Source organism: Zunongwangia pacifica (assembly GCF_023499215.1).
Lineage (GTDB): Bacteria > Bacteroidota > Bacteroidia > Flavobacteriales > Flavobacteriaceae > Zunongwangia > Zunongwangia pacifica.
In genome coordinates this window covers 115,343-213,437 of the sequence record NZ_JAKHSK010000005.1, presented here as the reverse complement: position 1 = coordinate 213,437, position 98,095 = coordinate 115,343, and the positions used below count along the sequence as shown (strand labels likewise).

The 98,095-nt window shown below is 36.1% G+C and carries 78 protein-coding genes, 1 tRNA gene and 1 riboswitch (1 of these 80 only partly in view); of the genes, 45 read left to right on the top strand and 34 right to left on the bottom strand.

Going from position 1 to position 98,095, the window contains the following annotated elements; genetic code table 11:
* The 4 genes from L1967_RS05460 to L1967_RS05445 form a co-directional block, all read right to left on the bottom strand.
* The coding region (locus L1967_RS05460) for a transposase (protein ID WP_249600718.1) at positions 1–235 on the bottom strand (235 nt) is incomplete at its 3' end.
* Between the two features lie 419 nt (positions 236–654).
* A complete protein-coding gene (locus L1967_RS05455; RefSeq protein WP_249600717.1) occupies positions 655–1,239 on the bottom strand; it encodes a C40 family peptidase in 585 nt (194 codons plus the stop codon).
* Entirely contained in the window at positions 1,220–1,555 is a 336-nt protein-coding gene (locus L1967_RS05450) for a nuclear transport factor 2 family protein (RefSeq protein WP_249600716.1), read from the bottom strand. The genes L1967_RS05455 and L1967_RS05450 overlap by 20 nt, the downstream gene beginning before the upstream one ends.
* A gap of 719 nt (positions 1,556–2,274) precedes the next feature.
* Positions 2,275–3,231, bottom strand: coding sequence for an NAD-dependent epimerase/dehydratase family protein (locus L1967_RS05445; RefSeq protein ID WP_249600715.1), 957 nt, complete (start codon positions 3,229–3,231; stop codon positions 2,275–2,277).
* A gap of 128 nt (positions 3,232–3,359) precedes the next feature.
* Here L1967_RS05445 and L1967_RS05440 point away from each other — a divergent pair, with 128 nt between their 5' ends.
* The gene (locus L1967_RS05440) at positions 3,360–4,946 is read left to right on the top strand and encodes an ArnT family glycosyltransferase (protein ID WP_249600714.1); all 1,587 of its coding nucleotides are present in this window, start codon (positions 3,360–3,362) and stop codon (positions 4,944–4,946) included.
* Positions 4,947–5,142: 196 nt separating this feature from the next.
* Here the strand turns inward: L1967_RS05440 and L1967_RS05435 are convergent, their stop codons facing one another.
* From L1967_RS05435 to L1967_RS05420, 4 genes are all read right to left on the bottom strand, one after another.
* Entirely contained in the window at positions 5,143–5,862 is a 720-nt protein-coding gene (locus L1967_RS05435; protein ID WP_249600713.1) for a VIT1/CCC1 transporter family protein, read from the bottom strand.
* Positions 5,863–6,039: 177 nt separating this feature from the next.
* The gene (locus tag L1967_RS05430; protein WP_249600712.1) at positions 6,040–6,801 is read right to left on the bottom strand and encodes a hypothetical protein; all 762 of its coding nucleotides are present in this window, start codon (positions 6,799–6,801) and stop codon (positions 6,040–6,042) included.
* A 55-nt stretch (positions 6,802–6,856) separates the two neighbouring features.
* The gene (locus tag L1967_RS05425) at positions 6,857–7,762 is read right to left on the bottom strand and encodes a bifunctional metallophosphatase/5'-nucleotidase (protein ID WP_249600711.1); all 906 of its coding nucleotides are present in this window, start codon (positions 7,760–7,762) and stop codon (positions 6,857–6,859) included.
* Positions 7,763–7,884: 122 nt separating this feature from the next.
* A complete protein-coding gene (locus L1967_RS05420) occupies positions 7,885–8,649 on the bottom strand; it encodes a 5'-nucleotidase C-terminal domain-containing protein (protein ID WP_249600710.1) in 765 nt (254 codons plus the stop codon).
* A gap of 208 nt (positions 8,650–8,857) precedes the next feature.
* Here L1967_RS05420 and L1967_RS05415 point away from each other — a divergent pair, with 208 nt between their 5' ends.
* The 13 genes from L1967_RS05415 to L1967_RS05355 all read left to right on the top strand — a co-directional run bounded on the left by L1967_RS05415 (position 8,858) and on the right by L1967_RS05355 (position 21,455).
* On the top strand, positions 8,858–9,367 hold the full coding sequence (locus L1967_RS05415; RefSeq protein ID WP_420856399.1) for a DUF6913 domain-containing protein: 510 nt from the start codon (positions 8,858–8,860) through the stop codon (positions 9,365–9,367).
* Complete coding sequence (dapA, locus tag L1967_RS05410) at positions 9,368–10,258, top strand: 4-hydroxy-tetrahydrodipicolinate synthase (RefSeq protein ID WP_249600708.1); 891 nt, start codon at positions 9,368–9,370, stop codon at positions 10,256–10,258. It begins immediately after the preceding gene.
* Positions 10,259–10,461: 203 nt separating this feature from the next.
* The gene (locus L1967_RS05405; protein WP_338063516.1) at positions 10,462–11,295 is read left to right on the top strand and encodes an outer membrane protein assembly factor BamD; all 834 of its coding nucleotides are present in this window, start codon (positions 10,462–10,464) and stop codon (positions 11,293–11,295) included.
* 10 nt (positions 11,296–11,305) lie between these two features.
* On the top strand, positions 11,306–11,638 hold the full coding sequence (locus tag L1967_RS05400; protein ID WP_249600706.1) for a DNA-directed RNA polymerase subunit omega: 333 nt from the start codon (positions 11,306–11,308) through the stop codon (positions 11,636–11,638).
* Between the two features lie 25 nt (positions 11,639–11,663).
* Positions 11,664–12,866, top strand: coding sequence for a bifunctional phosphopantothenoylcysteine decarboxylase/phosphopantothenate--cysteine ligase CoaBC (gene coaBC, locus L1967_RS05395; protein ID WP_249600705.1), 1,203 nt, complete (start codon positions 11,664–11,666; stop codon positions 12,864–12,866).
* Entirely contained in the window at positions 12,859–13,743 is an 885-nt protein-coding gene (porD, locus tag L1967_RS05390; protein WP_249600704.1) for a type IX secretion system protein PorD, read from the top strand. Before coaBC ends, porD begins: the two co-directional genes overlap by 8 nt.
* Positions 13,744–13,816: 73 nt before the next feature.
* Complete coding sequence (gene recN, locus L1967_RS05385) at positions 13,817–15,472, top strand: DNA repair protein RecN (protein WP_249600703.1); 1,656 nt, start codon at positions 13,817–13,819, stop codon at positions 15,470–15,472.
* 76 nt (positions 15,473–15,548) lie between these two features.
* Positions 15,549–16,376, top strand: coding sequence for an enoyl-ACP reductase FabI (locus L1967_RS05380; RefSeq protein WP_249600702.1), 828 nt, complete (start codon positions 15,549–15,551; stop codon positions 16,374–16,376).
* Between the two features lie 147 nt (positions 16,377–16,523).
* On the top strand, positions 16,524–17,531 hold the full coding sequence (locus L1967_RS05375) for a glycosyltransferase family 2 protein (protein WP_249600701.1): 1,008 nt from the start codon (positions 16,524–16,526) through the stop codon (positions 17,529–17,531).
* Positions 17,524–18,480: a CdaR family protein gene (locus L1967_RS05370; RefSeq protein ID WP_249600700.1), complete on the top strand. Its 957-nt coding sequence runs from the start codon at positions 17,524–17,526 to the stop codon at positions 18,478–18,480. Before L1967_RS05375 ends, L1967_RS05370 begins: the two co-directional genes overlap by 8 nt.
* 7 nt (positions 18,481–18,487) lie before the next feature.
* Positions 18,488–19,081: a dephospho-CoA kinase gene (gene coaE, locus L1967_RS05365; protein ID WP_249600699.1), complete on the top strand. Its 594-nt coding sequence runs from the start codon at positions 18,488–18,490 to the stop codon at positions 19,079–19,081.
* A gap of 64 nt (positions 19,082–19,145) precedes the next feature.
* On the top strand, positions 19,146–20,729 hold the full coding sequence (locus L1967_RS05360; protein ID WP_249600698.1) for a sensor histidine kinase: 1,584 nt from the start codon (positions 19,146–19,148) through the stop codon (positions 20,727–20,729).
* Between the two features lie 3 nt (positions 20,730–20,732).
* Positions 20,733–21,455: a response regulator transcription factor gene (locus L1967_RS05355; protein ID WP_013072650.1), complete on the top strand. Its 723-nt coding sequence runs from the start codon at positions 20,733–20,735 to the stop codon at positions 21,453–21,455.
* A gap of 229 nt (positions 21,456–21,684) precedes the next feature.
* On the opposite strand, the gene miaA is transcribed toward L1967_RS05355, so the two are convergent.
* The 8 genes from miaA to L1967_RS05315 all read right to left on the bottom strand — a co-directional run bounded on the left by miaA (position 21,685) and on the right by L1967_RS05315 (position 31,062).
* Positions 21,685–22,602 (bottom strand): tRNA (adenosine(37)-N6)-dimethylallyltransferase MiaA, encoded by a 918-nt coding sequence (miaA, locus tag L1967_RS05350; RefSeq protein WP_249600697.1) that lies wholly within the window; start codon positions 22,600–22,602, stop codon positions 21,685–21,687.
* Entirely contained in the window at positions 22,595–23,425 is an 831-nt protein-coding gene (locus L1967_RS05345) for an ion transporter (protein ID WP_249600696.1), read from the bottom strand. The genes miaA and L1967_RS05345 overlap by 8 nt, the downstream gene beginning before the upstream one ends.
* A 6-nt stretch (positions 23,426–23,431) precedes the next feature.
* Complete coding sequence (locus tag L1967_RS05340; RefSeq protein ID WP_249600695.1) at positions 23,432–25,447, bottom strand: DUF3857 domain-containing protein; 2,016 nt, start codon at positions 25,445–25,447, stop codon at positions 23,432–23,434.
* Complete coding sequence (locus L1967_RS05335; RefSeq protein ID WP_249600694.1) at positions 25,440–26,813, bottom strand: exonuclease domain-containing protein; 1,374 nt, start codon at positions 26,811–26,813, stop codon at positions 25,440–25,442. The genes L1967_RS05340 and L1967_RS05335 overlap by 8 nt, the downstream gene beginning before the upstream one ends.
* A gap of 14 nt (positions 26,814–26,827) precedes the next feature.
* Positions 26,828–27,487, bottom strand: a complete 660-nt coding sequence (locus tag L1967_RS05330; RefSeq protein WP_249600693.1) for a YggS family pyridoxal phosphate-dependent enzyme — start codon at positions 27,485–27,487, stop codon at positions 26,828–26,830.
* An 81-nt stretch (positions 27,488–27,568) separates the two neighbouring features.
* On the bottom strand, positions 27,569–28,804 hold the full coding sequence (locus tag L1967_RS05325) for a DUF1015 domain-containing protein (protein ID WP_249600692.1): 1,236 nt from the start codon (positions 28,802–28,804) through the stop codon (positions 27,569–27,571).
* A gap of 391 nt (positions 28,805–29,195) precedes the next feature.
* Positions 29,196–30,080: a 3-hydroxyacyl-CoA dehydrogenase family protein gene (locus tag L1967_RS05320; RefSeq protein WP_249600691.1), complete on the bottom strand. Its 885-nt coding sequence runs from the start codon at positions 30,078–30,080 to the stop codon at positions 29,196–29,198.
* 22 nt (positions 30,081–30,102) lie between these two features.
* Positions 30,103–31,062: a Gfo/Idh/MocA family protein gene (locus L1967_RS05315; protein WP_249600690.1), complete on the bottom strand. Its 960-nt coding sequence runs from the start codon at positions 31,060–31,062 to the stop codon at positions 30,103–30,105.
* A 242-nt stretch (positions 31,063–31,304) separates the two neighbouring features.
* On the opposite strand from L1967_RS05315, the gene L1967_RS05310 reads away from it, so the two are divergent.
* Complete coding sequence (locus tag L1967_RS05310; protein WP_249600689.1) at positions 31,305–31,949, top strand: protein-L-isoaspartate(D-aspartate) O-methyltransferase; 645 nt, start codon at positions 31,305–31,307, stop codon at positions 31,947–31,949.
* 503 nt (positions 31,950–32,452) lie between these two features.
* Here L1967_RS05310 and L1967_RS05305 read toward each other — a convergent pair.
* A complete protein-coding gene (locus L1967_RS05305) occupies positions 32,453–33,457 on the bottom strand; it encodes a M28 family metallopeptidase (protein ID WP_249600688.1) in 1,005 nt (334 codons plus the stop codon).
* Positions 33,458–33,555: 98 nt separating this feature from the next.
* The gene (locus L1967_RS05300; RefSeq protein ID WP_249600687.1) at positions 33,556–34,263 is read right to left on the bottom strand and encodes an SGNH/GDSL hydrolase family protein; all 708 of its coding nucleotides are present in this window, start codon (positions 34,261–34,263) and stop codon (positions 33,556–33,558) included.
* A gap of 172 nt (positions 34,264–34,435) precedes the next feature.
* Here L1967_RS05300 and L1967_RS05295 point away from each other — a divergent pair.
* The 7 genes from L1967_RS05295 (at position 34,436) to L1967_RS05265 (ending at position 46,622) form a co-directional block, all read left to right on the top strand.
* Positions 34,436–34,520: transfer RNA gene (locus L1967_RS05295), tRNA-Ser, on the top strand.
* 179 nt (positions 34,521–34,699) lie between these two features.
* Entirely contained in the window at positions 34,700–37,426 is a 2,727-nt protein-coding gene (locus tag L1967_RS05290; RefSeq protein ID WP_249600686.1) for a hybrid sensor histidine kinase/response regulator transcription factor, read from the top strand.
* A 240-nt stretch (positions 37,427–37,666) separates the two neighbouring features.
* On the top strand, positions 37,667–38,986 hold the full coding sequence (locus L1967_RS05285; protein ID WP_249600685.1) for a sugar porter family MFS transporter: 1,320 nt from the start codon (positions 37,667–37,669) through the stop codon (positions 38,984–38,986).
* Between the two features lie 26 nt (positions 38,987–39,012).
* Positions 39,013–40,626, top strand: a complete 1,614-nt coding sequence (locus tag L1967_RS05280) for a glycoside hydrolase family 32 protein (RefSeq protein ID WP_249600684.1) — start codon at positions 39,013–39,015, stop codon at positions 40,624–40,626.
* A gap of 10 nt (positions 40,627–40,636) precedes the next feature.
* Entirely contained in the window at positions 40,637–43,789 is a 3,153-nt protein-coding gene (locus L1967_RS05275) for a SusC/RagA family TonB-linked outer membrane protein (RefSeq protein ID WP_249600683.1), read from the top strand.
* 12 nt (positions 43,790–43,801) lie between these two features.
* A complete protein-coding gene (locus tag L1967_RS05270) occupies positions 43,802–45,544 on the top strand; it encodes a RagB/SusD family nutrient uptake outer membrane protein (protein ID WP_249600682.1) in 1,743 nt (580 codons plus the stop codon).
* Positions 45,545–45,728: 184 nt separating this feature from the next.
* Positions 45,729–46,622: a carbohydrate kinase family protein gene (locus L1967_RS05265; protein WP_249600681.1), complete on the top strand. Its 894-nt coding sequence runs from the start codon at positions 45,729–45,731 to the stop codon at positions 46,620–46,622.
* A 130-nt stretch (positions 46,623–46,752) separates the two neighbouring features.
* Here L1967_RS05265 and L1967_RS05260 read toward each other — a convergent pair whose 3' ends face one another.
* Both L1967_RS05260 and L1967_RS05255 read right to left on the bottom strand, forming a co-directional pair.
* Entirely contained in the window at positions 46,753–47,451 is a 699-nt protein-coding gene (locus tag L1967_RS05260; protein ID WP_249600680.1) for a gluconate 2-dehydrogenase subunit 3 family protein, read from the bottom strand.
* 3 nt (positions 47,452–47,454) lie between these two features.
* Complete coding sequence (locus L1967_RS05255) at positions 47,455–49,179, bottom strand: GMC family oxidoreductase (RefSeq protein WP_249600679.1); 1,725 nt, start codon at positions 49,177–49,179, stop codon at positions 47,455–47,457.
* Between the two features lie 583 nt (positions 49,180–49,762).
* A riboswitch (cobalamin riboswitch) is annotated at positions 49,763–49,973 on the top strand.
* 203 nt (positions 49,974–50,176) lie between these two features.
* On the opposite strand from L1967_RS05255, the gene L1967_RS05250 reads away from it, so the two are divergent.
* The gene (locus L1967_RS05250) at positions 50,177–51,229 is read left to right on the top strand and encodes a hypothetical protein (protein ID WP_249600678.1); all 1,053 of its coding nucleotides are present in this window, start codon (positions 50,177–50,179) and stop codon (positions 51,227–51,229) included.
* 143 nt (positions 51,230–51,372) lie between these two features.
* On the opposite strand, the gene L1967_RS05245 is transcribed toward L1967_RS05250, so the two are convergent.
* Both L1967_RS05245 and L1967_RS05240 read right to left on the bottom strand, forming a co-directional pair.
* Complete coding sequence (locus L1967_RS05245) at positions 51,373–52,524, bottom strand: acetyltransferase domain-containing protein (RefSeq protein ID WP_249600677.1); 1,152 nt, start codon at positions 52,522–52,524, stop codon at positions 51,373–51,375.
* Positions 52,525–52,618: 94 nt separating this feature from the next.
* Complete coding sequence (locus L1967_RS05240; RefSeq protein ID WP_249600676.1) at positions 52,619–52,807, bottom strand: hypothetical protein; 189 nt, start codon at positions 52,805–52,807, stop codon at positions 52,619–52,621.
* 257 nt (positions 52,808–53,064) lie between these two features.
* On the opposite strand from L1967_RS05240, the gene L1967_RS05235 reads away from it, so the two are divergent.
* Positions 53,065–54,477 carry an alkaline phosphatase gene (locus L1967_RS05235; RefSeq protein WP_249600675.1) on the top strand — a complete coding sequence of 471 codons (1,413 nt, stop codon included), beginning with the start codon at positions 53,065–53,067 and terminating at the stop codon, positions 54,475–54,477.
* Positions 54,478–54,976: 499 nt separating this feature from the next.
* Here the strand turns inward: L1967_RS05235 and L1967_RS05230 are convergent, their stop codons facing one another.
* From L1967_RS05230 to L1967_RS05215, 4 genes are all read right to left on the bottom strand, one after another.
* On the bottom strand, positions 54,977–55,786 hold the full coding sequence (locus L1967_RS05230; protein WP_249600674.1) for a hypothetical protein: 810 nt from the start codon (positions 55,784–55,786) through the stop codon (positions 54,977–54,979).
* A gap of 40 nt (positions 55,787–55,826) precedes the next feature.
* On the bottom strand, positions 55,827–57,020 hold the full coding sequence (locus tag L1967_RS05225; RefSeq protein WP_249600673.1) for a GTP-binding protein: 1,194 nt from the start codon (positions 57,018–57,020) through the stop codon (positions 55,827–55,829).
* A 385-nt stretch (positions 57,021–57,405) separates the two neighbouring features.
* Positions 57,406–57,816, bottom strand: a complete 411-nt coding sequence (locus tag L1967_RS05220) for a Fur family transcriptional regulator (protein WP_249600672.1) — start codon at positions 57,814–57,816, stop codon at positions 57,406–57,408.
* Positions 57,817–58,085: 269 nt separating this feature from the next.
* Positions 58,086–59,252: a hypothetical protein gene (locus tag L1967_RS05215; protein ID WP_249600671.1), complete on the bottom strand. Its 1,167-nt coding sequence runs from the start codon at positions 59,250–59,252 to the stop codon at positions 58,086–58,088.
* Between the two features lie 255 nt (positions 59,253–59,507).
* On the opposite strand from L1967_RS05215, the gene L1967_RS05210 reads away from it, so the two are divergent.
* Together L1967_RS05210 and L1967_RS05205 are read left to right on the top strand one after the other, a co-directional pair.
* Positions 59,508–60,113, top strand: coding sequence for an outer membrane protein (locus L1967_RS05210; protein ID WP_249600670.1), 606 nt, complete (start codon positions 59,508–59,510; stop codon positions 60,111–60,113).
* 107 nt (positions 60,114–60,220) lie between these two features.
* Entirely contained in the window at positions 60,221–60,478 is a 258-nt protein-coding gene (locus L1967_RS05205) for a CBU_0592 family membrane protein (RefSeq protein WP_249600669.1), read from the top strand.
* Here L1967_RS05205 and L1967_RS22375 read toward each other — a convergent pair.
* Entirely contained in the window at positions 60,444–61,055 is a 612-nt protein-coding gene (locus tag L1967_RS22375) for a TetR family transcriptional regulator (RefSeq protein WP_249600668.1), read from the bottom strand. The genes L1967_RS05205 and L1967_RS22375 overlap by 35 nt on opposite strands.
* Before the next feature lie 187 nt (positions 61,056–61,242).
* Between L1967_RS22375 and L1967_RS05195 the strand changes: the two genes are divergently transcribed.
* The 11 genes from L1967_RS05195 (at position 61,243) to L1967_RS05145 (ending at position 80,538) form a co-directional block, all read left to right on the top strand.
* Entirely contained in the window at positions 61,243–62,475 is a 1,233-nt protein-coding gene (locus L1967_RS05195) for an alkaline phosphatase family protein (protein ID WP_249600667.1), read from the top strand.
* 5 nt (positions 62,476–62,480) lie between these two features.
* Positions 62,481–65,576 (top strand): SusC/RagA family TonB-linked outer membrane protein, encoded by a 3,096-nt coding sequence (locus tag L1967_RS05190; RefSeq protein WP_249600666.1) that lies wholly within the window; start codon positions 62,481–62,483, stop codon positions 65,574–65,576.
* Between the two features lie 3 nt (positions 65,577–65,579).
* Positions 65,580–67,031: a SusD/RagB family nutrient-binding outer membrane lipoprotein gene (locus L1967_RS05185; protein WP_249600665.1), complete on the top strand. Its 1,452-nt coding sequence runs from the start codon at positions 65,580–65,582 to the stop codon at positions 67,029–67,031.
* 546 nt (positions 67,032–67,577) lie between these two features.
* Positions 67,578–69,509: a PA14 domain-containing protein gene (locus L1967_RS05180; protein WP_249600664.1), complete on the top strand. Its 1,932-nt coding sequence runs from the start codon at positions 67,578–67,580 to the stop codon at positions 69,507–69,509.
* Between the two features lie 154 nt (positions 69,510–69,663).
* Positions 69,664–71,028, top strand: a complete 1,365-nt coding sequence (locus L1967_RS05175) for a 3-keto-disaccharide hydrolase (protein WP_420856398.1) — start codon at positions 69,664–69,666, stop codon at positions 71,026–71,028.
* Between the two features lies 1 nt (position 71,029).
* Positions 71,030–72,373: a Gfo/Idh/MocA family protein gene (locus L1967_RS05170; protein ID WP_249600663.1), complete on the top strand. Its 1,344-nt coding sequence runs from the start codon at positions 71,030–71,032 to the stop codon at positions 72,371–72,373.
* 6 nt (positions 72,374–72,379) lie between these two features.
* Positions 72,380–73,570: a Gfo/Idh/MocA family protein gene (locus L1967_RS05165; protein WP_249600662.1), complete on the top strand. Its 1,191-nt coding sequence runs from the start codon at positions 72,380–72,382 to the stop codon at positions 73,568–73,570.
* Positions 73,571–73,724: 154 nt separating this feature from the next.
* A complete protein-coding gene (locus L1967_RS05160; protein WP_249600661.1) occupies positions 73,725–74,321 on the top strand; it encodes an RNA polymerase sigma factor in 597 nt (198 codons plus the stop codon).
* Between the two features lie 82 nt (positions 74,322–74,403).
* Positions 74,404–75,387 (top strand): FecR family protein, encoded by a 984-nt coding sequence (locus tag L1967_RS05155; RefSeq protein WP_249600660.1) that lies wholly within the window; start codon positions 74,404–74,406, stop codon positions 75,385–75,387.
* Between the two features lie 127 nt (positions 75,388–75,514).
* Complete coding sequence (locus L1967_RS05150; protein WP_249600659.1) at positions 75,515–78,820, top strand: SusC/RagA family TonB-linked outer membrane protein; 3,306 nt, start codon at positions 75,515–75,517, stop codon at positions 78,818–78,820.
* A gap of 41 nt (positions 78,821–78,861) precedes the next feature.
* A complete protein-coding gene (locus L1967_RS05145) occupies positions 78,862–80,538 on the top strand; it encodes a RagB/SusD family nutrient uptake outer membrane protein (RefSeq protein WP_249600658.1) in 1,677 nt (558 codons plus the stop codon).
* 403 nt (positions 80,539–80,941) lie between these two features.
* Here L1967_RS05145 and L1967_RS05140 read toward each other — a convergent pair whose 3' ends face one another.
* On the bottom strand, positions 80,942–82,174 hold the full coding sequence (locus L1967_RS05140) for an MFS transporter (RefSeq protein ID WP_249600657.1): 1,233 nt from the start codon (positions 82,172–82,174) through the stop codon (positions 80,942–80,944).
* Positions 82,175–82,368: 194 nt separating this feature from the next.
* Between L1967_RS05140 and L1967_RS05135 the strand changes: the two genes are divergently transcribed.
* The 4 genes from L1967_RS05135 to L1967_RS05120 all read left to right on the top strand — a co-directional run bounded on the left by L1967_RS05135 (position 82,369) and on the right by L1967_RS05120 (position 86,427).
* Positions 82,369–83,220, top strand: a complete 852-nt coding sequence (locus tag L1967_RS05135; protein WP_249600656.1) for a M57 family metalloprotease — start codon at positions 82,369–82,371, stop codon at positions 83,218–83,220.
* Positions 83,221–83,434: 214 nt separating this feature from the next.
* Positions 83,435–83,638, top strand: a complete 204-nt coding sequence (locus L1967_RS05130) for a hypothetical protein (RefSeq protein WP_249600655.1) — start codon at positions 83,435–83,437, stop codon at positions 83,636–83,638.
* 123 nt (positions 83,639–83,761) lie between these two features.
* On the top strand, positions 83,762–85,786 hold the full coding sequence (locus L1967_RS05125) for an ATP-binding protein (RefSeq protein ID WP_249600654.1): 2,025 nt from the start codon (positions 83,762–83,764) through the stop codon (positions 85,784–85,786).
* Positions 85,771–86,427, top strand: coding sequence for a response regulator (locus L1967_RS05120; RefSeq protein ID WP_249600653.1), 657 nt, complete (start codon positions 85,771–85,773; stop codon positions 86,425–86,427). The genes L1967_RS05125 and L1967_RS05120 overlap by 16 nt, the downstream gene beginning before the upstream one ends.
* 8 nt (positions 86,428–86,435) lie before the next feature.
* On the opposite strand, the gene L1967_RS05115 is transcribed toward L1967_RS05120, so the two are convergent.
* The 5 genes from L1967_RS05115 to L1967_RS05095 all read right to left on the bottom strand — a co-directional run bounded on the left by L1967_RS05115 (position 86,436) and on the right by L1967_RS05095 (position 91,467).
* The gene (locus tag L1967_RS05115; RefSeq protein ID WP_249600652.1) at positions 86,436–86,591 is read right to left on the bottom strand and encodes an SsrA-binding protein; all 156 of its coding nucleotides are present in this window, start codon (positions 86,589–86,591) and stop codon (positions 86,436–86,438) included.
* Positions 86,592–86,805: 214 nt separating this feature from the next.
* Positions 86,806–88,986: a M56 family metallopeptidase gene (locus tag L1967_RS05110; RefSeq protein ID WP_249600651.1), complete on the bottom strand. Its 2,181-nt coding sequence runs from the start codon at positions 88,984–88,986 to the stop codon at positions 86,806–86,808.
* A gap of 17 nt (positions 88,987–89,003) precedes the next feature.
* A complete protein-coding gene (locus tag L1967_RS05105; RefSeq protein WP_249600650.1) occupies positions 89,004–90,026 on the bottom strand; it encodes a M56 family metallopeptidase in 1,023 nt (340 codons plus the stop codon).
* 3 nt (positions 90,027–90,029) lie between these two features.
* Positions 90,030–90,395 carry a BlaI/MecI/CopY family transcriptional regulator gene (locus tag L1967_RS05100; protein WP_249600649.1) on the bottom strand — a complete coding sequence of 122 codons (366 nt, stop codon included), beginning with the start codon at positions 90,393–90,395 and terminating at the stop codon, positions 90,030–90,032.
* A 76-nt stretch (positions 90,396–90,471) separates the two neighbouring features.
* Positions 90,472–91,467: a carboxypeptidase-like regulatory domain-containing protein gene (locus tag L1967_RS05095; RefSeq protein ID WP_249600648.1), complete on the bottom strand. Its 996-nt coding sequence runs from the start codon at positions 91,465–91,467 to the stop codon at positions 90,472–90,474.
* A gap of 114 nt (positions 91,468–91,581) precedes the next feature.
* Between L1967_RS05095 and L1967_RS05090 the strand changes: the two genes are divergently transcribed.
* Positions 91,582–92,529, top strand: a complete 948-nt coding sequence (locus L1967_RS05090; RefSeq protein WP_249600647.1) for a calcium/sodium antiporter — start codon at positions 91,582–91,584, stop codon at positions 92,527–92,529.
* A 223-nt stretch (positions 92,530–92,752) separates the two neighbouring features.
* On the opposite strand, the gene L1967_RS05085 is transcribed toward L1967_RS05090, so the two are convergent.
* Positions 92,753–93,763, bottom strand: coding sequence for a glutamine synthetase beta-grasp domain-containing protein (locus L1967_RS05085; RefSeq protein WP_249600646.1), 1,011 nt, complete (start codon positions 93,761–93,763; stop codon positions 92,753–92,755).
* Between the two features lie 224 nt (positions 93,764–93,987).
* Between L1967_RS05085 and L1967_RS05080 the strand changes: the two genes are divergently transcribed.
* From L1967_RS05080 to L1967_RS05070, 3 genes are all read left to right on the top strand, one after another.
* Positions 93,988–96,174: a glutamine synthetase III family protein gene (locus L1967_RS05080; protein ID WP_249600645.1), complete on the top strand. Its 2,187-nt coding sequence runs from the start codon at positions 93,988–93,990 to the stop codon at positions 96,172–96,174.
* 105 nt (positions 96,175–96,279) lie between these two features.
* Complete coding sequence (locus L1967_RS05075; RefSeq protein ID WP_249600644.1) at positions 96,280–97,461, top strand: AIR synthase related protein; 1,182 nt, start codon at positions 96,280–96,282, stop codon at positions 97,459–97,461.
* Between the two features lie 116 nt (positions 97,462–97,577).
* Positions 97,578–98,095, top strand: partial view of a hypothetical protein gene (locus L1967_RS05070; RefSeq protein ID WP_249600643.1) — the 5' portion only. Its footprint extends 181 nt past the window's final position; 518 of the gene's 699 nt are visible here — the first part of the coding sequence; the start codon lies at positions 97,578–97,580; the stop codon falls past the right edge of the window.

Genomic DNA, 98,095 nt, shown 5'->3' with positions numbered 1-98,095 from the left:
TTGTTTTATACCATACCAAAAAGGGGAGGTTTGATCCCTGCATAATGGTTCCACTTCGCAAAGAAGTTCGGCTACGGCAGGCTTTGCACTCATAGCTCCAACGGCTCTTGATCCAAAAATGTTCGTTGTGTCCACAATTTTTGCATTCTACCCCGTTCTTGTCACGGGCTTCTTTAAAATGCGCCCGACAGGATTGCTCACTATCAAAATGAGCTGTAAAAGTGAAGATATTCATTATATTGAATTTGAGGTGAATATAATCAAAATTAAAAAATTATGAGTATTTACGGATAATCAAAAATTTATTCTTTCTATCTATAATTTTATGGTATTCCAAAATTTTCTCAGAATAGAAAACTAAAATATCATCTCCATCAAAAGTATGCGTCGCCTTAGTTAAGGATTTTGTGAATTCTAGGAGCCAATCCTGATAGTGCTTTCCAAGAAATACACCATCATAATTATTATCTGTTCTTAAATACTCTACGATTAGTAAGAAAAGAAAATCGCCAAAATGTGCGAATATCTCCCAAGCTTTTTTATATTGATAGCTGTTGATTTCATAAAGTTATATCAACAAAACTTGGCGACTTTGTAAGTGTTAGAGAGCTTTAAAAAAGGACAGAAAGCACCATTAATTTTAGTTGCGGTTAACTAATGCTTTTTTATGATTTCACTATTTAAATATATATCATCTAACGAGAAGTATTTCTTTTTATTCAATATCAATGTAGGTTTAATTATTTCCTTGCCAATAGTTTTATTTATAGAAACAGCGATAAGTTCAGAGCAATATAATTCGTGGTCATTATCGGTATTAAAATCAATATCAAAAGGAGTCTCTTTTTTATAATAATCTTTTACCGTATTCACTATTTCCAAATTAGTATGAGTATTGAAAATTGTTTCAAAGAAATCAAATGTTTCAATGCCATTTAAAAATGAATCTAATCTTTCTTTTTTTACTTTTCCACTTCCCGTAAGTTCATTTGCTTCAGTATGAAAAACATAAATAATATTATTCTCTTTTGAAATGATACCTATATGAGAATATTTTTTCTCAGAAGATGCATATTTTCTAAAAAAATCGGAAAAATAGCCATTGCCAAGTCTACATACTAAATTTCCAGTATGAATATTTTCATAATCTATAGCAACTTCTTTCTTTTTAGGAGAATGACATTGAACACAAAAAATGATAAAAAAAAAGTAAATGAAATTATTTTTTAGATTCCACATTCACCAGCCATTTTCCATCAATCTTAACTAATTCTAAATCTTTCTTTTCCCCATTATCCATATAAGTAACCCAGGCTCTATTGTCCACGATTGAGTCTTTTACAAATTCAAATTTAAAATCGGGTTCAATTTGTGAACCACCAAAACTCACTGCCATGTCAAGTAACTTACCGGTTGATTGTGTAGCATATTTTTTAGCATCTTCAACTTTTCCTTTGGCCATGTTTTCAGTAAAATTTTTTGCAGCCTTTTCTGGACCAGATGAACATGACAAAAGCAATGCAGAAACAGCGATTATTGTAATAATTTTTTTCATAGTATTTAAGTTATTAATATGATTATTTCAAAAATGTTTTTTAGAATTATTGGGTTTAAAAATCAGATAACTGTTTGGTATGTAATTGGGTTCGATAAATCATAGGAAAACTTCAATATTGGCTAAATTAGTAAAAAAAAATTGTAATTTTCGTAAGAAAATTCTGTTAAATCAATAATGATCAATTGTTTTTGCTCCTGTTGTTTCTAGTTGCTTTTTTACTAAATATTAAACTGGTTTTATTGATTACTTCTTTTATTTATTAACTGTAATTCTTATCGTTGATGATGGTACATTTTTCGAATGAGAATGTGTGTAACGGTCTTGATTGTATTTTGTTGGAGTATAGAATGTTTTGCGGCTATCAAAATTTTCAGGATTAGGGATGTTGACTTATCGGCTTAACCATTTTTTCTGATTACTAAAATTACACTTTTTCTACAATACCTGTTATTAGTGTGGTAAGACAATAACCTGATGTTGATTTACTTAATTTAAAACATAAAATTTTCTTGTTCTGGATCTTCAATTTGGTAATTTTTTCGAGTTCCAAAATAAACTTCATTTTCGTGAAAAATAGAAGCGCCTAATTTAAACTTGAATCTAAAATCCTTAAGTCATCTAAGCCATTATAAAATAGAGAATGCCAATACTTAACCGTATGTTTCCCATTAGTAAGCAGAGCAGTTTCATTATCCCAGCTCCAATAAACTTGTTTATTAAACGGAAGTCAATGCTGCTTCAAAAAACTCTATTTGTTTTTTAATTCCAGATGTTAGCGAAGTACTGGGTGTAAAACCGATTAATCTTTTAGCTTTTTCTATATGGGCTTTGGTGCTTTTTTGGTCTCCATTTCTGGCCGGCAAATGCTTTAATTGGATAGAAGAATTAGTTAAATTTTCAACCATGCGAATACATTCTTTTACTGTATAGGTTTCGTTGCTTCCAAGGTTTATAATTTCTCCATAGCAATTTTGGTGATTTTCAATGCCCTTTTTTATTCCATCCACAATATCTTCAACATAGGTGAAACTGCGCACATGTTCCAGGCTTCCGGAATATAAATGGAAAGGGGTTTTTAGCAGGGCAGAAGCGATTAATTTAGGGAACATTTTATCATATCGTTCTCTGGGGCCATATACTGAAAATAACCGAAGCGAACACACAGGGAGCATTCCGGCTCTAAAATAGGACAATGCTAACTGCTCTGCGGCAAGTTTGGTGACACCGTAATGAGAAACTGGTTGAGGCACCTGTTCTTCATCACCATGGGCAGTTAATCCATAAACAGAGGACGTGCTAATATTGATAAAAAGTTTTATAGATTTAGAGTGGAAGTTTTTACAATATTCTAATAAATTATGGGTAGCTACGGTATTGTTAAGCAGGTAGGAATGAAAACTTGTATTATGATCCAGTCCCGGTTGTGCGGCAAGATGAATCACAAAATCGATATTTTGAACCGATAATTTTTCCAGGTCACTTTTTTCAGATAGATCTATTTTATAGAAGTTGATATGGTTTTTTTGTAGATCGGCCAAATTTTTCTTTTTCAAATTCACATCATAAAAATCGCTCAGATTATCGATGCCTGTAACTTTATGTCCCAATTTTAGAAGTGCCAAGCTTAGATTAGAACCAATAAAACCCGCTGCTCCCGTTACTAAAAAATGCATGTATTAACGTTTAATAATAACAAAGTAACTTTAAAAAAAATATTATAATGGCATGGCTAATAGTATCTTAATTGAATTTTAAGCAAAGCTTTAGAATTCAGGTTTAGTTTTGAACCAAATACTTATAAATGGGTAGAAAGGGTATTGGCAGTCTCTTAATTTTAATAGTTTGTTTATTACTGGCTATAGGGATACCTGGGTTTATTGAAAGTAGTGAAGCCAGATATGCAGCAATTGGTTACGAGATGTTTTCTTCTGGGGATTACCTGCATCCTTATCTTTTAGGGATTTATCATTTTCATAAGCCGCCTTTAACTTATATGATTACGGCTTTAGGATATTCGATTTTTGGGATTAATGAGTTTGGCGCTCGCTTTTTTTTAGTTGTAGCCTACGCCATACAGCTTTTATTAATTTATAGGATCAATTTTTTACTTTTCGATAATGCCAAACAGAGTAGGCTGGCGATGATGATCTATGCAGGATTTCCAATTGTTCTTATCTCTGTTCTTAACCTAACTACCGATGCTTATTTGAATACTTTTTTTATGGCCGCGGTATATTTTTATATCCATTATCATCTAAAGAAAGAGTATAGAGCACTTTATTTGCTGGCCATAATGCTGGGCTTAGGTGTGCTTACTAAAGGTCCTGTTGCCTTTCTTCCTTTTGGTATCTTCGTTTTTTTATTTCAGTCATTTTTAAAATTGAAATGGAAGTGGACCATACATCACTGGATGGCATTGGTTTTATGCCTTTTGATTTCGGTGAGCTGGTTTGCGTATATGGTAGGTACCGTACCAAAATTATTAGACTATTTTCTGGGATATCAATTAAAGGACAGAATTTTTAATGCGGAAGTTTTTCATAGAGCCGAGCCCTTTTGGTATTATCTTATTTTGATTCCCCTGCTTATTTTCCCTTATTCGGTTCCTTTAATAATCGGAGTTTTTAAAAACAGGCATACTGGTAGCAATATCTTATCCAGAGTTTTTATGGCCAGTGCTGCAATTATTATTTTTATATTCTCCTTATTTTCTTCAAAACTCATTTTGTATATTTTACCTTCCTCCTTATTTTTTGCCTCGTTCATTGCTTATAAGGTGAATACCCACTCCAAACAATTGCAAATTTTAATACATACGATGACCTGGGAATTGTATATTTTAATAGGAGCTGGAGTGCTGTTTTTTTTAATTTCAAAATTATTTATTCCGGCAGGTCTATTGAGCGTATTTCTTCTGGGATTGCTCTATTGCAGGATTAAAAGTAAAAATTGGTCTTTTGAGGCCCTTAATTTTTGGTTTGTTCCTTCTTTAATTGCCCTATTCGTTGGTTTCAGTTTAGCGATGCCCTCAAAACTAAATTCATACCGAGAGCTTTTTGGATGGGTTTCTAAATCATATCCTTCAACGAGCACTTTGGTGATTTACGATCATCTAATCCCGTCGGCAGAGTTATATACGACTAAAGAAGTGGTGACAATTCATGATAGACATTTTCAATCTTTAAGAGAAACACAGTTTGAGGATGTTCCGCCTACTAATTATTATGACCTCAATGAATTTGAAGATCAGCAGCATGAACTCCATTTTGATGGAAAAAAGGTCGTGTTTATGGTGAAAAAGAAAGATCTTAAGTTTGTCCCTACATCCCTTAGCGATCAATTTAAATATCGAAAGGAGTTGAAAGACTGGTATTTTTATAGTAATTAGAGCTTCTCCAGAAGACTGTAATTGGTTGATGGTTGATGGCAAGTTAGTTTTTATCATTCTTAGAGACTTCAAAATTTATTTACTGAATCTTAAAGATGAAGGTGATTCTATGATTTACAAGATAGTTTGGTTGAGAAGGTTGGAATAGTAAAGTCTGAAATTGAATAGGGATATGACTCTAAAAACGTATATATTTTTAACCAATATTGATATTAAATAGATGCCCTACCAATGCCGTGATTCCCATTGCGATAGTACCCCAAAATGTGATACGGGTAACAGCTTTTGTAATATTAGAGCCTCCGGTTTTAGCCGATACGCTGCCCAAAATAATCAGGAAGAGGATAGAGAAACCATAAAGCGAATATTCCATATTTTTTAAGGGAAGAAAAAGAACCACTAAAAAAGGAAGAAGCCCGCCAACGGTAAATGCAGCTCCCGATGCAAGGGCGGCTTGTAATGGTTTTGCTTTGCTTACTTCGTTAATTCCCAATTCATCCCGTACATGCGTTCCAAGCGCATCATATTCGGTTAATTCTTTGGCGACCTGAAGGGCAGTTTCTTTCTTTAATCCTCGTTTTATATAAATTTCTGTCAGCATTTGTAATTCCAGGTCGGGAGTTTCTATCAATTCTCTTTTTTCACGTTGTATATCTGCATTTTCGATATCTGTTTGTGAACTTACAGAAACATATTCGCCGGCAGCCATAGATAGTGCGCCTGCCACAAGCCCGGCAAGGGTGGCCAGAATAATAGGTTCGCGGGTATCACTAGCCGCCGTAATGCCTATGGCTATACTTGCGGTAGATAAAATACCATCATTAGCTCCAAGCACAGCAGCCCTAAGCCAATTGCTGCGATGTATGTAATGTGGCGCTAGATAATCCTGTAATTGTTCTGGTTCTTTATTGTTCATCTCTTAAATAGAAACTAATACGACCTTATCCTAATGACTTAAAAGTAGTCGAAATCTGTTTTCTAAACAATAATTACAGATTGATAATTTTCTAATTAGGAGTTTGTAAGTCCTTCTAAATTTTAAAAAAAAATGCCTCCTGTTTTTATCAAATTAGAGGAATTTTGAACCAATTTTTTAAAAACCAGGATTGTGGTTTACAGCAGAGGAATAAACGTTATCTGTAAATTTATGGTGCCCGATTTTATAAATCTTTCCTCTGGCATCATATTCAATAGCCAAATCGCCAACCTGGTCTATTCTATTGCTCAGGTTGTAATCGATATGCAGTTTTCCAATTTTTTCAACACGATCATGTAAATCATATTCAATAGCGATATCCCCAATTCGATCGATTTGATTTCGGAAATTATAAGAAATTTTTTTGTAGCCTATTTTATCTATTCGGTTTTGGAAATTATATTCGATTGCTATATTTCCTATCTGCTCGATTTTGCCTTTAAAATTATAAGAGATTTCATAATTTCCTATCTTATCGATCTTGTTGTTAAAATTATATTCAATAGGGGAAGTACCAATATAGTCTATTAGATTGTTAAAGTTATAATCGATAGTATGGTCGTTAAAAAGCGAAATTTTACCATTTGCATTCCATTTAAAATGGTTCCATAGGCTTTGCGGTAACTTCTCCCGAATCTTGAGAAAGCTGCGTTGTTCTTCAAGTAAAACTATCGGTTCATTGTCTAAACTTACCGTAATAGGAATAGCTTCTATAAGATCCAGATAGGCAATTTTTCCTTCAGGATTTAGGATGATGTGGCCTACCTGAAAAAGAATACTTCCGTCTAATTGTAATACCGGATCAACATTTTGGGCAACTGTTTGTCGTGCTGTGACGAGAGAGAATAGAAAAACCAGGGAGTAGAAAATATGTTTCATGTTCGCTTTTTGATCGATTGAAAAAATATTAATGAAGCGAGCACAAAATACATGCCTAAATTTCTACACTTTTACCATTGCCGGCTAAAGGTTTCCCTCCGTTAAGATAAAAATCAATTCGGCCAAGGTATAGTCCGTAACATCCCACCTGGTTAATCATCACGTTATTATCTGCTTTGTTTTTTACAATGGTGGGTTCCTCTAAAAAAGTATGCGTATGCCCGCCAATGATAAGATCAATATTCTCGGTTTTTGCCGCTAATTTATGATCGTCTACTTTTTCGCTGTCATATTTATAACCTAAATGAGAAAGACAAATAACCAGATCACAGTTTTCTTCATTCTTTAAAATGGTACTCATGTCGGTAGCCCTTTCAATAGGGTCCAGGTATTTGGTTTCTTTATAAAGTTTATCGTTCACCAATCCTTTTAACTCGATCCCAACGCCAAAAACACCAATTCTAATTCCGTTTTTAGTAAAAACCTTGTAGGGTTTGGTGTGGCCATCCATAATGGTATTGCTGAAATCATAATTTGAAATTAAAAAATCGAAATCGGCATGCGGCAATTGTGCGTACAAGCCATCGATACCATTATCAAAATCGTGGTTTCCTAAAGTTGAAGCATCATACTTCAGCTTACTCATCAATTTAAATTCCAGTTCACCACCGTAAAAATTAAAATAAGGCGTTCCCTGAAAAATATCTCCCGCATCTAATAAAAGCGTATTGGGGTTTTCTTGTCTAATTTTTTCGATAAGTACCGCTCTTTTAGCAACACCACCCATATTTGGGTTTCGGTGATGATCTGGGCCAAAAGGTTCAATATGGCTGTGCACATCGTTAGTATGCAGAATGGTAATATGTTTTGTGGCTTCAGAAAAGCTAAGCGAAGACAACCCGCCTAATCCTACAAATGCTGAGGCTGCCGAGGTTTGCTGAATAAAATTTCTTCTTTTCATAGGAATAAATTCAGGTTAAGAATTTGTTTTTTCAATTTTTTAAAGGCTTTATAAAGAAACCGATTGGTATTATCCCTTTGGTTTATTCATTTCCTTTTTTAATCCCTGCAATTAGGAGTAAGCTATTCTTTAATAAATCTATCGTCTTGTTTTGCTTTTATCGTATCGATTTTCTGGAAATAATCGATAATCGCATTTCTAAGTTTATAATCGGTATCATACAAATTCACAGGATTGCTAAAAAAGCTCATGTTATCACCGCCCTGTTGTAAATAGTCTGAAGTGGCCACAAAATAATTTTGCTCGGGATTTATCGGTTTCCCGTTTATCATGGCACTGGTTACTTTATACTCTTTATTCATTTTTATCTTGATGCCACTTACAGGATGTGCCGATTTTGCCTTTTCTAAATAACGAAGTAATGCTTCTACTTTTTCTCCGCTTAATTCAGCAATGACGATTTGATTTTCAAAAGGCATCATATTGTAAGCATCGCGAGTGGTAACTGGCCCTTTGTTCAATTCGGACCGTATTCCGCCGTAATTCAGCAATACAAAATCGATGTTGTTCCCGGTTCGGCTTTTAAAAATGGGAGTAGCTTGTTTCATCACAATATCGGCCATTAAATTACCAATTCCGGTATTCATACCTTTTTCACCTTTACTTAAAACGTGGGGATTATACGCTAACGTACTATCCAGTGTTTTATTAAGATGCTCTTTAAAAGGAGCGATAAATGCTTCAATTTTGGGATCACCGGGAATCGTGCTGTCGATTGGGATTTCTTTACCTTCAATAGTTTTCTTGGAAACTTCAGTATCAAATTTGCAGGAAATAATACTTAAAATGCAAAAGATGAGGGGGATCTGTTTAATAAGCTTTTTCATAGTACATAAATTGCGATGCAAAGGTACGCAGATTAAAAAAGTAGGTGCCATTTCTTCGGAATAAATTAAAGCGGAAGCCAATATTGTGTAATTATTGTAACAAAAAAAACAAACCTGTTAAATATCAAAACTCATCTGAAGATTGGGCGCTTATCCCTGGTAAAATTCTATATGAAATTATTTACATTTGCTGGCCAATATCACCGCAGTGTTTAAGAATTTTAAATATTTTTTAGCTGAAAAGAAACTTTTGAAACAACATTCTGAAGTTTCGGTTATAAAAAATAAGAAATTGATCACCAAAGTGGGTTTGGTAACCACCGCTGAAGCTTTTGAAGAAGTAAAACCACTTTTAAAACTTCAGCAGGAGTTAAAAATTGCGAAAAGCAATTTTAAAGTTCTTGTTTGTACTGCAAAATCAGCTTCTGTAGAAGATGAACGAGCGATTTTCTTTGCCCCTTCAGAAATTAAAGCGGGCGGAAATATTGACAATAAAGCCGTTCAGGATTTTTTTAAATCGAATTTTGATGTTTTTATCTCTTTTTCTAAAAACGAAAACCGATTAAAAAAACTGGTCTTTAAATGTGCAATATCAGCGCTAAAGATCGATCACAAAAAAGAAAGTCCTGAAGCGAACCTTACCATCCAAACAGAAGATGTAAATGCATATCATCAGGAAATCCTTAAATACTTAAAAATACTAAAACAAATACGATAAATGAGCGCGTTTGTAGGCACGGGAGTAGCTTTGGTAACTCCGTTTAAAAATGATCTAAGCATAGATATTGAAGCTTTAGAGCGATTGGTAGAAGATCAAATTACCAATGGTATCGATTATCTTGTGGTTTTAGGGACTACAGGAGAATATTCTACGCTTAATAAACAGGAGAAAGAGCAGGTGATCGATTGTATCGTAAAGACCAATAATAATCGTCTTCCTTTAGTTTTAGGAATAGGTGGGAACAATACCATGGCCGTGGTAGAACAGGTTAAAGCTACAGATTTATCGGCTTTTCAGGCCGTATTATCGGTTTCCCCTTATTATAATAAACCATCGCAGGAAGGGATTTTTCAACATTTTAAATTAGTAGCAGAGGCCTCACCGCTTCCTATTATTTTATATAATGTTCCCGGGAGAACAAGTTCTAATATTTTACCAGAAACGATCGCCAGGATTGCCAGAGAGTGCGATAATGTGATAGGGGTAAAAGAAGCAGCAGGAGATATCGTGCAGGCCATGAAATTAATTAGTCTGGTACCAAAAGATTTTAAAGTGATCTCTGGCGACGATATGATTACGTTGCCAATGACGCTTGCCGGCGGGGCAGGAGTAATCTCTGTAATTGGGCAGGGGTTCCCGGCAGCATTCTCGCAAATGGTAAAACTGGGATTAGAAGCTAAGGCTAAAGAAGCCTACCAATTACATTATAAAATAGCCCCTTCTATCGATTTGATTTTTGCTGAAGGAAATCCGGTAGGGATTAAATCTTTATTAGAGAAAAAAGGAATCTGTTCTAAGAATGTACGGCTTCCGTTGGTAAATGCTTCGGAAGGGTTACACACTAAGATTGGAGATTTTGTAAATAATTTTCAGGCTGAAGTGGTTTAAATAGCCCTTCAACAATTAAAATTTTGATTAGGATAAGCTGCTTTTGGGCAGCTTTTTTTCATTTTAAAGAGAGAAAATTTTTTCCGAAGAAAAATAAACCTCGTTAAGGTATAATAAATAAAGGCTTTTACTGTTATTCTTGTACAAGCGGAAAGTTTTTTTTATAATTCCAAAAACCGTACTTTTGCAAGATGTTTTTACAAATGATGAGAAAAGGATTACTTTTATTAGGTTTATTATTTATACTTCAGTCCTGTAGTGACTACCAAAAGGTTTTAAAAAGCGAAAATGCGGGTGAGAAATATACCTTCGCCGAAAATCTGTATAATGAAGCTAAGGCTGAAGATAGTAACCGAAAATATAAAAAAGCGATTCGTCTTTTCGAACAAATTTTACCACAATATCGTGGTAAGCCCCAGGGAGAGAAATTAAGTTATCTTTTTGCCGATTCTTATTATCAGGTAGGAGATTATTATTTGTCTAGTTTTGAATTTGAACGTTTTGTACAATCCTATCCTAATAGTGATAAAGTAGAGGAAGCCTCCTTTAAATCGGGTAAAAGTTATTACGAAGAATCACCTCAATACGATTTAGATCAAACAGATACCAATAAGGCGATCGATGCTTTACAAAGTTATCTTAATAAATATCCTGACGGAGAATATGCAGAGGAAGCAAACTTATTGGCTACAGAACTTCGATTAAAATTAGAGAAAAAAGCATTTGAAATTGCAAAGCAATATTGGAGAATAGGGGGGAATTATCGTGAAGGAAACTTTACCGCGGCAATTACTTCTTTCAACAATTTTATAGCAGATTATCCAGGTACACCCTATCGCGAAGAAGCGTTTTACCTAAGATTTGATGCAGCTTATTCTTATGCAATAAACAGTTATAGAAATTTAATGCAAGAGCGTTTACAGGAAGCACTGGAATACTACCAGTCGTATAAGAAAAGTTACCCAGAGGGGGAATATATCGCTAATGTAGACGAAGCATACCAGGATATACAAGCAAGGTTGAAAACTTTTAATTAGTTTAAGGAAAATGGATATTAAAAAAACTGAAGCAGCGGTTAACACAATTACACTGGATAAAAACCAGATTGATGCGCCTACTGATAATATTTACGAGGCAATTTCAATTATCGCTAAGAGAGCGAACCAGATTAATACCGAGATCAAGAAAGAATTACTTGAAAAACTTGATGAGTTTGCTACTTACAATGACAGTTTAGATGAAATCTTTGAAAACAAAGAACAGATCGAAGTTTCTAAGTTTTACGAAAGATTACCTAAACCACATGCGTTGGCAGTAGAAGAATGGTTAAGCGATAAGATCTACTATCGTAACACCAAAGAATCAGAAGATACAATCTAAGAGATTTTAATAGATTCTATACAATATGTCTGTACTACGAGGCAAAAAAATACTTTTGGGTATTACCGGTGGTATTGCTGCCTATAAAACCGCCTCGTTAGTTCGACTTTTCATTAAAGCCGGCGCAGAAGTCCGTGTGGTGATGACGCCGGCTGCCAAAGATTTTATTACTCCGCTTACCCTTTCTACATTATCCAAAAATGAAGTCTATTCTTCTTTTACAGAAGATGAGGACGAAGTATGGAACAATCATGTAGAGCTGGGCTTATGGGCAGATATAATGCTTATAGCCCCCGCCACGGCCAATACCCTTTCTAAAATGGCCACCGGTAATAGCGATAACTTTTTATTAGCGACGTATGTTTCGGCTAAATGTCCGGTGTATTTTGCACCGGCGATGGATTTGGATATGTATAAACATCCATCCACCAAAAATAGCTTCGAAGCTTTAGAAAGCTATGGTAATTTTATGATTCCTGCCGGTACTGGTGAGCTTGCCAGTGGCCTAAGTGGTGAAGGAAGAATGGCCGAACCCGAGGAAATTTTTCAGTTTTTAGAAGATCATCTCTCCGAGTCTTTACCTTTAAAAGACAAACGAATAATGATCACGGCGGGCCCAACTTACGAGGCTATAGATCCTGTACGTTTTATTGGCAATCACAGCAGCGGTAAAATGGGGTATGAGATTGCAAAAGTAGCGGCAGATATGGGAGCTGAGGTGACTTTAATTTCAGGGCCTACACATTTACAGATCGCTGAAGATCATATCCATCTTATTAAAGTGGTAAGTACTCAGGAGATGTACGATGCCGCCCTTGCAAATTTTGAAAAAGCAGATGTGGTTATTGCAGCGGCAGCGGTAGCCGATTATAAACCCGAAACCGTAGCCGATCAAAAAATTAAAAAAGCCGACGAGACTTTAACAATACGCCTTACCAAAACTCAGGATATTTTACGTTCTTTAGGTGAGCGAAAGCAGCATCAAAAATTAATTGGTTTTGCCTTAGAGACCAATAACGAGCTGGAAAATGCCAAAACAAAGCTTCAAAAAAAGAACCTTGATTTTGTAGTACTCAATTCTCTACAGGATAAAGGAGCGGGATTTCAAAGTGATACTAATAAAGTAAGTTTTGTTTTTCAGGATGAGGTGAAAAGTTTTGGTTTAAAACCAAAATCTGAAGTAGCTGCCGATATTTTAAACGAAATAATTAATCTGTTTGATGAATAAAATATTCGCCATACTAATTTTTCTTTTTTGCTTTAACCTAAAAGCACAAGAGCTTAATTGCGATGTACAGATTAATGCCGAACAAACCGGCCAGGCTAACCTTAGTGTTTTTAAAACCTTAAAAAACTCGCTTCAAGAATTTATTAATACCAATAGCTGGACGGGTAGAGAATTACCGCCAGAGCAGCGCATTAATTGTAGTATGTTTATTACCGTTAGTGCTTTAGATGACGAGAATTTTTCAGCGAGTATTCAGGTACAATCTTCGCGGCCTGTATTTGGATCAGATATGGTAACGCCGCTTTTTAATTACAACGACGAGGATTTTAATTTTTCATATCGCCAATATCAACCACTAAATTATAATCAAAATTCCTACAGTTCTAACTTAGTTTCGGTAGTTAGTTTTTATGTATATACGATTTTAGGATTAGACGCCGATTCTTTTCAGCAAAATGGGGGGACCCCTTTTTTTGAAGAAGCTAAACAAATTGTAACCGTTGCCCAGCAAAGCAATAGTAGTGGTTGGCAACCCAGTGGCAATAACAGATCCAGGTTTAGGCTTAATGCCGATTTGCTTTCTAACTCATTTCAGGGATATCGTGATGCTTTGTATACGTATCATCGTGAAGGCTTAGACGTAATGCACGATAATATTACTGAAGGAAAACAAGCTATAGCGGTAGCGATAGAAAATTTACGGGAAATGAATTCGCTTAGACGAAATTCATTGTTATTACGTGTCTTTTTTGATGCAAAATCAGATGAAATTATAGATGTGTTTACCGGTGGCCCCGATGTTGGTACACGTGGGTTAACGCAAAAACTCAATAGTATGGCGCCTAATTACGCACGTAAGTGGCGACAAATTCAGTAATTACAATTCTTTTTTCTGGTAGTTGATTTGCGCCAAATTCTCCCTTATATTTAGCCTTAAATTCTAAGAAAAATTGCTTACATCTTTATCTATTAAAAATTACGCGTTGATCGAAGATATCAACATGAATTTAAAGCCGGGTTTCACCATTATCACCGGAGAAACCGGGGCAGGTAAATCTATTATGCTTGGTGCATTAGGTTTACTGCTGGGAAATCGGGCCGATTATAGTTCGATTAAAAATCCAGATAAAAAATGTGTGATAGAAGGTGTCTTTGATATTTCAAATTATGGTTTAACCAATTTCTTTGAAAAAGAAGATCTGGACTACGAACCAAAAACCATTATAAGAAGGGAAATTTTAGCGTCTGGGAAATCACGGGCATTCGTAAACGATACCCCTGTGACCCTTGCAAATTTAAATAACCTTGGTAATTATTTAATCGATATTCACAGTCAGCATGAAACGCTTAGTTTGGGGAATAATGATTATCAGTTTCAGGTGATCGATACCATCGCCGATAATGAATCGTTAAATTTAGAATATCGAGAGGCTTTAAAAGCGCTTAGAAGCTTACAAAAAAGAGGAGAAGTTTTAAAAGAAGAGCAGGCACAGGCTACAAAAGAGTATGATTACAATGTGTTTTTGCTGAATGAATTAGAGGAAGCAAGACTACAGCCCGGCATGCTTGAAGAGTTGGAGACGCGATATGAAGAGCTTAATAATGTTGAAGAACTTACCGAGCAGTTAAGTTCGGCTATCAATTATATTTCTCAGGAAGAAATAGGAAGTCTTACAACCTTAAAAGAGGTTCGCAATAATTTATCTAGGATTTCACGATTTTCGGCAACTTATGAAAGTTTACATGAACGTGTGCAAAGTGTAATTATCGAATTAGACGATATTCATACAGAATTGGAAGCCGCGTTGGAAAATACAGAAGCCGATCCTCAGGAACTTGAAAAGACGAACGATAAGCTTCAGCAAATCTATAACCTTCAAAAAAAGCATAATGTGCTTGAAATCGAAGAATTGCTCACTATCGCTGAAGAGTTAAGAAAACAGGTGGCGGTAAGTGAAAATGCCGAGGAGGCTTTAGCTGAAATCGCTTCAGCAATAAAAAAGCAAAAGGAAAAATTATCGAATATCGCCAAAAAGCTTCATGACCGCCGGGAAAAGATTATTCCGTCTTTTGTAAAAGAGACAGAAGCGATTTTAAGCGGATTGGGAATGCCAAACGCCCGGTTAAAAATTAGTTTAGAGCAGGGCGAGAAGTTTTTTGCTAACGGGAACGATACGTTAGGCTGGTATTTAGCCGCCAATAAAGGTGGGAGTTTTAAGGAAATTCGAAAAGCAGCCTCTGGTGGCGAATTATCCCGAATTATGCTGGCGGTTAAAAGTATTTTGGCCGCACAAAGTAACTTGCCTACAATTATTTTTGATGAGATCGATACGGGTGTTTCTGGTGATATTGCACAAAAAATGGGAGAGATTTTACAGAAAATGGGTCATAGCATGCAGGTCTTGGCTATTACTCATTTACCGCAAATTGCCGGAAAAGGAAATGCTCACTTTAAGATCTTTAAAGAAGATACAGGGGAGATTACCAGTACAAAAATTAAGCAATTAGCCCAGGAAGAACGTATAGACGAACTGGCGATGATGCTTGGCGGGAATACGATTAGTGAGTCGGCAAGAGCGCATGCTATAGCGCTGCTGGAGAATTAATAGATTTTAAAAATCTATGGCTGTATTGAATTTTACTATATTTACCAGCTGAAAGAATCTAAAAACAAATTTCGACATGTCATATAACCTTTTAAAAGGAAAAAAAGGAATCATTTTCGGGGCATTAGACGAGAATTCTATTGCATGGAAAACCGCTGTGAAAGCACACGACGAAGGTGCTGAAATTGTGCTTACCAACGCGCCAATCGCCATGAGAATGGGAAGTATTAAAACTTTAGCCGAGCAAATTGGTGCTGAAATTGTTCCTGCAGATGCTACAAAAGTTGAAGACTTAGAAAATCTTGTAGATAAAGCTACAGAAATCCTTGGAGGTAAGATCGATTTTGTACTCCATTCTATAGGGATGTCTGTAAACGTACGAAAAGGTAAACATTATACCGATCAAAATTATGAATGGACGGCAAAAGGCTGGGATGTATCTGCTGTTTCTTTCCATAAAACCATGCAGGCACTTTACCAAAAAGACGCGATGAGCGAGTGGGGAAGTATAGTTGCGCTTTCTTATATGGCTGCACAACGGGTATTCCCAGATTATAATGATATGGCCGATAATAAGGCGTATTTAGAAAGTATCGCCCGTAGTTTTGGATATTTCTTCGGTAAAGAAAAGAAGGTACGTGTAAATACTATTTCGCAATCACCAACGCCAACTACTGCCGGACAGGGGGTAAAAGGCTTTGATGGATTTATTGCTTATGCAGATAAAATGTCGCCGCTTGGTAATGCTACCGCTCAGGATTGTGCAGATTACACCATTACACTTTTCTCTGATCTTACTAAAAAAGTGACCTTACAAAACTTATATCATGACGGTGGTTTCTCTAACGTAGGCGTTAGCCAGGAAGTTATGGAAGCATTCGTTGAGAAAGAAAGCGAAAAATAATTTTTGCTGAACTTTAAAACTGAATTTACCTTCTAAAAAGTATGGCTGGCAGACCGTTAAGCTTAACTTAATTTAGGGTAAATTCAGTTTTTCTTTTTTAAATTCACTCCTAGAAATAGCAAAAGCAATGCTGTTATTCTTCTTAAAATGAATAGAGAATATTCTTTTATTGTTCCTGTTTATAACCGTCCTGAAGAGACCCGGGAACTGCTACAAAGTATGGTAGCTTTAAAATTTAGCCGAAAATTTGAAGTGGTTATTGTAGAAGATGGCTCTAGCCGAACTTCAGAACATGTAGTAAAAGATTTTCTTGAGCAGTTACAAATTAGTTATTATTTTAAAGATAATTCAGGACCCGGTAAATCCCGAAATTATGGCATGCAAAGGGCTAAAGGAAATTACTTTTTAATTTTGGATAGTGATGTGATTTTGCCACCAGATTATTTACAACAGGTAGACCAGTCTTTGGACAAAAATTACTGCGATTGTTTTGGAGGGCCAGATTGTGCGCATAAAACCTTTAGCGATATCCAAAAAGCTATAGATTTTACCATGACATCTTTCTTAACTACCGGTGGAATTCGTGGTGGTGAAAAGGCAGTGAATAAATTTCAGCCCAGAAGTTTTAATATGGGGCTTTCTAAAGAAGCTTTCGAAGCTACAGGAGGTTTTGGTAATATTCACCCGGGGGAAGATCCAGATCTTTCTTTACGTTTAGAAAAGCTGAATTTTAAAACCTGTTTAATTCCCAAAGCCGTCGTTTTTCATAAAAGGAGGATCGATTGGGAAAAATTTTATAATCAGGTTCATAAATTTGGACTTACAAGGCCCATTTTAAACAGGTGGCATAAAGGAAGTGCTAAGATTACGTATTGGTTTCCTTCTGTTTTTATCATAGGTTTTGTAATTTCTGTTTTAGCCATTCGTTTAGGAATCTGGTGGATGCTGGGCTTATTTATATTGTATTTTATAATTTTATTTTTATTGGCTGTGGTTAAAACAAAGAGTCTGAAAATTGGATTTTTAGCCATAATTGCCACGCTTATTCAGTTTTTTGGATATGGGTATGGATTTTTAAAATCCTCATGGTCAATGTTAATTTTAAAAGCAAATCCGGAAGAAGCTTACCCGGGATTATTTTTTAAGGATGCGTAGTTACGGTAACATAGGAGGAAAAAAAATTAAGAAGGCTAACGTAAAGGTGTTTGGTTTTTTCTTAATATTTTCTACTATTATTTGGGTGTTGGTGCAACTTTCTAAAGAATATAATCGTACCGTAGAAATTCCGCTTGCTTATATAAATACACCTTTAGATAAAAGTGTACAGGAAAAGCCAAAAACAGTGCGTTTTAATCTTGATGCCAAAGGATTTTTATTGATCTGGAAATACGAGTTTTTTAAACCCGTATTAACGATCGACTTAAAAAATGCCAAAGAAGTTGGTTCACAATTGGTGTACAATATTCGGGATAATCGAAATTCGATCGAAAATCAACTGGATATCGATTTTGATGATGCCAATTTCTTAAAAGATTCTTTAGTGATCGATTTTCAGCCCCGTAAAGAAAAAAGAGTGCTTGTTTTGCCCAAAACAAACCTTAATTATGATATAGGTTTTTCAGCGGTAAACAGGGTGCAGTTAGTGCCAGATAGTATTACCGTAAGCGGTCCTAAAAATATCATAGACACCCTAAGTAGTGTGTCTACCAATGTGATTAGCGCCAGCAATATAAGTAAAGACATTTTAGGAACGATCTCAATTGATACCACTAATCTGGGAATGCTTAATTTCTATAGGAACACCGTGGATTATACCCAAAAAGTAGCAAAATTTACGGAAGGGAATGTTGAAATCCCTGTAGAAGTAATTAATGTACCACGCGGTACAAATCTTACAATTTTCCCAAAAAGGGTGATGGTATATTATCAGGTAAACCTTAAGAATTATGAGTTTGTTAAAGCCGATCAGTTTAAGGTAGTTTGTGATTTTAACGAAATTCAGGAAGGAGTAGGGTATATGCTTGCGCAAATTAGCGAACAACCGCGTTTTGTTAATAATGTGCGTTTAAACGAACGCAAAATACAATTTATCATAAAACGATGATCTAAAAATGATTAAAGTAGGCCTTACCGGAGGAATAGGAAGCGGAAAAACAACCATTTCTAACATGTTTAAAGAATTGGGAGTGCCGGTTTATATTGCAGATGATGCAGGTAAGGAATTGATGAATACTTCAGCTGAAATTCGCCAGAAAATCATCCAGTTATTAGGGGAGGAGTCGTATCAAAATGATCAACCTAACCGTCCGTTTATAGCTTCAAAAGTCTTTCAGGATAAAAATTTACTCGAAAAACTCAATGCCATTATCCATCCGGCCGTAGCCCAACATTTTAGGGAATGGTTTGCTGCACAATCCTCAGCTTATATTGTTTACGAGGCAGCGATATTATTCGAAAAAGGTAGTTACAAAGATTTTGATTACAGTATTTTGGTTACTGCACCTAAAGAAACGCGAATTCAAAGGGTCTTAAAAAGGGATCATACTTCACGAGAACAAATTGAAGCAAGAATGAATAACCAATGGAGTGACGAAAAAAAGGAAAAACTGGCCGATTTTGTGATAAAAAATGAAGAAATTGAAGAATCCAAGAAACAGGTTATACATTTAAACGAGATTATCTTAAAGTCGGCTAAAAATTCCTAATTTCTCTGTTAACATTTGGTTAAACCGGTGATGCTCTAAATGTTAAAATATTACTTTTGGGAGCATGAATAAGAAGTTGTTTGTACTACTCGTTGTCTTAATGAGTTTGTCCCTTATTGGTATAATTTTCGTACAGGGCTACTGGATTAAGAGTACAGTTGAAGACAGAGAGGAGCAGTTTTCTTATAACGCAAAACAGGTGTTAATTGAGGTTTCTGAGCAAATTCAGAATAGTGAATTTGAACGCTATATTTTTGAATATGAATCTCAGTTACAAAATTCAGAACAGAAGATCGACCGAATAACCCTAACAGAATATTTGATCGCTACCCGGGATGAATTTAAGAATGAAGACGTTTTTAATTTTGGAACGATACAGGAAGCGGATTATAAAATATCTTCAGACTTTCTTGGTGCCGAAAAGCAAAACGACAGCATTCAGATCAAAAAACTGATTAACCGTAAGGTTACCCAAATAGTAAAGGATAAAGAAGAAGATTCTGGCGCTGCCGCCAAAACTGCTTCAGATATTATGCAAAGGGTAATGCGTTTGGAAGATTATGAAAAGGAAATTTTGCGTGATGTAATTTCTGAAGCTGCTGCTAGACAACCTTTAAGAAAACGAGTTTCAGAGAAGACCATAGAAAACTTGCTAAAGAGAGAATTAGCAAGTCGTCATCTTGATACCCAATTTGAGTATGCGGTGTATAGCAACGCTATAGAAACTGGGGTACATTCAGACGATTTTGATGTTTCACATCCCGCGACTTACGGTGTGCCGCTTTTTGTGGATAGGGAGGGGAATAGTAGCTACCAGCTACTCGTAAATTTTAAAGGAAAAAAAGGTGTTGTATTATCCTCGGTAACCTTAATGGCCGTATTATCGATTGTTTTTACCTTAATTATCGTTATTGCATATTCCAGTGCTTTATCGCAGTTAATAAGACAACGCCAGATATCGCAGATAAAGACCGATTTTATTAATAATATGACGCATGAGTTTAAAACTCCTATTGCAACGATAAATCTGGCTTTGGATGCCATAAAGAATCCTAAGATTATTTCAGATCAAACAAAAGTTTTTAGGTATCTGCAAATGATTAGGGACGAGAATAAAAGAATGCACGCTCAGGTAGAGAACGTTTTACGCATTTCGAAATTAGAGAAAAATGAGCTCGATTTAAATAAAGAGCGCCTGCAATTACATGATATTATTTTAGATGCCATAACTCACGTAGAATTGATTGTAGAAGACCGTAATGGTTACATTCAAACTCATTTTGGAGCTTTAAAATCTTCAATTTTAGCCAATCAGGATCATTTTACCAATGTTATTGTAAATATTTTAGATAATGCTATAAAATATAGCGAAGATGAACCAAGGATCGATATTTATACAGAAAATGTAAAACATTACATTATTGTAAAGATCCGGGACCAGGGCGCAGGAATGACCAGGGCCGTTCAGAAAAAAATATTTGAAAAATTTTATAGAGAACATACCGGTGATATTCATAATGTGAAAGGTCATGGTTTAGGATTGGCTTATGTAAAGCAAATTCTGGACGATCATCACGGACAGATTACTGTGAATAGTGAAAAAGGAAAAGGAAGCACGTTTATAATTAAATTACCACTAATATCTTAATATATGGAAACTGAAAACAAGAAAATTTTACTAGTAGAGGACGATCCAAACTTTGGAACGGTACTTAAAGATTACCTTGCAATGAATGAATACGAGGTAACTCACGCTAAAAACGGAATGGAAGGATTCGAAAAATTTAAAAAAGATGATTACGACCTTTGTATTCTGGATGTGATGATGCCTTACAAAGATGGATTTACTTTAGCGAAAGAAATTCGTGAAAAAAACGAAGAAATCCCAATTATCTTCTTAACTGCAAAAGCAATGAAAGAAGATGTATTAAAAGGGTATAAAGTAGGGGCAGATGATTACTTAAATAAGCCTTTTGATAGTGAAGTATTACTTATGAAAATTAAGGCTATTATGCAGCGTAAAGCTACAGATAGCGTTGCTGATAGTAAGCAATTTGAATTCGAAATTGGGAATTTCCACCTGAATTCTAAGCTTAGATTTTTAACGTTTGGAGACGAGGAACCTCAAAAATTATCTCCTAAAGAAAACGAATTACTTCGTTTACTGGCATTGCACGAAAATGACCTAATGCCTAGAGAACTAGCCTTAACCAAAATCTGGAGAGACGATAATTATTTTACCTCTAGAAGTATGGATGTTTATATCGCTAAATTACGTAAATACCTTAAAAAGGACGAAAACGTAGAGATTTTAAACATTCACGGGGAAGGATTTAGACTTGTTGTAAAAAACAAGGAAGAAGAAAAAGCGTAAGCAATCAAATAATAACAGATAACAATTTTCAGTTTCAAAGGAAGGAATATGCTGCTCTTAAATGAGCAGGATATTCCATAACCTTTACTGAAATTTGATTGTTTCTACTTGATAATGGAGACTAAATGTTCCTGTTCCACTTAGCTGTGGTGATAGGAGGTCTCGAAAAATATGAAGTGATGTTCTAATACATTCCTCATGGGTTTCCCTGAGGTTCATTACTTTACACTCATTTTGAAGTATTTATTTCTTCAGAAATAAACTTAGTGATCTCTTCTGGTTTGGTTTTATAGTCAAACCAATTGATTTTATTATTTTTTCTGAACCAGGTTAGTTGTCTTTTGGCAAATCTGCGCGTATTTTTTTTGATCTCTGAAATAGCGAATTCCAGTTCGATTTCATCATCAAAATAACTGAAAAGTTCTTTGTATCCCACAGTATTTAGGGCATTTAAATGCTTTTTAGGGTATAGCTTTTTAGCTTCTGCCAATAATCCTGCCTGCATCATGATATCTACTCTTAAATTGATGCGGTCGTATATTATCTGGCGATCGGCCGTAAGGCCAATTTCAATAATATCGAAGTTTCGTTTTCCTTTTTTCTGATTTAAAAAGGAAGAAAATTTTTCGCCAGTTCCAATACAAATCTCAAGGGCTCTAATTACCCGGTGAGGGTTTTCTATATCAGCTTTTTCAAAATACTCAGGATCCAGTTCCTTTAATTGTTCCTTAAGGCTTTGTAAATCTTGCTGCTCTAATAATGTATTTAGATTTTGCCGAATTTCAGGATTAATTTCAGGAAAATCATCAAGACCTTCAGTGATGCTTTTTACATATAAGCCGCTACCGCCAACCATTACAAGAACATCATGTTTCTTAAAAAGCTCATGGAGTTTTGCTATAGCCTCTTTTTCAAAATCACCAACCGAGTATTGGTGCTCTATAGAGATATGCTGAATAAAATGATGCTTTGCGGCTGCTAATTCTTCTAGAGAAGGAACCGCGGTACCAATACTCATTTCTTTAAAGAACTGTCGTGAATCTGCCGAAATAATTTCAGTATCAAAATAATTGGCAATATAGACTCCCAATGCTGTTTTGCCTATTGCAGTAGGCCCTACAACACTTATTAATACCTTGTTATTCATTTAGTTTGTTTCCGCAGTTATGACAAAATTCGGCTTTAGATAAATGTTTATCTTCATTACAATGAGGACAAACTTGGGTGTTATTGGCAAGACTTGCGTCTGTAGCTCTACTATATTCTGCTCCTACAATTCCGGTAGGGACAGCGATGATGCCGTACCCCACAATCATAAGTAACGAGGCCAATAACCGGCCAAGAGGCGTAATAGGTGCAATATCACCAAAGCCAACGGTGGTAAGGGTTACAATACACCAGTAAATGCTTATTGGGATGTTATCAAAACCACTGTCTTTTCCTTCGATTAGGTGCATTAATGTACCAGTTATAATACAGATAATAAAAACGGCAAATAAGAAAACAAGGATCTTGGCTTTACTGTTTTTTAAGGCGATAGCCAGTTTATTAGATTCGCCGACGTATCGCGTAATTTTTAGCACTCGGAATACACGTAGCAATCGCAAGGCCCTAATAGCAAAAAACAGGTTTTTGCCCCCCATAAAAAATCCAAGATAGCTGGGTAGGGTAGAAAGTAAGTCGACGATCCCGTAAAAACTGAAAATATAACTTTTAGGCCTTTTAATCACCAGAATTCTGGCAATGTATTCTATCGTAAAGAAGATGGTAATCACCCATTCTGCAATAAAAAATTCCCAGTAATATTCTACGTGAATATGGGTAATACTTTCCAGCATTACCAGTACTACACTAAAAACTATAAGGATTAAGAGAACAATATCAAACAACTTCCCCAAAGGAGTATCGGCTTCGTAAATAATATCGTAAAGCCGCTTTTTCCATGCAGGTCTGTCATCTTTTGCTCTCAAAGTATATTAATTTTCTGCTAAGTTATCTTTTTTTTCTTTTAGAACAATTACCGACTGATTTTGGATCTTTACCAGAATATCCATAAACTCTTTTAGGTAAGGATAATAGCCTGAAGCATACATAGGTTCAGAAAAAATGACTCGAAGCCGAACATATAAATGATGCTCATCTGCCTTTTGAGTGATAAATTGAAGTTTGGCAGCGGCATTTGGCAGTCCAAAAATTTGTTGTTCAGGGATTTCTACTATTTCGTAATTTTCGGGTGTCTCTACTAAAATACTAGCGCTGTACACATCCTTGTATCCAAAATCAATAGGATATTTTCTTTCTTCAAGTTTAAAAGGATTTTCTTTCCAGAACACAAAAGTAAAAGGGTTAAGGTAAATCCTATCGTTAATTTTCTGAGAGATATTTTTGATCTCATACTTCACCAAAGGCTCTTTCTCAGTGTTTTTTTCATTTTCGTATTCCAGATGAATAAGTTCGTAGGAATCACGAATGTTGTTTAAATTTTTTAAAATCTTTTCGTCTTCAGAAGATTCTTTGATTTTCTTGCGGGCAGTGGAAGCATGATATCCCCCAAAACTCTGAATTGATTTTAAGATAGATGTACCGTCTTCATTAACCACTAAACTATCGCGATAAGCTATTTTTGAGAAATCTTCAGGTATGATATCTACCCAACTGCTTTCATTATCAAAATCCAGTTTTCTTCCGTACTGATTAAGCGCTCTAAAAGGAAGCTGCCCAAATTCAACAAACTCGTCTGTCGCATCTAGCATATATTCTTTACCATCAGCTTCCAATAAAACAAATAGGTAATTAAAATCTGATAGCACCGGGATTATTTTCTTCGGAAACCCTGCATTTCGCGTGGCGCTTATTACTGGATATGCCGTGTAGCCCTCGTTTATGTAAAAATTATGAAGTAGAACATTTACTGAAGAAACATTACCGGTATGGTCTTCTAAAAGATCTTTAAGGTTCATGTCGTTAAAGATCCCGTATTTGCCGTTCCATTTATAATGTTCCCTAACAAAATTATAAATCGCTTTCGCTTTATCAAGATTGTTTTCCTGATTTGCAATTTCGGCAGGCAATAATTCTTTTACCAGTCGGTCTTTTTTTAACTGCCTACCAATGTTTTTATCGGTTCTAAACTCGCGATCTACATCTTTCCATTCTTTTGTGTATTTACGCTCGTAACCATCTAACATGGTAATTTGTTTCAACTCATACTCAATCCTGGAAATGTAATTGTATTTAGAGGTAAGGTAATCTTCTTCAATAAATGCAGGGATTTCTTTCATAGCGTAAACGGTAGTGATGCAATCCCCTCCATTTTGTGTTTGCCCTCCGTAAAAACAGTTTTTCTTAATATCGGCATCATTTTGATCTAATTCCAGTTCGCCCATTTTTACGATACTGTAATCATAATTTGCAGGGATTTCAGTCTCATAACGGCTATAGACTTTAGGAATATCTTCCTGAAACCACCAGGTATGAAAATTAAAAAGGTAAGGGGTTTCTAATTTGTAGGAATAAACAAGTACGGCACCAGGTTTCAAATCTGGGAAGGTGAATTTTATATAGTCATGCTTTTCTCCTTCTTCCGTAAAAATTTTGTTTTCAGAAAGTACTTTAGATCGAATGGTAGAGCCTTCTAGGTAATAGGTTGTGGCTTTAAGGTCGTGAATTTTTTCAGCTCCATTGCCCCCTTTATAAAGTGGAATTACAATATTAGCCTCGTCATACCCTTCTTTATTTAAGATCTTTATTTTAGCCTCATAATTCGTGAAAAGGTGGTAATCCCCGCCATCTTCGATTTCACTAAAACCATTTTCAAAAATATAAAAAGCATTGGCTGTGGTGTCTGGTAAATACGTATTGGCGTAAAGCTCTTCTTTCGTTACTCTGGTATTTTCAATATTAAAGTTTTGCCGGTTGAATTGATGTTCTTTCTCCTGGGCAAAAATGCTGATGCTAAAAGTAACTAATAGCGGTAGTAAAAATTTATTCATTTTCAGAAAATTGAATGATTTTAAGCCTCTTATTCTTTCTTAAGTAGCTTTGGATGATATGTTGGGCGTCTCTATCATTCGTCATAGGGGTGATGATAGATTTTATAATATCTAATTTGTTGACTTGATGATTTAGATTATAATAACCTACTCCTTTAAATTTTCCTTCTTCAATGAGTAATGCACTTTTTTCGTCTACATCGCGACCACGATCTATAACCAGCATATTTTGGTTCGTGTACGAATATTTTTCTATAAGTTGCATTACCCTGGCATTATAACTTTGGGGACTTTCCTGGCCTATACATGCGCCGTGACAGCTTTTTATCGTATAATAAAAACAACTACCATTGCCTGGCTGCTCTCCGGAAATCCTTGCACAAAGCTCATATTCTTCGATCCATCGGGCAAGCGTATTTTTTGCTGAACGTAAACTGCTAAAGGTGGTGATGCAGTTTTTTGCCGATCGCGCTTTGCTGATTTTAAAATTGATATAACCATCTTTATCGGTATAATGATAAAGACCGTGGGTGAAAATATGTCTTTTGAGCGCCCTGTTATATTTGGGCTTATTACTTTTTATTTCCTGATTTTCCCGAAGCAGGGCAATAAGTTCATTTCCGGTAGATTCGTAAGAAACCGAAGCAACTTCTTTTTGCATCTCCCGCGCCTTTGCGTGATCGTTGGTAAAATGCTGATTGATACGCTTTTTTATATTTTTACTCTTACCAATATAAATGATCTCACCATCATCATCATGCAAATAGTAAATACCGGTAGTTGCGGGTAAATCGTCTAAAATATAAACTAATTTACTGTCTAATTGTCGTTTAGGCTCCAGCCTAACGTTGTCCTTTAAAATGTCTTTTTTGGTGTCTTTAGCCAACAGCATTTTAAAAAGTTTTACCGTGGCTTGCGCATCGCCATTCGCCCGATGACGATCACTAAGCGGTATTCCCAAAGCTCTTACCAGTTTTCCTAAACTGTAAGAAGGCATATCTGGGATTAATTTTTTAGAAAGTTCTACCGTACACAATGATTTTCGCTGAAAATCGAAACCAAGACGCTTAAATTCGGTTCTTAAAATGCGGTAATCAAATTTGGCATTATGGGCCACGATAATACAATTTGTAGTGATCTCTACAATTCTTTTGGCAACCTCATAAAACTTAGGAGCATTACGCAGCATTTCATTGTTAATCCCGGTAAGGCCAACCACAAATGGCTGTATGGGGCGTTCTGGATTAATAAGGCTTATAAACTGATCTACCACTTTTTCACCGTCGAATTTGTAAATAGCAATTTCGGTTATTCCTTCCTCATTATACTTTCCGCCAGTAGTTTCTATGTCTAAAATTGCGTACAAAAATTGTCCTCTGTTTAATTGTAATTACGAGCTCCAAAAATCGAGCTTCCAATTCTTACCATGGTGCTTCCATGCTTTACGGCAATTTTATAATCACCACTCATTCCCATGGAAAGCTCTTTAATTGCTGGATATTTTACTCTGAAATCTTTAAAAACCGAATGCAGATAATCAAATTCTTCGGCAACTTTTTCATCATTATCGGTATTTGTTGCCATTCCCATCAATCCAACAACCGCTACATTTTCAAAAGCTTTATATGCGGCCGATTGTAAAATTTCTTCGGCTTCGCCGGCAGAAATCCCAAATTTAGAATCTTCTTCAGCTATTTTAATTTGAAGCAGACATCTAATTACCCGGTCGTGCTTTTTAGCCTGTTTATTAATTTCTTTTAAAAGTTTCAGGCTATCTACGGCATGGATCAGGCCAACATAAGGTGCCATATATTTTACCTTATTTCGCTGAACATGTCCAACCATATGCCATTCGATATCCTTGGGTAAAGCTTCCCATTTATCGGTCATTTCCTGGATCTTATTTTCCCCGAAAATGCGCTGTCCTACTTCATAAGCTTCCAGGAGATCCTCGTTTGGCTTGGTTTTGCTTATCGCCACAAGATCTACGGTATCAGGAAGTTCGTTCCTGTATTTTTTGATATTTTCAGCAATATTCATTCTGCGTTATTTCTGTTTAAGTAGCGTCTTCTTCAACCACTGCAAGATAATAATTAATAGAATTAAATAAAGTTTTACTGCTTAAAACTCGTAAATGGTAAGTCCGCTTCTTAATTTTGGTTCAATATACGTACTTTTTGGGGGCATAGTTAGCCCTTCGTCTGCAATTTGTTTTATTTCTGAAATGTTTACCGGCATCATTCCAAATCCTACGGCAAATTCGCCGCTATCTACCATCTTCTTCATTTCCAGAATATCTTTTTTACCCGGAATGTAACCAATGCGTTTGTCTTTTCGTAAATCTTTAATACCCAAAATGGGTGCTAAAATACGTTCATATAAGATCTGACTGTCCAACTGGCTAAGCGTATCAGTAAAATTCATGCTGGTTTTACGTAAATACAACGAATAAAATTCGCCATCTAAATACATTTTAAACTGGTGTTTTTGCTCTGGGGTGTGAGCATCTAGCATTCTATTTTCAATCCTAAAATGTTCATCCAGCTTTATCAAAAAATCTTGTTTGGACAATCCGTTAAGATCAGTAACTAAACGACGAAATTGATAGATTTTTAAGTGCTCCTCTGGGATAAAATAGCTTAGAAAATGGTTATACGATTCTTTTCCGGTGTGATTTTCGTTATTTTCGGCCGATTCTTTAGACAATAATAAAGACGAAGCACAGCGATGATGCCCATCGGCAATGTAAATGCTATCCAGATTTCCGAAGAACTGCTGAATTTGTACAATGTCAGCTTCGTTTTCTACTTTCCATAAATAATGCGTTTCCCGTTGTCTTGTTGCAAACTCATATTCGGGATTTTGGAGCATTATTTTTTCTAATATTTGCTGAATTTCAGGTCGATTTTCATAGGTGAGTAATACTGGTTCAGTATTAAAACCAACGGTTTTTACATATTCTTTAAATAGCTCTTCGCGGCTGGCGATGGTTTCTTCGTGCTTGCGAATAATTCCGTTTTTATAATCTTCAGCACTGGCAGCCGCAATTATTCCGCAGCAGTATAAATCGCGAGTTTCCATTTTATACACGTAAAAACACGGATTTTCATCCTGAATAAAGGTATCTTCTTCTTTAAATTCCAAATATCTGTTTTTTATCAACTGAAATTTTTGGGTACCGCTTATCGTATGCTGAAATTTATACGCAGGATTAAGAATATGAAGAAATGAGTAGGGATTATAATCCAGGCGCGCACGCATTTCAGCCTCATTATATTCGCCATAGGGGCGGGAAGCTACGAGTCCTGCTCGTGCCCGCTGTGGTCGTACCGCTTTAAATGGAGTTATTTTTACCAATTCTTTTGGTGTTTTTATAAGTGTTTTTTCGCGTCATTTCAATCGAAATGTAATGAAGTCGAGAAATCTCAAATTTTTCATAGCTGAGATTTCTCCATTCCGCTACGCTCCATCTGCCTGCCGGCGAGGCAGGGTCGAAATGACATTTTATTTTAAATCTTGATCTGCTCGTCATCCCGGACTTGATCCGGGATCTCATCCACAACTTATGCAGGAATATTCTGATTTTTAAATTTAATAGAGTTTAAAAAAAATAGGGAGGCTGTCTAAAAATATCCCAAAACGTCATTCTGAACTTGTTTCAGAATCTCATCTTATTGATTTAAAAATCGTTAGGAGAACCTGAAACAATTCCGATAGCTATCGGAACAGGTTGACTAAAATTGAGTTTTTAGAAGGCCTCAGATACTTTTTCGGCTTTTTTATTTTCAGAATAGTCATAAAATCCTTCCCCGGATTTTACACCGATCTTTCCGGCCTGCACCATATTAACCAGTAACGGGCACGGAGCGTATTTCGGGTTTTTGAATCCGTTATACATCACCTCTAAAATAGAAAGGCATACATCTAATCCAATAAAATCGGCTAATTGTAAAGGACCCATAGGATGCGCCATTCCCAGTTTCATCACCGTATCGATCTCGTAAACACCTGCAACACCATTGTAAAGCGTTTCTATGGCTTCGTTTATCATTGGCATTAGGATTCGATTGGCTACAAAACCAGGGTAATCGTTGACTTCAACCGGAACTTTATTCAGTTTTTCTGAGAGTTTCATAATGGTTTCGGTCACCTTATCAGAAGTATTATATCCTCTAATAATTTCAACCAATTTCATAATCGGCACCGGATTCATAAAATGCATCCCAATAACGCGCTCCTGATTTTTTACTACGGAAGCAATCCTGGTAATCGAGATAGAAGAGGTATTAGAAGCTAAAATCACTTTCTCGCCGCAAATATCGTTTAACTGACTAAAGATCTTTAGCTTTAAGTCTTCATTTTCGGTAGCGGCTTCAATAACAAGATCAACTCCTTTAACTCCTGAAGGAATATCGATAAAACTTGAAATGTTATCTAAAGTTTGTTGTTTATCTTTTTCAGAAATCTTCTCTTTGGCCAGCATACGATCTAAATTCTTGGTGATCGTATCGATTCCTTTTTGAAGGTTTTCTTTAGAAATATCAATTAGGTTAACCTTAAATCCAAATTGGGCAAAAGTATGGGCGATTCCGTTTCCCATTGTTCCTGCCCCAATAACAGCAATTGTTTTCATACTATATTCCGTTTTGTGTGGTTTAAAAATTAGCGATCACCGCTTTGGCGATCTTAAGCGCTTTTGCGCCCTGTTCTAAAGTCACGATCGGGGTAGTATTGTTAGTAATCGCATCGGCAAAAGTTTCCAGCTCATCCAGGATGGCATTATTTGGGGAAACCGATGGATTATCGTAATAAATTTGTTTTTTAACACCTTCGGCATTTTGTAAGATCATGGCAAATTCATCGGGTTCTGCCGGGGCATCTTTCATTTTTACAACCTCGCATTTTTTCTCTAAAAAATCGACCGAGATATAAGCATCTCTCTGAAAAAACCTGGATTTACGCATGTTTTTCATCGAAATTCGGCTTGCGGTTAGGTTGGCAACGCATCCGTTTTCAAATTCGATGCGTGCATTGGCAATATCTGGCGTATCGCTAATAACAGAAACACCGCTGGCATTAATGCTTTTTACTTCAGATTTTACCACGCTTAAAATCGCATCGATATCGTGGATCATTAAATCTAATACCACGGGAACATCGGTACCGCGCGGATTAAATTCTGCCAAACGATGCGCTTCGATAAACATCGGGTTTTCGATACGATCTACCACAGATCTAAAAGCAGGGTTAAAGCGCTCTACATGCCCAACCTGTCCTTTTACGCCATTTTCTGAAGCCATTTTTATAAGTTCTTGGGCTTCCTCGAAAGTGTTGGTGATTGGTTTTTCTATAAACAGATGTTTTTTTGCTGAAATCACCTTTTTTGCGACATCAAAATGAGCAAGCGTAGGTGTCACTACATCTACCACATCTACATCGGCAATAAGCTGATCCAGATCGTGGTAAGCGGTGTAACCAAATTCGGCAGCAACTTTTTCTGAATTTTCCTTATCGGCATCGTAAAAGCCCACAAGGTTATATTTTGAAGATTGATTGAGTAATTTTAAATGGATTTTACCCAGGTGGCCGGCACCCAGTACCCCAACTTTAAGCATAAGCTTCGATTTTTCACAAAAATACTATTTTGATTGTAAACAGATTATATTTTTATCTTAATATCATCCCCGGTTTTGCTTGGAGCAATAGGTTTGCTTTCCCTATTTTTGTGTGCTCATTACTATTTAAAACATGCTTTTTTAAGTCGGATTTCAGCTAATTGAAAAGGAAATTTCAGAAATAAATTCTTAGCTTTTAAACCCGATTTTAGGTAAAATAATCAATAAAAAACTACTGGAAATTGTACAAAGATACTTTTAGACATAAAGGAAAAAGACAACAACTGGTTGAAGTTATCACCAAAAAAGGAATACAGGATCGCAGGGTTTTACAGGCGATTGGTAAAATTCCACGTCACCTTTTTATGGATAGTAGTTTTGAGGATCATGCTTACCAGGATAAAGCCTTTCCCATTGCGGCCGATCAAACTATTTCGCAACCTTATACCGTAGCTTTTCAGAGTGAACTTTTAGAAATTAAAGAGGGAGAAAACGTGCTTGAAATCGGGACGGGTAGTGGCTACCAAACTGCCGTTTTGTGTGAGCTTGGTGCCCGAGTTTACAGTATTGAACGCCAAAGGGAATTATATAAAAAAACCAAGGTGTTTTTAAGCAAAATCGGCTATCGTCCTAAACACCTTAGTTTTGGTGATGGCTATAAAGGTTTGCCCGCGTATGCGCCTTTTGATAAGATTATTGTTACTGCCGGTGCACCTTTTGTCCCAAAAGACTTGCTGGGACAATTAAAAGTAGGGGGCAGGTTGGTGATCCCTGTTGGAGAAGAGGTACAGATTATGACCCTTTTTGTACGAAAATCTCCCACCGAATTCGATAAAACCGAGTTTGGGGAATTTCGTTTTGTTCCACTTTTAGAGGATAAGAATTAGTTTTCAGTTAGCAATTAACAATTATCAATTATCAATTTTTGTCATTTCGACCCTGCCAGCCGGCAGGCAGGTGAAGCGTAGCGTAATGGAGAAATCTCTATATCGCAGTTTTCAATAAACAATAAACAATAAACAGTAATCAGTTCTCAGGATACTGTCATTTCGCGAGTGACGCATCGAGAAATCTCAATCAACCAATATCGCTCAAAGTTTAAAAGTTCAAGGTTCAAAAAGATGTTGTATCAAGAAGTCTGTTTTCAATATACATTATACATTTTAGGGTATAAAGTATAAAGTCATTCAAAATTCAAAATTCATCATTCAAAATTAATAGTCCTGCTTCCCGACTCTTGCCTCTCTTCTATTTTCTATGCTTTAACTCAGTTATCAATTACCACTGATCTTATCTTTCTGCACCTCAAAAATTCCAAATGACCAAACACCTAAAACCAAAAAATCCTCATGAAGTTCACGAGGATTTTTGGTGTTTTCCGAAGAAAAAATTATTCGGCTTTATCTACTACTAAACGCTCATCACGGTTAGCAATTTCCCAGGCAGTTAAGAAAACTAATTGGGCTCTTTTTGATAATGCTTCGTAATTGATTTTATCTGGTGTATCGGTGATTTTGTGATAATCGGCATGAACTCCGTTAAAATAGAAGATTACCGGAACATTGTTTTTGGCAAAGTTGTAATGGTCACTTCGGTAATAAAAACGGTTTGGGTCGTTTTCATCGTTATAGGTATAATCTAAATCTAAATTCATGTATTTAGAATTTACTTCTTCACTAAGTTCGTGTAGTTCTGTACTTAGTTTATCACTTCCTATAAGATAAATATAGTTGTCGTTACCTTCATGATCAGGATCAATACGACCAATCATATCGATATTAAGGTTTGCTACGGTTTCTTCTAAAGGGAAAATAGGATTATCGGTATAAAATTTAGATCCTACAAGGCCTTTTTCTTCTCCAGTGTTGTTAAGAAAAAGAATAGACCGTTTAGGAGTGTAACCATCTTTTACGGCTTTAGAAAATGCCTGAGCGATTTCTACCACGCCCATTGTCCCTGAAGCATCATCATCGGCACCGTTAAATACGTTACCATCTTTATCCATCCCTACGTGATCATAGTGTGAAGAAATGACCAATATTTCTTCTGGTTTTTCGCTTCCTTTAATAAAAGCCACTACATTTTCTGAAGCTTTAGTGTCTCCCCTAAAGTAACTTTTTGGGACTTCCTGAAAGTAATCGTCGCCACCTAAAGCCGATGGAATATCAAACTTTTTATATTGTTCTTTTAAATATTCTGCAGCTTTTTTCTGTCCCGGTTCTCCCGTTTCACGACCTTCAAACTCATCACTGGCAAAAATATAAACGCGTTCTTTAAGATCTGAAGGGGTAATGGTTTCAGCATATTTCATTGGATCGGCATTATCTACATCTTTTTGATGAGCGCCGCAGGCAACTAAACTGGCAGTTAGGGCAAATACTAATAATTTTTTCATGTGAATTTATCGAATTTAAATATACGGTTGCACAATATAGTAGTTTATCTCAAATTAAGTACTTCAGCATGTTTTTTTCTTCGGAATCGGTTCTGAAGTTATTGTTTCAATGCTTTTTCAATGGCTTCTTTAACCAGGGGTTCCATAACATCATAACCTGCTGAAGTAGGATGCACACCATCTGAAGCATATTCTTTTTTCATGCCCTGTTGCTCGTTGGCCATTGCAGGAAAATAATCCAGATACACATGATTATTTTCTTCGGCATAAGATTTTAACCAGTTATTTACTTCAGTAATTTTAGCTATCGGTTCTAATCCCGGGCGCCATGGATAATCGTAAACCGGCAGTATAGAACTCAGTACCACCTTAATATTATTAGCTGTTGCCAGTTGTGCCATGGCTTTAATATTATCGGTAATCATTTTTACAGAAGAAAATCCGGTATTTCCCGCAATGTCGTTGGTGCCGGCAAGGATCACCACTACTTTTGGTTGTAGGTCGATCACATCTGGTGTGAACCTGATAAGCATTTGCGGAGTGGTTTGGCCGCCAATGCCACGACCTATATAATTGTTTTCTTTAAAGAAATCGGGATGCTGATCGTACCAGCCCTGGGTAATCGAATTTCCCATAAAAACGGCAGTAACCGCTTTATTTTCTTGTTTTACCTGCTCGTTAGCTTCCCGATATCGCTTTAGATTTGGCCAATCCTGACTCATAAGTTCTTTGTATTGTTCGTTTTGTGAAAAGACTCCGGTGCTTAAGCAAAGCAATCCTAGATGCAATAAATGCTTTAATTTCATGATCTTGTTAATTTTTGAATTGTAAATGTAACGAAAAGGCGAAAGGTATATGAATATTCTACAAAAACAGCATTGTTTTTTATTGAATATCAGTGTCCTAAAAAATCGATAAAAAATTATTGAATTTTTATTGTGTAGAAATGAAAAAGCTTTCTATATTTGCATCCGCTAAGGAGAAATGGCAGAGTGGTCGAATGCGGCGGTCTTGAAAACCGTTGAGGGTCACACCTCCGGGGGTTCGAATCCCTCTTTCTCCGCTAAAAAGCCCCGTATCGTAATGATAACGGGGCTTTGTTTTTTTGTTAACAATGATCAATCCTACAAGTTGTGTTTAAGCAAAAATTGTGATTAATTTATAGAGAAATCAATTAGACAGTGCTTTTTGTTGTTAAACAATTTTTAAATTTTATTTTAGAAGCTTGTTAACTACTAATCAATGAAGCCTTTAATTAAGTTTTTTTTTCTTACCATTTTTTTCCTCTTATTCCTTTCGTGCAATCAACAACATAGTGAGGAGAACTATAGAATTGGTTTTTCGCAAGCGATGACAACAGACAATTGGCGCCGTGAGATGAATAAATCCATGCAACTGGAAGCTTCGCTTCACCCAGAAATTGTTCTTGAAATTAAGGATGCTGAAAACAGTGTTGCCCAACAGGTTAAGCAGATAGAAGGATTTATTAAAGACGATGTAGATGTGCTTATTGTGTCTCCTATCCAGTCTAATCCCATTACTACTGTTATAGAAAAGGCGATGGATGCAGGCATCCCAACTATTGTTATCGATAGAAAAATAGATGGGAGCAATTTTACAGCTTATATTGGTGCAAATAATGTAGAAGTGGGACGCAATGCCGCAAAATATATCATTTCCCATTCAGGTGAACCCGCTGAAATCATAGAAATTACCGGTCAGGAAGGATCTTCGCCTGCCCATGAAAGAAGTGAAGGCTTTAGAAAGGCGATAAATCAGATTCCTAATTTAACCATATCTCATATCATTAAAGGCGATTGGGAAAAAGCTTCCATAAAAGAGGAATTATCAAAGCTTTTAGATTCCACCGAAATCCCAAAGTACATTTTTGCACATAATGACCGAATGGCCCTGGGAGCCTGGGAGGTGGTAAAAGAGAAATCTCTGGAAGATGATATCCATATTATTGGAGTAGACGGACTTTTTGGCCCTAATGGAGGAATTCAGTTAGTGAAAGATCGTATTCTATCGGCCACAGTCCTTTATCCTACCGGCGGTATGGAAGCTATAAAATTAGCTGAAGAGTTGATGAGCCATGAAAGTATTGAAAAGAATAATATACTGAAGACGGTTATTATAGATTCTGTAAATGTTGGGATCATGAAGAACCAGTTCGATAAAATGAACCAACAGCAGAATGATATTGAGCACCAACAGGAAGTAATCGATAAACAAATTAATACCTACAATTCGCAATCAAAGCTTATCCAGTTAATGATATTTTTATTAGTCCTGCTTTTAATACTAAGTGTATGGAGTATTTATCTGGTTGTTAAGCTTAGGAAGCATAAAAGAAATCTGGAATCGAGTAATACAGAGATACGAGCGCAGCGAAATAAAATTGAGGAGTTCGCAGAAAAATTGAAGCTTTCTAATGAAAGTAAGATCAATTTTTTCACAGCCTTGTCGCATGAATTCAAAACACCATTAACGCTTATTACCAGTTCAATTGATTCAATAGCCGAACGTCCTTCAAAAGAATCTCAGGAAATCTCTTATGAGACCAATCTTATCATAAATAATTCCAAAAGATTGCTACGTCTTATTAACGAGCTGTTGGATTTCAGGAAAATCGAAAATGGCAGTTTCGATTTAAGGGTTACAAAAACCAAAATTGTTCCTTTTCTTAAAAATATAGTTGATAATTTCAAAAGTGAAGCGCTTAAAAAATCTATTGAGCTTAAATTTTCCTATAAAAGCGAAAATCTTGAGCTTTATCTAGATAGGGAAATGATGGATAAAGTCTTTTTTAATATCCTTTCTAATGCCTTTAAGTTTACTCCTAAAAATGGAAAAGTTCATATTACAATAGAAGAGAAAGAAGAAAAAATTGAAATTTTGTTTAAAGACTCCGGTATAGGGATTCCGAAAGAAGAATTTCAAAGTATTTTCGATCCGTACATGCAGGCTAGTAACAATACCAGGCCCAGTTCTGGTATTGGGCTTTATATTACACGCCAGTTTGTGGAATTGCATAAAGGGAATATTAGTGTTTCTTCCAACCAGGGAGCCGAATTTAAAATTTCGCTATTAAAAGGTAATGTTCATTTAAAAGAGTATGTTATTTCTGAAGTTCAAAAGGGAATGGATACCTCTTATGAGAGGAACCGGGTGGAGAATCTAGTTCCTGAAGAGATAGATGGTAATAAAAACTTAAGGGAAAATGCGGAATCGGTATTGATCATTGAAGACAATCTTGAACTCTCCTTTTTGCTTCAGAAAAAATTAAGCTCAGAATATAAGGTTTATGTTTCTGACGGCGTGGATGGTGTTGAAAAAGCCCTTGAAGTTATTCCAGATGTGATGATATGTGATATTAACCTGCCAGATAAAGATGGATTTCAGATATGCCGGGAGTTAAAGAACGATCTGCGAACTTCCCATATTCCTACTATAATTTTAACTGCTTTAAGTGATAAGGAATCGAGGCTTAAAGCCTTAAAAGCAGGGGCAGATACTTATATTACTAAGCCTTTCAATAATCAGATCTTAATGGAGTCCATTAAATCGGCATTATTTAATCGGGAAAAACTGCGATATTATTATACCAACCGTATAGATAAAGTGAATGGCGAGAACTTTGCCGGTGCCGAGCAATTTTTTCTTAAAGAGCTTAATGCCCTCATTGATGCTAACCTTAAGAATTCAGGCTTTACTGTAGAAGATCTTGCATGTAGTTTAGAGATCTCCCGAGTGCAATTGTATAGAAAAGTAAAAGCCCTGTTAGGTGTGAGTGTTAATGAGTACATTAATTCGCTACGCCTTAAAAAAGCAAAAAATTTACTCCAGAATTCAAAACTAAATATTTCTGAGATTGCTTATGAAGTTGGCTATTCCTCCCCGGGATATTTTTCAACATCTTTTAAGAAGGAATATGGTATTTCTCCTAAAGAGTTAAAAACCTCTTAATCATGAAATCTCAAACCTTGTAGTTGGTTTTTTAATTATGATACATTATTGGAATTTATGTATCATAATTAAAACTATATCGTTTTCGGTTTATTTTTAAAAGCAGTTTAAATATCTGATTGTTAGTTTTTTATATTAAATTTTACTTATCCTTAACATTATTAAAATCATTTGCGAAATTATTAAAATATAAGGGTGGGTTTTAAGCATACTTTAGTTTTTAGACATAAAAATTAAGTTATGAATAAAATTCTAACCTGGTCAATAAGTGCTGCACTTGCTGGTTTTTTATTTGGTTTTGATACGGTAGTCATTTCAGGAGCCGATAAGCAGCTTCAGGCATTATGGAATACTTCAGATGCTTTTCATGGATCGGTGGTGATGGCAATGGCCTTATGGGGGACTGTAGTAGGTGCTATCTTTGGTGGTATTCCTACCAATAAATGGGGAAGAAAGAATACTCTTTTCATAATAGGAATACTATATTTTGTATCTGCTTTGGGATCAGGCCTTGTTAATGATCCTATTTCTTTTGCAGTTTTTCGTTTTCTGGGAGGCCTTGGCGTAGGAGCTTCAACCATTGCTGCGCCTGCTTATGTATCTGAGATTTCACCAGCCCATAAAAGGGGAAAGCTGGTGTCTCTTTATCAGTTCAATATTGTTTTGGGGATTTTGATAGCATTCTTATCCAACTATTTATTACGCAATACCGGAGCACAACCCTGGCGGTGGATGATAGGTATAGAAGCATTGCCCGCACTCTTATATATTCTATTTGTCCTATTTATTCCTAGAAGCCCAAGGTGGCTAATTTCCAAAGGAAGAATTGAGGAAGCAGAAAAAGTGCTATCAACGATCAACCCGCATCTTGATTCTCGAAAGGAGTTGCGTGAGATACAGGAGTTAGATGCCAAAGAAAAAACGGGAGAAAATATCTTTCTGAAAAAGTATCGTTTTCCTTTGATTCTTGCATTTTTGATCGCTTTTTTTAATCAGCTGTCGGGGATAAATGCCTTTTTATATTATGCTCCAAGAATATTTGAATCTGCCGGTTTAGGGGAAAGCACGGCACTATTAAGTAGTATAGGAATTGGAGTGGTGAATCTGCTGTTTACGCTTCTGGGAGTTTTTTTAATAGATCGACTTGGCAGAAAACAACTTTTACTGTATGGCTCTATTGGTTATATAATCTCACTTTCTCTTGTAGCTGCCGCTTTTTTCCTGAATTGGGGAGGAATGTGGGTTCCGGTTTTCCTATTCCTTTTTATAGCATCCCACGCCATAGGTCAGGGAGCGGTAATATGGGTGTTTATTTCTGAAATATTTCCAAACCGTTTACGCGCATCAGGCCAGGCATTTGGTTCTTCAACGCATTGGGTACTCGCAGCAATTATTCCATCAAGTATTCCATTTCTTTTCAGCACTATAGGTGCTGGATATGTATTTGCCTTCTTCGCTTTTATGATGGTACTGCAATTGGTCTTTGTGATTTTTATGATGCCAGAAACCAAAGGGAAATCTCTGGAAGAGCTAAGTGAACAACTTTCTATAAACAAATAAATAAACCAATTAACAACGAATCAAATATGAAAAAAATAGTCTACTTACTAGTCTATATGGTCATTCCTGTTAGTTTTTTTACGTCATGTAAAGAAACCAAAGAGCATGCAGCACCTATAAAAGATCAAACAAAAATAACTACTGTCGAGATTCAGAAAGATGAGGATTTCAGGCCTAATTTTCACTTTACCCCCAAAAATAACTGGATGAACGACCCTAACGGTATGTTTTACTTTAACGGGTATTTTCACTTGTTTTTTCAATATTATCCAGATGATAATGTTTGGGGACCTATGCATTGGGGCCATGCCATTAGCAGCGATATGATTTCTTGGAAAGAACAGCCTATCGCGATCTACCCAGATGAGAAAGGATATATTTTCTCTGGTAGTGCCGTAGTAGATAAAAACAATACGTCGGGTTTTGGTAAAGATGGTAAAACCCCAATTGTGGCCATGTTTACTTACCATGATCCAAAAGGAGAAGAAAAAGGAGCTATAGATTACCAGTCCCAGGCCATTGCATACAGTCTGGATGAAGGTCAAACCTGGACTAAATATGAGGCGAATCCGGTAATTGAAAATCCTGGGATCAAAGATTTTAGGGATCCAAAAGTGACCTGGGATGGCATTCACCAACAGTGGATTATGGTTTTGGCTGCGCAAGACAAAACACTATTCTATACTTCTAAAGACCTTAAAAACTGGACTCGTCAATCTGAATTTGGAGAAGGTATTGGGGCACATGGCGGAGTTTGGGAATGCCCAGATTTCTTCCCAATGTATGTAGAAGGTACCGATGAGGTAAAGTGGGTACTAATTCAAAGTCTTAATCCCGGCGGATATAATGGAGGATCTGGAACGCAATATTTTATTGGTGATTTTGACGGGAAAAAATTTACTCCGGTCGAACAAATGAGTAATCTGGACTCGAATCACCCGTACTGGATAGATTTCGGAAAAGATAATTATGCGGGTGTCACCTGGGCTAATATTCCTGAGGAAAACGGAAGGACGTTGTTTTTGGGATGGATGTCCAACTGGGAATATGCGCAAAAAGTACCTACAGAAACCTGGCGTAGTGCCATGACTGTTGCTAGAGAGCTAAAACTTGAAAAAATGGATGGTAAATACCTTATTAGCTCAGTGCCGGTAAAAGAGTTGCAAAGCTATCGTAGTAAAAAATATAAAGATCAAAATGTTCAGATCGATGGATTAACCAAGATCATTGATGCTGAAAAAATTGCGCTTAGCAGTGCAGAAATAAGATTTGAAATTTCTGATTTACAGAAAACGACATACCAATTCAAACTTTCAAATTTAGTAGGAGATGAGCTTCTTTTTGGATATGATCACTCCAACAACGAGTTTTTTATCAATAGATCTAAAGTAGGTCAGACAGATTTCTCTAAAGAATTCGCTTCAGAAATATCAACAGCACCACGAATTTCAACGGCTAATAACCTTGATGGAACGATCATAATTGATAGAACTTCTATTGAATTATTCTTTGATGAAGGAAAAACAGTGATGACAGAAATTTTCTTCCCAAATCGTCCCTGGGAAACGCTTTCAGTACAATCAATGGATGTCCCGTTTACCCTAAATGAAATAGAAGCCTACCAACTAACATTTAACTAAAATGAACATTATGAAATTAAATTCGATTTTATTTTTTATGTTCCTGCTCTCGCTGAATTTTCTTTCGGCACAGGAGATCGAAGTATCAGGAACGGTAACCACGGCAGAGGAAGGAATGCTTCTTCCCGGAGCATCAGTATTTGTAAAAGGAACAAGTAATGGAACATCTACCGATTTTGATGGGAATTACATTTTAAAAAATGTTCCTAAAGACGGTATTTTGGTCTTCACATTTGTTGGATACAGAGAAACTGAAATACCCGTAAATGGTAATACAAAAATAGATGTAGCCTTAAAGGCAGATTCTGCCTTACTGGATGAAGTTGTATTAACAGGATACTCCAGGGAAAGAAAGGTAGATGTAACCGGTGCTATAACGGTTGTTCAAACAGGTCCTATAGAAGGACAAAGTAGAAGTTCAGGAAATACTATGCAGGCGCTGCAGGGAAGGGTTCCTGGCCTTTTTGTGGAAAAATCTGGAGATCCTACGGGAGCAAGTAGCAGGGTGCTTATTAGAGGTATAACCACTTTAGGGAACAATGATCCGCTTTATGTAATAGATGGAGTCCCTACACAGCGGCAGGAAATTTTTTCTTCCATAAATCCAGATGCTATAGAATCTATCCAGGTACTTAAGGATGCTTCTGCCTCTTCCCTTTACGGAGCAAGGGCCGGGAATGGTGTAATTGTGGTGACCACCAAGAATAGTGCCGGGCGCGCAGAAAGAGTAAGTGTAAGCTTCAATTCAAATTTTTCTGTACAATCTGAAAAACAACAGCGTTACGATATGCTTAACTCAGTTCAACGAGGGGAAGTTCTATGGAGGGCTTCTGTAAATGATGGCGCCGATCCTGCATCAGGCTATGGTGAGATCTATAATTTCGACTGGAATAATGATTTCCAAAATCCTGTACTAAATAGTGTTACCGTAAGACCTTTTGTTGGTGGAGATGAAACAGTTCCGGCAGGAGATACAGACTGGCAGGAAGCAACGTACGAAACAGGATATGTTTATAATAATGAGCTAACTGTTTCTGCTAGCTCCGAAAAATCGTCATTTCTGGTAAATCTTGGGCACCTTAAAAATACTGGGATTCTTAAATATACTAATTACGACCGTTTAACGGCCAGGATCAATGCAAGTGCAAATCTTTTTGATGATAAGGTACGTTTTGGAGTAAATACACAATTCTCAACTTCAGATGAAACACTGGCATCTCCAGATGTGGGAAGTGCGCCTACTCCCGGGTTAGCGGTATCTCTTGCTCCAACAATACCCGTATATGATATTAATGGTGATTTTGCAGGGCCTATTGGAGCAGGATATTCAGATAGAAACAACCCCGTATTAATACAATATTTGAACAGGTGGGATAATACGGAGAAAAATAATTTCTTTGGAAACATTTATGTAGAAGCTGATCTTTTAGAAAATCTAAGTTTTAGATCTAGTTTGGGTGTAGACTTTAATGATTTTAAAAGAAAAGATATAGAGCCACGAGTAAATAACGGCTTTATTACCAGAACTAATAACAGCCTAACTTTTGATACTAATAAATACACCAGTGTTGTTTTTACAAATACACTAAACTATAAACTGGAACTAGGAGATCATAACTTTGGGGTACTTCTGGGAGTAGAGTCCGTTAAAAATGATTTTGACCGTGTTCTTGCAAGATCTGAAGGTTTTGCGGTAGAAGAAGAATCTTATTTTGTATTGGATGCCGGGACAGGCGCAAGAACTGCTAACGGAAACTCTTCTGGTAACCGATTATTTTCTCAGTTCGGTAAAATAAATTATTCTTTTAGTAATAAATATTTGGCTTCTGTCACGGTACGTAGAGATGGTTCTTCCAGGTTCGGAAAGAATAATCGATATGGAGTATTTCCTGCCGTAACAGCAGGTTGGAGGATAAGTAATGAAGATTTTTTGAATGAAATAGAGACGCTTACCAATCTAAAATTAAGAGCAGGTTATGGAGAAGTGGGGAATCAGTCTATTGGCGATCTTGCCAGATTCGGACTATACGAAGCAAGATATGGCTCAACACTTTCGCAATATGCCAGTGGTTTCTTCGAACAATACTATAATATAGGTACTGCTTATGATATTAATGGTAATAATACAGGAAATTTACCCTCTGGTTTTGTTTCTGTTCAGGCAGAGAATCCAAATCTTAAATGGGAAACGACCAAAGAGTGGAACTTTGGGGTAGACTTTGGACTTTTTGATAATAAATTAAGTGGTTCTTTTGACTATTTTACCAGGGAAACGGTAGATATTTTAACCACGCCACCGATTCCCTCAGTACTTGGGGAAGGTCAGCAACGGGTTTTAAACGGTGCAACAACCAAAACCAGGGGATGGGAGTTTGCCCTTGCGTATAGTACTACCTTCGAAAATGAACTTACTTTTTCAGTTTCAACTAATTTCTCTTCTTTTAGGGACGAGATCACTTTTCTGCCAGAAGAAGTACGGGCAGGATTCCCGGGAACGGCACAAAATTCAATATTGGGACATTCTCAATTTTCGATATTTGGCTATAAATCTGATGGTCTCTTCCAAAGTCAGGAAGATATAGATAGCTCGCCAGAACAAGTGGGGGCTCGCCCGGGAGGTATCAAATTTAAAGACCTTAATGGAGATAATGTTATAGATACAGATGACCGTGATTTTATAGGAACAACCTTACCAGATTTGGAATATGGTATAAGAATAAATCTTGGTTATAAGAACTGGGATTTCTCGGTATTTGGATCTGGAGTGACCGGAAGAATTGGTCAAGACCCTTACATATCCTGGAACAATTTTGTTCAGGGTAGGGAAAATGCCGGAATGGGTGTACTTAACGCATGGACGCCAAATAATACCAATACCGATATTCCATCTTTATCGCTTGCCTTTAATGATTTAAGAACTTCAGATTATTTGTTCCGTAACAATTCATATTTCAAGATTAGAAATGCGCAGCTGGGATATTCCCTTTCTGACACTCTAATTGAAAAAATTGGTGTTTTAGAGAGCTTTAGGATCTATCTTCAGGGAGAGAACTTGTTATGGTTTACACCAAATGGTTATATAGGTTCCGATCCTGAAAGAACTGATGTGAATAGAATCCCAGTACCAACGGTATTTTCTGTTGGTCTAAACATGAATTTTTAAAAAATGATAATCATGAAAAATATAAAATATATCATAACAGGATTGTTGCTTTCCAGTTTTTTAATATCCTGCTCAGAAGATTTTTTAGAATATGAACCAGAAGGAGTGCTTTCCAACGAAAATGTAGCAACAGCCGAAAATGCCGAATCTCTTGTGATTGCTGCTTACGCAGGAATTGCCAATGATGATATGATAGGTCCTTTAACCCACATGTGGGTGTACGGGAGCGTTCGCTCTGATGATTCCTATAAAGGTGGAGGTGGCCGAAGTGATGTTGCCGAGGTTGATAGATATGAACAATATTATCTAACAGTTCCAGATCAGGGAGAATTAATGGCACCAAGAACATGGACCAATTATTATAAAGCGATCTCCAGAATAAATTTTGCGTTAAGCGTAATAAATGATATTCCTGAAGCCGGGTATGATGTAAAAACGACCCGGCAGGGAGAGTTGAGGTTTTTGCGTGCTCATTGCCATTTTATGCTGAAAAGAATATTCAAAAAGATTCCTTATATCACTGAAGATCTTACCAAGGAGGAAATCGCCGATACCGGAAATGATCTACCAAATCAGGAATTATGGAATATGATCGCTGACGATTTTCTTTTTGCCTATAATAATTTGCCTGAGGAACAGGATGAAGTTGGGCGCGCAGACAGGAGTGCCGCTGCTGCCTATCTGGCTAAAACTAAGTTATACCAGGCCTATGAGCAAGACGAAAACAATCAGGTAGTTAGCATAAATAGTTCTTTGCTTCAGGAAGTTATAAGCTATACAGATGAGGTTATTGGTAGTCTTGAGCCCGATTACGCGAATAATTTTCTTATGGATTATGAAAATGGCCCAGAATCTATATGGGCAGCACAATTCTCTATTAATGATGGTACCAGAGTTGGAAGGGTAAGCTTCGTTACAGGTTTAAATTCTCCTCATGGTACCGGACTTTACGGATGTTGCGGCTTCCATCTAGCCAGTCAGAATATGGTAAATTCATTTAGAACAGATGCAAATGGTCTGCCTTTATTAGATTCATTCAATCAATCAGATATACTAAACAATGTGCAGGCAGACGGGACTGTAGCCGTATCTTCAGGCTTAACCGTAGATCCTAGGTTAGATCATACGGTAGGAATACCAGGACGGCCTTTTAAATACCGAAATACGGTAAATGAACAGGGCGATATGATTTATAAATTCAGCTGGGCCAGAGATCCGGGAGTGTATGGTTTCTTTGGAAATATGAAGGAACAGCAGGCTCCAGACTGTTCTTGCTATATAAAAGAGGGGCCTTTTGTTGGAACTTCAAGAAATGTAATATTTATTAGATATGCAGATGTACTTTTATTTAAAGCGGAAGCCCTTATTCAGTTAGATCGATATACAGAAGCATTACCTTTGATAAATGAAGTTAGAGAACGAGCTGCTGCGAGTACACAAAAACCGATTGCTGCCGGAGCTTCAGATATCTACAACGTAGGATTATATACCTCTTTCCCGAATAAAGAATTTGCCTGGAAAGCATTAAAATTTGAGAGAAGACTTGAATTTGGAATGGAAGGGCCACGATTTTTTGATCTGGTTAGATGGGGCGAAGCTGAAGAAACGCTGAATGCTTACCTGGATGAAGAAAAGACTAAAAGAGACTTTTTAGCCAATGCAGTATTTACAGCAGGGAGAGATGAATATTATCCAATCCCGCAACGGGAAATTGATTTTACAGGCGGACTTTACGTTCAGAACGCTGGATATTAATTGTTGATGATTGTTTTGTATTGCTCGAAAAAACACGGGGTTTGTCCTCGTGTTTTTTTTCGATAATCGAGATTAAATGCTCCCTCGAAATAAAAAAATCATGTTCAAATTAAATGCTTCGGGGGCTTGCCCCGAAGGTATTTACGTGAAAATAGTATTCCCTTTTTAAATTCTTAATTAAGAAATGATAACAAAAAAAATAAAAGCAGTGTGTTTTGGAGAAATCCTTTATGATGTTTTTCCTAATAAAGAAAGAATAGGTGGCGCACCATTAAATGTAGCAAGCAGACTAAGCAGTATGGGGATAGAGACAGAGATGATTAGTAAGGTTGGTGTGGATGAAAAAGGAGATGAATTACTCAGTTATCTTAACTCAAGATATATAGAAACCGGGAATATTTTAAAAGACGAGAAACATAGTACCGGGATTGTAAATGTTAGCCTTTCTGCCAATGGATCTGCTACTTATAAAATTGAATATCCTTCAGCTTGGGATAAGATCGAGCTTAAAGATGGCATGTCGGAATCTGTTTTAAATGCAGATGTTTTTATATTTGGAAGTTTAGTTTGCCGGGATGAGATAAGTAGAAATACTTTGTTCGAGCTTATAGAGAAAGCTCATTTTCGTGTGCTGGATTTTAACCTGAGACCTCCACATTATTCAAAGGAATTATTGATGTCATTGATAAGGTATGCAGAGTTTATAAAGTTCAATGATGATGAGCTTTTTGAAATTGCAGCTTTGCTAGGCTCTAAGTATAATTCCCTGGAACAAAATCTTCATTTTATAGCAGAAAAATCTAATGCAACATCAATATGCGTGACTAAAGGTAGACACGGAGCCGTGTTTCTACACGATAAAAAACTCTATTATAATTCTGGTTACCAGATAAAGGTAAAAGATACCGTTGGGGCAGGAGATTCATTTCTTGCCACATTGATTGCTAAGCTGTTGCAGGGAGAAGAGCCGCAACAGTCACTTGATCAGGCTTGTGCAATGGGCGCGCTGGTAGCCGGGCAAGAGGGTGCTAATCCAGTTATTACAGGAGAAATGCTTCAATCATTTATTAATCCTTAATCTATTCTGAAATCTTTCTTTTCAGCTAAAAAGCCCCGTATCGTCATGATAACGGGGCTTTTCTTTTAGGACTATTGAAAATAATAAGTTTTCTTTGGTCTTCTTACATTAAAAACCTGGTATCTACAACTTATAGCGAATAGTCATCCCAGTTCATCACCTCATGGCGGGTTTCGGGATTCATAGCCACTTTTAGTATTTTTTCATCGTATTGCATTCCATGTTTTTGTAGCACTTCTTCGGGGATACCGTCCCATACATTTGGCCGGTTTCCCTGGTAGTCCAGATAAGCGATCCCTTCTTTACTGGTAAAGAATCCTGTAATCACCAACTTTTTAATGGCTTCAAAAAACACGGGGCCGGGAGAATTTTTAAGGTGTTCTTCAGGATAAGCAATAGTATCTATAATTTGTAATTGCTGCGCTTCGGAAATGGCGGTAAACCCTTTATCAAATCTTTTATGACTTTCCCGGTTCAGCCACATTAAACCACCTCGTAATGGCAGTTGTAATGTAGGAATGTCTTTAACCATAAATTCAATAAATGCAGGTACACCGGTTGCCGATGCACTTACCGAATCTTCATCTTCAGGAATAATAATATCAGAAAGCACTGTTATCATTGCTAGTTCTTCTTCAGTAAAAAACTGTTCACTTCTTAATGCTTCATCTCTGGAAGCTTCATCTGGCGTACGGCCATAGCCCGGAGCTTCTTCGATGATATCTCCTTTTTCGATTGGTCTTTCTTTTTCCTGGATACAGCTACTCAGCATCACACTGGAAGCCACTCCGCCAACAAACATTTTTTTAAGCGATTCTCTTCTATCCATAATTTAGATATTACCTTTTTTTAATTCCTGAGTTAAATAGTCTGATGCGCGCCATGCCAGGGCAAGGATCGTCCAGGTAGGGTTTTTATCTGCCTGAGAAACAAAAGGGCCGCCATCCATAATAAAAAGATTGGGAGCATCATGCGCCTGATTAAAGGAATTAACCACCGAGGTTTTTGGATCGTTCCCCATTCGGGTTGTTCCCACCTCATGGATAATACGACCCGGATTTTCAAGTCCGTAACTGGTATCCTTTCCAGCTTTTTTACCTAGTGGCACACCGCCCATCTGATGAATGATCTCCTCAAAAGTATCCTGCATGTGAGCCGCCTGTTTTACCTCTTCTTCGCTCCATGAGTAATTGAATTTTAAAACAGGAATACCATATTTATCAACCACCTGATGATCAATTTCACAATAATTTTCTTTCCTCGGAATACTTTCTCCACGACCAGCCATTCCAAATGTAGCGCCGTAAAAACGTTTTACATCATTCTTTAATCCTACGCCATAGGCATTTTTAGTTGATCCGGTGATGTTTTGTAGTGTTGTTGTATTAAAACCAAAACCATAAGAAGGCATTCCCATACCACCCCAGTATTCAATATGGTAACCACGGGTAAATCCTAAATTCATCTGCCCGTTTAACCACCAGGGCGTATAAAGGTGCATTCCGCCAACACCATCTTCGTTGTACCGTTTACGATCCATCAAATCTGGCAAAAATCCCATTCTGGAAGAACCCGTAGAATCATGAAGATAGTGTCCCACCACGCCGCTGGAATTGGCAAGTCCGTCGGGATGATTGGCCGACTTAGAATTTAAAAGAATTCTGGCCGAGCTACAGGCACTGGCGGCCAGGATCACTACCCGGGCTTTAATGGTATAGTCTTTAAGGTCTTCTTTGTCTATATACGATACTCCCTGAACTTCACCTTCACCATTGGTAATTACTTCTCTCACCATCGCGTTTACATACAGATCTACGTTTCCTGTTTCTAAAGCGGGTTTTACGAGTACCGATGAGGAAGAAAAATCTCCGTAAACGGTACAGGATCTGGAACATTGGCTGCAATAAAAGCAGGCTCCCCGTTGCTTATTCACCGTTCGTGTAAGAATAGAAAGTCGGGAAGGGATCATCGGGATACCACTTTTAGCCGCTCCTTTTTGAATATAAAGCTCGTGCAATCGGGGTTTTGGAGGTGGAAGAAAATAGCCATCTGGTTCATTAGGAATATTTTCCCTGGTTCCAAAAACACCTATTAGTTTATCTACTTTATCATAATACGGTTGTACATCCTGATAACCAATCGGCCAGTTATCACCTTTACCATCATAATCTTTTCTTTTAAAATCTAAAGGGCCAAAACGCAGGGATATTCTTCCCCAGTGATTGGTCCTGCCACCTACCATTCGGGAACGAAACCAATCGAATTCGGTATTAGTCGCTTTGGTGTAGGGTTCGCCATCAAGTTCCCAACCTCCATAAGCCATATCGAAATCTCCAAAAGGTCGGGTGGTCGAGGCGCCTCTTCTTGGCGATTCCCAGGGCCATCGTAACTGGGTTCGCTGGTCTGGATTTTTAGGATCAAAATCGGGTCCGGCTTCGAGCATGGCAATTTTAAAACCGGCATCGGCCAGTACTTTGGCGGCCATACCTCCACCAGCACCAGAGCCAACAATGCATACATCGTAGGTTTTGGCAGATTTTTTAATTTGAAATGACATAGATATAAAGTTTTACCAATCGGGATATACTCCGCATTTACGGTGGTTATTTATCTTAAGTTGAAGTCTTGTTGACACTAAATACTTACGGAGTAGGGTAGCGCTGAAAGAAAAATAATGATCTTTAAGATCTTTCAAATTCCTTGTTTTTGCATGTAGTATCTGGCTTATTCTTAGCATGCTTAATTATTATTTATTTCTTCAATCGGACTCATAAGAAGTATCTGTAAGACTATTTTATGACCTGATTGAATTAAAAATATTAAAAATTAATATCGACGGACAATACGAACTAAAACGTTATAGTTTTTAGTTTCTATAAATGTAATAAAAGTTTTTAATTTTATAAATAGTAGTGAAAATTTATAAAGTTTAAGGATATGCTTACATTCTAGGTTGAAAAATAGAATATTTTAACATCGCTCTTCATTAAATAGTAAATTACTTGATCCTGCATTTCAGGATACGTCTAAGTGGTAAAAGTGTTTTTCTATGTTGGTTTAATAACCCTATCCTATAAAAATAATACTTTAAAAAGCTCAATTTTTGGGGCATTATAGCCTTTTATTCTAATATTTAGACTAACATTGCCGTGATTTTCGGTTACTGTTCTATAATGAATGGTATTAAAAGGGAATCAGGTGTAAACCCTGAACAGTTCCCGCTGCTGTAAATTCTTTCTGGATAAGTTTCCGGAAAAAATCTTTCTAAAAAATTTATTCCACTGTCATTAATGATGGGAAGGATTAGAAAGAGGAATGAGTCAGAAGACCTGCCGAAAGTTTTTAAAAACAAAGCTTTCGGGAGTTATTGCTTTGGGTAGATTTCTATTCTAACCTTAGACCCCTGTGTTTTGTTTTGTAAATAAGTTGATACCTAATTATTAACCTTAATACAAACAAATGCAACAAAAATTATCATTTTCGATTTTAGCCATTATTGGTGGATTTTTTTATTTACCTCCTGTAGTAAGGATGATGATGAAATAAGCATTCCCATGGAATTTACTGATTCATCTTATCAGAAAGAGTACCAATTAATCCTTGGCAGGGATACTTTAATCATCCAGCCCCAGATCCTCAATCTCCCGGAAGAAGCCCGGTTTAAATGGAGTTTGGAGAAACAACAGATTTCTGAGTCTTCCCATCTTCGTTTTGTTCCGAAGCAAGCAGGTAGTTTTAATCTTGATTTAATGGTAACGACCAATACAGATTCTATTTACAGAACGTACAAGCTGAACATAAATAATCCTTATGATCTTTATTATCGCCCGGTACAGGAGAATAGTAGTGAATTTATTTCAAAAATTTGGGAATATAAACCCGCACCGGGACAATATATAAACTCCACTTACGGATCTATGGAATATGCGATCGATTTGATTGGAGGGAAAACAGCTACACTTTCTTTAGGTGGCTGGGGTGGTTATGTTATTTTTAGTTTTGACCACACCATCAAAAATCGTGAAAATGAGAAGGATTTTGTGATCTATGGAAATGCAATGAACGGCTTATCTGAGCCTGGTATCGTACAGGTATCTTTCGACGCCAATGGGAATGGGTTGCCAGATGATAAATGGTATGAACTAGCCGGAAGTGCTCATTATAAAGAAGAGTCGCTATTAGATTATGAAGTCACTTACTCGAACCCAGGAGAATATGCCAACGTGCCCTGGATAGATACTGAAGGTGTGCAGGACAGCATAATGATTAATACCTACCACACACAAAATTACTATCCATTATTTATCGAAGAGCGCAATGAATTAAGCTTTCAGGGCACCAGAGTATTTCCTAAGGTGAATTTAGACGGATGGGCTACTATTGATGCTTTAGAATGGGGGTATGCAGATAACTATGATGCAGATTATGCCACGTATGGTGGTAATACCATGGATATTGATTGGGCGGTAGATGAGCAAATGAATCTGATAGCCTTACCAGGAATAGACTTTGTTAAGGTCTATACCGGAGCTCAGGGAAAGGCCGGCTCCCTTGGAGAAATTTCGACTGAAATAAAAGGGGCAGCAGATTTATCGATGGTAGAATAGCTTTTAAACGCTACTGCTTTAGAAATAAACAAACCAGATTAGGGAAAATTGCCTAATCTGGTTTTTTTTAGATCAAGAAAAGGGCCTTTGCAGGCTAAGCCTAGTTTGATTGAAGCAAATTCCAGAGGCTGAATGAATTCAGATTAGAAATATTTTAATAAAGCATGCCCCGATTTTTTCTTGTAAGCACCAAACTTTTTAGCCGGCCAATATAGAAGAAGTGCCAGAAAAATGGCAATTCCCCATACATAAGCAATATGATCGACACCAAAGTAATCGCCTTTATTTGATCCATACATGATATTTAAAAGTTGATAAGCGATAAGAAGAATATACAGGTGCAGTACATATACAAACATAGGAACGCTACCAAAGATTTTTAGAAAATTCATCCATGGACTTTCAAAGCGTTCAAATAAATAAAGAAAAAGAGCTCCCATGCCAAGCGTTAACAGCAGAAAATCTAGCGAAGGTGGATATTTGGTAAAGTTAAGGAAAGACATAAGGCTTTGGATTTTCGGGCTATAGCCTTCCCATGGTATGGTTTCTCCGTAGATATTAAATCCTCTTAAAATAGCTAATAATGTAAACGCCCCAAAACCTATAGTCAGCAGGCATTTATAGCGAATTTTTATAAGGCTGGCGCTGGTATAGAGAACGCCTGCGCAATAGCCCAGAAAGATCACTCCTATCCATGGCAATACCGGATAAGATATTTTAATGTTAAGAATTTCTGACTGAAGAAGGTAGCCCCGATCGTGCAAAATTATCCAAAATGGATAAGCTGTTTCGCCCGGCGAAAATTGCAGGGGTGTTAAAAGGTTATGACCAAAAACGATAAGAATACCCAGTATGCCTATAAGTTTTCGGGGTAATTTTACGGCGAGGGCCAAAGCAATCATGCTTAATCCAATAGCCCAAATTACTTGTAAATAAAGATTTTGATAATTCCCAAACCAGGAAAAATTAATAAGACTTATTTCCAGAAGGATCAAAAACAAACCTCTTTTTAGTAGATATTCGCTAACATTGCGCTTAGGTTTACCATTGGGATTTTGATATAACCATGCAGATAATCCGGTTAAAAACACGAACACGGGCGCACAAAAATGGGCACTTAATCGGGTAAAGAAAAGAGTGGGATCGGTATGATCAATATCCATGGGATCTGTAACCTGGTGGTGATAGAAAAAACGTTCTCTTACATGATCTACAAGCATGAGTAAAATTACGAGTCCGCGAAGAACATCTATAGCATGAATACGCTTGGTAGTTTTGGTTTTTGTTTGGGACATTTAGATTGGGTAAAATATTAGATTAATTTTGGGGAATTTGAGCAACAAGCATTTTCGTTACTCATCAATTAAAAATTATAGGGATTAGAACCTATTAAGGATACATTTCTACGATGGCAATAAGCACATAATTATCACGTCTATTTAAGGATAAATTAATTGCCTTTATCGTGTATTTTTCAAGGTGATTTAGCATTTTCTCTTTCAGAGTATTCTCTATAACAAAAGGATTTTTAAAATCGATAGGAGCAATAAGCTCAAGATTAAAAATTTTCGTAATCATGGTAAAATTATAACGAAACTTTGTTGCAATAACGTGAATTTTTTGCAACTTATTTTCTTTTGTACCATAAAAAAATAGATGCTATAATTAGCATATCAAATTTGTCCTTTTTAGTGTGGTTTCAATAATGAAGTGCTGCTGGTTACTATAGGTGCAAATTCGTTTTGATAGTCACAAAATAGAAAAGAAAAGTTAACATCAATATAATGTGAAACTCCGAAAAACATCTTATTTTTAATGCAACTAATATGCATTAAATGAAAAGAAGAGATTTTTTTAAAAATAGTAGTCTTTTTGCTTTTGGAGGTTTGGTAAGTAATTTTCATCCAAATATTTGGGTGAATAACAAAGGTAACTTTAAATCCAAAAAGGCAAAGAACATCATATTTATGGTGAGCGATGGGATGAGCAGCGGCACTTTAAATATGGCCGATAGACTTTTACAGGTAAAAAATGGTACGGGAAGTCATTGGTTGGATTTATACCGGGAAGGAAAAATTAGCCGTGCCCTTATGGATACCGCTTCTGCCGATTCTCTGGTGACAGATTCGGCTGCCGCCAGCTCTTCCTGGGGTGGGGGAAAGCGAGTTCCGAATGGTTCTTTAAATGTTTCCGCAAATGGGGAGAAGCATCTTCCTATTCTACAGAAATTTAAAAAATCGGGTAAAAAAGTAGGTTGTGTTACCAGCGTTCCCATTACTCATGCTACTCCGGCCGGTTTTTGTGTGATGCAAAAGAATCGTGGAGACCAGGATAAAATCGCTGAAGATTATCTGGACATCGAATTTGATGTCATGATGGGCGGTGGAAACGAAAATTTTGATGCTGGTAAACGGGAAGATGGTCGTGATCTTTATAGTGAATTTGAAGCCAAAAATTATCAGGTTTTTAGAAAACGAGAAGAACTTATAGATTATGAAGGTTCAAAACGGATCTTGGGCGTATTTGCAGATGAAGCTTTGCCTTATGCCATAGATCGTGCTCATGATCTTTACTTAGAGCAGAATACACCGTCTTTGGCTGAAATGGCTAAACATGCAGTACAGCATTTATCAAAGAATAATGATGAAGGATTTGTATTGCAAATAGAAGGGGGAAAGGTAGATTGGGCAGCACATGCCAATGATGCAGCGGCATTATTATACGATCAGATCGCTTTTGATGAAGCGATAAAAGAGGTGATGGACTTTGCAGAAAAAGACAGGGAAACCCTGGTTATTATTACTACAGATCATGGGAACGCCAATCCGGGACTAATTAAAGGTCGGGATGTAGACCAAAATTTTAGTCATTTACAGGATTTTACCCATACCAATAACTGGTTGCTTCAGGAAATTAAAAAGAAGGCAAATTCATTTTCTTCGATAAGGGAAATGATAGCAAGTGTTAATGGAGATCAAACCATAACCGAAGAAGAAGCAAAAGTTTTGCTCAATTATTACCAAAAGAATAATGGAGGTTTATATAATACGGGTAATTTACCTTACGGCCCTCTTTCTGAAATGCAAAAGAAATATACCTCTATCGGATGGATAAGTATGGATCATTCCGGGGATTATGTAGAACTGGCGGCATATGGCCCGGGCAGCGATCAGTTAAAACCTTTTGTGAAAAACTATGAACTTCATCATTTTATGTTAGAAGTCACCGAAGTAGAGGATAAGTTTTAGAGGAATCAAAAAATAGTTACAATTACCGGAGGCTGAGTGAGATCTTTATAAAAGATGTTATTGAAACTTTTATTTTGGTAATATTTCGATACAAATTTCCTTGAAAGTTCATTCAATGTCCTAAAATATAGCTGTAATCAATAACCGTACTTTTATTGGTGCTGCCAAAGGGTTTAATAACCCAGGGAGTTTAATAAATATAATTCCGGTTGTATATAAAAAAGGCTGTCTAAAATATCCAAGAACGTCATTCTGAACCTGCCTGTCGGCAGACAGGTTTATTTCAGAATCTCATCTGATTGATTTATAAATCATTATGAGAACCTGAAACAATTCCGATAGCTATCGGAGAGGTTGACGAAAATTAGGTTTTTAGACAGTCTCTTTTTAGTTTCTGTAGTTTCAAAAAATAACCGGTAAAGATGGTTGTAAAAAGTGATTAATTGTAAAACCAACCATTATGAAACTTTACCGGCTTTTTTCAATTTAAGGTATTTCTTTATTTGAGGGTAACGCTACGGGTTACATCATTATAAGCACCTTTGATTGGGTTGCCACCTGCATCTAAAAGTTGCAACCTGATTTGTACCTCCCCTTTAGGTAAGCCTTTAATAATGTATGGTTGCCATTTTGTAATCTCAAAACTTTTACCGTTAATAGTCGCTTTTACATAGTTACCATTTTCTGAAAGGTCGGTATTTAATAAGAAGAAATCCAGCATCAGGTTTTCGGTGTCTTTGCCAGAATACTCTCCTTTTGGTCGGCTATAAATTAAAGTAGGTTTATTAAAATCTACATCAGACGGCTGTGAAGATGAATTTCCTACTTTAATGGTTTTTGCGACAAATGAGTTTTCGTTTTTAACCGATTCATGATAGGATCTGCTTAAAAAAGCAACAATATGGTGGGTGCCTTCTGTAAAATCTTTAGAAAATTCAGGTTCGTAGTGTGCCGAATAAGGATTGTTATCCACAATAAAATGAATATGCTGACCTTTTTCTGAATTGGCTAACGTCCTGGTAATTTCGTTTTTAGCTGTTTGTGCTCCTAATTCGTAGTTTTCTACTTCAAATTTAAAATCAATTGTGTTGTTAGGAAATACATTGTCTGTTGGAGCAGCTAAAGAAAGCTTAGCATCACTATAAGCAGGAGAATCAATTAAAGGTTCAATTGTAATTTGCGAAAGACTATCTTCCTGAGCTGTTTCTTCAGTAGGGGGATTATTAGTTGTTTTTTTCTCTTCATTTTTACATGCAGAAAAGCTCAAAAGTGCCACAGCTGCATAAATTGGTAAGGTTTTGTAGTTCATTTTTGTTAATTTTTAGTGCTATTTTTCAGTTTCAATTATTTTAAACAGGCCAGGAATCGTGGAATTGTAGGTTTCCTGATTGCCATGTATTCATTTCAAATTCATTTAAAAGACAGGTGTTTAAATTCTCTTCGAGCTTTTGTTTATCGTAATTTATCCCAATAAAGACCAGTTCATTTTTGCGATCTCCCAGTTGTGGGTCCCAGTTTTGCTCTATGGTGTCCTGATTTTCCAGAAATACAGGATGATCGATACGCTGATTAAACGGCATGGATGCCCACCATACCCCGGCAGGATCTGTTTTAAAGGAACCGCCGGCGCTACTCCAAATAAGCGCCTGATCGGGACGGGAAGCCAGCCAGAATAGTCCTTTGCTCCTAATGATTCCCTGCGGAAAGTTTTCCATTAAAAATTCAAATAAACGTTCTGGATGAAACGGCGTTTTATGTTTAAAGGTAAGCGAAGTGATGCCGTATTCTTCGGTTTCTGGGGTATGTTCATTTTCCAGTTCTTTGATCCAGCCGGCAGAAGTTTCTGCTTTATCAAAGTCAAAATAACCGGTATTAATCACTTCTTTATAATCAACCCGGGCATGCTGCGTTTCTATAATTTTTGCCTCTGGATTTAGGCCTTTTATGATACTATAAACACGTTGTAGTTCTTCTGAAGAGACCAGGTCGATTTTGTTTAACAGAATCACGTTGGCAAATTCAATCTGATCGGTAAGTAAATTTACTATGCTACGATGGTCTTCCTTATCACTGGCCATTTGCCGATCCTGAAGTATTTCTGCGCTTGAGAAGTCATTTAGAAAGTTAAAGGCATCAACAACCGTAAGCATACAATCTATATAGCTAATATCTTTTAAGCTGTACTGGCCCAAATCATCTTCAAAACTAAAGGTTTGTGCTACAGGTAATGGCTCAGAAATACCGGTACTTTCAATAATTAAATAATCAAACCTGTTTTCTTCTGCCAGTCGTGCAACTTCGATCATTAGGTCTTCCCTAAGCGTGCAACAGATACAACCATTGCTCATTTCAACCAGTTTTTCTTCGGTTTTAGAAAGTGTATGCTGATTTTCGACCAATTGCGCATCAATATTTATCTCGCTCATGTCGTTAACGATCACTGCCAGTTTCATTCCTTCACGATTATGAAGTAAATGATTTAGCAGCGTTGTTTTTCCTGCTCCTAAAAAGCCACTAAGTACGGTAACCGGAAGTTTTTGCATATCGCTTTTAGGTATGATTAAGATTATATCTTCAGTTCCTATTTCGATAGCTATCGGGATCGGAATGCTTCGAAATAAAAAATAGTTTTTTACTTTAATATGCTTCAAAAGTATAAAAGAAAATCAATTAAAGCAACTATGTTGCGTTTATATTTATAGGGAAGTTTAAATCTGACTATTTGTAATTAGTAAATAGCCATATCTTAATCGTTTTAGCGATCAATTAGTCTTAGAAATAGGATTAAATGTTGCAATTTCAGCCCCTCAGCCTCACTTTGGTCATGTGAAAAATAGGCAGAAATAGCTTAAAATATTTTATATAGAAAGTTTGAAAACCAAAGGAGTTTTAGTTGAATAAAGCTTTACGGGTATAGGGCAAAATGGTTTAATTGGTCGTATTAATGCAGCGTTTGCAGGTACCAATAAGTAATAACTGTGTTTCCCTGATTTTGTAATTGTCAAGTTGCGGGACTTTTACAGTTTCAGGAAGACATTCTACTTTTCCACAAATTTCACATTGAAAATGAAGATGATTATGAATATGTTTAGGGGGTTCTTCTTTGCAGCTTTTACAGAGCGCGTAAAAAGATTTTCCGTTTTGGCCGGTGACAAAATGAATTTTTCCAGCTTCCACAAAACGATCTAGCATTCTATAAACCGTAGTTTTGTTGATATTATCTGCTAACTTTTCCCTAATTTCATCTGCTGTTAATGCTTTTGTTGCGTTTTTCAAAAGATCTAAGACAGCTTTTTGATGTTTTGTATTTCTGGTTTTTTTCCCTTCAGCAGTTTTCATTATCGTCCTTTTTGATAGGGTAAATTTAAGCTTTATCCATACAATAGAAAATTTTTAATCTCTTAATAAGGGCTGTTGATACTGATCTATTTCTGGTAATTTCCGGTAAAATATTGATAAATATGGCGTTTTTCTGTCATATGGAGGTCTCAAAATTCTCAAAATACTTTCAGGGATATAGATTGCAGATTTGGCATTACTGTTTAAAAAACTAAAAGCAGGCTGTAAGAGCCTGCTCTAGTATCGAATAAATAAAAGTGCAAAAATGCTTAATGTTCGTGATCATCTTCTGAAGGCTGAGACATCACCAGGGTAAGATTGGTTTCAAAACTTAATCCTGTAGTAGTTTGCGCTTCCACTTTTATAAGATATTCACCCTGTGTTAAACTGTGATTATGAGCCACCTTAATCCTTCCGGTTTCCGGATCTATGGTGATGATATTTTCCTCATTGTTAAATGCCGTTCCATCCTTTTCAATACTTAGGATCGAAAAAGACTTTTTATATTTTTCCGGATATATTTGAGGTGCCGGGGATTGGTAATCCTGATGTAGTGCGATTTGTAATCGATTGGTAAGTATGGTAAGATCCAGATCTGCGTAATACATACCGTAAAGGAATTTGATTTCAGGAATAAAGCGTACGCGGAACTGTCTTGTTGCCAGCGCATATCCGTCGCGTTCTAAAGAGGCGATAAGGTCGTAAGTCCACTCGGCTTCCTGTGCGGGGTCACCAGGATTTTCAGCAAATGATACCGCATTTTCCTGTAATATCACTTTCTCATCTGGTCGTCCGTTTTGATGTAATTGCCATTGCGTATTTTCAAGATTTAAAGCAGGAGCCGAGAGGTGATAGGCTATGGCTTCACTATCTTTATACATTTGATAGGCAAATGGAATAACCATGCTATTGTCCATTTCTTCAATTTGAATACGGGCCGGAGCAATTTTAATGAAAAAAGTTTTGCTAACCGGCAAATACATAGGGGAGGAGCTTGCGGTTAATGTCACTTTGTAAGCATCGGGTAACCTTTTTCCAGTAATGGATGAACTAAAATTATTGGGATAAAGTTCTTGGCTATCTACCATCAATTGATTTGTTGCCGCATCTATATAAATTCCCATTCCTAATACTTTTTGCAGGTTTTTCTCACTGGTGATTTCGATATTTTCATTATGAAATTGCAGTTCAAAACTTACATTCATGCTTTGATATTCGTTTGGCAATTCGCCACGAAAATCCTCACCATAAGTGAGTTTAATGGTGTCTGGCAATTGAAGAGGAGCAAGATACCCTACAGGTTCAATTTCTTCGGGTGGCTCTGGTACTTTTTCCGCATCAGTATCAATCATAAAGTCATCATCGCTATCACAAGCGGTCAATAAAAATAGCAGTACGGCAAAATACGCCATACGCTTAGCATAAAATCTGGTCATTGTTTTTTTTGCAACATTAATCATTAATTTATTTAAATGCAACTTTGTTGCTTTAATTAAATTAATGATTTTTATACACAGAATTCTTAGAAGGTTAAGTTGTTTCTAAAAAGGGAATGGAGTTTTTTATGAAATTGAAAGAGGGCATAATTTTTAATTTTTATACTTAACAGTTTTATTTAACTTAAACTTAATCTCGATGAATAATCATTATCTACGCATATCAACTATCATTGATCTTTCAAAAAAAGTATCATGAAAAAAATATTATTTTTAGCAGTTATGCTATTATCTCAGTTAAACTATTCTCAGGAAAAAAGTGAGATTTTTATTGAAAAAGGGCGTTGGGGATTGGGCGGACATTTCTCATTTTCCAGTTTAAAATCTGAAACTTCCTATTATGAATTTAATACAGATTCTAATACGATAAATCTGGAAGTTTCCCCAAATCTTACTTATACTTTTGCAGATAATTGGTTGGTAGGTATTGGTTTAAGATATACCTACACCGATTTGGATGGTGAAGATGGTGCAGTTCACGGTATAGGTATTGCTCCAAATATTCAACGATATTTTCCGATTTTGGATAAATTTGCCTTTAGTCTCGAAGGTTCCGTTGAATATTTTCGTAAAAGGATTCCTTCTTCTGGTGGTAAAGACAATATTTACAAGCGCTATAGTGCAAATATACGACCAGGATTTTCGTATCTGATTCATAAAAGATTTGCTTTTGAAGTTAATACAGGCATTTTGAGTTATGCTAAAATTAAAGAAGAGGGAGAAAGTCGCACAGAATTTAGCAGGTTTGGACTAGATTTCGGGCTATCCAATTTTCAGTTTGGAGGGATTTTCTTTTTCTAAGCCTTATAATTACCAAATTTATATTTGATATGATACTTTAGAATTTGGGAAGGAATGTGTTGACCTATATGGAAAGTAAACTTTAATTTTATGCCCAAATTTTTACAATGACATTTATAAGTTTTATAGGTTGGTTCGGGGCGATAATTTTTATCATTGCTTATTTCCTTCTTAGTGCAGGGTACTTATCGGCCCAAAAACCAACATATCATGTACTAAATGTTATAGGAGGCTTGTGTTTGGTAATTAACGCGGTCACCTTAAACGATTTTCCCAATATTCTGGTAAATATTGTATGGGCGTTGATCGCTCTTTTTGCTATCTATAGAATTACGAAGGATCGCAGGAAAAATCCAGAAGCTTAATGGCATATTTAATATAAAGCTTTTCCTGTTGCTCGTAAGTTTTATCTTTTTGATCAAACATTCCAAGATAATAGTAAGACCCATCGATAAGGGCGAAAATAACTTCTGTAATTTCTGGGACATTATCGTTGGATATCACTCCATGGCTTTTAGCTTCCAGTAATTTTGTTTGTAATACCTGATGAAGTTTTTCCAGATATTTTCTAAAACTGGTATTGAAATCTTCTTTGCGATAAATTAAGGCGTAACAACTATAAAAAACACCATCATCAAAATATTTATTCCATTTTCTGGAGAATAGATCGGTGATAAAATTTTCCAAACTTTTTCTATTATCCATATCCCCATACTCTATAGAATTTACCATATTAAGGTGTTGTTCCAGAATATATTCATTAAGGCCAATTAAAAGCTCATCGCGTGTTTTAAAGTAGTGCATCACCAGGCCATTACTAATCTGCATATCTTCTGCAACTTTGGCAATTGAGGTATTTTCTAAACCAATTTTTTTAGCAATTCTATAAAAAGATCGAATAATCTCCTTACGCCTTTTAACACTTAAACTTTTACGCCCCACTAGACTTTTTAAGCAAATATACCAATTTGATTAACAAAAGCTAATACGTGACTAGTAGTAACATAAAAGCAACATTAATGTAAACTTTTATTAATTGAACGTTCATTCAATTTATTCAATCTACACTATACTTTTGAATTTCAGAATCTAACTTAAAATAACTGTAATGAAACTCAAAAACACTTTCATGTTTATAGTGCTTCTTGTTTGCAGCCTTCAGATGATTGCACAGGGAGATCGCCAAAAGGAGAAAAAGCTCGTATTTATCATTGTAGATGGTATTGCAGCCGATATGATTCCAAAAGCAACCACGCCCAATCTGGATTTAATTTCACAAAATGGTGATTTTTCTGAAGCTTATGTGGGCGGAGGGAAAGGAACTTATTCAGAGACCCCTACCATATCTGCGGTGGGATACAATAGTTTATTAACCGGAGTTTGGGTTAATAAACATAATGTGTATGGCAATGAAATTAAGCAGCCTAATTATAATTATCCTACTATTTTTAGGCTTTTTACTAATGATTTTCCAGAGAAACAAACGGCTATTTTCTCTACCTGGCAAGATAACCGTACCAAACTGGTAGGAGAGAAGTTAGTAGGGACAAACTTTCTAGACGTAGATTATGCTTTTGATGGTTTTGAGAAAGACACCATAAACTTTCCCCATGATCCATATCGGGAATACATTAAAAATATAGATCACAAAGTAGCGAATCACGCCGCAGATTATATTAAAAAAGAAGGACCCGATTTAAGTTGGGTTTATCTGGAGTTTTCAGATGATATGGGACATGGCTATGGAGATAGTCCCCAATTGTATAATGCGATTGAATTTGAGGATCAACTTATTGGAAAAATATATGAGTCTATAAATTACAGGGAAGCTAATTTTAATGAAGACTGGCTTTTTATCGTAACCACAGACCATGGGCGCACTGCTAAAGATGGGAAGCATCATGGGGGACAATCTGATCGTGAACGCAGCACCTGGATTGCGATGAATAAAAAGGGGAATAGCTATTTTAAGGAGCAAATCCCGGGTATTGTTGATATACTGCCTACAATGGTTTCTTTTTTGGATCTTCATCCAGAAAATTCAGTTAAAGAAGAATGGGACGGTATTCCTCTTTTAGGAGCAGTAGATGCTATGGAACTCTCAGCAAATCTTCACGGAGATACTTTAAAGTTAAACTGGAAAGCACTTACAGAAACTAATGATAAGGCAAAATTTTATGTCGCCAGAACCAATAAGGTTAAATATGGCGCTAAGGACGAATATGAATTTTTAGGAAGTGCAACGATAAAAGATGGTACCGCTGAATTTCCTATTGCCAAGAAAGCCGATAGCTATAAAATACTTATGGAAACTCCCAATCATCGATTAAATACTTGGATCGTAACAACCCAAACAAATTAAGCATTATGACTAAAAAGATTACGTTATTGTTGTTTTTATTAGCAACGACTATTGGTTTTTCCCAGAACCAAATTACCGGGGAAATTACTGATAATGATGGAATTCCCTTAGGAGGAGTTAACGTACTATTACTCCATTCATCAGAGGGGATCATTTCTGATTTTGATGGAAAGTACAGTATAGAAGCTACAAGTCGCGATACTCTGGAGTTTTCTTTTATGGGCTTTCGTACCCAAAGAATAGCGGTAAAAGATCAAACAATTATTGATGTTGTTTTAGCAGAAGATGCTTCCCAGTTGAATGAAGTTGTGGTTACCGCTTTAGGAATTAAGAAAGAGAAAAAGGCTTTAGGTTATGCGGTTCAGGAAGTAGGTGGGCAGAAATTGGAAAAGGCAAAAGAACCTAATTTTGTAAATTCCCTTACCGGTCGGGTTGCGGGACTTAATATCAAAAACTCTACAGATTTATTTCAGGATCCGCAAATTAGCCTGCGAGGTTCAAGTCCGTTATTAGTGATCGATGGTATTCCAGATCGTACCACCGATTTATGGAAAGTAAATTCTGATGATATCGAGAGTATCAGCGTTTTAAAAGGAGCTACAGCATCAGCTTTATATGGATCAGTTGGGCGTAACGGAGCGATTATGATCACCACAAAAAAAGGGAAAAAAGGAAAGTTTACGGTTACTGTAAATAACTCAACCATGTTCCAACCTTCTTTTATTAAAGTTCCTGATGTGCAGACTACTTATGGGAATGGAAATCAGGGCGTTTATGCCTATGTAAACGGAAGTGGTTCTGGAACCGAAGGTGGAGGATGGATATGGGGACCACGTTTAGATCAGTTAGATCCCAGCACACCCAGCGGATATTTTGAAACCCCACAATATAATAGTGAAGTTGATCCAGATACCGGAAAACTTATTCCGTTACCTTATATTTCCAGAGGGGCCAATAATATTGAAAATTTCTTCAGAACGGGGATCATTCAGACCAATAACGTTAGTGTAGACTGGGGAAGTGAAAAAGCAAGTTTTAGAACATCCATTTCTAATGTTTATCAAAAAGGTATTGTTCCTAATACCGATTTAAATAACACGTCTTTTAGTCTTGGAGGAAGCTTAAACCCTTCAGAAAATCTCTTCATCAATTCGTCACTGACTTACAATAAACAGTATACCGATAATTTTCCAGAGGTGGGATACGGCCCAACCAATTATCTATACAATCTTGTTTTATGGACGGGAGTAGATGTGGATATTCGTGATTTAAGAAATTACTGGCGAGAAGGAGAAGTGGGCTATCAACAGCGCCATTTCAATATTTCTTATTATAACAATCCCTATTTTCAGGCTTACGAATATCAGCGGGGATATAATAAAGACAATGTTTTCGGAAATTTAAATCTAGAGTATAAACTTACTCCTCATTTAAGCCTAAAAGGTCGCGCGGGAACCAATGTATATAGCTTAAATAGGACCTATAAAGAACCTAAGAGTTATATTGGGTACGGCGACCGTTCCCGAGGTGATTTTACGGTTGTTGATGCCACCTATTTTGATATTACTACCGATTTTGGTTTGAAGTATGAAAATCAAATTGCAGATAAAATTGGCGTTTCTGGAGAATTGGCTTACGTGAATTATTACCGGAAGTCTACCAGTCACTCTACGGCTACAGATGGTTTGAATATTCCCGGATTTTACAATCTGGATAATAATGCTGGGGTTACTTTTATTGCCATTAACAGGGAAGAAAAGGAGACCATTCACAGTTTTTATGGATTTGTAGATTTCGATTTCTACGATACATTTTATTTATCCCTTTCTGGAAGAAATGATAAAGTGTCTACCTTGCCTGAAGCTAATAATTCATTCTTTTATCCATCTATATCAGGTTCATTGGTGTTTACCGAGTTACTCAATACACCAGATTGGTTAACATTCGGAAAAATAAGAGGATCCTGGTCTCAGGTTTCTGAAGGTAAAATAGGTAATAATCCCTATAATCATATTCAGGCATACGAAAAAGGAACCAGTTGGAATGGCACTCCTTCCACATATTTTGGCAATGAGTTGTTATCTTCTGACTTAAAACCGGAAACCTCTGATACCTGGGAAGTAGGATTGAATGCCAGATTTTTGAATAGCCGTTTGGGAATCGATGTTGCTTATTACCAAACTAAAGATTACAACAATTTAATTTATAGTTCAATTTCCCAGAGTAGCGGATATAATAGTATTTTATTAAACGGAGACGAATATAAGCGCAAAGGAATTGAAGTTGTTTTGGATGCTAACCCCATAAGAACCAAAGATTTTAGATGGGATACCCAAATTAATTTAAGTCAGTATCGCAAATATCAGGAAGAAATTTATGGTGATCGAGAACAAACCGATGGCTTTATTCGTGTGGGAGATCGTACAGATAAAATTTATGCCGGCGTATATCAAACCAATGAAGATGGGCAGGTGATTTTTGAAAACGGTTATCCGGTATCTGATCCTTATTCCAGATTTATTGGGTATGATGAGCCAGATCTTACCTATGGGATTTCTAATACATTATCATATAAAAACGTCTCATTATCTTTTCTTTTTGATGGCCGTTTAGGCGGTTTAATGTATTCAACTACCAACCAAAAAATGTGGTGGGGAGGCACTTCGCCCGGTACGGTGAACCAATATCGTGACGATGCCAATAAAGGGGAAAGTACATTTGTAGGAAATGGAGTTAAAGTAGTAGGGGGAAGTGTAACATACGATGTTAGTGGTAATATTTTGAATGATACCAGAACCTATGCTCCTAATGATGTTCCGGTAAACTATATCAATTTTATGCAAACTACCAGTAATGGTTATAATAAAAACTATCACTATTACAAAGAGGATTTTATTAAGCTAAGAGAGTTGACTTTAAGTTACAATTTTACAGAGAAACTATTGTCTAAATTGCCTTTCGATAATCTAAGCTTATCTTTTATAGGAAGAAATTTATGGCTTTCTTCTAAAATACCCAACGTAGACCCAGATCCCGGTAGGGATAATTTACAGGCACCGGCCACCCGAAGCATTGGTATTAACCTAAACGCAAAATTTTAAATCATGAAACGTATAATTTCTATAATAGCATTATTTATACTTTCCTTTTACTTTAATGCTTGTAGCAAAATTGAGGATTTGCAGGAAGACCCTAACCGGGCTACCTCGGTAAGTCCCGAGTTATTATTAACCAATATAGAAACTAAGGCATTTAATAATGTAAGCCTCTCCAGCGCACTTGCTAGCAGATATTTATCGTATACCAATGGTGTTAATTCCAATCAATATTATAACTGGCAGCGTTCGGGTTTTGGAAAGTATGACGATTTAAAACAAGTAAAAAAAATGATGGAAGAATCTGAAAATGCCGGGATAGAGGTTTATCAAATTCTTGGGCGTTTTTTCAATTCCTATTTTATCGTTGATCTTACCCGTACTTTTGGCGATGTACCTTATACAGAAGCGGTTTTAGCTACAGAAGCTATTTATCAACCGGTATATGATTCTCAAAAGAGTATTTATTTAAGAGTACTAGATGATCTAAAATCGGCTTCTGATGATTTAGCCGAAAATGACGAACCCATTGTGGGAGATGTTGTTTTTAAGGGAAATAAATTGCAATGGCGCAAACTTATTAACGCTTATTATTTAAGAGTACTAATGAGTTTATCGAACAAGACAGGAGATAGCGATTTAAATATTAAATCGAGATTTCAGGAAATTATTAATAATCCGTCCCAATATCCTTTAATGACCTCAAATTCTGATAATGGAGCTTTAAATTATTTCAATATACAGGATAACCGTTATCCATATTTTAATGATAATGATTTACAAACCGCTTATTATATGGAGCAAAATTTTGTAGATAAATTGAAGGATTTTGAAGATCCGCGACTATTTAGTTTTGCAGAGCCTAAGCCAAAGGCGGCGAATGCCGATGCAAATGATTTTGAGTCCTATGGCGGATTAAAGGGTAGTGAAGATCTAAATATAAATACCTCAAAAGCTGTTGCGGGAGAAGCAAGTAGGATTGCAGAGCGATACTTCTTCGATCCTGTTAACGAACCTAGTATTTTGATGAGTTATTGGGAGCAGGAATTTATCATTGCCGAAGCGGCCGTACGTTCCTGGATTTCTGTAGATGCTGAAACACATTACAGAAATGGTGTAGTTGCTTCTTTTGATTTCTTTAATACAAAAATCCCCGATGACTATTTTGACAATAATCTTATTGATTTAAATACGGGTAATGAAATTCAAAAGATTTTGGAGCAAAAATATATCTCGATGTTTATGAATACCGGTTGGCAAATTTTCTTTGAACAACGTCGCACAGGATTTCCAGAATTCAATACTGATGGGGCAGTTATATTAAATAACGGACGAATCCCGAAACGCTGGATGTACCCAATGGACGAAGCAACAAATAATGGCAAGAATCTGGAGGAAGCCATTAACAGACAGTTTTCTGAAGGGGATGATATCAATGCCCAAATGTGGTTGCTTAATTAAAATTCATAATCAATTAACAAAAAAAAGGGGGCCTAAGCTCCCTGTTTTTTTTATCTGGAAATTTTATTCGAATTCTCCTTTAAAATTAGCAGATCATTTTCTATTATATTCTACAATTTATGGGATTTTGTAAAATTATAAACCATTAATTTATTGAAAGTTAAAGCTGTTTGTAACATCTTGTCAATTTTAATGTTTATGGGGTGAATTTAAGTAGGAGGGCTTGGTAATCTCCGATTTTTTAACCCATCATACTCCTCTGGTATATTAAAAAGTTCCAATTCATTTTTAAAGCCTTCCGAACGCAAATTAAAATTTTAACAAAATAGAATAGACCTTAGTTATATTATAGTTGTATTGCTAGTAGAGAAAAGGAAAAAGTGTATAATTAAGTTCTCGTAGACATCATCCTTAAGATTATACACTTTTTCTTGTTGATGAACATTATTCAAAAATTTTCAAAATCGATCAGAGTGATTCGGTTACTATCGTCATAGCCATGATTGAAGTGCTGATGAAGCTGCGATTTGGTCTAACCCCATAACCATGAATGCATACAGAGTTTTTGTTATTTTTCTTTTTATAAGTTATTTTTTAAATGCTCAGGAAGCAAATTTTGAAGCTGGAATTGATAATATCGATGGTAAAGTACCATGGAGCAGCAAAGCTTTTAATAACGACACCAGTAATTTTAAATTTGCTATTATTTCTGATCGTACCTTTGGTCATCGTCCCGGAGTTTTCGGAAAAGGCATTAATGCCTTAAACCTCATTCAGCCAGAATTTGTAATAAGTATAGGGGATATGATTGAAGGAGAAACCCACGATCTAGATGAGATTCATCAGCAATGGAATGAATTTGATAGTATACTGGATCATCTTCAAATGAAATATTTCTATTTACCGGGAAACCATGATTACACTAATCAGATTATGGCGAAGGAGTGGGAAAAGAAGCTAGGTCAAAGCTATTATTATTTCAAATATAAGAACAGCCTATTCTTGGTTTTAAATGCCAATGCAGAACCCGATGACATTGCTTTAAGTAAGAAGCAAATAGCATATTTTAAGAAAGGACTGGAAACTCATAAAGACGTAAAATGGACTTTTGTATTTATGCATCAGCCCTTATGGTATAGCGGTAATAACAGATTTAGCGAACTTGAAGAAGCTCTTGCCGATCGACCGTACACAGTTTTTGCAGGACACCGTCATAGGTATAGACAGGAAATAAGAAACGGTAGAATTTACATTGCCCTGGGAACAACTGGCGGTGGAAGTCGATTAAGAGGGGAAAAATTAGGAGAGTTTGATCATGTTACAAGCGTAAGCGTTAGGCCTGATGGTCCAGTGATTACCAATTTAAAATTAGATGGTGTTTTACCAATGGATATTGCACAGCGTAAAGATGATGATAAAATTTTAGCGCTGTCGGAAGCTACAGATTTTAAGGAACTATTTCTTTTTGATGAAAATAATTTAAATGGAAAGATTGCATTAAATATTAAGAATAATGGTAATGATACCATCTATTTTAATGGGAGCCTACAACATCACCAGCAGTTAAATTTCAATACTTCAAAAATTGACGCCAAAATAAATCCTAACAGTAAGAAAGATATTTTTATCTCCTGGCATTTGTTGGAAAGTGTTGATTTTATGGAATTACAAGATATCATATTAAATTACGTGGTATCTTATAAAACTGAAATCAATGAACCTAAATTTGAAATTAGGAGTGATCGACATATAAAATTAAAAAACACAAGCTCCATATTATCATTTAATGCTCCAAGAATATTTATTGAAGATCAAACGGTTAAAATAACTTCAGAATTTGATCAATTCGATCTATATTATACAACGGGAAATGAAGATCCAACGAAAGAATCTGAAATCTATACTTCCCCATTTACAATAAAGAAAAGTACAAAAATAAAAGCTCGCATTATCGATGCACAAACAGGATTTTCATCGAAAATTGAAAGTACAGACTATAATAAAGTAAAGTTTATTCCGGCTACAACTGTACCTAGAACGAAATTGAGCACTGGATTAACCTATAAGCAATTTAATGGTCGTTTTGGAAGCGTTGATGAGTTTAAAAACATGACGCCGGCGAAGGAGGGGAGTGTATTCGATTTTGATGTGAATAAAATTATGCCAGCAGAAGCCGATAATTTTGGTCTGGAATATAACGGATTAGTAGATATTCCCGAGGATGGATTATATATTTTCAAGTCAGTTTCAGATGATGGATCGAAAATATATATAAACGATAAACTGGTGGTAGATAATGATCGATCTACTCCCAATCGAACTGCAATAGGTTATATCCCTTTGAAGAAAGGCTTACATCCTATAAAAGTATTATTCTGTGAAAGAGGAGGAGAACAGTTTTTAGAGTGTTCGTTGAAATTACAGCAAGCTGAAAATTTTATCGATATCACTAATAACATGCTTTTTCATTACCAATGATATCGACCTCTACCTCACCGGGCAATTTTGGGAAATCAGTCTTTAAAGCTAGTCTAACTTCCTGTTGTTAAGTATAAAAAGTAAACAGTTTTAAAATATCATATTCTTTTGGCCTTAAATTTTTGGTCATAGAATGAAAACAAATGAATATATCATGCAAAAAAAAATTAAAGTAGTAGGAGTTTTATTATTAGCACTAATAATGTCCTGTAAACAGGAAGAAGCTAAAAAAACATTTGGTAGGCCATTATTTAATGGTGAAAATCTTGAAGGCTGGACGCAAAAAGGCGGAAATGCAGATTACAGTATAAATGATAGTGTAATTATTGGCTCTACGGTAAAAAATACCCCTAATTCTTTTTTAACCACAGATAAACTTTACGGTGATTTTATTTTAGAATTGGACTATAAGGTAGATTCTACTATGAATTCCGGAATTCAGATTCGTAGTAACAGTATTCCTGCTTATCAGAATGGAAGGGTACATGGATATCAAATAGAGATCGACCCATCCAAAAGAGCGTGGAGTGGCGGAATTTATGATGAAGGCAGAAGGGGATGGTTGGTAGATCTTGATAATAATCCTGAAGCTCAGCAGGCCTTTAAGCAAAATGAATGGAATCATTACCGAATTGAAGCCATAGGAGACAGTATTAAGACATGGATCAACGGAGTGCCTGCGGCTTTTTTAATCGATGATAAAACAGCTGAAGGATTTATTGCACTACAGGTACACAGCATTGGTAAAGATGAGACAGCTGGTAAAAAAATTATGTGGAAGAATATTCGTATTCAAACCGATAGTTTAGAAAAGTATGCTAAACCAATGAATATTGTCCCTGTCACCACTAAAAATACATTGACTTCATCTGAAAAGAAAGAAGGCTGGATGCTTCTTTGGGACGGTAAAACCACAAATGGCTGGCATGGCGCAAAACTATTGGAATTTCCAGAAGAAGGCTGGAAAATCGAAAACGGCATATTAAAAGTTTTAGAGAGCGGTGGAGAAGAATCTTCTGCGGGTGGAGATATAGTTACCGATATGAAATTTGACAATTTTGATCTAAGAGTTGACTTTAAAATTTCAACCGGGGCCAATAGCGGAATTAAATATTATGTTGATACCGATATGAATAAAGGAGAAGGCTCTTCAATAGGATTGGAATATCAATTATTAGACGATGACAATCACCCTGATGCTAAATTAGGAAATCACGAAGGAAGTCGCACTCTTGCCTCTTTATATGATTTAATAAAAGCAGATACAGAAAATGCAAAGAAACCAATAGGAGAGTGGAATACCGCACGAATACGAGCTAAAGATGGACATATAGAACATTGGTTAAATGATCAGAAAGTTTTGGAATATTATAAGAACAGTGATGAATTTCGAAAATTAGTTGAGGAGAGTAAATATGCAAAATGGCCAGGATTCGGCACGATAACAAAAGGAGAAATTTTGTTACAGGATCATGGTAATGAAGTAAGTTTTAAAAATATAAAAATAAAATCCCTTTAATATGACATCAAGAAGAGATTTCCTTTCAAAATCAATTTTAGGAACCGCTGCATTAACTGTTTCTGGAGCTTCTGCGACAGCGATGACCGCCAAAAGTTATAGGAAGATTATTGGAGCTAATGATCGTTTAAGGCTTAGTATAGCTGGTTTAGGAAGAAGATATGGTGCTTTTGTCGACCCAATTTCCAGAAAAAATTCAAACGTAGAGCTGGTCTATTTATGTGATGTTATGGAACACCAGCGAATAGGAGCTTTAAAACGCTTTTCCGGAAAACTTGATTATGAGCCTAAGGCAGAAAAGGATATTCGAAAAGTTTTGGCCGATGATAGTGTTGACGTTTTAATTAATGCCACACCAGATCACTGGCATACGCCCGGATCAATCATGGCGATGAAATCTGGTAAACATGTATATGTAGAAAAACCGTCCAGTCATAATATGGATGAAAATGAGAAACTGGTAGAGGCCGCTAAAGCTTACGATAAAGTGGTACAGATGGGGAATCAGCAACGTTCTTCGTTACATACCCGGGAAATCATTACAGAAATACACAATGGCGTTATAGGAGAAGTTTTTAAAGCTATTGCTTTTTACACTAATACAAGAGGAGAAGTACCTATCCAGAAAAAAGCTCCCGTTCCTAATGGATTAGATTGGGATTTATGGCAGGGACCGTCACCGCGACGGGAATACACAGATAATACCTGGGATTATAATTGGCATTGGTATGGTTGGGATTATGGAACAGCTGAAGCTGGTAACAACGGAACGCATGAAATAGATATTGCACGTTGGGCATTAGGGGTAAATTATCCCGGTTACGCTGAGGTCGAAGCCCATAAAAGACATTTTAAAAATGACGGTTGGGAAATGTATGATACGATTAATGCGAAGTTTAAATTCCAGAATGATCGTATTATTGAGTGGGATTGCAGAAGTCGAAACGGTTATGATAAATATGGAGGGGACCGTGGGACAATTATTTATGGTACTGAAGGAGCTGTATTTGTAGACCGAAATACGTATAGATTGTATGACCGATTGGGTAAACTCGTAAAATCCAGAACATCCGATTCTTTTGAATCTGGTACAGCCCTGGGTGGCGGGGGGAATGTAACCACTGCCCATGTCCTTAATTTCTTTAATAGTATACGAGGAAAAGAAAAATTAACCGCACCTATTGAAGATGCCAATATAAGTATGGCAATGGTTCACTATGCTAATATGGCTTATCGTATAGGGAAAGGCTTTGATATCGATGAAAATACCGGACGTATATATGATCGTGAGGCCATGAAGTTATGGAGCAGGACGTATGAGCCAGGTTGGGAAATTAAAATATAATCAGTAATGAAAAGAAGAAGTTTTTTAAAGAGTACAGGGATGGGGGCTTTTGGTTTTATGGCAGGATTCTCTCCGTTAACTTATCTCTCTGGTAATAATGAAAAGGTAAATATAGGGGTTATTGGAACCGGAGATCGGGGAGGTGGCCTTATTCCGGTAATCGACAGTATTCCAAATTTAAATCTCATAGCCTGTTGTGATGTGTTACCTTTTCGGCTTGAGCATGGGATATCCCGCGCTTCGGGAAAAGTAAAAGGCTATTCGGATTATCGTAAATTACTGGATAATAAAGATATCGATGCGGTGTTAATAGCGACTCCATTTAGCACCCATTCACAAATTGGCATTAGTGCACTAGATGCAGGAAAGCATGTGTACGGAGAGAAAACTACGGCGAAAGGTTACAAGGGTATAAAGAAGCTTTATGAAGCTCGAAAGCAAAGCCCAAAAGTTTTTCAAACAGGACACCAGTATCATAGTTCCAGATTATATACACATGTGGTAGATTTGATTAAAAAAGGTAAAGTAGGTAAGATTACAGCCATAGATTGTCAATGGAACCGCCACGGGAACTGGCGTCGACCTGTACCAAAACCGGAGCTGGAACGCTTGATTAATTGGCGTATGTACAGGGAATATTCAGGAGGTTTGGTTGCAGAATTGTGCTCTCATCAAATCGATTTTACAAATTGGGTCTTAGATGCCGTTCCTAAGCGCGTTATGGGTACCGGAGGGATAAATTATTGGAAAGATGGACGGGAAACTTTTGATAATATTCATCTAATTTATGATTATCCCGATGGTGTAAGAGCAAAGTTTACCTGTCTCACCTCTAATGCCCTAAATGATTATCAAATTAAAGTGATGGGAGATAAGGGCACAATTATATTAGATTACGAAAAAGCATGGTTTTATCCCGAAGGCTATCAGGAAGATAAATTAAAAGGAGATGTAGATGGGGTCTCAGGAGCTACCATGCAATGGGAAAAAGGCAAGGGTATTCCAATTGAAGTAAACCATACCCATTCCTCAAAACAGGCACTTATGGACTTTGCTGATTGTATAGTCGATCATACAGCACCCAAATCTAATTTTAAAACGGGTGCAAAAACAGCAATAGCAGTGCAAATGGGGCTGGATGCAATGTATAATCAACGTATTATTTCAGGAGATCAAAAATTTGATGAATTCATTTAAATATAAATGTTAAAGATTTTGTTAAAAAATATTTCTTATATTAGAATATTAGGAATATATAATTGCAAAATCGTTTTAATTATTAAAAGTTTCTTAACCTTTTAGTGATTTATTGCTGTTGTGAAGTATGTATTCTTGTTATGAATATAAATATATGGACTGCAATAAGGTATACACATCAGAAGTCTCCTTACTTAGAGATCTGAAATTAGGAAAAGAAAAGGCCTTCCGGGAAATTTTCAGTCGTTATCATCATCGGGTATATCGTTATGTCTTAAAAATTTCAGGAAATTCAAATTTATCAGAGGAAATTGCACAAGATGTTTTCGTGAAAATCTGGGATTACAGGGCAAATATCGATGAAAATAGGCAGTTTTCATTTTTCATTTTTAAAGTTGCGAAAAATGCGATGCTAAACGCTTTGAAAAAGGAAGCCGTTCATAATAGACTTTTAGAAGATGATGTGATCAATCTAGTAAGCGGTATTTCCCCAGAAGATGACTATTTATGGAAGCAGTACTGTGAAATTTTAGAGCAGGGTTTGATGAATTTACCCGAAAAGTGCCGTGTTATTTTTGAAAAGAGCCGATTCGAAGGGAAGAGTTACGAGGAGATTGCTGCAGATCTGGGAATTTCAAAAAATACGGTACGTTTACAGATTATTAAGTCACTAAAGATCATGCGAGATTTTTTCAGACAGCATCCAGAAATGGAGATTATCAAAATTCTTCTTATACTACATTACTGTTAATTTTATATTTTTTTGTTCCTAGAATAGACCTTTTTTTGATTTTAGTTGTATTACTAATAGATACCACTAAAAAAATAAAGAGGTGCCAGAAGATCAAAAAAAATTATTAGAGCGCTATTTTTCAGGAAACTGTTCCGAAGAGGAAAAGGAAATTATAGAAAGGCTCTTTCTTTCAGAAAAAAACAACCCAAAGCTTAAACATTTTTTGAAAGAAATCTGGGAAAAAACCAGGGGTGAAGTTAAAACCAGAGATTTTGACGATTCCGCATACAGGAGTGTATTAGCCAAAATAAAGGTAAAGCCTAAACGCGACATAAGAAAATGGTATGCTATAGCAGCATCTTTAGTGGTCATAATCGCTTCGCTGGCTTACACCTTCTATCTTAATAGTGATGGCCCGGGTGTTTCGCCTGCTTTAACCTATATTACTGTATCCACAGAAAAAGGGGAACAAAAAAATATTAAGCTTCCCGATGGTACTATCGTGAAGCTTAATTACGAATCGACGCTCACTTACCCCGAAAATTTTGATGAAGAGAATAGGCGTGTACAATTGGTTGGCGAGGGATTTTTTGAAGTGTCTGATAGTGAAGGGAATTTTAAAGTAGACTTTGCTGATCATTATGTAAAGGGAGACAATACTCATTTTAATATTCAGGCTTATGCTAATGATAGCGAAAGTACGGTAAGTCTTACCGCTGGAACATTAAATGTTGGTGGCATAGGGAGTAAAGATATTTTGTATCCATTGCAGGCTAATGAGAGTCTGCATATTTCTAAAGATGCGACGTTTAAAAAAGAACGTATGGATTCCAGAGCGGTTTTAGCCTGGAAGGAAGGTAACATATATTTTAAAAATACAGGTTTATCAGAAGTGCTCACCTCTTTGAGTAGAAAATATCGGGATTCCATTGTGTTGAAGCCTAATGGTGATCCGTTACCAAAATTTACGATAAATATTAAATCAGGTTATTCGTTAGAGCAGATTTTAGAAACCTTGAGTTTAACCAAGAAAATTACCTATAAGCGCCAAGGCAAAATTATAATAGTAACTCCAAAAGAATAGTATATGTAAAACGCTACTTAACCAAAAATTAAACGGAAGTGATGTCGGCACTTCCGTTTTAATAACAAATAATGCAATTATTATTTCCACGAAGTGAAAAAAACAATCAAAAAATTTTATCGAAATTATGAAAAAAAATACAAAGTGGCTTAGCAATAAGGTTCTTTTTTTATCAATTTTACTCTTAAGCGTTATACTTGAAGTTCAGGCTGAAAATTCCTCAGAACTAGACAATATTAAAATATCTGTAACATACCGTTCACAGGCATTGGCAGAGGTTTTAGAGGACATTGCCATTAAAAGTAATTTAGGATTAACCTTTAACGAGGAAGATATTATACAACAGCCGCCAGTTACCTATAATGCAAAGAAACAAAGTGTCTCAACTATTCTAAAAACTATTTTAAAAGAGACCAGCTTGGCTTTTAAATATCATAACGAGACTATTGTTTTATACAAAGAGAACAAAACGAAGCCGTTAGGGCAAAAATCGATAATTAGGGGAACCGTAAAAGACAAAGAGGGCTTACCACTAGCAGGTGTGACGGTCCAAGAAAAAAATACCAATAATGGAACCGTAACCGATTTTGACGGAAAATTTGATTTAAAACTAAATAATCCTCAATCACTCATTGTATTCTCCTCTATTGGCTTTTTAAATCTCGAAATGCAGGCTAATTTAAACGAGCCTATGGATGTTGTTCTTACAGAAAATATAGATCAACTTCAAGAAGTGGTTGTTGTTGGCTATGGTACTCAAAAGAAAAAAGATCTCACCGGGGCCATAGCACATTTAACACTAGATGGCAAAGAGAATGCACCAAATCCAAACTTAATTACTGCCTTACAGGGAATTGCTCCGGGATTAAATGCAACCGGAGGCTCTTCTGCTGGTTCATCCGGGAGTTTATCCATACGTGGAAAAACATCATTATCGGCAAGTGACTCCCCTTTAATTGTTTTAGACGGGATCATCTATAATGGTAGTATTTCAGATTTAAATGTTAACGATATAGCCGCTATAGATGTCTTAAAGGATGCCTCTGCAGCAGCTGTTTTTGGTTCCAGATCTGCGAATGGTGTAATTGTTATTACCACCAAAAGGGGGAAAAGCGATAAGCCAGTGTTTAATTTTAATACCTATGTTGGTGTTCAGGACCTTTTGCCTACCGATCGTACCCAAATCATGAATGGGGAAGAATATGCTGTTCGACTGGTAGATTATTACTATCAGCAGGATCTATATGACTGGTATGACAGCAATCCTACAGATCCCTCTGGAAGACCAGCACGGCCCGATGTTACCAATAGGGAATTAGTATCCACTTATTTAAGAACTGAAGAGGAGCAGCAAAATTATCTTAATAGGAACGAAATAGACTGGTTGGATGAGGTTTTTCAAACAGGTTTGGTGCAGTCCTATAATCTTAGTGTTTCTGGTAATTCAGAGAAAACAAATTATTATTTATCCGGTTCTTATACCGATCAGGAAGGGATTTTAAAAAATGATAATTTTTCGCGGTTTACCTTGTATGGTAAATTTGAATATGAATTAACCGACTGGTTTGATTTTGAGTTTGCCCCCCAATACATCCATCGTGATTATAGCGGAATTTCCGCAAACTTAAGTGAGGCCTTAACAGCAAGTCCTTTAGGTAATAAATATGACGAAAACGGAGATCTGACTATTTTCATTGCTAATGAATCTACTACCTATAATCCTTTAGGGAATCTATTGATTGCAGATGACGACCAGAGGGATTTTGTGAATTTAAATTTTAAAGGAAAGTTTAAAATTCCATTTGTGAAAGGCTTAAAATATGAGATCAATTATAATAAGAATTATTATTTCGGGCATACCTATCGCTATTATCCAACTTCAGAAGCAGAGGGATCTAAAGTCGATGGTTACGGCTATAAAACCAATTCTAATGAAAAAAAATGGCTAATCAATAATATTCTTACCTATAATAGAACATTTGGAATACACGATCTAAACCTAACCCTTTTGCATAGTGAAGAGGAAGTAACCGGAGAAGGTACCACAGCCAGCGGAACAAATTTTGCTTCAGAAAAATTGGGCTTTAATGCCCTGGAAAACGCGGAAACCCAAACCGCATCTTCCTCAGCTTATCGTGAGTTTACCCGATCATTTATGGGAAGGGTTTCTTATTCTTTAAAAGATCGGTATTTGTTAACCGGAACCATTAGAAGGGATGGTTTCTCTGGTTTTGGAAAAGATAACAAGTGGGGAAATTTTCCTTCAGCATCGCTGGGATGGATTATTTCTGAAGAATCATTTTTAGAAAATGCGAATAGTTTAGATTATCTGAAATTGCGCGTATCCTACGGAATAAACGGAAATCAGGGAATTGGGCGTTATAAAAGTCAATCCTCAATGGCAACTACAGAGTATGTTTTTGACGGTCATACGGCCATAGGTATTTATTCTAATTCTTTAGGCAACCAACAACTTGGCTGGGAAAAAACAAATTCTACGAATGTAGGTGTCGATTTCGAATTCTTTAAAAATCGTTTAAGTGGTAGTATCGATGGCTATGTTGCGAAAACTACCGATGTACTGGTACAACGCGATATCCCCAGAGCTTCCGGGAACTCCAGTGTGTGGACAAATATTGGAGGCATGAAAAATCATGGATTTGAAATCGCTTTAAATTCAATAAATATCAGCAATAGTGATTTTACCTGGCGATCTGGAGTAAATTTTTCTTTAAACCGAAACAAAATTACTAAGCTTTATGAGGGAGTGACACAGGATATTGGAAATGGCTGGTTTGTTAATGAGCCGATAAATGCCATTTATAATTACGAAGTCAATGGGATATGGCAGGAAGAAGATCTTTTTAACGGAAATATCTATGATGGATATTACCCGGGACAATGGCATATTGTGGATCAAAATGGCGATGGTGAAATTGATGCCGAGAATGATCGTACTATTTTTGGAACTACAGATCCTAATTATAGATTTAGTATAAATAATAGTTTTTCTTACAAAAATTTCTCTTTTTCCTTCTTTATAAATGCTATTCAGGGAGGAGATGGTTACTATTTAGGAAGCAATACTTCTGCACTTACAGCAGGAGGTACAGATTATGCTTACCGACAAAACAGAAGTGCGATTAGGCCATATTGGCGACCAGATCATCCTGTAAATAATGCCCCGGGTATGTATTATAATCCTGCAATAGCGCCATCGATTTATCAAGATCGAAGTTTTGTTCGCCTTCAGGACGTTAATCTGTCTTATAAGCTGCATGATAAGTTTATAGAGCTATTAGGTTTACGTAATGCACGCCTGTATGTTAGCGGAAAAAACCTGCATACCTGGACCAATTGGTCGGGCTGGGACCCTGAAGTTAATAATACGGTTTTTAGAAGTGTGGTACTGGGTTTAAACGCTGATTTTTAAAATATATAATGATCCAATTATAAAATGAAAAAATTAAAAAGATGAAAAAATACTTAAACCATAAGTTACTATTAGGATTTTTATCCCTTTTAGGATTGTCCCTGGTATCTTGTAATGAAGATCTGGAAGAAGTTCCATTAGATTTTATTGCCGCTACCAATGCTTTTCAGAGTCCAGAAGATATTGAAACCGGTATTGTAGGTTTATACAGTTTATCTCGTGATTGGTATAGTAATGATTCAAAACAGTCTTTTACTTATGTAGCCTTAGGTACGGATGAAGCGTATTTTGGGGAAGATCCGGGGGGAGGAACCTTGAGTAATTGGGATACCGATGTAAATCCTACCTCAGATTTGCCTGTTCGCTTTTGGACACAGGCCTTTGATTTAGTTTATCAGGCCAATACAGTTTTAGCAGGTATTGAGAAGGTAGAATTTAGCGATGAGAGTTTACAAAATAAATATATAGGTGAAGCTCGCTTTTTTCGCGCATTTGCATATCGAATTTTAGTATATATGTATGGCGACGTTCCTTTAGTAACCCAACCGGTGACATCTCCAAAAATTGATTTTGAACGAACTCCAAAAGAAGAAATTTTTACCTTAATGGAAGAGGATTTGGATTTTGCAGCAAAAAACTTACCTACCAGAGGAAATGAAGATCAACCGGGAAGATTAACCCAGGGCGCAGCTTATCATTTACTTAGTGAAACCTTTTTAGGGCAGGAAAAATATGAAGAAGCGGTAAAAGCTGCCAGTCATGTAATCCAGGATTATGGTTATGCCCTTATGACCGAACGATTTGGAAATCAGAATAATTATTTTGGAGGAGAAAATGCTTACTATGATTTGTTTACTATGAATAATCATAATTTAGATTCAAATACCGAGGCAATCTGGGTTATTCAGAATGATCCGAATATTGTAGGCGGAGGGCAATATTCTGGTGAAAGAGCCTTTGGACCTGCTTATTACAGAATGGGGAACACCCCAGATGGTTATCCTGCGTTATTAGGAGATGTATATAACGGAAGTTATTCTGGGTATTATAATGCCTTAAGCCGACCAGTTGCCTGGGTAAGACCAACAAACTATGTGGCGTACCATATATGGCGTGAGGATTGGGATGATGGCAGAAATACCGAAGCCAATATTAAAAGACACTTTTATTTTGATAATCCAGCGTCTGCGTTTCATGAAATGGAAATCGATTGGGATTTATATGAAGAAAGATCCAGTCCTTTAAAGGATACCGCACAATATATATATCCTTATTTTATGAAAGTAGCGGCGCCGTATGAACATTTTAAAGATTTAGCTCGTGGTGGCGGTGGTTATAATCATAAAGATTTATATGCATTTCGACTAGCCGAAACCTATTTGCTACGGGCCGAAGCGTATTTAGGTTTAGGAGATTATACCAATGCAGCTAACGATATAAATACAGTAAGAGCAAGGTCAAACGCCACTCCTGTAGAACCTGCAGAAGTTGATCTTGATTATATACTAGCCGAACGTGCCAGAGAACTTTATACCGAAGAATGGAGAATGATCACCCTTATGCGGTTAGGAAATCTGGTAGAACGTGTTCGAAAATATAATGATAATCCTCAAAATCCTGGTTTAGGTATAGAAGATCATCAAAATTTATTTCCAATTCCGCAATCTGAAATTGATTTGAATACTGAAAATAGCTTGGAACAAAATCCTGGATATTAATTTTTTCTTTTCCTATCATAGAGAAAAGTAAAATTATTTAATAATTACCTTAGGCTACTTTACAGGAAAGATTGTAAGAGTGATTTTAGTTAGTTTGTTTGCACTTTTTTAGTGATCTGATTTCTTCTATACATGATAAAGTAATTAGAAGAATTTTGAAGTTGACCGGAGGACAGGTAGCTCCTCCGGTTTTTTCCAATTTAATGAAAATGAAAAAGTATTTAACCTATTTCAAAATTTCAATTCATCATAATATTCAAAAAAGAAAAGAGATGTGGTTAGAAGACTTATAGACTGTGCATTTCACTTTAATTTTATGCTATTCAGTGAAATATATGGTTTTTGTTATTAAAATTATACAATTTTAATATGCCTCTTGTTTTTACGAAACTTAACCTAAAAATTATACAGTCGATTTTTGTAATTTCAGTTTTCCTCTGTTGCTTTTCAGTACCAAATAAGTAGCGTAAAAAATCACTAAAGCAAGTGGTATGCCAACACCTAGATATCGTAAAGACATGTCGAAGGTGTTTGCGATCTCTCCCGAAGTTGATATCCCAAAACTTACAACCGAAGTAATAATATAAAGCAAGCCGCCAATTAATCCTCCGGCTATCCCGGCATTGCTGGGGAAGTAAATCATATTTTGAGTAAAGTAATTGGTGAAAATAAAGCCAGATACGATATGAATTAAAAATGCGAAAGCAACCAAAAGATATAATTGATCTAATTTAGTGGCAGCAATCACAAATAAGACAAGCAAGCCGATTTGAGTGAAAGCCGATATTCGTAATTTTTTAGGGAATTTTTGTTTCGAAAATGTTTTGCTTATAATACCGCCAATCATCCATGAGATACCCAGAATAAGTGTGCAATAACCGGTAGTTACCGCGTTAAAACCAAAATGGTGTTCTACTACAAACGGGCCGGCAATATTAAATACCATTACGGTAGAATAAGAGAGTCCCAAAATTAAAATTCCGAAGACAAAAGCTTTGTTTTTAAGCATAATCACATAGAGCATCGAAGTTTTCTTCAGATTAAATTTCTTTATAGTTCTAATGGTTTCACCGCTTAAAAATAGTTCTGCTAAAAATAGGATTCCCGCGTACATGGCGAGGAAATAAAAGTTGGCTTGCCACGAAAATAAACTCTCTAAATAACCACCAAGAAAAGGTGCAATTATAGGTCCGCAGGACCAAACGATAGTAAAAAAGCTTAAAAAATGTTTCCGTTTTTCTTCATCATATAGATCTACAAAATAGGCTCTTTTTGCCACCACAATAAACGACGTTCCCAATCCCTGTACAATTCGCCAAAAACAAATTAACCAAACCTGATCTGTCCACGTAATGGCAAGACTACTAACGATTAAGGCAATTAAAGAAAATAATATCGGTTTATAACGGCCAAGACTGTCTAAAATACTCCCAACAAATAATTGAGCAAAACCGTAGCTTAAAAAGAAACAGGTTAATGTAAGCTGAATACTTTTTTCTGAAACCGAAAGATTTTGCGCCATCGAAGGAAAAGAGGGCAAATAAATATCGGTCATAAATCCTGAAAGGGGGATGGTAAAAAAAGTGATGACGGTTGCGATTTGTTTCCGTTTTTCAGAGGCTTGTCTTAAATGCATTGGTTGGGGTTAAAAGTGCGGCAAATAAAATATTAATTTTGAGAGGTGAGTCGCAGGATTAGGGGACTTCTTTCATAAGAGACTAAATAAAGAGTTAAATTAGTTTACGGTTTTCCCGTAATTATTCTACGGTTTAATTTCAAATATCTGGAAGATAGTGAGTTAATTTTGAGTTGTAATTAAAAACTTACTTTATGAAATTAAATAAACTACCACTTGTTTTGTTGGCAACAGGCTTATTTTTTGCTTCCTGTCAAAAAGAAGATGCAACTCCAGAAACTCAGGAAATGCTAAATAATGAAGCCCCGGCTTCACAGCAAGTTTCTAAAGAGATTGTAGAGAAAGTTGCAAACCTGAATCTTAACTCAGATTACATAGAGCCATTTGAGCTTGTCTTACCTGGGGGCGAAAAGGAATCTGCCTTTTTAATAGAGAATGATATTGCAATATCTGAAGATCAGTTAAGTAAACTAAGTTCAGATGATATTACCTCTAAGCAATATCATACTTATAACCTGGTCGCTAGCCCAAAAACTATAAATGTAATTGGGTATACCGGTATAGGTTACGGTCAGAATCTTTCATATAAAATGCAGCAGGCTTTACAAAGAGCTATAGCGAATTATAATGACCTGAATCTGGGATTAACTTTCACGCTTACTTTTGGTACTAATTACAATGCTTATGATATTGTAGTGTATAAAAATTCGAATGGTCAAGCTGGGGGGGTTGCCGGATTCCCTTCAGGAGGAAATCCTTATAAATGGGTTCAGATCTTTTCGGGGATGGAGAATTATAGCACGGCAACAAACGAGCATGTAATGACGCATGAAATTGGTCATACCCTTGGGCTACGTCATACCGACTGGTTTTCAAGAGAAAGTTGTGGACAAAGCGGAGAGGATGCTGAGCCAGATGGTGCAGTGCACATTCCTGGAACACCTACGGGTTATGATCCAGACTCAGTAATGCTTGCTTGCTTTAGTGCCAACGAATCTGGAAACTTTGGATACTATGATACGGTTGCACTGAATTACCTGTACTAAGAAGATTAAACATCCTAATTTACTGTTAATTTTTAGCTAGTACTAGAACACCCGGCGCTCAATTTTTCTATTCGATCTCCCAGATCTACTTTTAATGTTAAGCAAAGTACTAAAGTCGGGTGTTTCTAAATATGTTTTTTTCTTTCCACATCATACTGGCCTAAAATGAAAATACCCTGCAAATACTACCAAACAAACATAAACAATCCACATTATGAGAAACTTATTTACACTTTTAATCTTCGGAAGTTTACTGGCAGTTACTTATTCCTGTGAGCCAGAATCCTTACCTCAGCCTGAAGCAGTAGAACAATCTGAAATTATTGATATAGAAGACACTTATTCAGAGGATTATACCGGTCGCGAAGAAAACGAACAGGAAAGAAGAGATCCGCCAGAGGAGGATGCGAAAGAATAGCCAAAGTTAGTGCGTTGATAATTGACAATAAATTCTTAAATTGATCAATGCTCAAATTTTTAATATTTTTTTTATAAGGAATTATATTGTGCTTCAGGATTTGGGCGTCTAAACCATCAAGTTTTGAAGAAGAATTTAATAGTTATTGCAATCGCTTTATTGATTTCCTCCTGTGACCAACATCAGTCTCAGGACGAAAAATTATCATTTAAACCGTCCGAGCTATTGGACGATTTTAAAAACGATTCTTTAACTATCGAATTACGTAAAGAGAAACTAGCAGGCTTTTTACAACAAACTTCAGCATTAAAAAACGATACGCTTAAAAAGAAAAATTATCTGCAAGCATCGTATTATGCCGCTACTATCGATTCTGCTTTATTCTTAAGGGCCAATGCAAATGCTATTAAATATGCGAGAGCGTTAAAAGACAGTTTAGGACTTGCAGGCGCATTTTGGGATAGAGGCTTCTTTTTTTCTGAAATTGGCGGTTATCGCGAAAGTTATAATGCGTATCAAAAAGCAAGTGATCTTTATCTCGCTAAAAAAGAGCCCATAAAAGCAGCAAGATTGTTGATTAATATGGCTATCCTGCAAACCAATGTTAAAGATTATGTAGGTAGTGAAGTAACGACTATTCGTGCACTTAAAGTGCTTAAACCCTTAGATGCCAATAAATATATCTATCGTTGTTACAATAATCTTGCGGTGGTTTACAACCAGATGAATGACTATGAGAATTCACTGATCTATCATACAAAAGCTTATGAAATTCAGAAGGAACTAGGCGATAATACCTATCAAAAAGCTTCAACTTTAAATAATATCGGGGTGGTTTATGAAAATATGGCGCGTTATCAAGATGCTTTAGAAGTATATGGTGCCGCTTTAAAATTTTCAGAATTAAATGAAAAAGAGCCACAACTTTATGCAAAGATTATTGATAATAAGGCTTTTGCTGAATTTAAAATGGGAAGAGAAGAAAATCTTCCCGAAGATTTTTTTAAAGCTTTGCAACTTAGAGAATCGATTGCAGATGAGAACGGATTAATTTTTTCAAGTATTCATTTAGCTGAATATTATGAAAATAAAGATCAGCAAAAAGCACTAAAATATACCGAAAAAGCAAGGATTTTGGCAGAACATAAAGGAAATGTACTTGGATTGTTAGAATCTTTACGATTACAGGCAAGATTAGATAAAAGTAGAAGTTACGATCACCTGGAACGCTATATTATCCTTAAAGATAGTTTACAAAATGAAGAAAGGGCGGCTAGAAATCAATTTGCCAGAATTCGTTATGAAACCGATGAGTTTATTGCCCAAAATGAATATTTAAGCGCACAGCGAAAATGGATAATTTTAGGTGCTGCTTTTTTATTGATTATATTAATACTGGGATTTGTAGTACGGCATCAAAAAATAAAAAATAAACAGCTAAAATTAGAGAAGCAGCAACAAAAATCGAACGAAGAGATCTATAATTTACTTATTGATCAACAAAATAAACTGGAAGAAGGTCGCCAAAAGGAGAAACAACGTATTGCGGCCGAATTACACGATGGTATCCTTGGAAAGATATTTGGTATAAGATTGATTTTAAGTAGTTTGAATGCTAAAAAGGATCAGGAATCTATAGAAATACGTGATAATTATATAAACGAGTTAAAGCGGCTTGGGGAAGAAGTACGAAGTATTTCTCACGATCTTGATGCCAATATTTTTGATTCTAGATCTGGGTTTATAAGTATGGTAAACGAACTGTTGAATGAACAATCGATTTTAGGCAAATTCGAAGTAGTTTTAAATAACGACAGTAGTATAGAATGGGAGAAAATAAGTAGCAAAATCAAGATTAACTTATTCCGTATCATGCAGGAATCAACCTATAATATAACCAAGTATGCCAATGCACAACAGGTTGTAGTCATCTTTAGAAAACAGGAAAATATACTTTTAGCGCTAATCAAAGACGATGGGCAGGGTTTTGATGTAGAGGCTAACGTTAAAGGTATAGGATTAAAAAACATGAAATCCAGGGTGAAAAACCTTCACGGTAAGATTAACTTTAAAAGTGGTCAGGAAGGTACTATTATAAAAATCGAGATACCTATAAACCAAAACAAGAAAATATGGCTAAGCGCTTAAAAGTTTTAATTGTAGACGATCATCCAATCATCATCGAAGGTTATAAAAGTACATTGCAATCTTGCGAATTTAACCTGCTGTTGCATACGGCTAATAATGTCGATAGCGCTTTACAACAGGTTAACCAGGCAGAAAAAAGTTTTGATATTATCATTCTTGATATAAAAATACCGGCTTCTACAGATGGCAAAATAATTTCAGGAGAAGATCTGGGGGTTCGGTTTCGTCAAATAACACCGCAATCTAAACTGATCGTGCTTACCATGTTTAATGAGAAATACCGGTTACAGAATATTTTAAGAAGCATAAATCCAGAGTCCTTAATGATAAAAAGCGATGTGGGATCAACAGAGCTTTGTTCAGCCATTTCATCGATAAGCAGCGGAATTCCTTTTTACAGCAAAACGGTAAGAGAACTGTTTAGAACCCAAATGACACAAAATATTACTTTAGATGAAAATGATCGTAAGATTTTATATTATCTCTCTAAAGGAACCAAAACCAAGAACCTTGTAGATTATATTCCGCTTTCTCTGGCGGCAATAGAAAAGCGAAAAAGAAATATAAGAAAAGTCTTTGGGGTTGAAGAATCCGGGGATAAGCCAATTTTAGATAAAGCTATAGAATATGGTTTTTTGTAAGCCTGTTTTTAGTCATCTAAAGCGTTTTTTGTAACCCAGGTTTTCCAACCAATAATAGCCATTTGCATTTTGCTGGCTTTAGCCAGATCTAATTGCTTTTTAGAATAGCTGGGCAAAACTTTTTTGTTCAGCCTGGCTAAGGTTTTAAACAACTTCTTTTTCATCTTTGGTCAGTTTCTCTCAAATATATTAAAATATTGACTTTTAATGAAAAAGAAGTTGTTCCTAGCTATTGTTTCACTCGATAATCGAGATTAAATATTCCACGGCTTGTCTCGAAATAGAAAGTATTCTCTAACAAATGCCCATAGGCTTGCCTTAAGGTGTTTTACCTGGGTAATCGAGATTAAATATTTCGAAGATCTTCCTTAAGATTGTTTACTTTCCTGGTTTTTGATTTGTGATCTTAAAATCATCATTTTCAGTATCCATAATCATATAAATTTTTTCTACATGATCGCTACTTGATGAGCTGTAGGTAACATTCCAGGAAGAAGAACCAGAATGTCTTGCTTTCATCTTAATATTGTTGATCATGCCCTCACTATTTCGGTGTAGTTTTTTAATATCTATTTCAACACCATATTCTTTTTTAATCTTAGCAATCATATTTTTAATCGCCGCATCGCTTTCTTTAGGATTAACAGTATAAACAAAAACTTTAGAAGCAGATTGGTCGGGTAAATCTCCCTTAAAATCTTTGGTGTAAATTTCTACGACACCATATGCTGTATTTTCGTCTTTGTATTTGGCAGCAGCACTTTTATTCCTTATAACATATAAAGCTTTAATCTCTTGATTTTTTACCTGCTTAAATTCTTCTGCATCAATCACTTTCCCATTTAGAACATACAGCGGCTTTCCGTCTTGGGCAGTAGAACTACTTTTTATTTTTATCACCTTAACCGAATCTGAGGATTGCGGGTGTTTCAGGATTGTTTCATTAAACTCTTTACCTTTTGTGGTGTAGAGTTTTACGCCATATTTGGAAACTCTATTTCCAAAAAGATCGGTAGCCTCAGTGCCTGGCAAATAGGTGATATTTTTAATGTTTTTTTTCTTTAAGTTTTGAAGGAAGGATTTATCTGCTCTAATTACGCCATTAAGCACATATAATGTATCCTTTAAAATTTTTGGGTTTGCATAATTAATTACAGCAAGCGTTTGATGCTCTTCTGAAGTGGTGGAATGATCTTCCTGATTTTCTTCTGAAGAAATTGTTTTTGTCTGAACGGTTTTCGCTGAACTTTTTTCTTTTTGTACCGTTATAATTTTAGGCTTTTTAGCAGTAGTAATGATTAAGAACTGAAGTTTTACTGCGTTATCTTTTTTATCAAGATCCTTTAAATAAGCCTGGAAATCTTCGATTAATTGGGTTTTAGATAACAATACAGCGCCTTCTTTTGCCTTTTCTCCATAATGCTTTTCTGAGGTTTCCGGCTTCATAACCTGCACAGATTCAAAGATTATTGCTTTTCCTTGCAGCTCACTTTTTGTATAGGTTTTATCATCTAAAATATAAAGAGGATGTTCTCCTAAAACATCAAAAGCTATAGACCGAATTGGTAATTTTTTAGCATCATTTTTATTAGCTTCGGTAGGGTCTTCATAACTTACCTTTCCGGTTATGCTACGAATTTTTACCGTATCGGTTTCCTTGGCAGAAGTTGTTGCTTTAGAAGAAGAGTCTAAGACAATACTTTCTGTCTTTAAATTAAAACTGTAAAGGAATACGCATAAAAAAGGAACAACTAAAAGTGTTTTCCATGGGGTGTTTTTCTTTTTGGATTTGTTAAGCATGATGATTCGTTTTTTAATAAATGATTGATAAAATTGATTGGTCATGGCCGGTTGTAAGCCAACGGTAGCCATTACTAAAGCTTTTTGATAGTCTTGTTTACTCGAAATATTAGCCACAGCGTCCTGATCTGCCAGAAATTCCAGATTTTGGACTACTACTTTTTTATACAGCCATACAAAAGGATTAAACCAGAAGATAATACATAATACCGATGTGAAAATCACATCTAGTGAGTGCCATTGCTTTGCATGTATTTGCTCGTGCTTCAGGATTAATTTTAGATCTTTTTCGCGGTGTTTTTCAGGATTAAAAACAATGTATTTAAAAAATGAAAAGGGTTTGATATTCTTAGGAGTAATCACCAGTTTTAAAGTTTTATAGCGTTTCTGCTTTCCAGAGTTTATAAGCTTTTGAAGACTGTATAACCTAAATAGAAACGTAAAAGCCATTACTGCCAAACCTACTACATACATATAAAAACCCATCTGCCACCAGTCGGTTGGTTCTTCAGTTACGAGAGTATCCGAAGCAGAAAATTCAGTAAAAGCTAAATAAGGAGCCTCATTATTTTCAATGGCTACGTATTCTTTTTGCGTTAAATAGATGAAAGGTAAAACAACCGAGCTTACCAGGCCAACCAATAAAAATTTACGGTTTTGTGTAAAACTCGTTTCTTGTTTAAGCAAAATGAGATAAGCAACATAAAATATTCCGATTAATGCAGAGGATTTTAAAAGGTGGAGCAGTAATTCTTGCATAGTGGGTTGGTTTTAAATTATTCTTTGTTTCCTGTTCCAGAAATAATAATTTGGTTAGAATTTTTGTCTAATTCTATTCTGTAATTATTGCTAGAACTTAATATAATCTTGCCTTCTTTGTACGAAACAAGAAAACTAATATCACTAGTGTATAATCCTGTAGTTTGGTAACCACTGCCAAAATTAGGTTGATCCTTAAATTTTTGTGATATTCTACATCCGTTTAAGTGATTATTTTGGTAATCTGTATCGGTTATTCGTAGAGTAACTTGAGATTCGTAAAAATGATTAAACATTTTAACCCTGTTTTGAAGGTCTTTTTCGCTGGTATTATGATCAAAATAAAAAGAATACTCGGCGCTTTCCTCTAAGCTTACCACGTCGTCTACATTGCAACTGTAAAAGATAAAACAAAAACACGGAATTAAGAAGCTGATTTTAAAAAGCTGTAATTTATGGCCTGCTTTTTTGTTTAACATGATGATTCGTTTTTTGATTGATGAATGATTAAATGATAATATTGGTAAATGTTGAATCGCTAAGCTTTGTGATAAAAGATGATATTGGTAATTTTTAAGTTCATTTTTTAGGTTTTTAACGCTGGCTTTCTTCATCACGGCATGATCTGTAATAAATTCCAGATTAGTGATAATTCGGTTTTTATAGCAGTAAATTAAAGGATTAAACCATAAAAAATTTTGAACTAGGTTGATAAAAAGAATGTCCAGGCCATGATATTGTTGCGCATGGATCAACTGGTGCCGTAAAACATGGTTTTTGGAGTTTTTGTGGGAAACGATATCTAAAAATATGTAGTTGAAAAACGAAAATGCACCACAGTTTTTAGGAGATTGCTTCAGTTTAACGCCTTTTACTTCTAAAATATGTTCCGAAGTAATAATAAGCCTTTTAAGCTGAAGTGATTGAAATAAAAATCGGGTAAAAACGAAAAACCTGGAATTTCTAAGAAATAACTCATAGCCAGCAAAAAATAGGCCCAGCAATAAGAAATTCTCAAGGATATAATTCCAAAATTCCATGATTTACTCTTCTTTTTTATTTTCGATGATTTCTAAAATCTCTCTAAGTTCTTTAGCGCTAATTTTTTCTTCTTTCGCAAAAAACGAAACCACACTTTTGTAGCTATTATCAAAAAAACGCTTTGTGGCGATATTCATAAACTGTTTACGATACGCCTCTTTGGTGACCACCGGATAGTATTGATGCGTTTTCCCGTAAGCGATATGAGAAACGTATTCTTTCTCTTCCAGATTTCTTACGATCGTAGAAACGGTGTTATAATGCAGTTTTTGTTCTTTAATATGCGGAATAATCTCTTTAACGAAAGCTTTTTCGAGCTTCCAGATAATCCGCATAATTTCTTCTTCTTTATTGGTTAATTTTTCCATGCTAAAATACTCTCGATTTAATTTCGATAAATATAACGAAAAAAATAGTTATTAAACTAAATGTGTAGTAAATATTTTATAGCCCATAATTTGAAGGCAGTAAATTGGCCATTCTGGATTGCCCCATAAATCCAGAAATACTAAAGGCGCGGGTAGGAGCGAAATTCCCAAATTGGTCTATATAAAACGGATTTTTATAAATGATAGACGATTGTTGATGGTCGTATAAAATACTTATTTTCTCTGCGAGCATAGTCACTTTGGTAAAGTTTGCTTCAGGTTGAATGTCAAAATATCTGTAAGGGGACACCTCAAATTGATCGTAGAAAATTTTAAAATGATGTTCTGCAAGTTGCTTTTTAGATAAAGCTCGCATAAACTGAAGCAATGAACCTTTAAAAGCATCTTCCCGATTTTTTAGAAAGCGCTTTTTAGGTTTCTCTTTCAGTTCTTTAAAAAAACTGCTGCCTTCATAAAAGGTGTAATCTACAAGTTGAAGCCCAGAACTTCCAATGCTATATTTTACCGTAAAATCCATTAATTCGTATTCGATAACATAGCCCAAGTGTTTATTTTCAATAAGTATAGGTTCGTTAGCGTAGGCAATAAGTTCGCTGTTAGAAGGACTATATTTCAGCTTTATCGCATCTTCATTTAAAATTTTGCATTTTGAGGCGGCTTTTGTTTTGCCTAAAAATTCCCTTCGAAAAACGCTGATTTTGTGAGCTCTCGTCCAGGGATCGGTTTCCAATACCACCGTTTCCAGCTGATCTACGCTTTCTTCTAAAAATACAACGGGATAATTTTCATCTTCAAAAATCGAAATATTGGGTATCGTTCGGGTGGTATACCCAATAGATCTAAAAATAAGGGGAGAAATGTTAGACGCGGTATTCTTAATTTTAAAATATCCTTCTGCATTACTGGTGGTGCCTAAACTGGTGCCATCAAAATAAATGGAAACTCCCTGAAGAACCGTAGAATCTTTAGCACTTAAAACACGGCCTGTATATGTTTTTTGTGCTTTAAGCGGTAGGGTGATGAAAAGAAGTAAAAAAGCGATATTCTTCATACTTGCAATATAACGATAATTTTAGTTTAAAAACTATTTCTATAGTTTTTAAATCTGTATTTTATAAATAGAATAGCTCTAAAGATTAAGTTATATTCGCATAAAAATGCAGGAATGGATATAGTTTACATACTTATAGGGCTGACTTTATTGGTAGTAGGAGGAGAATTTTTAGTGCGATCTTCTGTTGCTTTATCTTTTAAAATGAATATTTCCCGAATGGTGATAGGGCTTACAGTGGTTTCTTTTGCGACTTCTGCACCCGAGTTACTGGTAAGTTTGCAGGCTGCTTTAGATGGGTTCTCAGATATTTCTCTAGGTAATATCATTGGTTCTAATATCGCTAATATTGGTTTGGTGTTAGGAATCACTGCCATGATTTCCCCCATTGCTGTAGATCGTGATTTCTACAAATTTAACTGGCCGGTGATGATGGCCTTCTCTTTTGCGTTATTTTTCTTTTTACTGAATGGAGAGGATATCCATCGCCTTGAAGGTGGCGCGCTGGTCTTGGGACTTATCCTTTATTTATTGTTTCTGATTTTACGAAGCCGAAAAGTAAAAGAAGCAGCAGTTGAAGAGGTAGATGATCGGTTAAGGGGAACCTCGTGGTTTAAAATTATTATCTGGTTAATTATTGGAGGTGCAGCACTATATGGAGGGTCTGAACTGTTAGTAAAAGGTTCGGTTTCTTTAGCTAGAGATCTGGGAGTTAGTGAGCGGGTGATTTCTGTAACCATGATCGCTATTGGAACCAGTATCCCAGAGCTTGCGGCTTCGGTTATCGCGGCTTTAAAGAAAGAAAAAGCGCTTTCTTTTGGTAACCTTATTGGCTCTAATATTTTTAACATTGCATCGGTTTTAGGAATTACGTCTTTAATTCAGCCCATCGTCATGCAATCCCAGGAAGTTTTAAGTAATGATATTTATTGGATGATTGCTTTCGCTTTTATATTGGTACCTTTAGCTTTTCTTCCGAAGAAATTTTTATTTGGCAGAATAAAAGGATTGGTGATTTTAGCCGGGTATTCTGTTTTTCTCTATCTCACTATTTTTAAGTAAGAACACTAAACTGCAAAATAGAAAAGAGAAAATAGAATAGACTTTTTAGAAGTAATATTCACTAGGATCGGACTTATGAGTTTTGATGCTGGATAAATCAATTATTGCTTAAAAATACTTTTCTTAAAAGGACAATTTCAGAATATCATAAATTCACGGCAATAAAAAAGGCGTTTCATCAAGAAACGCCTAATCCAAGATTAATTATAATCTAGCCTAAAGCTTATTCTGCTTTTTTAACCGTTTTAATAATACGGCTTGCAATTTTGTAAGGATCACCATTAGAAGCTGGTCGTCTGTCTTCTAACCATCCTTTCCATCCGCGCTCTACAGTTGCGATTGGAATACGGATTGAGGCACCGCGGTCTGAAATTCCGTAGCTAAAATCGTGGATAGAAGCAGTTTCGTGCTTACCAGTTAATCTTAAGTGGTTATCTGCACCATATACTTCGATGTGTTCTTTTGTTACCGGACGGAAAGCTTCACATATTCTCTCGTAAGTTTCACGGTTTCCAGCGTTTCTTAATGTAGAGTTAGAGAAGTTAGCATGCATACCACTACCATTCCAGTCTAAATCGCCCAGTGGTTTTGGATGAAGGTCTACAGATACTCCATACTGCTCACCAATTCTTTCTAGTAAATATCTAGCAACCCAAATTTCATCTCCAGCTGCAGCTGCACCTTTTGCAAAAATTTGGTATTCCCACTGTCCGGCAGCAACCTCTCCGTTAATACCTTCAACATTTAATCCTGCTTCAAGACAGGCATCTAAATGCTCTTCAACGATAGCTCTTCCGTAAGCATTACTTGCTCCTACAGAACAGTAATATGGTCCTTGTGGTCTTGGGTATCCATTTACCGGGAATCCAAGAGGTTTTCCAGTTTCATTATCGATTAGGAAATATTCTTGCTCAAATCCAAACCAGAAATCATCATCCTCATCGTCTATAGTAGCCCTACCGTTAGTTTCGTGTGGTGTGCTATCTGCATTAAGTACCTCGCACATTACAAGGTAACCATTCTTACGTTGTGGATCTGGACAAATAAATACTGGCTTTAGTAGGCAGTCAGAAGAATTTCCTTCAGCTTGACCTGTTGAAGATCCGTCAAAAGACCATATCTCACAGTCTTCAAGCTTTCCTGAAAAATCGGTAACTATTTTTGTTTTACCACGTAACTTCTGAGTCGGCTTGCTACCATCAAGCCAGATATACTCCAGTTTTGATTTGCTCATAATCTAATTCGGTTTTATAAAAAATTGAACGTCTAACGTTAACAAAAGTATAATATTTTGAGTAAAGTGCATATATTTTAGAGGTTGATTTGGTAAGAATTTCCATTTTGTAAGAAATAACCCCTAAAAATTAGGGGGTTAAGATTATTTTATGTTTTTTAAGGTCTTGTAATGAGAAATATTTAAATTTGATAACAAAATTTTATTAATCATAACAGCTTAAAATGTCAACACTTAGATTTAAGGCAATAGAAGAAACCTTTAACCGAAAATCTTTAAATATAGAAGAGCCCGGAAGACGCTCATCGGTTTTTGGAAGTAATGTCTTTAACGAGTCGGTAATGAAGCAATACCTAACCAAAGAAGCATATAATAATGTGATGGATGCGGTAAAAACCGGCGCAAAAATTAATCGTATAGTAGCCGATCATATTTCAGCAGGAATGAAAGAGTGGGCTATAAGTAAAGGGGTAACTCATTATACGCACTGGTTTCAGCCATTAACCGGGGCTACCGCCGAGAAGCATGATGCCTTTTTTGAAACTATTGGTGAGGGACTTGCCATCGAAAAATTTGGAGGGGGAGCCCTAGTTCAGCAAGAGCCAGATGCCTCTAGTTTTCCTAACGGCGGGATAAGAAATACATTTGAAGCAAGAGGGTATACCGCATGGGATCCTACCTCGCCTGCGTTTATCTGGGGAACTACTTTATGTATTCCTACCGTTTTTGTTTCTTATACCGGTGAAGCTTTAGATTATAAAACGCCGCTTCTTCGTGCGTTACAGGCTATAGATCATGCAGCGACAGATGTAGCAAAGTATTTTGATAAAAATGTCACTAAAGTAAACGCTACTTTAGGGTGGGAGCAGGAATATTTCTTAATCGATTCTGCTTTAGCTGCTACGCGTCCCGATATTCAGTTAGCAGGGCGTACACTTTTAGGACATTCTCCAGCTAAAGGGCAACAATTAGACGACCATTATTTTGGATCAATTCCTTCTCGCGTTTTAAATTACATGAGAGATTTAGAAATCGAATGTATGCGATTGGGTATTCCGGTGAAAACAAGACATAATGAAGTTGCTCCAAATCAATTTGAATTGGCGCCAATTTTTGAAGAAGCAAACCTTGCCGTAGATCATAACTCCTTAATTATGGATGTGATGAACAAGGTAGCAGAGCGTCACCATTTTGTAGTGTTAATGCACGAAAAACCATTTGCGGGTATTAACGGTAGTGGTAAACATAATAACTGGTCTTTGGGAACCGATACCGGAGTAAATCTTTTATCTCCCGGTAAAACCCCTATGAAAAACCTTCAGTTCTTAACTTTCTTTATCAATACGATTAAGGCAGTTTATGAAAATGAAGAGTTGTTAAGAGCATCTATTGCCAGTGCATCTAACGATCACCGTTTGGGAGCTAACGAGGCACCACCGGCGATTATTTCAGTATTTATTGGTAGCCAGTTAACCGCTGTTTTAGACGAGCTTGAAAAAGTAACCTCAGGAAAACTATCTCCACAAGAGAAAACAGATCTTAAACTAAATGTAGTAGGTAAGATTCCTGAAATTTTACTGGATAACACCGATCGTAACCGTACTTCTCCTTTTGCATTTACCGGAAATAAATTTGAGTTTAGGGCAGTAGGTTCTACCGCAAACTGTGCTAATCCAATGACGGTACTTAATGCGATTATGGCAAAACAGCTTAAGGAATTTAAAGTTGAAGTAGATAAGCTTATTAAGAACAAAAAGATGAAGAAAGATGATGCCATCTTTAATGTTCTTAGAGAATACATTAAGCAGAGTAAAAAGATAAGGTTTGAAGGGGATGGTTATGGCGAAGCCTGGGAAAAAGAAGCTGCCAAGAGAGGTTTAAGCAATAACAAAACCACTCCTGAAGCGCTTAAAGTACAAATTTCCAAAAAAACAATTAAGCTTTACGAAGAATTAGGCGTAATGAATAAAGTGGAAATTGAGGCGCGCCATGAAATCGAACTCGAAGCTTATGCCATGCGAGTGCAAATTGAAGGTAGGGTTTTAGGAGACATCGCAAGAAACCATGTAATCCCTACAGCGATTAGATATCAAAACATCTTAATTAAAAATGTTACAGGTCTAAAAAGTATTTATGGTGATGATTACCAGGAATATGCGAAAGAACAATTAGACCTAATAGAAAGTGTGTCTAAGCATATTGCTGTTATAAACAGTAAGATCAATGCAATGATTGAGGCTAGGAAAGTAGCCAATAAATTAGACGATATTCAAAAAAGAGCAGATTCTTACTGTAACGAAGTAAAACCATACTTCGATGAGATTAGATATCATTGCGATAAGTTAGAATTATTGGTAGACAACGAAATTTGGCCATTAACCAAATACCGTGAATTGTTATTTACCAGATAATTTTTTCAAATTATAAATCTAAGCCCTGCAATATGTGGGGCTTTTTCTTTTTAAAACTTCTTAAAGAATTTAAAACTGTTTATCTTTGGGGCCTAAACCAAATTCATGAGTCAGGACATAAGTAAAAGGTATAGTCAGCGTGGTGTTTCAGCTGGTAAAGAAGATGTGCATAATGCTATTAAAAATGTAGATAAAGGACTTTTCCCTAAAGCATTTTGTAAAATTATCCCAGATTATTTAACAGGGGATGATGATTATTGTGTGATTATGCATGCCGATGGTGCGGGTACTAAATCTTCTTTAGCCTACATGTACTGGAAAGAAACCGGTGACCTTTCGGTTTGGAAAGGGATCGCCCAGGATGCGCTAATTATGAATATCGACGATTTACTTTGTGTTGGTGCAACCAATAAAATCTTACTGTCCTCTACTATTGGTCGTAATAAAAGTTTAGTTTCGGGTGAAGTTATTTCAGCAATTATAAATGGAACCGAAGAACTTATTGCCGATCTTAAAGAATTTGGGGTAGAAATTCATTCTACCGGTGGTGAAACAGCAGATGTTGGGGATTTGGTAAGGACCATTATTGTAGATTCTACCGTGACGGCCAGGATGAAGCGCAGTGAAGTAATCGATAACAGTAATATCGAGCCTGGTGATGTAATTGTAGGGTTAGCATCTTTTGGGCAGGCAACTTACGAAAAAGAATATAATGGCGGTATGGGAAGTAATGGTTTAACCTCTGCCCGCCACGATGTTTTTGCAAAGATTTTAGCTGAAAAATATCCTGAAAGTTTTGATGCTTCAATCCCTAATGATTTAGTGTATTCTGGTGGTAAAAAATTAACCGATGAGGTTGAAGGTTCTCCTCTTGATGCTGGTAAACTGGTATTGTCGCCAACAAGAACTTATGCACCTGTTATTCAAAAAATCTTATCTAAATTCAGCAATAAAGAAATCCATGGGATGGTGCACTGCAGCGGAGGGGCACAAACTAAAATTCTTCATTTTATCGATAATCTTCATATTGTAAAAGATAATCTTTTTGAAGTTCCACCACTCTTTAAATTAATTCAGCAGGAAAGTAAAACCGACTGGAAAGAGATGTATCAGGTATTTAACATGGGGCATCGTATGGAAATCTACGTGAAACCAGCACTTGCAGAAGAAATTATCGAAATTTCTAAGTCATTTAATATCGAGGCTAAAGTTGTAGGAAGGGTAGAGGCGTCAGATAAAAAATCCTTAACTATAAAAAGTGAATTTGGCGAATATCAATATTCGTAACTTTTGCAATAATCTAAAATTGATCACGAATAATCTGCTATAATTGGTTTAGTGTTAATTTTATAACTTTTTTTATTAGAATATCTAATTATATTTGCAGATATCTGATTTTTTAGATGAATGAACGTAAAAGATTAATCACCTTTTCAATTGTATTTTGGATTGTTGTAAATTTAGCAAGCCTCGCAATTTTTAGTGAAGAGACAAGCCGATGGGTCCGGTTTATTTGTACCGCTTTCTTTTTGGTAACGGCCATTTTGCACAAACCTTTTTACTGGAAATTATTTTTCGCCTTTTTACTTTTTACCATTTGCGATTTTTCGCTGATCTATTTTGAAAATCCTGTTTTTAACACGATAACTTTTATAAGCAGGGGCGTTGCATTTATATTTGTTGCAGCTATAGGAGCAGTAAAATTAAAACGACTTAGAATAACCTGGCTGGAGTTCTTTATAGGAGTAATACTTGTAGCCATTAACCTTACTTTACTTATTGAGCTGGAAAGTTTAATTTCTTTTGCCCATACCGAGGAAATTTATATATCAGCATTTTACATTTTTTCGGTCATTGCTATATTTACCATCATTATTGCAGTATCGTACAGCAATCGCTATAACAACAAAAAGAGCTTTTT

Bases quoted from the DNA above. Each gene is read 5' to 3' on its own strand.
- L1967_RS05150 (WP_249600659.1), top strand. From the start codon at position 75,515: ATGAAAAAAAATACAAAGTGGCTTAGCAATAAGGTTCTTTTTTTATCA.
- L1967_RS05210 (WP_249600670.1), top strand. From the start codon at position 59,508: ATGAAAAAAATATTATTTTTAGCAGTTATGCTATTATCTCAGTTAAAC.
- L1967_RS05220 (WP_249600672.1), bottom strand. From the start codon at position 57,816: ATGAAAACTGCTGAAGGGAAAAAAACCAGAAATACAAAACATCAAAAA.
- L1967_RS05270 (WP_249600682.1), top strand. From the start codon at position 43,802: ATGAAAAATATAAAATATATCATAACAGGATTGTTGCTTTCCAGTTTT.
- L1967_RS05160 (WP_249600661.1), top strand. From the start codon at position 73,725: ATGGACTGCAATAAGGTATACACATCAGAAGTCTCCTTACTTAGAGAT.
- L1967_RS05235 (WP_249600675.1), top strand. From the start codon at position 53,065: ATGAAAAGAAGAGATTTTTTTAAAAATAGTAGTCTTTTTGCTTTTGGA.
- L1967_RS05100 (WP_249600649.1), bottom strand. From the start codon at position 90,395: ATGGAAAAATTAACCAATAAAGAAGAAGAAATTATGCGGATTATCTGG.
- L1967_RS05175 (WP_420856398.1), top strand. From the start codon at position 69,664: ATGCAAAAAAAAATTAAAGTAGTAGGAGTTTTATTATTAGCACTAATA.
- L1967_RS05430 (WP_249600712.1), bottom strand. From the start codon at position 6,801: ATGAAACATATTTTCTACTCCCTGGTTTTTCTATTCTCTCTCGTCACA.
- L1967_RS05425 (WP_249600711.1), bottom strand. From the start codon at position 7,762: ATGAAAAGAAGAAATTTTATTCAGCAAACCTCGGCAGCCTCAGCATTT.
- L1967_RS05085 (WP_249600646.1), bottom strand. From the start codon at position 93,763: ATGAGCAAATCAAAACTGGAGTATATCTGGCTTGATGGTAGCAAGCCG.
- L1967_RS05360 (WP_249600698.1), top strand. From the start codon at position 19,146: ATGAATAAGAAGTTGTTTGTACTACTCGTTGTCTTAATGAGTTTGTCC.
- L1967_RS05405 (WP_338063516.1), top strand. From the start codon at position 10,462: ATGATGAGAAAAGGATTACTTTTATTAGGTTTATTATTTATACTTCAG.
- L1967_RS05320 (WP_249600691.1), bottom strand. From the start codon at position 30,080: ATGAAAACAATTGCTGTTATTGGGGCAGGAACAATGGGAAACGGAATC.
- L1967_RS05455 (WP_249600717.1), bottom strand. From the start codon at position 1,239: ATGTGGAATCTAAAAAATAATTTCATTTACTTTTTTTTTATCATTTTT.
- miaA (WP_249600697.1), bottom strand. From the start codon at position 22,602: ATGAATAACAAGGTATTAATAAGTGTTGTAGGGCCTACTGCAATAGGC.
- L1967_RS05170 (WP_249600663.1), top strand. From the start codon at position 71,030: ATGACATCAAGAAGAGATTTCCTTTCAAAATCAATTTTAGGAACCGCT.
- L1967_RS05265 (WP_249600681.1), top strand. From the start codon at position 45,729: ATGATAACAAAAAAAATAAAAGCAGTGTGTTTTGGAGAAATCCTTTAT.
- L1967_RS05400 (WP_249600706.1), top strand. From the start codon at position 11,306: ATGGATATTAAAAAAACTGAAGCAGCGGTTAACACAATTACACTGGAT.
- L1967_RS05145 (WP_249600658.1), top strand. From the start codon at position 78,862: ATGAAAAAATACTTAAACCATAAGTTACTATTAGGATTTTTATCCCTT.
- L1967_RS05280 (WP_249600684.1), top strand. From the start codon at position 39,013: ATGAAAAAAATAGTCTACTTACTAGTCTATATGGTCATTCCTGTTAGT.
- L1967_RS05420 (WP_249600710.1), bottom strand. From the start codon at position 8,649: ATGAAAAAGCTTATTAAACAGATCCCCCTCATCTTTTGCATTTTAAGT.
- L1967_RS05445 (WP_249600715.1), bottom strand. From the start codon at position 3,231: ATGCATTTTTTAGTAACGGGAGCAGCGGGTTTTATTGGTTCTAATCTA.
- L1967_RS05135 (WP_249600656.1), top strand. From the start codon at position 82,369: ATGAAATTAAATAAACTACCACTTGTTTTGTTGGCAACAGGCTTATTT.
- L1967_RS05190 (WP_249600666.1), top strand. From the start codon at position 62,481: ATGACTAAAAAGATTACGTTATTGTTGTTTTTATTAGCAACGACTATT.
- L1967_RS05240 (WP_249600676.1), bottom strand. From the start codon at position 52,807: ATGATTACGAAAATTTTTAATCTTGAGCTTATTGCTCCTATCGATTTT.
- L1967_RS05435 (WP_249600713.1), bottom strand. From the start codon at position 5,862: ATGAACAATAAAGAACCAGAACAATTACAGGATTATCTAGCGCCACAT.
- L1967_RS05450 (WP_249600716.1), bottom strand. From the start codon at position 1,555: ATGAAAAAAATTATTACAATAATCGCTGTTTCTGCATTGCTTTTGTCA.
- porD (WP_249600704.1), top strand. From the start codon at position 12,859: ATGAATAAAATATTCGCCATACTAATTTTTCTTTTTTGCTTTAACCTA.
- L1967_RS05330 (WP_249600693.1), bottom strand. From the start codon at position 27,487: ATGAATATTGCTGAAAATATCAAAAAATACAGGAACGAACTTCCTGAT.
- L1967_RS05275 (WP_249600683.1), top strand. From the start codon at position 40,637: ATGAAATTAAATTCGATTTTATTTTTTATGTTCCTGCTCTCGCTGAAT.
- L1967_RS05185 (WP_249600665.1), top strand. From the start codon at position 65,580: ATGAAACGTATAATTTCTATAATAGCATTATTTATACTTTCCTTTTAC.
- L1967_RS05305 (WP_249600688.1), bottom strand. From the start codon at position 33,457: ATGAAAAAATTATTAGTATTTGCCCTAACTGCCAGTTTAGTTGCCTGC.
- L1967_RS05165 (WP_249600662.1), top strand. From the start codon at position 72,380: ATGAAAAGAAGAAGTTTTTTAAAGAGTACAGGGATGGGGGCTTTTGGT.
- L1967_RS05375 (WP_249600701.1), top strand. From the start codon at position 16,524: ATGAATAGAGAATATTCTTTTATTGTTCCTGTTTATAACCGTCCTGAA.
- L1967_RS05285 (WP_249600685.1), top strand. From the start codon at position 37,667: ATGAATAAAATTCTAACCTGGTCAATAAGTGCTGCACTTGCTGGTTTT.
- L1967_RS05180 (WP_249600664.1), top strand. From the start codon at position 67,578: ATGAATGCATACAGAGTTTTTGTTATTTTTCTTTTTATAAGTTATTTT.
- L1967_RS05300 (WP_249600687.1), bottom strand. From the start codon at position 34,263: ATGAAATTAAAGCATTTATTGCATCTAGGATTGCTTTGCTTAAGCACC.
- L1967_RS05205 (WP_249600669.1), top strand. From the start codon at position 60,221: ATGACATTTATAAGTTTTATAGGTTGGTTCGGGGCGATAATTTTTATC.
- L1967_RS05370 (WP_249600700.1), top strand. From the start codon at position 17,524: ATGCGTAGTTACGGTAACATAGGAGGAAAAAAAATTAAGAAGGCTAAC.
- coaBC (WP_249600705.1), top strand. From the start codon at position 11,664: ATGTCTGTACTACGAGGCAAAAAAATACTTTTGGGTATTACCGGTGGT.
- L1967_RS05130 (WP_249600655.1), top strand. From the start codon at position 83,435: ATGAGAAACTTATTTACACTTTTAATCTTCGGAAGTTTACTGGCAGTT.
- L1967_RS05080 (WP_249600645.1), top strand. From the start codon at position 93,988: ATGTCAACACTTAGATTTAAGGCAATAGAAGAAACCTTTAACCGAAAA.
- L1967_RS05095 (WP_249600648.1), bottom strand. From the start codon at position 91,467: ATGAAGAATATCGCTTTTTTACTTCTTTTCATCACCCTACCGCTTAAA.
- L1967_RS05075 (WP_249600644.1), top strand. From the start codon at position 96,280: ATGAGTCAGGACATAAGTAAAAGGTATAGTCAGCGTGGTGTTTCAGCT.
- L1967_RS05215 (WP_249600671.1), bottom strand. From the start codon at position 59,252: ATGACCAGATTTTATGCTAAGCGTATGGCGTATTTTGCCGTACTGCTA.
- L1967_RS05120 (WP_249600653.1), top strand. From the start codon at position 85,771: ATGGCTAAGCGCTTAAAAGTTTTAATTGTAGACGATCATCCAATCATC.
- L1967_RS05090 (WP_249600647.1), top strand. From the start codon at position 91,582: ATGGATATAGTTTACATACTTATAGGGCTGACTTTATTGGTAGTAGGA.
- coaE (WP_249600699.1), top strand. From the start codon at position 18,488: ATGATTAAAGTAGGCCTTACCGGAGGAATAGGAAGCGGAAAAACAACC.
- L1967_RS05260 (WP_249600680.1), bottom strand. From the start codon at position 47,451: ATGGATAGAAGAGAATCGCTTAAAAAAATGTTTGTTGGCGGAGTGGCT.
- L1967_RS05115 (WP_249600652.1), bottom strand. From the start codon at position 86,591: ATGAAAAAGAAGTTGTTTAAAACCTTAGCCAGGCTGAACAAAAAAGTT.
- L1967_RS05225 (WP_249600673.1), bottom strand. From the start codon at position 57,020: ATGCAAAAACTTCCGGTTACCGTACTTAGTGGCTTTTTAGGAGCAGGA.
- L1967_RS05290 (WP_249600686.1), top strand. From the start codon at position 34,700: ATGAAGCCTTTAATTAAGTTTTTTTTTCTTACCATTTTTTTCCTCTTA.
- dapA (WP_249600708.1), top strand. From the start codon at position 9,368: ATGAGCGCGTTTGTAGGCACGGGAGTAGCTTTGGTAACTCCGTTTAAA.
- L1967_RS05105 (WP_249600650.1), bottom strand. From the start codon at position 90,026: ATGGAATTTTGGAATTATATCCTTGAGAATTTCTTATTGCTGGGCCTA.
- L1967_RS05380 (WP_249600702.1), top strand. From the start codon at position 15,549: ATGTCATATAACCTTTTAAAAGGAAAAAAAGGAATCATTTTCGGGGCA.
- L1967_RS05250 (WP_249600678.1), top strand. From the start codon at position 50,177: ATGGAATTTACTGATTCATCTTATCAGAAAGAGTACCAATTAATCCTT.
- L1967_RS05140 (WP_249600657.1), bottom strand. From the start codon at position 82,174: ATGCATTTAAGACAAGCCTCTGAAAAACGGAAACAAATCGCAACCGTC.
- L1967_RS05440 (WP_249600714.1), top strand. From the start codon at position 3,360: ATGGGTAGAAAGGGTATTGGCAGTCTCTTAATTTTAATAGTTTGTTTA.
- L1967_RS05245 (WP_249600677.1), bottom strand. From the start codon at position 52,524: ATGTCCCAAACAAAAACCAAAACTACCAAGCGTATTCATGCTATAGAT.
- L1967_RS05355 (WP_013072650.1), top strand. From the start codon at position 20,733: ATGGAAACTGAAAACAAGAAAATTTTACTAGTAGAGGACGATCCAAAC.
- L1967_RS05255 (WP_249600679.1), bottom strand. From the start codon at position 49,179: ATGTCATTTCAAATTAAAAAATCTGCCAAAACCTACGATGTATGCATT.
- L1967_RS05230 (WP_249600674.1), bottom strand. From the start codon at position 55,786: ATGAACTACAAAACCTTACCAATTTATGCAGCTGTGGCACTTTTGAGC.
- L1967_RS05340 (WP_249600695.1), bottom strand. From the start codon at position 25,447: ATGAATAAATTTTTACTACCGCTATTAGTTACTTTTAGCATCAGCATT.
- L1967_RS05195 (WP_249600667.1), top strand. From the start codon at position 61,243: ATGTTTATAGTGCTTCTTGTTTGCAGCCTTCAGATGATTGCACAGGGA.
- L1967_RS05315 (WP_249600690.1), bottom strand. From the start codon at position 31,062: ATGCTTAAAGTTGGGGTACTGGGTGCCGGCCACCTGGGTAAAATCCAT.
- L1967_RS05110 (WP_249600651.1), bottom strand. From the start codon at position 88,986: ATGCAAGAATTACTGCTCCACCTTTTAAAATCCTCTGCATTAATCGGA.